General features: G+C 31.3%; 111 protein-coding genes, 2 tRNA genes, 3 rRNA genes and 2 pseudogenes (2 of these 118 cut by a window edge). 34 read left to right on the top strand and 84 right to left on the bottom strand.

The window, feature by feature from the left end; all coding sequences use genetic code 11:
- The 3 genes from perR to MHI13_RS04525 form a co-directional block, all read right to left on the bottom strand.
- Positions 1-221: the 5' portion of a peroxide-responsive transcriptional repressor PerR gene (gene perR, locus MHI13_RS04535; RefSeq protein WP_017175209.1), read on the bottom strand. Its footprint begins 229 nt before the window's first position; only the first 221 of its 450 coding nucleotides appear in the window; it begins with the start codon at positions 219-221; its stop codon lies off the left edge, out of view.
- 95 nt (positions 222-316) lie between these two features.
- On the bottom strand, positions 317-1267 hold the full coding sequence (locus MHI13_RS04530) for a phosphoglycerate dehydrogenase (RefSeq protein ID WP_017175210.1): 951 nt from the start codon (positions 1265-1267) through the stop codon (positions 317-319).
- A 5-nt stretch (positions 1268-1272) separates the two neighbouring features.
- A complete protein-coding gene (locus tag MHI13_RS04525; protein ID WP_017175211.1) occupies positions 1273-1728 on the bottom strand; it encodes a peroxiredoxin in 456 nt (151 codons plus the stop codon).
- A gap of 80 nt (positions 1729-1808) precedes the next feature.
- Here MHI13_RS04525 and MHI13_RS04520 point away from each other — a divergent pair, with 80 nt between their 5' ends.
- Together MHI13_RS04520 and MHI13_RS04515 are read left to right on the top strand one after the other, a co-directional pair.
- Positions 1809-3098 carry a glutamate-1-semialdehyde 2,1-aminomutase gene (locus MHI13_RS04520; RefSeq protein WP_017175212.1) on the top strand — a complete coding sequence of 430 codons (1290 nt, stop codon included), beginning with the start codon at positions 1809-1811 and terminating at the stop codon, positions 3096-3098.
- A gap of 154 nt (positions 3099-3252) precedes the next feature.
- Positions 3253-4347 carry an FUSC family protein gene (locus MHI13_RS04515; RefSeq protein ID WP_017175213.1) on the top strand — a complete coding sequence of 365 codons (1095 nt, stop codon included), beginning with the start codon at positions 3253-3255 and terminating at the stop codon, positions 4345-4347.
- Between the two features lie 77 nt (positions 4348-4424).
- On the opposite strand, the gene MHI13_RS04510 is transcribed toward MHI13_RS04515, so the two are convergent.
- The 3 genes from MHI13_RS04510 to mutY form a co-directional block, all read right to left on the bottom strand.
- Complete coding sequence (locus MHI13_RS04510; RefSeq protein WP_017175214.1) at positions 4425-6161, bottom strand: ABC transporter ATP-binding protein; 1737 nt, start codon at positions 6159-6161, stop codon at positions 4425-4427.
- 154 nt (positions 6162-6315) lie between these two features.
- Positions 6316-6858 carry a nucleoside tri-diphosphate phosphatase gene (ntdP, locus tag MHI13_RS04505; protein WP_017175215.1) on the bottom strand — a complete coding sequence of 181 codons (543 nt, stop codon included), beginning with the start codon at positions 6856-6858 and terminating at the stop codon, positions 6316-6318.
- Positions 6859-6950: 92 nt separating this feature from the next.
- A complete protein-coding gene (gene mutY, locus MHI13_RS04500) occupies positions 6951-7997 on the bottom strand; it encodes an A/G-specific adenine glycosylase (RefSeq protein WP_017175216.1) in 1047 nt (348 codons plus the stop codon).
- 135 nt (positions 7998-8132) lie between these two features.
- On the opposite strand from mutY, the gene MHI13_RS04495 reads away from it, so the two are divergent.
- Positions 8133-9110, top strand: a complete 978-nt coding sequence (locus MHI13_RS04495; RefSeq protein WP_017175217.1) for a metal-dependent hydrolase — start codon at positions 8133-8135, stop codon at positions 9108-9110.
- Positions 9111-9227: 117 nt separating this feature from the next.
- Here MHI13_RS04495 and MHI13_RS04490 read toward each other — a convergent pair whose 3' ends face one another.
- The 7 genes from MHI13_RS04490 to MHI13_RS04460 all read right to left on the bottom strand — a co-directional run bounded on the left by MHI13_RS04490 (position 9228) and on the right by MHI13_RS04460 (position 14868).
- Positions 9228-9941 (bottom strand): teichoic acid transporter, encoded by a 714-nt coding sequence (locus MHI13_RS04490; protein WP_237708230.1) that lies wholly within the window; start codon positions 9939-9941, stop codon positions 9228-9230.
- A gap of 59 nt (positions 9942-10000) precedes the next feature.
- Positions 10001-11518, bottom strand: coding sequence for an ATP-binding cassette domain-containing protein (locus MHI13_RS04485; protein WP_017175219.1), 1518 nt, complete (start codon positions 11516-11518; stop codon positions 10001-10003).
- 15 nt (positions 11519-11533) lie between these two features.
- Complete coding sequence (locus MHI13_RS04480; protein WP_070547978.1) at positions 11534-11848, bottom strand: YfhH family protein; 315 nt, start codon at positions 11846-11848, stop codon at positions 11534-11536.
- Positions 11841-12644 carry a recombination regulator RecX gene (recX, locus tag MHI13_RS04475; protein WP_070547977.1) on the bottom strand — a complete coding sequence of 268 codons (804 nt, stop codon included), beginning with the start codon at positions 12642-12644 and terminating at the stop codon, positions 11841-11843. The genes MHI13_RS04480 and recX overlap by 8 nt, the downstream gene beginning before the upstream one ends.
- 168 nt (positions 12645-12812) lie before the next feature.
- Positions 12813-13625, bottom strand: a complete 813-nt coding sequence (sgtB, locus tag MHI13_RS04470) for a monofunctional peptidoglycan glycosyltransferase SgtB (protein ID WP_070547976.1) — start codon at positions 13623-13625, stop codon at positions 12813-12815.
- A gap of 453 nt (positions 13626-14078) precedes the next feature.
- On the bottom strand, positions 14079-14597 hold the full coding sequence (locus MHI13_RS04465) for a type 1 glutamine amidotransferase domain-containing protein (RefSeq protein ID WP_049434624.1): 519 nt from the start codon (positions 14595-14597) through the stop codon (positions 14079-14081).
- Positions 14598-14706: 109 nt separating this feature from the next.
- On the bottom strand, positions 14707-14868 hold the full coding sequence (locus tag MHI13_RS04460; RefSeq protein ID WP_002450046.1) for an SE1561 family protein: 162 nt from the start codon (positions 14866-14868) through the stop codon (positions 14707-14709).
- A gap of 142 nt (positions 14869-15010) precedes the next feature.
- Between MHI13_RS04460 and yfkAB the strand changes: the two genes are divergently transcribed.
- On the top strand, positions 15011-16156 hold the full coding sequence (gene yfkAB, locus MHI13_RS04455; protein WP_070547975.1) for a radical SAM/CxCxxxxC motif protein YfkAB: 1146 nt from the start codon (positions 15011-15013) through the stop codon (positions 16154-16156).
- 300 nt (positions 16157-16456) lie between these two features.
- On the opposite strand, the gene MHI13_RS04450 is transcribed toward yfkAB, so the two are convergent.
- From MHI13_RS04450 to MHI13_RS04440, 3 genes are read right to left on the bottom strand one after another with little or no spacing between them, the layout of a single operon-like run.
- Positions 16457-16990: an acyl-CoA thioesterase gene (locus tag MHI13_RS04450; RefSeq protein ID WP_017175224.1), complete on the bottom strand. Its 534-nt coding sequence runs from the start codon at positions 16988-16990 to the stop codon at positions 16457-16459.
- A gap of 32 nt (positions 16991-17022) precedes the next feature.
- A complete protein-coding gene (locus MHI13_RS04445) occupies positions 17023-18270 on the bottom strand; it encodes an aminopeptidase (protein ID WP_070547974.1) in 1248 nt (415 codons plus the stop codon).
- An 11-nt stretch (positions 18271-18281) separates the two neighbouring features.
- Positions 18282-18488: a DUF1128 domain-containing protein gene (locus MHI13_RS04440; protein WP_049438099.1), complete on the bottom strand. Its 207-nt coding sequence runs from the start codon at positions 18486-18488 to the stop codon at positions 18282-18284.
- A 141-nt stretch (positions 18489-18629) separates the two neighbouring features.
- Between MHI13_RS04440 and MHI13_RS04435 the strand changes: the two genes are divergently transcribed.
- The 3 genes from MHI13_RS04435 (at position 18630) to MHI13_RS04425 (ending at position 20675) form a co-directional block, all read left to right on the top strand.
- Positions 18630-19094, top strand: coding sequence for a low molecular weight protein-tyrosine-phosphatase (locus tag MHI13_RS04435; protein ID WP_049335620.1), 465 nt, complete (start codon positions 18630-18632; stop codon positions 19092-19094).
- A gap of 5 nt (positions 19095-19099) precedes the next feature.
- Positions 19100-19381 (top strand): hypothetical protein, encoded by a 282-nt coding sequence (locus MHI13_RS04430; RefSeq protein ID WP_070547973.1) that lies wholly within the window; start codon positions 19100-19102, stop codon positions 19379-19381.
- Between the two features lie 91 nt (positions 19382-19472).
- Entirely contained in the window at positions 19473-20675 is a 1203-nt protein-coding gene (locus tag MHI13_RS04425) for a YihY/virulence factor BrkB family protein (protein ID WP_017175227.1), read from the top strand.
- A gap of 78 nt (positions 20676-20753) precedes the next feature.
- Here the strand turns inward: MHI13_RS04425 and vraR are convergent, their stop codons facing one another.
- The 5 genes from vraR to map form a co-directional block, all read right to left on the bottom strand.
- Entirely contained in the window at positions 20754-21383 is a 630-nt protein-coding gene (gene vraR, locus MHI13_RS04420) for a response regulator transcription factor VraR (RefSeq protein WP_002450048.1), read from the bottom strand.
- A gap of 1 nt (position 21384) precedes the next feature.
- Positions 21385-22419 (bottom strand): sensor histidine kinase VraS, encoded by a 1035-nt coding sequence (gene vraS / locus MHI13_RS04415; RefSeq protein ID WP_017175228.1) that lies wholly within the window; start codon positions 22417-22419, stop codon positions 21385-21387.
- The gene (vraT, locus tag MHI13_RS04410) at positions 22416-23117 is read right to left on the bottom strand and encodes a cell wall-active antibiotics response protein VraT (protein ID WP_017175229.1); all 702 of its coding nucleotides are present in this window, start codon (positions 23115-23117) and stop codon (positions 22416-22418) included. The genes vraS and vraT overlap by 4 nt, the downstream gene beginning before the upstream one ends.
- A 180-nt stretch (positions 23118-23297) precedes the next feature.
- Entirely contained in the window at positions 23298-23525 is a 228-nt protein-coding gene (locus MHI13_RS04405) for a hypothetical protein (RefSeq protein WP_256277554.1), read from the bottom strand.
- Positions 23526-24201: 676 nt separating this feature from the next.
- A complete protein-coding gene (gene map, locus MHI13_RS04395) occupies positions 24202-24954 on the bottom strand; it encodes a type I methionyl aminopeptidase (protein WP_017175231.1) in 753 nt (250 codons plus the stop codon).
- Between the two features lie 173 nt (positions 24955-25127).
- On the opposite strand from map, the gene MHI13_RS04390 reads away from it, so the two are divergent.
- A complete protein-coding gene (locus MHI13_RS04390; protein WP_017175232.1) occupies positions 25128-26117 on the top strand; it encodes an FUSC family protein in 990 nt (329 codons plus the stop codon).
- A 44-nt stretch (positions 26118-26161) separates the two neighbouring features.
- Here MHI13_RS04390 and MHI13_RS04385 read toward each other — a convergent pair whose 3' ends face one another.
- Together MHI13_RS04385 and MHI13_RS04380 are read right to left on the bottom strand one after the other, a co-directional pair.
- Positions 26162-26881 carry a type 1 glutamine amidotransferase gene (locus tag MHI13_RS04385; RefSeq protein WP_017175233.1) on the bottom strand — a complete coding sequence of 240 codons (720 nt, stop codon included), beginning with the start codon at positions 26879-26881 and terminating at the stop codon, positions 26162-26164.
- 2 nt (positions 26882-26883) lie between these two features.
- Entirely contained in the window at positions 26884-28194 is a 1311-nt protein-coding gene (locus MHI13_RS04380; RefSeq protein WP_049415628.1) for a Mur ligase family protein, read from the bottom strand.
- Between the two features lie 239 nt (positions 28195-28433).
- On the opposite strand from MHI13_RS04380, the gene MHI13_RS04375 reads away from it, so the two are divergent.
- The gene (locus MHI13_RS04375; protein ID WP_070547972.1) at positions 28434-28991 is read left to right on the top strand and encodes a 3'-5' exonuclease; all 558 of its coding nucleotides are present in this window, start codon (positions 28434-28436) and stop codon (positions 28989-28991) included.
- 27 nt (positions 28992-29018) lie between these two features.
- Here the strand turns inward: MHI13_RS04375 and dinB are convergent, their stop codons facing one another.
- The 7 genes from dinB to gatC form a co-directional block, all read right to left on the bottom strand.
- Entirely contained in the window at positions 29019-30089 is a 1071-nt protein-coding gene (gene dinB / locus MHI13_RS04370) for a DNA polymerase IV (RefSeq protein WP_049382581.1), read from the bottom strand.
- A 108-nt stretch (positions 30090-30197) separates the two neighbouring features.
- Positions 30198-30746 carry a DUF3267 domain-containing protein gene (locus MHI13_RS04365; RefSeq protein ID WP_017175237.1) on the bottom strand — a complete coding sequence of 183 codons (549 nt, stop codon included), beginning with the start codon at positions 30744-30746 and terminating at the stop codon, positions 30198-30200.
- 136 nt (positions 30747-30882) lie between these two features.
- The gene (rlmD, locus tag MHI13_RS04360; RefSeq protein WP_049415642.1) at positions 30883-32244 is read right to left on the bottom strand and encodes a 23S rRNA (uracil(1939)-C(5))-methyltransferase RlmD; all 1362 of its coding nucleotides are present in this window, start codon (positions 32242-32244) and stop codon (positions 30883-30885) included.
- A gap of 131 nt (positions 32245-32375) precedes the next feature.
- On the bottom strand, positions 32376-33296 hold the full coding sequence (locus MHI13_RS04355; RefSeq protein WP_070547970.1) for a diacylglycerol kinase: 921 nt from the start codon (positions 33294-33296) through the stop codon (positions 32376-32378).
- Positions 33297-33609: 313 nt separating this feature from the next.
- On the bottom strand, positions 33610-35037 hold the full coding sequence (gene gatB, locus MHI13_RS04350; RefSeq protein ID WP_017175240.1) for an Asp-tRNA(Asn)/Glu-tRNA(Gln) amidotransferase subunit GatB: 1428 nt from the start codon (positions 35035-35037) through the stop codon (positions 33610-33612).
- Positions 35038-35049: 12 nt separating this feature from the next.
- Entirely contained in the window at positions 35050-36507 is a 1458-nt protein-coding gene (gatA, locus tag MHI13_RS04345) for an Asp-tRNA(Asn)/Glu-tRNA(Gln) amidotransferase subunit GatA (RefSeq protein ID WP_048761656.1), read from the bottom strand.
- A gap of 1 nt (position 36508) precedes the next feature.
- Entirely contained in the window at positions 36509-36811 is a 303-nt protein-coding gene (gene gatC / locus MHI13_RS04340; RefSeq protein ID WP_002450027.1) for an Asp-tRNA(Asn)/Glu-tRNA(Gln) amidotransferase subunit GatC, read from the bottom strand.
- Between the two features lie 421 nt (positions 36812-37232).
- On the opposite strand from gatC, the gene putP reads away from it, so the two are divergent.
- Positions 37233-38771, top strand: a complete 1539-nt coding sequence (gene putP / locus MHI13_RS04335; protein WP_070547968.1) for a sodium/proline symporter PutP — start codon at positions 37233-37235, stop codon at positions 38769-38771.
- Between the two features lie 59 nt (positions 38772-38830).
- Here putP and MHI13_RS04330 read toward each other — a convergent pair whose 3' ends face one another.
- The 10 genes from MHI13_RS04330 to MHI13_RS04285 form a co-directional block, all read right to left on the bottom strand.
- Complete coding sequence (locus MHI13_RS04330) at positions 38831-40030, bottom strand: CamS family sex pheromone protein (RefSeq protein ID WP_017175243.1); 1200 nt, start codon at positions 40028-40030, stop codon at positions 38831-38833.
- 11 nt (positions 40031-40041) lie between these two features.
- On the bottom strand, positions 40042-42045 hold the full coding sequence (ligA, locus tag MHI13_RS04325) for an NAD-dependent DNA ligase LigA (RefSeq protein ID WP_340761025.1): 2004 nt from the start codon (positions 42043-42045) through the stop codon (positions 40042-40044).
- 3 nt (positions 42046-42048) lie between these two features.
- Positions 42049-44241 (bottom strand): DNA helicase PcrA, encoded by a 2193-nt coding sequence (gene pcrA / locus MHI13_RS04320; protein ID WP_145423136.1) that lies wholly within the window; start codon positions 44239-44241, stop codon positions 42049-42051.
- On the bottom strand, positions 44241-44933 hold the full coding sequence (locus MHI13_RS04315; RefSeq protein ID WP_017175246.1) for a heptaprenylglyceryl phosphate synthase: 693 nt from the start codon (positions 44931-44933) through the stop codon (positions 44241-44243). The genes pcrA and MHI13_RS04315 overlap by 1 nt, the downstream gene beginning before the upstream one ends.
- Positions 44934-45092: 159 nt before the next feature.
- Positions 45093-45395, bottom strand: a complete 303-nt coding sequence (locus MHI13_RS04310) for a YerC/YecD family TrpR-related protein (RefSeq protein WP_017175247.1) — start codon at positions 45393-45395, stop codon at positions 45093-45095.
- Between the two features lie 104 nt (positions 45396-45499).
- Entirely contained in the window at positions 45500-46795 is a 1296-nt protein-coding gene (gene purB, locus MHI13_RS04305) for an adenylosuccinate lyase (protein WP_002450041.1), read from the bottom strand.
- A gap of 222 nt (positions 46796-47017) precedes the next feature.
- The gene (locus tag MHI13_RS04300; protein ID WP_002455112.1) at positions 47018-47200 is read right to left on the bottom strand and encodes an NETI motif-containing protein; all 183 of its coding nucleotides are present in this window, start codon (positions 47198-47200) and stop codon (positions 47018-47020) included.
- A complete protein-coding gene (locus tag MHI13_RS04295; RefSeq protein ID WP_002450021.1) occupies positions 47181-47786 on the bottom strand; it encodes a DUF2179 domain-containing protein in 606 nt (201 codons plus the stop codon). Before MHI13_RS04295 ends, MHI13_RS04300 begins: the two co-directional genes overlap by 20 nt.
- A 110-nt stretch (positions 47787-47896) precedes the next feature.
- Entirely contained in the window at positions 47897-48733 is an 837-nt protein-coding gene (gene nadE / locus MHI13_RS04290) for an ammonia-dependent NAD(+) synthetase (RefSeq protein ID WP_070547962.1), read from the bottom strand.
- Positions 48726-50195, bottom strand: coding sequence for a nicotinate phosphoribosyltransferase (locus MHI13_RS04285; protein WP_070547960.1), 1470 nt, complete (start codon positions 50193-50195; stop codon positions 48726-48728). Before MHI13_RS04285 ends, nadE begins: the two co-directional genes overlap by 8 nt.
- Positions 50196-50373: 178 nt before the next feature.
- On the opposite strand from MHI13_RS04285, the gene MHI13_RS04280 reads away from it, so the two are divergent.
- Both MHI13_RS04280 and MHI13_RS04275 read left to right on the top strand, forming a co-directional pair.
- Positions 50374-51441 carry a nitric oxide synthase oxygenase gene (locus MHI13_RS04280; protein WP_070547958.1) on the top strand — a complete coding sequence of 356 codons (1068 nt, stop codon included), beginning with the start codon at positions 50374-50376 and terminating at the stop codon, positions 51439-51441.
- 30 nt (positions 51442-51471) lie between these two features.
- Positions 51472-52272, top strand: a complete 801-nt coding sequence (locus MHI13_RS04275; protein WP_070547957.1) for a prephenate dehydratase — start codon at positions 51472-51474, stop codon at positions 52270-52272.
- A gap of 180 nt (positions 52273-52452) precedes the next feature.
- On the opposite strand, the gene MHI13_RS04270 is transcribed toward MHI13_RS04275, so the two are convergent.
- Together MHI13_RS04270 and MHI13_RS04265 are read right to left on the bottom strand one after the other, a co-directional pair.
- Positions 52453-54012 carry an SLC13 family permease gene (locus MHI13_RS04270; RefSeq protein ID WP_070547955.1) on the bottom strand — a complete coding sequence of 520 codons (1560 nt, stop codon included), beginning with the start codon at positions 54010-54012 and terminating at the stop codon, positions 52453-52455.
- A gap of 240 nt (positions 54013-54252) precedes the next feature.
- On the bottom strand, positions 54253-55335 hold the full coding sequence (locus MHI13_RS04265; protein ID WP_039984319.1) for a glycosyl hydrolase family 28-related protein: 1083 nt from the start codon (positions 55333-55335) through the stop codon (positions 54253-54255).
- A gap of 133 nt (positions 55336-55468) precedes the next feature.
- Here MHI13_RS04265 and MHI13_RS04260 point away from each other — a divergent pair, with 133 nt between their 5' ends.
- The 3 genes from MHI13_RS04260 to MHI13_RS04250 all read left to right on the top strand — a co-directional run bounded on the left by MHI13_RS04260 (position 55469) and on the right by MHI13_RS04250 (position 58569).
- Positions 55469-56029, top strand: coding sequence for a cysteine hydrolase family protein (locus tag MHI13_RS04260; RefSeq protein WP_002450084.1), 561 nt, complete (start codon positions 55469-55471; stop codon positions 56027-56029).
- Positions 56030-56077: 48 nt separating this feature from the next.
- Entirely contained in the window at positions 56078-57007 is a 930-nt protein-coding gene (locus tag MHI13_RS04255; protein ID WP_002450056.1) for a manganese-dependent inorganic pyrophosphatase, read from the top strand.
- A 179-nt stretch (positions 57008-57186) separates the two neighbouring features.
- Positions 57187-58569 carry an aldehyde dehydrogenase gene (locus MHI13_RS04250; RefSeq protein WP_048761664.1) on the top strand — a complete coding sequence of 461 codons (1383 nt, stop codon included), beginning with the start codon at positions 57187-57189 and terminating at the stop codon, positions 58567-58569.
- Positions 58570-58626: 57 nt separating this feature from the next.
- Here the strand turns inward: MHI13_RS04250 and pglS are convergent, their stop codons facing one another.
- Positions 58627-59673, bottom strand: a complete 1047-nt coding sequence (pglS, locus tag MHI13_RS04245; protein ID WP_048761667.1) for a 6-phosphogluconolactonase — start codon at positions 59671-59673, stop codon at positions 58627-58629.
- Between the two features lie 122 nt (positions 59674-59795).
- Complete coding sequence (locus MHI13_RS04240) at positions 59796-59969, bottom strand: hypothetical protein (RefSeq protein WP_002450085.1); 174 nt, start codon at positions 59967-59969, stop codon at positions 59796-59798.
- Between the two features lie 279 nt (positions 59970-60248).
- On the opposite strand from MHI13_RS04240, the gene MHI13_RS04235 reads away from it, so the two are divergent.
- Positions 60249-61289: a C45 family autoproteolytic acyltransferase/hydolase gene (locus MHI13_RS04235; protein ID WP_017175259.1), complete on the top strand. Its 1041-nt coding sequence runs from the start codon at positions 60249-60251 to the stop codon at positions 61287-61289.
- A gap of 65 nt (positions 61290-61354) precedes the next feature.
- Here the strand turns inward: MHI13_RS04235 and MHI13_RS04230 are convergent, their stop codons facing one another.
- From MHI13_RS04230 to MHI13_RS04185, 10 genes are all read right to left on the bottom strand, one after another.
- Complete coding sequence (locus MHI13_RS04230; RefSeq protein ID WP_048761669.1) at positions 61355-62197, bottom strand: DUF4097 family beta strand repeat-containing protein; 843 nt, start codon at positions 62195-62197, stop codon at positions 61355-61357.
- On the bottom strand, positions 62197-62751 hold the full coding sequence (locus MHI13_RS04225; RefSeq protein ID WP_019835505.1) for an HAAS signaling domain-containing protein: 555 nt from the start codon (positions 62749-62751) through the stop codon (positions 62197-62199). Before MHI13_RS04225 ends, MHI13_RS04230 begins: the two co-directional genes overlap by 1 nt.
- Before the next feature lie 48 nt (positions 62752-62799).
- The gene (locus MHI13_RS04220; protein ID WP_002450066.1) at positions 62800-63285 is read right to left on the bottom strand and encodes a hypothetical protein; all 486 of its coding nucleotides are present in this window, start codon (positions 63283-63285) and stop codon (positions 62800-62802) included.
- Between the two features lie 144 nt (positions 63286-63429).
- The gene (gene pmtD, locus MHI13_RS04215) at positions 63430-64158 is read right to left on the bottom strand and encodes a phenol-soluble modulin export ABC transporter permease subunit PmtD (RefSeq protein WP_017175262.1); all 729 of its coding nucleotides are present in this window, start codon (positions 64156-64158) and stop codon (positions 63430-63432) included.
- Positions 64159-65031, bottom strand: coding sequence for a phenol-soluble modulin export ABC transporter ATP-binding protein PmtC (gene pmtC, locus MHI13_RS04210; RefSeq protein WP_002450019.1), 873 nt, complete (start codon positions 65029-65031; stop codon positions 64159-64161).
- 17 nt (positions 65032-65048) lie between these two features.
- Positions 65049-65711, bottom strand: a complete 663-nt coding sequence (gene pmtB, locus MHI13_RS04205) for a phenol-soluble modulin export ABC transporter permease subunit PmtB (protein ID WP_061544635.1) — start codon at positions 65709-65711, stop codon at positions 65049-65051.
- The gene (pmtA, locus tag MHI13_RS04200) at positions 65708-66607 is read right to left on the bottom strand and encodes a phenol-soluble modulin export ABC transporter ATP-binding protein PmtA (protein ID WP_070547949.1); all 900 of its coding nucleotides are present in this window, start codon (positions 66605-66607) and stop codon (positions 65708-65710) included. The genes pmtB and pmtA overlap by 4 nt, the downstream gene beginning before the upstream one ends.
- Positions 66604-66984, bottom strand: coding sequence for a PSM export ABC transporter transcriptional regulator PmtR (gene pmtR / locus MHI13_RS04195; RefSeq protein ID WP_002450053.1), 381 nt, complete (start codon positions 66982-66984; stop codon positions 66604-66606). The genes pmtA and pmtR overlap by 4 nt, the downstream gene beginning before the upstream one ends.
- A gap of 187 nt (positions 66985-67171) precedes the next feature.
- Positions 67172-67348: an SE1626 family protein gene (locus MHI13_RS04190; RefSeq protein ID WP_002455099.1), complete on the bottom strand. Its 177-nt coding sequence runs from the start codon at positions 67346-67348 to the stop codon at positions 67172-67174.
- A gap of 181 nt (positions 67349-67529) precedes the next feature.
- The gene (locus tag MHI13_RS04185) at positions 67530-67625 is read right to left on the bottom strand and encodes a Trp-rich small protein (protein ID WP_017175266.1); all 96 of its coding nucleotides are present in this window, start codon (positions 67623-67625) and stop codon (positions 67530-67532) included.
- 192 nt (positions 67626-67817) lie between these two features.
- On the opposite strand from MHI13_RS04185, the gene MHI13_RS04180 reads away from it, so the two are divergent.
- The gene (locus tag MHI13_RS04180) at positions 67818-69104 is read left to right on the top strand and encodes an aminotransferase class I/II-fold pyridoxal phosphate-dependent enzyme (RefSeq protein WP_070547947.1); all 1287 of its coding nucleotides are present in this window, start codon (positions 67818-67820) and stop codon (positions 69102-69104) included.
- Between the two features lie 50 nt (positions 69105-69154).
- On the opposite strand, the gene MHI13_RS04175 is transcribed toward MHI13_RS04180, so the two are convergent.
- The 4 genes and pseudogenes from MHI13_RS04175 to groES form a co-directional block, all read right to left on the bottom strand.
- Positions 69155-69826, bottom strand: a complete 672-nt coding sequence (locus tag MHI13_RS04175; protein ID WP_054105550.1) for a type 1 glutamine amidotransferase — start codon at positions 69824-69826, stop codon at positions 69155-69157.
- Between the two features lie 181 nt (positions 69827-70007).
- Positions 70008-70217: pseudogene (locus MHI13_RS04170) on the bottom strand (hypothetical protein); the annotation flags it as partial.
- Between the two features lie 518 nt (positions 70218-70735).
- Positions 70736-72355, bottom strand: coding sequence for a chaperonin GroEL (gene groL / locus MHI13_RS04165; RefSeq protein ID WP_070547945.1), 1620 nt, complete (start codon positions 72353-72355; stop codon positions 70736-70738).
- Positions 72356-72411: 56 nt separating this feature from the next.
- Entirely contained in the window at positions 72412-72699 is a 288-nt protein-coding gene (gene groES / locus MHI13_RS04160; protein WP_017175272.1) for a co-chaperone GroES, read from the bottom strand.
- A 174-nt stretch (positions 72700-72873) separates the two neighbouring features.
- On the opposite strand from groES, the gene mroQ reads away from it, so the two are divergent.
- The gene (mroQ, locus tag MHI13_RS04155; protein ID WP_037541691.1) at positions 72874-73614 is read left to right on the top strand and encodes an intramembrane glutamic endopeptidase MroQ; all 741 of its coding nucleotides are present in this window, start codon (positions 72874-72876) and stop codon (positions 73612-73614) included.
- A 55-nt stretch (positions 73615-73669) separates the two neighbouring features.
- Here the strand turns inward: mroQ and MHI13_RS04150 are convergent, their stop codons facing one another.
- Entirely contained in the window at positions 73670-75367 is a 1698-nt protein-coding gene (locus tag MHI13_RS04150) for an SdrH family protein (protein WP_340761024.1), read from the bottom strand.
- Between the two features lie 176 nt (positions 75368-75543).
- On the opposite strand from MHI13_RS04150, the gene MHI13_RS04145 reads away from it, so the two are divergent.
- From MHI13_RS04145 to agrA, 6 genes are all read left to right on the top strand, one after another.
- Complete coding sequence (locus MHI13_RS04145; RefSeq protein ID WP_061815724.1) at positions 75544-76167, top strand: nitroreductase family protein; 624 nt, start codon at positions 75544-75546, stop codon at positions 76165-76167.
- A gap of 130 nt (positions 76168-76297) precedes the next feature.
- Positions 76298-77083: a carbon-nitrogen family hydrolase gene (locus tag MHI13_RS04140; RefSeq protein ID WP_054105554.1), complete on the top strand. Its 786-nt coding sequence runs from the start codon at positions 76298-76300 to the stop codon at positions 77081-77083.
- A 701-nt stretch (positions 77084-77784) separates the two neighbouring features.
- Positions 77785-78351: an accessory gene regulator AgrB gene (locus MHI13_RS04135; RefSeq protein WP_049379609.1), complete on the top strand. Its 567-nt coding sequence runs from the start codon at positions 77785-77787 to the stop codon at positions 78349-78351.
- Positions 78352-78353: 2 nt separating this feature from the next.
- The gene (agrD, locus tag MHI13_RS04130; RefSeq protein ID WP_017175278.1) at positions 78354-78494 is read left to right on the top strand and encodes a cyclic lactone autoinducer peptide AgrD; all 141 of its coding nucleotides are present in this window, start codon (positions 78354-78356) and stop codon (positions 78492-78494) included.
- Positions 78495-78518: 24 nt separating this feature from the next.
- The gene (gene agrC, locus MHI13_RS04125) at positions 78519-79808 is read left to right on the top strand and encodes a quorum-sensing sensor histidine kinase AgrC (protein WP_049379608.1); all 1290 of its coding nucleotides are present in this window, start codon (positions 78519-78521) and stop codon (positions 79806-79808) included.
- A 12-nt stretch (positions 79809-79820) separates the two neighbouring features.
- A complete protein-coding gene (gene agrA, locus MHI13_RS04120) occupies positions 79821-80537 on the top strand; it encodes a quorum-sensing response regulator AgrA (RefSeq protein WP_049379607.1) in 717 nt (238 codons plus the stop codon).
- A gap of 50 nt (positions 80538-80587) precedes the next feature.
- Here the strand turns inward: agrA and MHI13_RS04115 are convergent, their stop codons facing one another.
- From MHI13_RS04115 to MHI13_RS04095, 5 genes and pseudogenes are all read right to left on the bottom strand, one after another.
- Positions 80588-81547 (bottom strand): carbohydrate kinase family protein, encoded by a 960-nt coding sequence (locus MHI13_RS04115; protein ID WP_048678788.1) that lies wholly within the window; start codon positions 81545-81547, stop codon positions 80588-80590.
- Positions 81548-83035 (bottom strand): sucrose-6-phosphate hydrolase, encoded by a 1488-nt coding sequence (locus MHI13_RS04110; protein ID WP_017175281.1) that lies wholly within the window; start codon positions 83033-83035, stop codon positions 81548-81550. It lies immediately after the preceding gene.
- Between the two features lie 254 nt (positions 83036-83289).
- Positions 83290-84534, bottom strand: coding sequence for an ammonium transporter (locus MHI13_RS04105; RefSeq protein ID WP_054105819.1), 1245 nt, complete (start codon positions 84532-84534; stop codon positions 83290-83292).
- 109 nt (positions 84535-84643) lie between these two features.
- A pseudogene (locus tag MHI13_RS04100) lies at positions 84644-84802 on the bottom strand (sulfurtransferase TusA family protein); the annotation flags it as partial.
- Between the two features lie 66 nt (positions 84803-84868).
- Complete coding sequence (locus MHI13_RS04095; RefSeq protein WP_017175284.1) at positions 84869-85507, bottom strand: redox-sensing transcriptional repressor Rex; 639 nt, start codon at positions 85505-85507, stop codon at positions 84869-84871.
- Positions 85508-85752: 245 nt separating this feature from the next.
- Between MHI13_RS04095 and MHI13_RS04090 the strand changes: the two genes are divergently transcribed.
- Complete coding sequence (locus MHI13_RS04090; protein WP_070547917.1) at positions 85753-87690, top strand: ABC-F family ATP-binding cassette domain-containing protein; 1938 nt, start codon at positions 85753-85755, stop codon at positions 87688-87690.
- Between the two features lie 337 nt (positions 87691-88027).
- Here the strand turns inward: MHI13_RS04090 and tsaD are convergent, their stop codons facing one another.
- From tsaD to tsaE, 4 genes are read right to left on the bottom strand one after another with little or no spacing between them, the layout of a single operon-like run.
- A complete protein-coding gene (gene tsaD / locus MHI13_RS04085; RefSeq protein ID WP_070547915.1) occupies positions 88028-89053 on the bottom strand; it encodes a tRNA (adenosine(37)-N6)-threonylcarbamoyltransferase complex transferase subunit TsaD in 1026 nt (341 codons plus the stop codon).
- Positions 89046-89471 (bottom strand): ribosomal protein S18-alanine N-acetyltransferase, encoded by a 426-nt coding sequence (gene rimI / locus MHI13_RS04080; RefSeq protein ID WP_369963310.1) that lies wholly within the window; start codon positions 89469-89471, stop codon positions 89046-89048. The genes tsaD and rimI overlap by 8 nt, the downstream gene beginning before the upstream one ends.
- 11 nt (positions 89472-89482) lie before the next feature.
- Positions 89483-90148 (bottom strand): tRNA (adenosine(37)-N6)-threonylcarbamoyltransferase complex dimerization subunit type 1 TsaB, encoded by a 666-nt coding sequence (gene tsaB, locus MHI13_RS04075; RefSeq protein WP_017175287.1) that lies wholly within the window; start codon positions 90146-90148, stop codon positions 89483-89485.
- On the bottom strand, positions 90129-90590 hold the full coding sequence (gene tsaE, locus MHI13_RS04070) for a tRNA (adenosine(37)-N6)-threonylcarbamoyltransferase complex ATPase subunit type 1 TsaE (protein WP_017175288.1): 462 nt from the start codon (positions 90588-90590) through the stop codon (positions 90129-90131). The genes tsaB and tsaE overlap by 20 nt, the downstream gene beginning before the upstream one ends.
- A 442-nt stretch (positions 90591-91032) precedes the next feature.
- Here tsaE and ilvD point away from each other — a divergent pair, with 442 nt between their 5' ends.
- From ilvD to ilvA, 9 genes are all read left to right on the top strand, one after another.
- A complete protein-coding gene (ilvD, locus tag MHI13_RS04065) occupies positions 91033-92721 on the top strand; it encodes a dihydroxy-acid dehydratase (protein ID WP_002448260.1) in 1689 nt (562 codons plus the stop codon).
- An 18-nt stretch (positions 92722-92739) separates the two neighbouring features.
- Positions 92740-94458 (top strand): biosynthetic-type acetolactate synthase large subunit, encoded by a 1719-nt coding sequence (ilvB, locus tag MHI13_RS04060; RefSeq protein ID WP_070547913.1) that lies wholly within the window; start codon positions 92740-92742, stop codon positions 94456-94458.
- On the top strand, positions 94455-94694 hold the full coding sequence (locus MHI13_RS04055) for an ACT domain-containing protein (RefSeq protein WP_017175291.1): 240 nt from the start codon (positions 94455-94457) through the stop codon (positions 94692-94694). Before ilvB ends, MHI13_RS04055 begins: the two co-directional genes overlap by 4 nt.
- A 125-nt stretch (positions 94695-94819) precedes the next feature.
- Positions 94820-95824: a ketol-acid reductoisomerase gene (ilvC, locus tag MHI13_RS04050; RefSeq protein ID WP_002455079.1), complete on the top strand. Its 1005-nt coding sequence runs from the start codon at positions 94820-94822 to the stop codon at positions 95822-95824.
- Positions 95825-95844: 20 nt separating this feature from the next.
- Positions 95845-97377: a 2-isopropylmalate synthase gene (locus MHI13_RS04045; protein WP_049379603.1), complete on the top strand. Its 1533-nt coding sequence runs from the start codon at positions 95845-95847 to the stop codon at positions 97375-97377.
- Positions 97377-98420, top strand: coding sequence for a 3-isopropylmalate dehydrogenase (gene leuB / locus MHI13_RS04040; RefSeq protein WP_017175293.1), 1044 nt, complete (start codon positions 97377-97379; stop codon positions 98418-98420). Before MHI13_RS04045 ends, leuB begins: the two co-directional genes overlap by 1 nt.
- A 17-nt stretch (positions 98421-98437) precedes the next feature.
- Positions 98438-99808 carry a 3-isopropylmalate dehydratase large subunit gene (gene leuC / locus MHI13_RS04035; RefSeq protein WP_049379602.1) on the top strand — a complete coding sequence of 457 codons (1371 nt, stop codon included), beginning with the start codon at positions 98438-98440 and terminating at the stop codon, positions 99806-99808.
- A 3-nt stretch (positions 99809-99811) separates the two neighbouring features.
- Positions 99812-100381, top strand: a complete 570-nt coding sequence (gene leuD / locus MHI13_RS04030; protein ID WP_019835770.1) for a 3-isopropylmalate dehydratase small subunit — start codon at positions 99812-99814, stop codon at positions 100379-100381.
- 12 nt (positions 100382-100393) lie between these two features.
- Positions 100394-101662, top strand: coding sequence for a threonine ammonia-lyase IlvA (gene ilvA / locus MHI13_RS04025; protein WP_019835771.1), 1269 nt, complete (start codon positions 100394-100396; stop codon positions 101660-101662).
- A gap of 177 nt (positions 101663-101839) precedes the next feature.
- On the opposite strand, the gene rrf is transcribed toward ilvA, so the two are convergent.
- The 16 genes from rrf to MHI13_RS03945 form a co-directional block, all read right to left on the bottom strand.
- A 5S ribosomal RNA gene (gene rrf, locus MHI13_RS04020) occupies positions 101840-101954 on the bottom strand.
- A 67-nt stretch (positions 101955-102021) separates the two neighbouring features.
- Positions 102022-104943, bottom strand: a 23S ribosomal RNA gene (locus MHI13_RS04015).
- A gap of 300 nt (positions 104944-105243) precedes the next feature.
- Positions 105244-106794, bottom strand: a 16S ribosomal RNA gene (locus MHI13_RS04010).
- The 16S, 23S and 5S rRNA genes sit together here with 2 tRNA genes alongside, the layout of an rRNA operon.
- Positions 106795-106914: 120 nt before the next feature.
- Positions 106915-106988, bottom strand: a tRNA-Gly gene (locus MHI13_RS04005).
- A gap of 24 nt (positions 106989-107012) precedes the next feature.
- Positions 107013-107098: transfer RNA gene (locus tag MHI13_RS04000), tRNA-Leu, on the bottom strand.
- A gap of 270 nt (positions 107099-107368) precedes the next feature.
- Positions 107369-107821, bottom strand: a complete 453-nt coding sequence (locus tag MHI13_RS03995) for a SprT family protein (RefSeq protein WP_017174802.1) — start codon at positions 107819-107821, stop codon at positions 107369-107371.
- Positions 107814-109961: a Tex family protein gene (locus MHI13_RS03990; RefSeq protein ID WP_070548933.1), complete on the bottom strand. Its 2148-nt coding sequence runs from the start codon at positions 109959-109961 to the stop codon at positions 107814-107816. Before MHI13_RS03990 ends, MHI13_RS03995 begins: the two co-directional genes overlap by 8 nt.
- A gap of 125 nt (positions 109962-110086) precedes the next feature.
- Positions 110087-110857, bottom strand: a complete 771-nt coding sequence (gene sigB / locus MHI13_RS03985; protein WP_017174800.1) for an RNA polymerase sigma factor SigB — start codon at positions 110855-110857, stop codon at positions 110087-110089.
- The gene (gene rsbW / locus MHI13_RS03980) at positions 110832-111284 is read right to left on the bottom strand and encodes an anti-sigma B factor RsbW (RefSeq protein WP_049335593.1); all 453 of its coding nucleotides are present in this window, start codon (positions 111282-111284) and stop codon (positions 110832-110834) included. Before rsbW ends, sigB begins: the two co-directional genes overlap by 26 nt.
- Before the next feature lie 28 nt (positions 111285-111312).
- Positions 111313-111639 (bottom strand): anti-sigma factor antagonist, encoded by a 327-nt coding sequence (locus MHI13_RS03975; RefSeq protein WP_002448686.1) that lies wholly within the window; start codon positions 111637-111639, stop codon positions 111313-111315.
- Positions 111640-111724: 85 nt separating this feature from the next.
- Entirely contained in the window at positions 111725-112726 is a 1002-nt protein-coding gene (locus MHI13_RS03970) for a SpoIIE family protein phosphatase (RefSeq protein ID WP_017174799.1), read from the bottom strand.
- Between the two features lie 371 nt (positions 112727-113097).
- Positions 113098-113460 (bottom strand): type II toxin-antitoxin system PemK/MazF family toxin, encoded by a 363-nt coding sequence (locus tag MHI13_RS03965; protein WP_017174798.1) that lies wholly within the window; start codon positions 113458-113460, stop codon positions 113098-113100.
- Positions 113457-113627 carry a type II toxin-antitoxin system antitoxin MazE gene (gene mazE / locus MHI13_RS03960; protein WP_002448681.1) on the bottom strand — a complete coding sequence of 57 codons (171 nt, stop codon included), beginning with the start codon at positions 113625-113627 and terminating at the stop codon, positions 113457-113459. Before mazE ends, MHI13_RS03965 begins: the two co-directional genes overlap by 4 nt.
- A gap of 85 nt (positions 113628-113712) precedes the next feature.
- Entirely contained in the window at positions 113713-114858 is a 1146-nt protein-coding gene (gene alr / locus MHI13_RS03955) for an alanine racemase (RefSeq protein WP_049379483.1), read from the bottom strand.
- Positions 114859-114900: 42 nt separating this feature from the next.
- A complete protein-coding gene (gene acpS / locus MHI13_RS03950) occupies positions 114901-115254 on the bottom strand; it encodes a holo-ACP synthase (protein WP_017174796.1) in 354 nt (117 codons plus the stop codon).
- 27 nt (positions 115255-115281) lie between these two features.
- Positions 115282-115343, bottom strand: the end of a protein-coding gene (locus MHI13_RS03945; RefSeq protein ID WP_017174795.1) for a PH domain-containing protein. It continues 415 nt past the right edge of the window; the window shows 62 of its 477 coding nt (coding positions 416-477); its start codon lies off the right edge, out of view; the stop codon is at positions 115282-115284.

Genomic DNA, 115343 nt, shown 5'->3' with positions numbered 1-115343 from the left:
TTCTTAAATACTCTTAAATTGTTGTAAATTGTCGCAACACTTATATTAGGAAAATCAGGTGAAAGTGCTTGATAAATTTCATCCGCTGTAGGATGTGTATGTGAGCTAATTAAAAATCTAACAATAGCTTGTCTTTGAGGCGTGATACGAACGCCTGACTTTCTTAATGCTATTATAGCTTGTTCAAGCTCATGTTCAATTGATTCTATTTCTGCACTCATCATTTTCACCATCTTTCTACTTTATAATTATTATTATCTTATTAATAATATAACTACTTTCATACGGCATTGTCAATTATTCCATAAGTTTTATATTAATAGCCATCTTTTAAGTCTACTACGTTCTCACTTATTTCTTCTTTATTGAGAAAATGAGATAGATTTCTTTCAAATATTTTCGTTGCTTCCTTTTTATTTTCTTTATCATTACCAGTTATATGTGCAGTAATTGTCACGTTATCTAAATCATAAAGTGGATGTTCTGATTCTAGTGGTTCATTTTCGAATACATCCAAGTAAGCATGACGTATTAATTTTTCTTTAAGTATTTCAATTAAATCGTCTTCTTCTACTATAGTTCCTCTTCCTACATTAATAAATAAGGTATCTTCCTTCATTAATTGGAAGTGATGTTTGTTTAATAAATGATATGTTTCTTTGGTTTCTGGTAACGTATTAATTATTATATCCGCTTCTCCTAATAGTTCGTCTAATTCATTTATCTCATATGTTTGATTAAATCCTTCTTTTTGTTTTCCTGTTTTACTTACACCTATTATTTTCAATTCGAAAGGTGTCAATAACTTTACAGTATCTTGAGCAATAGCTCCAGTACCTAAAAATAAAATTGTTTCATCCTTTAAACGTTTACCTGTCAAAGTACTATCATAAATATGCTTTTGTTGATTAATAAATGATGTTTTCATTTTTTTATGATCATCTAATATAAAAGTTAGTATATATTCTGAAAGTTGCTTTGATTGTATTCCTCTAGTATTGGTTAAAATAATTCCTTTATTCTTAATATACTCTAATGGTAGATTGTTTACGCCTGTTGCATACCATGCAATCCACTTTAAATTCGGGCAAGACTTTATAAATCTTTCATTAATCTCCCCGTCATACCCTATCAATACCTCGAGTTCTTTTTTTTCATTATCTGGAATATTATCTGCTTTATCATAAAACAAAAATGAAATATCAGGATACTTTTCTATTAATTCATTTTCTATATTACCTAAACGTTTCAAGCTTACGATTTTCATTTATCTCACTCCAGCATTTGTTTTAATTCATCTATTTGTGTTTTAACTTTTACTTTTTCAATGATATTTGTAATATATCCCGCTTCATCTATTACAAACGTTGTTCTCACTATTCCCATATTTTCTTTTCCAAAACTTTTCTTCAAACGATATATTCCTACTGCCTTCGATAACTTAAATTCATCATCAACTAACAAATCAAAATTCAAATGATGCTTATTAATAAAGTTTTCGTGTTTTTTTCTAGAATCCCCGCTAATACCATAAACTTTAACTTTCATATCATTAAAGTATTGTATATTATCTCTAAAGTCACATGCTTCTGTTGTACACGTTGGTGTGTTATCTCGTGGGTAGAAATATAATATTGTTTTTTCTCCCATAATTTTTTCATTAGTAATTAATTCACCATTTTGATTCTCTAATTCAAATTTTGGAAAAAGATCTCCTATTTTTAACATCGTATCACTCATTTCTTCATATTATAATTATTATGTTACGATAGTAATGAATATTATTAAATAAGAAAGGTTGATACTCTATGAATTTCACTGAAAGTGAACGTCTTCAAAAGTTATCAAATGAATATATTTTAGGTGGAGTTAATTCTCCTTCACGCTCTTATAAAGCTGTTGGCGGAGGTGCTCCCGTAGTTATGCGTGAAGGTCATGGCGCTTATCTTTACGATGTCGATGGAAATAAGTACATTGATTATTTACAAGCATATGGTCCTATAATCACTGGTCATGCTCATCCTCATATTACTGAAGCTATCCAAGATCAAGCGGCTAAAGGTGTGTTATATGGTACACCGACTGAACTTGAAATTGATTTTAGTAAAAAATTACGAGCAGCTATTCCTTCATTAGAAAAAATTCGTTTTGTTAATTCTGGAACAGAAGCAGTAATGACTACAATTCGAGTTGCTAGAGCTTATACTAAAAGAAATAAGATTATTAAATTTGCGGGGTCTTATCATGGCCATTCTGATTTAGTATTAGTTGCTGCAGGAAGCGGACCTTCTCAATTAGGTTCTCCAGATTCAGCTGGTGTACCTGAAAGTGTCGCTAGAGAAGTCATTACTGTACCTTTCAATGACATTGAATCTTATAAAGAAGCCATGTCACATTGGGGAGATGAAGTAGCAGCTGTATTAGTAGAACCTATTGTAGGTAATTTTGGTATGGTAAAACCTCAACCAGGCTTTTTAGAAGAAGTTAACAACATCACTCATGAACATGGGGCTTTAGTGATTTACGATGAAGTCATCACTGCTTTCCGCTTCCATTATGGCGCTGCACAAGATTTATTAAATGTTTATCCAGATTTAACAGCATTTGGTAAAATTGTTGGTGGTGGATTACCAATCGGTGGCTACGGTGGCCGTCAAGATATCATGGAACATGTTGCTCCATTAGGCCCAGCATACCAAGCAGGAACAATGGCAGGTAACCCACTTTCAATGAGAGCAGGTATTGCATTACTTGAAGTTTTAGAGCAAGATGGTGTATATGAGAAATTAGATAATTTGGGTAAACGTTTAGAAGATGGTTTAAATAAACTTATCGAAAAACATCATATTACTGCAACAATTAATCGTATTTATGGATCGCTAACACTCTATTTTACAGATGAAAAAGTAACACACTACGAACAAGTAGAAAATTCTGATGGTGAGGCATTTGCAAAATTCTTTAAACTTATGCTTAACCAAGGTATTAATTTAGCACCTTCTAAATTTGAAGCATGGTTCTTAACTACTGAACACACTGAAGAAGATATTGATCGAACATTAGAAGCGGCTGACTATGCCTTCAGTCAAATGAAATAATATTTAAAATTTAACGGACCTAAGAATGTCATATCGTAAATATACATTCTTGGGTTTTTATATATGCGTATACTTGTATAGTTTTATTTGTTGAGTGTATACTAATTTAAAAATACATTAAACTATAAACTTGTTATTTAAAGGAGCGTTGTATTTGAAATTAGGCGCACGTATACTTAAAACTGGAATTGCTATCATTCTCGCCCTTTTTATCGCTTCTTTTTTACCTGATAATGTTGGTTTGAAATCTGTAGCAGGAATAAGTGCTATTTTTGCAATGCAACCTAATATATATCGTTCAATGAAAACGATATCTGAACAAGCTACAGGTAATTTAATCGGTGCTATATTAGCAGTGATTATGGTAACCATTTTTGGTAAAAACATTGTGATTATGGGTATCACAGTCATTCTATTAATCGCCATTTTATACAAATTAAACTTGGCGCATGTAGCAACATTAGCAGGTGTCACTGCGTTAATCATTATGGGGCAACATACAGGATCGTTTTATCTTGCAGCTACATTTAGATTTATTTTAGTAATGATTGGAGTTTTAAGTGCTTCACTTGTAAACCTAGTATTCTTACCTCCAAAATTCGAAACTAAAATTTATCATAATGCGGTTAATATTTCTTCCGACATATTTATATGGTTTAAACTTGTGATTAATGATACTTCTGAATATCATCAGATAAAAGAAGATGGTGAACAGTTAGAATCTCGCATCATAAAATTAGAACAAATCTATAACTATTATCACGAAGAACGTACGTTTACAAGAAAAGCTGCTTTCCAACAAAATCGTAAAAAGATATTATTTAAAGAGGTCGTTGGAACAACTCGACAAGCTTACGAAGTATTAAATCGTATGGCTAGATATCAAAATGATTTGCATAATACGAATCATAATTTATTATTTCAAATTAAATTAGAGTTAGATTCATTAACAGCGTATCATGAACAAATTTTAAAAAGTTTATCAAAAAAGGCGCGTTATAATGTAGATGATTTTGATAATCAAATTTTAAATCCTCAAAAGAAAAATCTTATGGATGCTTTTCAATATCAATTAATTCAAAATCCATATCAAGTAGAATATTCATATTCGAATATCATGCAAATTATCGCAGCTATTGAAGAATATCGATATTATTTAGAGCATTTAGATAGACTAAGATTAAGTTTCTTTACGTATCATCGTAATGACACGGATATTGAAATTCAAGATGAAGACTTTGATTTATAAAAATTAAATATCAATACTAAAAAAGACAAACTTAACTATCAAAGTTGAGTTTGTCTTTTTTAGTATTCATTATTTAGTTATAAATCTTGAATGCTATACAAATGTTCATATTCACCTTTTTTAGCAATCAGCTCTTTATGTGTACCCGTTTCAACGATTTGGCCATGCTGCATAACAATAATTTTATCTGCGTGTGTGATTGTTGATAATCTATGAGCTACAATAAGTGTAGTTCTATCTTTACTTAAAACATCTAATGCGTCTTGAATAATTGCTTCACTTTCTAAATCAAGTGCACTTGTCGCTTCATCTAAAATTAATATAGGTGGATTATTTAAGAAAATACGCGCAATAGATAAACGTTGCTTTTGGCCACCAGATAATTTTACGCCACGTTCTCCAACTTCAGTATCATAGCCATTCGGTAAATTCATAATAAAGTCGTGCGCATTTGCCATTTTAGCTGCTTCGATTATTTCTTCTTCAGTAGCATCAGGACGTCCTAATAAAATATTCTCTCTTACAGTATCAGAAAATAAAATATTGTCTTGTTGAACAAGTCCAATTTGATTTCTCAAGCTTCCTGTTAAATAATCTTTAATATTATGACTATCGATCAAAATTTCACCTTCACTTACATCATAAAAACGTGGAATAAGATTAATAAGCGTAGATTTACCTCCCCCGCTCATACCGACGAATGCTACTGTTTCACCTTTGTTTATATTTAAATTTATATTTTTTAAAACTAAAGATTCATCTTCATTATATTTAAAGCTTACATTTTTTAATTCAATATGTCCTTCTTTTATTTCAATAGGTTGTGCACCTTTTTTATTTTTAATGTCATAGTCTTCATCCATTAATTGAAAAATACGATCCATAGAGGCGAAACTTTGCGTTAAAGTTGTGAATGAAGAAACTAAACGTCTTAATGGTCCGAATAATTGTTCTAAATATCCTACAAAAGCTGCTAAGGTACCTACTGTAATTGAACCAGTGATTGCTAAATATGACCCTACTCCAATAACAATGATAGGACCTAAATCTGTGACTGTATTAATAGCTGCAAATGAATAGGCATTCCATGAAGTATGTTGAAACGCTCTACTTAAAAAGTTTTTATTTTTTTTATCAAAGTTTTTCGCTTCATTATCTTCAATTGCAAAGCTTTTTATTACAGACATACCTTGAACACGTTCATGTAAAAATCCTTGTACTTCCGCTAATGCTTGTGAACGTTTACGTGTTAATTTTCTTAAACGTCCAAAGAAAAAATATACTGTAAAGATATAAAAAGGAAAAATAATAATTGCTGCAAGTGTTAATTTAATATCTAAGAAGAACATAATAGAAAGCGCAATAATAATCGTTACACAGTCTAACCAAATATTCATTAACCCAGTTAAAATAAAGTCTTTCGTTTGTTCTACGTCATTAATTACTCTCGATATAACTTGTCCCACTTGATTATTTGCATAAAATCGAGCACTTAAAGCTTGTAAATGGTCATACAATTGCTTACGAATATCATATAAAATTTTATTACTCGTCCATTGTGCTAAATATTGTCGAAGGTATTCAATTGGCGGGCGCACAATTAAAAATATAAATAGAGTAATACCTATCGCTATAGCAAGATGATGGAATTTTTCATTGGTAGTTAATGTACCATTATTAATGACACCATCAATCGCATATTTAATTAATAATGGAATTAACATTGGAATACCAAATTTTATAATTCCAATAATAATCGTTGCGAAAATACGATATTTATATGGTTTAACAAATTCTAAATATCGTCGAATCACACTGACTCCTCCTTAATTTTATTATCAAAAAATGAATAGAGGTTGAACCCTCTATTCATAAACTCATTTATTTAAGAATAGGCAAGTAGTTTCAACCTCTTATTTATTACTCAAGTACTATAAACTAATTAATTACTATTTGCCTCAATTATGCTTAGTAATTACGAATTTTTTTATATCTTTGTTTCCAAACTTTTATAAAGTCAGGAGCGAAAGGACCTTTTTTCTGTTCTATCCATTGTTGTAAAATGTCTACATTTCTTCTGAGTATTACGTCTATTTCATGAGGATAATTCATTTGTTTCATATGTTGTTCATATTCATCCTCATCTAATAAATGATATTTACCATTTGGATAAACTTTAATATCTAAATCATAATCAATATATTTTAAAGCTTCTTCATCACATACAAAAGGCGAAGATAAATTACAGTAATAGTAAATACCATCTTCTCTAAACATGCAAATTACATTAAACCAATACTCAGAATGAAAGTACACGATTGCAGGCTCTCTAGTAATCCATGTACGTCCATCACTTTCAGTTACTAAGGTATGATCATTCCCACCAATGATGACGTGATCTGTTCCTTTTAAAATCGTTGTTTCAGACCATACTCTATGAATATTTCCATCATGTTTATAGCTTTGGATTTTTATATTTTCGCCTTCTTTAGGTATGGATTCTTTAACCATACTCCACACCACCTTTTAAAGTTTTTACAATTCGAATTATACCATATTTTTTTAAACTTCTTTAAAGAGATATAGAGAGATAATATGTTTTTCTATTTACCAACAATAAACTCATATATTTTACTCATTGATACTGGGAAAGAATAATCGTCTCGATTTTCTAAATCAAACCATTCCATAAAGTCTGGTAATTGTGCTGAGTCAATATTTATATCTTCAATCACACTATAAACATTTAAATTCCAAGTTTTATGTGTAAATTGATGCTTTAATTGAAATATTGCGTTCTCAGCTAAAGTTAATGACTGGTTTAACTTATATTCTAGTTTTTGAATCCCATTAGGACTTTCAAACATCGGAAATTGCCACATACCATTAAGTAGCTTTTCTTGACGTTTTTCAATCAGATATTGACCTTTCTGATTTCTGACTAAAAAAACCTCCTGATTAATTATTTTCTTAGCTTGCTTTTTAGTCTTGATAGGTAACTCTAACGTAGTTCCTTTTCGAAATGCTTCACAATTTTCCTGCACTGGACAAAATAGGCATAACGGATTCTTAGGTGTACATATTGTTGCACCTAATTCCATCATTGATTGATTAAACGTACCCGCTTCTTCTTGTACAAAAGGTTGAAGCTCTTTTTCAAATGATTTTCTAGTAGATTGTAATTTGATATCACGATAGTCATTATTAAGTCGAGTCCATACTCTAAACACATTTCCATCTACAGTAGCTAAAGGGCGATTAAAAGCAATACTCATTACAGCTGCTTGAGTATATGGACCTACTCCCTTTAATTCACCAAAAACTTTAGGGGATGATGGCACTTCACCATTATAATTATGATGTACTTCTTTAATTGCTGTATGAAAATTGCGGGCACGGCTATAATATCCAAGACCTTCCCAATACTTTAATACTTCATCTTCTTCTGCTTCACTTAACGCTTTAACTGTAGGAAATCGATGAATAAATTTATTGTAATAATCAATGACCGTTTTAACTTGTGTTTGTTGAAGCATAACTTCACTTAGCCATATATAATATGGATTAGTTGTTTCTCTCCAAGGCATTTCTCGTTGATTTTTCTCAAACCATGTCACAATATTATTTTTAAATGTCGTTTCATTTAACATTAAATTATCCTTTCTCTTACATAAAAAAATTTATAAGTTATAATACTTTCTAATATTTGATAAGTATCTTAATTTTGTTATTCTAATTTTTAGATTATAATATATATTAAATCAAGATGAAAAGAGTGAACTTTTATGGATACAGCCACTCATATTGCTATCGGCATTGGACTAACTGCTTTAGCTACACAAGACCCAGCAATGTCACATTCTATGACAGCTACTGCAACAACTTTAATTGCGGGTTCTTTAATACCTGATGGCGATACGGTTTTAAAATTAAAAAATAATGCAACTTATATTTCACATCATCGTGGTATTACACATTCCATACCCTTTACGATTTTATGGCCAATATTACTTGCTTTTATAATATACGTTATCTTTCCACATGTAGATGTGACTCATATATGGATGTGGGCTCAGTTAGCGGTCTTTTTACATGTTTTTGTAGATATCTTTAATTCATATGGTACACAAGCACTTAGACCTATATCAAATAAGTGGATACAACTCGGTGTAATCAATACATTCGATCCAATTATTTTTTTAATATTATGTATTGGAATCACGCTATGGTTATTAGGCATTCATCCATATCTAGTGTTCTTTCCAATTATTGGCGTTTTAATTATTTATTATATCGTTAGATTTAAAATGCAATCAATAATCAAATCTCAAGCGTTGAAACTCATTCATGATGAACATCATCCTGTGAAAATTTTTGTTGCACCTACTATGAAATTTATGGAATGGCGTGTAGCTATTCAAACTGAAAGCTATGATTATGTAGGTAGAGCTTATGGTCGTAATATAACGTTTAGTGATAAAGTAAAACGTCAACAATTCTCATCTGATACACTTTTATGGCAAATAAAAAGTAATCCTGAAATAAGAACGTTTTTAAAATTCTCTTCTATCTATCGTTGGCAAATACGTAAACTTGATGATCAAACAACTGAGATAAGATTGATAGATTTACGTTATCTAAATAAAGGACATTATTCTTTTGCAGCAATTGCACATCTTACTCAAGATCAAAAAATTGACCATTCCTATATTGGATGGGTATTTACAGAAGAAAAACTTCAAAAAAAATTGTACTCTCATTAATCTATTAACTTTAACTATAATTTAAACAACCCCTAGATGACTTATTGACAGTCATTTAGGGGTTATTATTATAAAATTATAAAAAATATATGTTATTTATAACGATTCACTCATATATTAAATATATTCATATTTCTTATGGGCAACAAGTCGAGTTAAAATAAAATTGATAACTCCAATTAATACTAAAAAAGCAATAAAATAAATATGATACACAATATTGTACATATTTACAGCTCCAAAAACAATTGAAGATGATAATCCGTCAATCAAATAATATAATGGATTAATTTTTAATATTTGATCAATCATATTTGCTTTATTGTTAGGTATAAAAATGATAGGTACTAAAAAGAATAACACAATTGTTGCTACCACATAAAATTTAAATACTTTTTTACTTATTAAAGTCAATAAACTTAATGTTATTGATATAAAAACAATAAATATAATCGACATTAGTATAAAATAAACAAAAGATATCACCGATGTTTCAAGGTTTACTGGCTTAAAGATTGATGTAATCAATGATAAAACACAGATGATGATAGCCCCTATCAGTGCATTAAGGATGGGCGTAATAATAGGTGTGAGTTGAAATGATTTAGCAATAAGATAATCATACTTATATAATTTGAATGATTTATATATAATATAAGCAATGGTTACAAAAGTATAGAACGCAATCATTCGATATATCCATTGGGCCTTTTCAATTTCTTCTGTATTAAATAAATACATCACTCCAATTATGATACTAATGATAATTAATTGTATTAAAAATAAAATCACATCATATTTCCAAGTCTCTTTTACTTTTGCTTTAGCCAAATGTAAAAGAGATGGAAAATGTTTAAAATATAATATTAACTTATCTATCATGTTTACACCTACAATTCGATATAAATCCATTTACTATTTTTCATATCTGCAATTAAATATCCATTATTTAATTTTGAAATCCATACATTACTTTTAATATTAAATTTACGCTCTAATTTTGATTTATCTACTATAGGAAATACAAAACCAGTTAACTTATCCTCATCATTAAATAACATTTTAATAGGTTGTTGTGTAATAGGCACCACAAATCGTTGATCTTTTTCAGGAACGAGCGTCTTTTTCACTTGCTTATGTGGTTTATGTAATTGAGTATTAAAATAATCAACATACTTACTGTAGTTTGACTTCATATAAGGCGCTAAAGTACTAAATTTATGCGTTTCATATAATGCAGCAGGATTAAAATAATAAATTTTGTTCTTACCTACTTCATATGTATCATCATCGACAATTAAGCGGTATTTTGAAGCACTTTCTCCAGTAATCGTCACAAAAGAATATTTTGGCATTTCAATATCTTGATGATTTGATAATGTCACTTCATCATGTAGAACAATTCCATAAGACAATTTATTTTCAAAAGAATCCGTGTCTTGATTTTGAACTTTCTTCTGAGATTCGTTGATAGGAATTTCAATTTTCCCTATATTATTCACTACCAGTGCGCCAAGTAACACTAAGACGATTAACGTTGAAACTAAAAGCGTCCAAAATTTAACTATAAAATCCGGAACTTTAACATGTTTGTATCGTTCGACTCTTTTAAAGTTATAACTCATTTCCGGCAATCTACTTCTACTTTTCTTCCAATCCAAATCAAAATTCTTAAGTGTTTCTTCATCTTCGATACTTAATCTATCTCTTTCATGATCATTAAATACTGGTAAAACGTCATTTAAAGACCCTTCCATACGCACTTGTCCGTGAGAAATCCATGTAACATAGTTACTTACTTGAGATATTTTAGAAATATCATCGTCTACAAATATAATTGATAAGTCATTAGACACATAGTCTTTTGAAAGTTGTTTCGCCTTATTTAAAAAAGCTTCATCAAGATATTCGAGAATATGACTTAAAATAATAATTTCTGTTTTACAAACTCTTGCAACACTTAAAATCAATTGCGCATACTCAGAGTGACTGAGTTTATTCACTTGAATCGAAGATTTATCATCTAAATGCGCATATTTAATAATTTGATCGACAATATGTGAAGACGTCTCGTAATTAAATAAGCATTGTGTTTCTTCAATATAACTTTTAACAGACATATTTAATAAATGTTTGTTTTTTATATCTCCATAATAAATACTTGCTGATTGTACAACTTTCCCTCTATCAGGTGCAATATCTTGTGCCATAATTCTTCCAATCAATGTTTTGGATGAACCAGGTTCTCCTATGAGTGCAAGAGCTTCTCCTTGATAAATGTGTAAAGTTATTTTATTTAATTCTATGTCTTCCGCGCCATATCCAAACGGCAAATACCACTTTCTATTCTTTTGGTTTCTATAGTATTGTGTAACATTTAATAATTTTAAAACGATTGAACTTCCCATTTGTGTTACATCCTTCTAAATTTTTAATAATGCAATGGGTAAACCCTCTTCAGGATTCGTACTATTTATTCTATAACCCCAAGCAAAAACCCCTTTTAAACATTCAACTTTAAAGTATTGTTCACTACCATCATTTAATTTATACATTCTGCCTATATTAATTTTAGAACGATCGACTAAATAACTCTCAGCTACAATGACTTTACTTTCATAAACATCATATTCATTCATTATGCCATTCATTTCAGCTTTACGCATTTTTTCTTTACATAATTGTATTTCATGTCTCAATTCCTGTTCAGACATTTCACTTAATCTTTTGTCACTCATCTAAAATACCACTTTCTGCTAATTTAATTTTTATTTTATCATAATTATATCCTTTTCTCATAAGTGCTTCTATTGTTTTCATTTTTAATGTATTACCATCATATTTACGACGTTGTTTATTATAAACTTTTTCTAAATCCTTTTGTAATAAGTCATCTAGCACTTCTTCGTCTTGAGCAAAGTCTAACTCATTAAGTACATTTTGTGCAGTTCCCATTGTATATCCTTTTTGGATTAAGCTATGCATTACTTTTTGCTTTACTTTAACAACAGGACCTTTTTTAGTTTTCATTATTTTTTTAGCAACATGAATGATAGATTCTATAGGTTGCTCTTCTTCATATCGTTTAACATATCTATCTATAATATTAGGTTCTACTCCAACTTGGTATAGTTTTTGTTTAAATACTTCAGGTCCTTTATCTGTTGTGTTGATCATTGTATTTTTTAAACTTTCAGCGTAATCTTCATGATTAATATATTGCTCTTTATAACAGTATTCAATCACTTTTTGTATTGCCATTTCATTAATATCATTCTTTTTCAAATAGTCACTAACTTCTTTTTCAGTTCGTTTTTTATATGATAAATATTGTATTGCCATATTAACTCCTAGACGATAGTGTTCATATTTTTGGATTTTTTCCATTTCTGAAGCATCTATCATTTGGTTCTTTTTCAAATTGAATTTAACGAGTGTATCGATATCAATTCCCATTTCAAATGCTTCATCAAGAAAGAGATTAAATCGTTCTTTATTATTTTTTTGAACTTCTATTTTAGTAATTTTCGGCATCATTATTCTCCTCATACTAATTAAAAATAGTATTTTAATAATATATTTATTTTATAACAGAAAGTCTAACACACATAGTATTTGATATTAAAAAAGAGCGAAATGGAATTTTATTTATTCTCATTCTCACTCTTAGTTTATATTCAATTAAATTGTTATATTACTATATTAATAATTATTAAGTTGTGATAAGGATTCTTGATATTGACTGTCAGAAATATAATTCTGTTGTCTCATTTTTTCTAAATTCACTTTAATTCGATTCTTGAAATTATTTGATACGTTATTGATATCATATACACTTGGAGCATTAACTTTACTTGCTAGCATTGCACTTTGTAATATAGTAATAATCGGATAACTACTATTATTTTGATTTGTAGTTGTACCAAAATAATAATTTGCTGCACTTTCAATATCATATTGATTATTGCCATAGTAAATATTATTCAAATAAAAACTTAATATTTGATTTTTACTGTATTGCTGTTCAACTTTATGAGCGACAAATAATTCTTTTAGTTTACGTGTAAATGAACGTTCATTATTGTAATAATAGTTTTTTACAGTTTGTTGAGTAATGGTACTCCCGCCTTGTACCTCACGTTCACCAATCGTTGAAAATAATGCACGTGTTGTCCCTTTGATATCGAATCCATGATGTTTAGAAAAACGTTCATCTTCCATAGATATAAATGCGCCCTTAACATAATTCGGCATATTGTCTGATGATACAAAATTACTCTTATTTTCAATCGTTTGTAAATCATCGACATTCGCTCTAGATGATAAAAAATACATTAATCCAGTAAACAAAGCAAATATAATCAGAAATATAATAAACATTCTTAGAAAGAGCCGTTTACTTTTCTTCTTTTTCGGTGGTGAACCCACAGGTTGATAATAGGTATTATAATAAGGCTCATTTTGATAATAAGTTGTTTTCTCTTTTGGATAGTTATCTCTTTGTCTTCTTTTCATGGGATTGCTCCTTTACTTAAAGGTCACTCTATAATTGAGAGTTTAACAGTAAGTATTATTTTTATCTATATAAACAATCAAAAATCAGTCTCAAGGTGTATCATTGGTTTTTATATCGCTCAAATTTTCAAGTTACTTTGAAGAAGATAGAGAAGGATTTTTTAAAGATGGATAAGCGGATTTAAAAAACGATATTAAGTTCATAAATATATGAATTTTTAAAAGTAACATTTAAAACGTATTTTCTCCATTTCTAGAAAACAAGGAAAACAAATCAATCAGACGCTTATGAATTGACACGACTTGTAATGATATATTCTCAGTTTCATTGGAACCTACTCCAGAATACAGTTACATTGTAATTTAATCATCGACTATCAACACATTAAAAATGCCTGAGACAATTACACATGTCTCAGGCTCAAATATAACTTTCAAAAAAGTTATTTTAGATTAATCATTTAATTTTTTAACGATTTCTCTATTGAAATCATCTAAATCATCAGGTACACGACTTGTTACAATATTATTATCAACTACTACTGATTCATCAACAACATTAGCACCTGCATTTGATAAGTCTTTACGAACATTTAATACTGCAGTTAAAGTGCGACCATTTAAATCATCAGTATCAATTAGAACTTGAGGTCCGTGACAAATAGCAAATGTTGGAACATCATTTTTAGTAAAGTATTTTGCAAATGTTCCATAACGTCCTTCTGCATCTCCACGTAAATTATCTGGAGAGAAACCACCAGGAATTAATAATGCATCATAATTTTCTGGTTTAGCATCAGCAATACTTACATTTACTGTAACTTTTTCACCATGTTTCCCAACAACTTCAGCGTTCGCAGTATCTCCAATAACTTCAGTTTCAAATCCTGCTTCTTCTAAAGCTTCTTTAGGACTTGTTAATTCTATATCTTCAAATTCATCAGCTAAAATAATTGCTACTTTTTTAGCCATAACTAAAATCACCTTTTCTTTCATTTTATTATATTTAGTATATAGACAAATTTAAGATGGTTTAAACATAAATATTAAATTTAGTTGAAAATCTTTTCATACTCCATGATTACTTAGAAACTAACTTAACTTTTTCTTCTAATTGATCTAATAATCCAATCCATTCATCAATATCTTTTACACTTACTTCATCGGGATTAACGTGGTCAATATCTTCTAAAAATTTAGACAATCTTGTTTTAATTTGTTCAATAGTTTGTTTTTCATCCATCGGAATTTAACTCCTTATATATAATATTTTTAACTTTTATTCATAACTATCCTAACAAAATTTGACAAAAAGAGATATAATTCTAATAATATTTATTGTATTTTATAAAGAAGAATGTTTTAAAAGTTTAGGAGTTTTTATAATGACAACATCAAAAATTAAACAAGCAATCTCAATTTATAATGATCCATGGGAAGCTTATAATGATATTAAACAATTCGATCAACTCACTTTGAGTAATGTAGAATTTACCACTACAAATTTATGTAATATGAGATGTAGTCACTGTGCAGTTGGTTATACGTTACAAACAAAAGATCCTGATCCATTACCTATGAACCTTATTTACCAACGTTTAGATGAAATTCCCAATTTACGTACTATGTCGATTACAGGTGGAGAACCTATGTTTTCAAAGAAATCTATAAATAATGTTGTTAAACCATTATTAAAATATGCGCATCAAAGAGGCATATATGTGCAAATGAATTCTAATTTAACGTTACCTCAAGATCGATATCTAGAAATTGCAGAATATATTGATGTCATGCACATTTCTCATAATTGGGGTACTATCCAAGAATTTGCCGAGGTGGGCTTTGGCGCGATGAAAAAACAACCTCCTTTAAAAGCAAAGTTAAAATTATATGAACAAATGCTAGATAATGCTAGTACATTATCTGAACAAGGGATGTTTGTTTCAGCAGAAACAATGTTAAATCAAAGTACCCTACCCTATTTAGAAAACATACATAAAGAAATTGTTAATGATATGAAGTGTAGTCGTCATGAAGTTCATCCTATGTATCCAGCAGATTTTGCAAGTCAACTCAATGTATTATCATTAAAAGACATGAAACAAGCTATTCATCATTTATTAGACATTCGTGATAAAAATACTTGGATGTTATTTGGTACTCTACCAATCTACCCTTGCATAAACGATGAAAATGACCAACTTTTACTTGAACGATTAAGAAATGAAAAAAATGTTACTGTTCGAAATGACCCAGATGGTCGTAGTCGCTTAAATGTAAATGTATTTAGTGGAGACGTTATTGTAACAGATTTTGGTGATGAAAACGGAACAATTTCTAATATTAAACATGATAAGCTCACAGATGTATTTAATGCCTGGTTATCAACAGATTTAGCAAAATCTCTAAATTGTCATTGTGAAGCTTTCCAATGTTTAGGACCAAATGTATTAGTTAAAAATATGTATTATCCAAATACAAACTTTAGAGAAAATGAAATCGCAATGCACACTGAACATAGTTTTCAATAAAATTAAAAAAACTAAGACATAATTCCAAGCAAAATAGCCAGTAAATGAGTTTATTGTAAACTCATTTACTGGCTATTTTATTTACAATACTGCGTATTGTTGACTCGCTTTCTTAGGGCACAACTTCAGCCTGTAGTCTTTAGCATATCCTATTGCCTCAAGAGTCTCACCAAAACACTTTGTATTTATATGTAATTTTACATTGAATTATTTTTAAAAAATAAGGCCCTAAAACCTTTCGTATAATTTAAAGTCAATACATATAATTTATATCATATGTATTGACTTTTATTATAAATCTTAAATATCTTCTATGTGCTGTGCTTCAGATAAAAATTCAATGGTTTTTTTACTTTCTTCACGTCGTTCTTTTCTTCGTTGAACACGTTTTGGTGCTCCTTCATAGAACCACTTTTCTATTTTAGTTTCAGGGTACACTTTAGGAATACGTGTTGGTTTTCCATTTTCATCTAGGGCAACAAATGTTAAAAAGCTCAATGCTGCTAAATGTCTTTCCTTATTTAGCACATCTTCAATAATAATTTGCACACAAATTTCCATTGAACTTGACCCTGCGTAACTTACCATTGCTTCATAAGACGTAATATCCCCTGTTTTTATAGGTCTTAAAAAATCCACCGAGTCAGTAGAAGCAGTAACCACTTGTGCATTCGCATGTTTCATAGCTGTAATTGCAGCTATTTCATCAATATTAGCCATCAATGATCCACCAAACATTGTATGGTGATGGTTGGTATCTTGAGGAAATACTTGTCGTGTTTTAATACTTTTTGATTCAGACATAGATTTTTTATTAACTTGAGAATTTGACATACTTTATTTCTCCTATTCCTAATTTAAATGAGTTATTGTGCCCAATTCCCATTTTCGAAAACTAATTCTTTAGAGCCGTCTTCTAAAATACCATAAATTGTTAGATCTGAACTTCCAATCATAAAGTCCACATGAACATTAGAATCATTTAATCCACTTGCTATTTTTTCTTCAGTAGACATTTCTGTACCGCCTTTAATATTAAACCCGTAGGCTGAACCAATAGCAAGATGACAAGATGCATTTTCATCAAATAAAGTATTATAAAAAATGGTATTACGATTTGAAATTGGCGAATCATCTGGAACTAGAGCAACTTCTCCTAATCGCTTAGAACCTTCATCTGTGCTAATTAAATCTTTTAAAACTTCTTCACCTTTTTCTGCTTTAACATCGATAATTTCACCATTTTTAAATGTTAAAGTGAATCCATCAATAATATTACCATTATAACTTAATGGTAATTTATTAGTTACATAGCCATCTACATGATTTCTATCTGGTGCAGTAAATACTTCTTCCGTTGGGATGTTTGCAATAAATGGTTGTTGATTTCCATTTACATAGCTCGTTGCATCTTCCCAAATATGTCCTTTTGGTAGCCCTACTGTCAAATCAGTGCCTTCAGACATATAATGTAATGCTTTATAATTTTTTTCTTGAAGTTTATTTGCATGTACACTTAGAGATTTCACATGTTGCTCCCAATTTGTGATTGGGTCATTTCCATCCACACGTACAATTTCAAATACTTCATCGATAAATTGACTGTATGCTTCTTCTTTAGGCAAATTAGGATATACACGTTTTGCCCATGCTTTAGATGGAAATGCAGCTACTACCCATGGAAATGCATTCTTTTGGCTACCTTCCATATACCCTTTGAATGCTTGTCCATAATTAAACTGAGATGCTTTTAATTTTTCTGAATCAATGCCATTTAATAAGTCTGGATCACCGGAAATAAGCGCTAAATTCGCTGCTCCTCTATGAGCATAATCCATACGCTCTTCAACATCATAAGCTTTAACAGCATGGTTTTCAAAATAATCAACAGATTCATTTTCATATTTTAAACGTTCTAAAATAGGATCTGAATATACCACTCTTACATCTGAAGCGCCTTCTTGATAGGCTACTTCGACAATTAAGCGCGTTAATTCTATAGTTTCTACAGAAGTTCTTATAAATACAGGTTGATTTTGTTGGACGTTCATACCTACTTTTACTAATAATTCTGCATATTGTTTTAATTTGTCTTGATAATCTTGATTGGCCATTTAAATTCTCCTTACTCGTGACGTAAATTACCTAATTCATCAGCAATTGCTGTAATTTCACTTGGTGAAAATGAATCTTTAGACATAACAAAATCATGAATGTCTTTAATATCCTTTGTATCTGTATCTTTAAATTTTTCTGGATTAATTAAAGATTGATTTACAATATTTAATTTTTTTCGAATATTTTTAATCATTTGTTCATTATTCTGTGTCATTTGTTTCACCTCTTTATTATCATATTTTATCAAAGTATAAAAATTTATTAAACTTTTATAGAAATTAGTAAAATTATGGCTTTATAAATGTTAAAAATAACTATAAAATAGTTTATATATTAAAGTTTGGAGGAGTACAAGATGGTAGATGTAGCTTTTGTATGTCTTGGAAATATTTGCCGTTCTACAATGGCTGAAGCAATCATGCGTCAACGATTAAAAGAACGCGGTATTTCTGATGTTATTGTACATTCTAGGGGTACTGGACGTTGGAATTTAGGTGAACCTCCTCATCAAGGTACTCAAAAAATTCTGAAACAACACCATATACCTTTTGATGGTATTGTTAGTGAATTATTTGAACCTGATGATGATTTTGATTATATTATCGCTATGGACCAAAGTAATGTGGATAATATTAAATCAATCAATCCAAATCTTAAAGGTCAATTGTTCAAATTGCTAGAATTTAGTAACATGGAAGAGACTGATGTGCCTGATCCTTATTACACAAATAATTTTGAAGGTGTATATGACATGGTACAATCATCTTGTGACAATTTAATAGATTTCATCGTAAAAGATGCTAATTTGAAAGAGGGGTAACTAAAATGGAAAATAAATTTGTTCCAGGTATTATTATTGGTGCTATCGTTGGTGGAGCTGCTACTTTAGCAGATAAATCAACACGTAATGCATTAGTACAATCATTCAAAGACATTAAAGAAGGTAATCGTTCTCGTAAACCTTCTAAAATTACTTCAATTAAAAATGAAGTATTGTATTGGAAAGATATAATTGAAGAAATTCGTCGTAATAATCCAGAATTAGAAAAATCAATTAAAGATGCTAAAGATACATTTGTAAATCGTAAAAACAATCGTCTTAGCTAATCAAATATAATTGACAGAAAATAAAGGCAAAATTCCTTTTTACTTAGGTAGTTTTGCCTTTATTTTAGAATTAATTTTTAAGGAGACGCCTATGTCAAAAAAAAATCAATCAAACTCTAAGTACCTTAACTCTATTAAGGAAAAAGAGACAGAAAATAAAGAGAAAATAAAGGTTGATCGTACATACGTAGAACCTCAGGAATTTCAATCAAAGAAGCCTAAAAAAGATAAACAAGTTTTTTTCGTTTCTAGATTAAATAAACCTGCAAAATATACTAAAAATTCTAATTTTTTATCTTATCTTATTTATCGTATTGGTAAAGATGATGCTTCAGGTTTAGCGGCTCAAATGACGTATCACTTTGTATTAGCTTTATTCCCAATGTTAATCTTTTTATTAACTTTATTACCATTATTTCAAATTGATCCTCAGCAAATTAAAGACTTAGTTAGTCAAAATGCTCCTGCTGAGACTGCTGATGTTGTTACTAAAATTTTTAAAGATATTACAAGTAACTCTAGTGGTAGTTTATTATCAGTCGGTTTGATTTTAGCTATTTGGTCAGCATCAAATGGTATGACAGCAATTATGAATTCATTTAATGTCGCTTATGATGTTGAAGATGCTCGTAATCCTATTGTTCTTAAATTATTAAGTATTTTGTTTACAATTGTTATGGCTATTGTATTAGCTATCGCTCTAACGTTACCTACATTTGGTAATTTTATTAAAGATCATCTATTTGGTCCGTTAGGTTTAGATCAACAAGTCGCTTGGATATTTGATTTAGTGCGTATATTGTTACCACTTATCGTTATTATTATTTTATTCTTAACATTATATTCAGTAGCACCTAACGTTAAAACTAAGTTTAAATCTGTTTATCCTGGTGCAATCTTTACTTCTATTGTATGGTTATTAGGATCATTTGCATTTGGTTGGTATTTATCTAACTTTGGTAACTATTCTAAAACATATGGTAGTCTTGCTGGAATCATCATTTTATTACTATGGATTTACATTACATGTTTCATTATCATTATTGGTGCTGAAATTAATGCAATTATTCATCAAAGACATGTCATTAAAGGTTCTACACCTGAAGAAGCTGCCTTAAAACATGATGATAATAATGAAAATCATTACAATGAGAATACAAAATATGAATACGATTCTACAGCATCATCTAAATATGAAAAAAATTATGATGTGGATCCTACACCAAATGATAAACATAGTGAACAAGACTCTTTTGTTGATAAAATTAAAGATAAATTTGATAAAGATAAATAGCTATAGAAAAGAAAACTTTTAACGAAAAACCTCCTTATGAGATAGTCATTTTTTGACTTCTTTATAAGGAGCTTTTTATTATTGAATTAAATTATGTTGGAATGCATAAATAACCGCTTGTGTTCTATCTTGTACCTCTAGTTTACTTAAAATATTACTCACATGTGTTTTTACTGTTTTAATTGTAATATGTGAAGCACTGGCAATTTCTTGATTAGAATAGCCTTTAGCAATTAATAACAATATTTCCATTTCACGTTCAGTGAGCATTTCATATAATTCTGCTTTCTTCTTCATTCTATTTCTCATTTTTACTAAAACTTCTGGCTCGAATACAGATTCTCCACGATATGTTTTTCTAACTGCTTCTGCAATATCACTGGCACTTGTCGTTTTTAATATATAACTATCAACCCCTGCATCAAGTGCTCTATATACTTCTTTATCTTCTATAAAACTTGTTAACATGACTACTTTGATATGAGGCAAATCTTTTTTTATTTGTGTCGTCGCTTCTACACCGTCCATATCATTCATTAACAAATCCATTAAAATTAAATCAGGATTTAACGTATGTGCTTTTTCAATTGCCTCTTTTCCTGATGATCCTTCTCCTACTACTTCAATATCAGATTGAGTAGATAAATAACTTGAAATACCAATTCTAACCATTTCATGATCGTCTACAAATAATACTTTAATCGTCATATTAACCCTCCTCTTTCGTTAAAGGTGCTTTTACCTCTATTCTAGTTCCTGAATCTGGTAGAGATACGATATGAAACGTTGCACCTATTTCTAATGCACGTTCTCTCATATTTTTCAATCCATAACTTTGTTCTACTTTTTCATCTACGTTAAAGCCTTTACCATTATCTTGAATTCTTAATAATAAATAATCTTGATGATTAAATAATTCGACTGTCACTTTAGTTCCATCAGAATGTCTTAATGTATTTGAAATTGCCTCTTGTGTAATTCGAAATAGATGATCTTCAATTCCTTTAGGCACTTTAAAATCTTGTATATCATAAATGACTTTCATAGGTACTTTCTTTTGTAAATCAATGACTAAATCTTTAATACCTTCCCCTAATGATTTATCCTTGAGTCCTAAAGGTCGCAAATGTAGTAACAGCGCTCGCATCTCTAATTGAGATTCTTGTATCATTTTCTCAAGTACTGGAATTTGTTGGTTAAGGGGTGGTTCTAGTTCTGTTTCTTTTATCGCTGATAACATCATACTTGCTGCGAAAAGTTGTTGACTTACTGAATCGTGTAATTCCCTTGCTAAACGCTGACGCTCATCTTCTATAATTTTTTTTACTTTAATGTCATTCATATTGTAGTTTTCATTTGTTAAATTTTGAGTTTTGATTCTTAATCGCTGTAATTCTTGATTTAAAGGCACTAACATTTGATAAATATCAATTGTTTCATTATATAGTTCTATGTTTTTATCATTAATACCTACCGTTTCGCCTTCAATGGCGTGTTCAATTTGATTCTTTATCCAATCATTTTGCTGATTTATTTTATAAGCTAATACAGAGCCAACGATAATACAAAGTAAAATAATCACTAAATTAAGAAATAGAAACACAGGTATACCAAATATTTGAGTATAGAACATTCCTTGAAAATATATAATATTTACAAAAACTTTATCTATAAATAAAAACGCAGTTAGCATGCTATACACTAAAATAAGCATGGATCCTATTGCTCTTAAATAGTGATTCATCGATAAATCACCTCAACATCACCAATAAATGTTGATACATATATATTTACACTATAATTTTCTTCTTTCGGTTTTTCTTCTACTTGGACATGATTATTTTCTACTTTATATGCTTCTCCATTTATATAAGCGGTACCATAAAATGATGCCATGTGAAGATTAATATTATAATTAACTGGAACAATCAGTTGTACTTTACCTAAAATATGTCTAACTACAATCGTATTATTTTCTTTGATGTTTGCTGCTTTTGTCATATCAATATGAATATCTCCAACCCCATGTTGAATTTGCACATCTTCCCATTTATATACATATACTGGAGTACGTTGTTCACCTAGCCAACGTTGTTTAATAAATTGAGGAGAGGTCACTTCTTCTTCCGAGGCCACAATCTTCAAAGGTTTAAATTTAAAAACTAAGTATCTAATAATGATTATTACTAAAAATATAAATAAAATAATAATCGTATATTTGTTGGATAACAAGGTAAACGCTATGAGTAGTGCTCCTATCCAAAACGCCAATAACCCTCTTACTTTATGAAAGTAAAGGTACCCTACATAAATTAATATACATCCTAATAATAAAATAAATAAATATCCAATTTTTTCAAAAAAGATGTAATAAAAGTTAGCGATAATCATTAGCGCTGTAAAAATAATTAATAATTCAGTAGATATATATTTACGTGTCAATGTGTCGCCTCCTGATTTTAATTAAGCTACATAACTCATTTGTTCAATTATTGCATATTGTTCTTCTGCAGCAATACGTTCTTTCGTACAACGATGAATATTAGCTTCAATTTTGGCATAATATGCTTCAAATTTATCTAATCGTTGTTTTAATAAATCTATTTCATTATTATGAACTTCCTAAGCATTCTTTATATTGTACATATTTATCATATCAATATACTTATTCTCTAGTGTAGCAGATAAACTGTCAATTAAAGTATTGATTTTTTCTTTTTTATTTTTTAAATATTTTATATATCGTTCCATACTCTGAAGCTTATCATCTAATAATGAACGATAATCATTAATATTATTTTTTATAATTATTTTTAAAAAGTGTTGTAAATATAAATCTAAATAATTCATAGAACCACCTCGTTGTTTACTAAACTTTATTATAAATGAGTGGAATCTTACTTAATATAGTCCTAGGAACCATTTTCTTCTCATACTTAAGTACGATTAATTTTAATTTAAAAATAAGGATATGAGTTGAATACTATTGAAAAGAGTGATTTAAGGTGGTATCCATATATCTTAAACATTTTTTACTTCACATGTTCAAATTTAGTTTTTCATTTATCGCTGATACTAACTATTTATTATTTGGTGTTGTGTTTTTAAAGTCTATTCTTTTAGGTGTTTCAGTAAAATGTGTATTTTGTAATATTGTTCAGTCGATTCGCTTTGACTAATTAAGCTATTTTTTGGTAGCTTTATTTTTGATTACATGTTTTATGTCCACTCTTATTTGGAAATTTGGCAAAGTAGAACAACGTTGGTCATAAAAAAGCCTAAGACATCATTGTTGTCTTAGGCATAGAAATTGTCTTTTTTCACTTATCCAGAAACTTTATGTTCCGGACTCTTTTTAATATACTAACAATTCTTGAAAATACATTTTATCACAAGTTTTTTCAACATCATCAGAGACGCTGAATCCCAACATAGAGACGTTCTTTATGGAACATCTCTATGTTGTGGAATCATTATCAGTATGGGACGACGACATCAAAATGACTTCTTTTCAACTTCATTTTTCTTAATCAATTTTTGTTGTTAACATCGGACCATCTTTCGTAACAATGACAGTATGCTCAATTTGGGCCACAAAGCTTTTATCTTTAGTTTCAAATGCCCAGTCATTTTTGCCTTCAGTAACAAATGTTGCTTTAGATGAAATAAAAGGTTCTACTGCAATGACTACGCCTTCTTTTAAAAGCGTCTTATCTTTAGGATCATAATAATTCATAACATGACTTGGCGCTTCATGTAAAGATTGTCCTACACCATGACCTGTTAAATTTTTAATAACAGTTAAATCATTTTTACGTGCTGTAGCATGTACCGCTTTACCAATATTACTTAGTTTTGTACCTGGTTTTACTTTAGCCATTGCTGCATCAAATGCTTCAAGTGCTACATCACATACTTTTTGTTTTAAAGGGTTATCCGCTTCTCCTACTACAAAAGAAATGCCAGTATCTGCATAATATCCATTTTTTAATGCTGAAACATCTATATTAACTAAGTCCCCTTCACGAATAACACGTTTACCAGGTATTCCATGAGCGACTTCTTCATTAACACTAATACAAGTTTGACCTGGGAATTTTTCATCATGAATAGGTGCTGAGATTGCACCATGTTCTTCAAATAATTCTTTAGCGATATTGTCTAATTCTTTTGTAGTAATACCAGGTTTAGTTGCTTCTTGCATTGTATCTCGCACTTTTGCACATATATATCCTATTTCTTTTAACGCTTGTAATTCTTCATCTGTTTTTACAATCATATTATCCCGTTCCTTTTTAAAAAATATTCCACCTTATTATACCAAAAATTTTTTGATATACTAAATAAGAAATGTAATATCTACTGACTTGATGTCTCACTACATCAAACTTGATATTAAACTTATTCTAACATTATAATCATCACGTTCGTTCTTTGAGAGGATTTAACAATATGAATCAATGGTATAAACATATTATAGGCGCTAGAACAATAAAAACGGGTCTAGCTACTTTTCTAACAACTTTATTTTGTTTACTATTAAACTTAACTCCTATATTTGCTATTTTAACAGCAATTGTTTCGATTGAACCAACTGCTAAAGCTTCTTTACGAAAAGGTTATCGTCGACTTCCTGCTACCGTCATAGGTGCATTGTTTGCAGTTATTTTTACTTATATCTTCGGCGATCAATCTCCATTTACTTACACCTTTAGTGCTATTTTTACTATTTTAGCGTGTACAAAATTAAATCTCCAAGTTGGTACAACTGTTGCAGTATTAACTTCAGTTGCTATGATACCTGGTATTCATGAAGCCTATCTTTTTAATTTTTTCTCAAGACTCTTAACAGCTTTAATTGGTCTAGTAACTGCTGGATTAGTAAATTTTTTCGTATTACCGCCTAAATATTATCATCAAATCGAAGAGAACTTAATTCATTCAGAAAATAATTTGTATGAACTATTCGCTTCTAGATGTCATGAATTATTATTAGGAAAATTTGATTCAGATAATAGTAATACATCATTAGCAACCTTATCTGATATGAATAAAAAAACAGATACTTTAATGAATTATCAACGAGATGAATTACGCTATCATAAAAATAACGAAGATAAATGGAAACAATTAAAAGATATGTCAAATAGAGCATATATTGATAGACTTCTTGCTACACATTTATCAAATATTATTTATTTACCAAAAAACGTAAATATTTGTTTTACTACTGAGGAAAAAATGGCAATTATAAAAATTAGTAATAGTATCAACAATATCCCTTTAGATGGAGTTTTTAAAAGAGAATCTAAATCTATATCTACTTTAAAATCTTCAGTCAAAATACTAGAAGAATTCGATAAGAATCAAATTAAGAGTCACGTTATTTATGAAATTTTACTTATCTACAATTTACTAGATAATCGATTTGTTAAAGCATAAAAAAACGTTGGATGAATTGAAATAATTCAAGTCATCCAACGTTTTTATTCTTTTTCTGAACGTTCAATAATAACATATTTCGCCGCTTCTTCTTCAGTGTTATCTAATTGTTTTGGTGTAAATGGAATTCCTTTACGTTCACATGCCTTCTCTAATAAATAATCAGTAAGTTCATGATTTTTCGGTAATATAGGCCCATGTAGGTAAGTTCCTAATAAGTTTTTATAATGTATACCTTCTTTTTTATCATCATCATTATTACCATACCCGGTTACTACATGACCTAATGTATCAAAGTTATGATATGTACGACCACCGTGATTTTCAAAACCTACTATTGTTCCAAATGTATCACTTTTAATTACGATATCTCCTGTTAAACGATCTGTTTTTGACTTTGTATAAAAGTCTAAAATTCCAAGTCCTTCTAATTCTGTACCATCAGGAGTAATATATTTAGTACCTAAAAATTGATATCCACCACAAATGGTTAAACCTGGCATTCCATCTTCTATTGCATCTTTTAATATAGTTTTAATTTTACTTAACTCTTTAGTAGCGATACTTTGTTCTCTATCACTACCCCCACCAATAAAGAAAATATCGCAATTTTCTAATGTAACTCCCTCAGTTTCATTAATTTCGATAACTTTTAAATTAATATTGCGTTTTTTTGCTCTCTGTTTTAAAGCAATAATATTTCCTATATCACTATATAAATTTAATTTGTCCGACATAAAATGAAAAACTGTTAATTCGTACATATCTAACGTCCTCCTGCAAATGAGCGATTAAGTTGTTCTAACATAGGTGAAAGTGATGTATAATTTGGAATCGCTACTGTAAAGCCTGCATAATTCATAGTTAAAGCTGTAGCTTTATAAATATCTTTCTCTAAAATAATTGGAACATCTACTTCAGCTAATTTCAGTCTAAGTTGTAATTCTTCTGCTCTTGTACCCGTTACAATAATTTTTTCTATATTTTGATTACGTAACTTTTCAAAATCCGCATCGTAAATCCAAGATGTATCTCTGCCATCAGCAGCATTATCATTCAGACTGATAACATATACTTTTTTTTCTTTAAGTTGATCTCCGACTGATAGACTCACATTCATGCCAGCAGGATTTTTAGCTAAATTAATCATTGCTTCTTTTTGACCACGCTTAAAGTATTGCATTCGACCATTATTTGAAGTGTATGTTTTAAATCCTTTACGAATTGCATCATTATTTAAGCCTAACTCTTTTAATACTGAATATGCAGCAAGTGCATTAAAAGCATTAAAATCACCAGCAATTTTCATTTCAAAGTGCGCATCGTTCACATCCATATCAATAAATGGTTGCACCTCAAATTGTGAAACTTCATATTTAGGTGTTTCACGCTTAAATCCACATTCACAATGATAATGTCCTAATTGATTATAATGGGTATAATCATAAGTTAATAATCTACCACAATTCGGACAATATTTACTTTCATTCATAGTACTTTGTTCAAATTCATGTGCATGGGCTTTCATTCCGTAATATACAATTGTATCACTCGCTATTTTCAAACGACTTACAAATGGATCATCGGCATTTAAAATTAATTTAATCCCTTTATTACTAATTGATTTTGCAATATTATTAACCATAATATCAATTTCACCAAATCGATCCATTTGGTCACGAAAGAAATTAGTAAATACCATCATTGAAGGTGTAACTTCTTTTAATACTTTTGGAATTGAACCCTCATCAATTTCAATGACCGCTACTTTAATATCTTTTACATTTTTCATGATGAATGCCGAAGTAATTCCAGCAGCCATGTTAGCACCTTCATTATTATGTATAATTTCAATATTATTTGCTTTTAAAGTGTGCCCAATCAAATTGGAAGTTGTTGTTTTACCATTTGTTCCACTGATAAAAACAATATCATCAACTTGTGAAGCTAACTTTCGTAAAATATTTTGATCTACTTTGCGAGCAATTTGACCTGGTAAATCAGTTCCTTTTTTTCCTGCTGCGATACTTATCTTGCGTGCTAGTTTAGCCAAGTGTGTTGCTGTCCATTGTCTCATGTCTTTCCTCCTCGCATAATTCACTCGAGTAATTATATCATGTATCTAAAGTAACAAAAAATATTCTCAATTAAAAGTAACACAATACACTTCTAATTATAACTTTTTCACTTTAAATTCCGTATCTATTTTTTACTCTGTTATCTATAGATTATGAAAAAAGCAATTATTTATATTTAAATCGTACTTTCTGTTAAACTGTGAATAATTCATTTTAAATATTTAGAAAGGAATATAGAATGCTTAAAAATTCATTTATAGCTTTGGATTTTGAAACTGCAAATAAAAAAAGAACAAGTATTTGTTCTGTTGGCATGGTAAAAGTAGTAGATAACGAAATAGTCGAAACGTTTTACACGCTTGTTAATCCTCATGACTATTTTTCGGAAACAAATATTCATGTTCATGGTATTCATCCTGAGGATGTTAAAGGTGCGCCAGATTTTAAAGAAGTCTTTCCATATATGTTGCAATTTATAAATCAATTACCCGTAGTGGCACATAATGCTGCTTTTGATATGGCTGTATTACATCAAAGCTTAAAACATTTAAACATAGCTGTTCCCTCACTTACCTATTTCTGCTCATATCAACTTGCTAGACGTACGATCAAAGCTTATCGATATGGATTAAAACATCTAATGAACCATTACAACTTAAATTTTCATGGCCATCATGATGCCCTGAATGACGCAAAAGCTTGCGCAATGATTACTTATAGATTATTAAAACACTATGATAGCTTACAAAGTGTGCTTCAATTTCATGGTAAAAATTTAAAAGATAGAAATAGATAATTTAAAACATCTTATCTATTTCTATCTTTAAATGAAATCATAAATGGTCATATTTTGATATGTTGATTGCTCTAGATGACCTACTGTAACACCAATTAATCTGATAGGTACATCAGGGTCTTTTAATTCATGATATAAATCATAAGCTATATTATAAATATCAATGTCTTTACTTACCGCTTCTCTCAAACTTCTTTGTTTAGAATAAGTTTCAAAGCGATGCGTTTTAATTTTGACAGTAACTGTTGTGCCAGACTTTTGCAATTGAGTTAATCGTTCAGATGTTTTACGAGAAAGTTCCCATATTTTTTGTAGAATCTCTTTATCATCATTAATATCTGTTGAAAAAGTACGTTCGGTTCCTACTGACTTACGAATCCTACTTACTTTTACTTCACTATCATCAATGCCTCTTGCTTTTTGATAAAGTCCTCGTCCTTTTTTTCCAAACCAGCGAATCAATTCAAATTCCGATTTGCTATATAAATCTTTACCAGTATAAATATCATGTTCATGCATGATTTTTTTAGAAGCTTTTCCAACGCCTGGAAAATCACCTATATCTAAGTTCATTAGTATGTCATGCACATTCTGATAATGAATAACCATCATTCCATTAGGCTTATTCATTCCACTAGCTAATTTAGCTAAATATTTATTATAAGAAACACCAGCAGAAGACGTTAAACCTGTTTTATTGAAGATATCTTTACGTATGTTTGAAGCAATTTTTGATGCTGATCGATGAGGTTTAACTAAATGAGTAATATCTAAATACGCTTCATCTAGTGCTAAAGGTTCTACAATTTCAGTATACTGTTTAAAAATTTCCATTATCTTACTTGAAACTTCACGATATACATCAAATCTTGCTCTAACATAGTACCCATTTGGACATAGTTTATGTGCTTGCGACATAGGCATTGCTGAATGAACACCATATTTACGTGCTTCATATGAAGCGGTTGAAACGACTCCTCGATGACTTGCTTTTCCACCTACAATGACAGGTTTTCCTTGTAATTTAGGATTATCTCTCATTTCTACCTGAGCGTAGAAACAATCCATATCAATATGAACGATTCTCCTTTCTGTCATTGTCTCACTCCTTTTTAAATAAAATAAGCCTCAATACTATTATACTGCACCCTAAAAGAAAACACTTTATAAATGCATTTATAATAATATTAAGACTTATGCAGATGTTTATTCATAGTCATTATTTATAGATATAGGCAAATGATGATACATAAAGATACCTTCATCAGTAGAACGAATATATTTAAATTTGTTAATAATTGTTATACCTGCTAGATATATATCAATCAAACAATATCCGATGTGTATGCTTGATATAAATATAATAGAAGAGTAAGCAAAGTGGTAAAATGAAATCATTAACCCTATTGTAATGATTACTAATGGTGCAAGCATGACTGCACAAAATTGCCATTTATTAAAGTATTTAGATGACAAATAAATGAGCAAAATTCCATTTTTATATTTAAATTGTGGTTTCTGTCCTTTAGAAAAGATAAAAAATAAACATTTATGTATTAATTCGTGAATAATTAATACTCCAATAAAACCAAGTATTCCATAAATGACATTTGTCAAAAAACGTTGTTCAATAATATCAACATAATTAACTGCCCACTTATATGTAAATAAAATTGCAAATAACATCATAACAACTTGAATGGTAAGTAATTTTGATATTTTGATTCGATTGTGTGATAAATCAATTTTGTGCATCTGTCAACCTCCACTCATTTCACTAAAACTCTTTCATAGTATACATGTAGAAGTGTTAGAATGAAAGCGATTATAAATAACTTAAACCCTTTGTAATCTTATTTTAATAAACTTCTCCTCATTTACTTTAATTTAATTACACTGTTTTTCTTTCGAATAAGGCCACAGTTTCAATATGTGTTGTATGTGGAAACATATCGACTGGTGTTATTTCTTTTAAATGATATAGATTAGCTAAAAGTTGAGCATCTCTTTGTTGTGTTGAAGGATTACATGAAATATAGATAATGCGCTTAGGGGCTAACTCTAATAATGTTTCTATAAAGACTTGATCGCATCCTTTTCGTGGAGGATCGACCATGATAACATCAGGTTCTATTCCTTTTTGTTTCCATTCAATTATCACTTCTTCTGCTTTACCACATTCGAACGTTGTATTATCAAAATGATTAATTAAAGCATTTTGCTTGGCATCTTCAATAGCTGATGGCACAATTTCGACACCATATACATGTTTAGCCACTGGTGCCATGTAAAGCCCAATCGTTCCTATACCACAATATGTATCTAAAACAATTTCATTTCCACTTAATTGAGCATAGTCAATAGCTTTCTGATATAATTTTTCTGTTTGAACAGAATTAATTTGATAAAACGATTGATCACTAATTTCAAAAATAGTTTCACTTAACTTATCTGTAATTTTATCTTTTCCATATAAAGTCATCGATTGCTTACCCATTATGACATTTGAATGTGAATTATTAATATTTTGTTTAATACTTGTTATGTCAGGATATACCTCTGTTAGTCTATGTACTAGCGTTTCAGCTTCTTTAAATTTAGAACCATTTGTTACAAATATAATCATAACTTCATTTGTATAATGACTTGTTCGAATGACTACATGACGTAATAACCCTTTTTTATTTTTTTCATTATAAATGCTTACATTCAATTCATTTAACCACTGTTTTATATCATTCATTAGTTCTTGTTGTTTTTCATCTTGAATTAAGCAACTATCCATATCAATGATGTCATGACTTCTTTGACGATAATATCCCATTATCGTTTTATTATTTTTATCTTTACCTACAGGAAGCTGGGATTTATTTCTATACCGCCATGGATGATTCATACCAATAGTATCGTGAATCACTGTTTCCTCTAATTTCGCCTTTTTATGAAATAAATTAACAACTTGTTGTTTTTTCATTTTTAGCTGAGATTCATAAGACATATGTTGTAACTGGCATCCTCCACATTTCTCATAATATATACAAGGAGGTGTTACTCTTTGCTCACTTTGTTTTAGTACTTTTAATAGTTTACCAATAGCAAAGTTTTTCTTTACTTTAATTACCTTAAACTCTACTTCTTCATCAATTAACACATTAGGAACAAAAATAGGATAACGATCTAATTTAATCACACCATGTCCTTCATGCGTTAAATCTATCACTTTTCCTTTTATTACATCATTTTTATTAATCATCACTATTATTTTTTCACTCCATATGAAAAAGAGGTACGTATAACTTCTTACCTTTTCAAACCAGAAATTATAGATAACCTCTTTTTAACTTCTTATTTCATTTTCCCTAATTCGTTTAATTCTTAAATACTTTAATGATTTTCAGATAGCTCATCATTATAAATATCTTTAGGCGTACAAACTTCAATATGCTGTTTTAAATTTAAAAAGTTTGCAGGTAATTTACCACCATATTCTCCATCTACATTTAATTGCATATCTGTAAATGATGAAATATTAATTGATTTTGCTTTTTTATATATTACTTTAGGATGTTTGGTATGTTCACCTCTAGAAGCTAATGTCATGATATGGCCTAATTCAGCTAAGTTTGCTTTCTCAACGATAATTAAAGTATAATACCCATCATCTAACTTAGCATCAGGTACAAGTTTTTCAAAGCCTGCCATTGAATTGGTAAGCCCTAGTAAGAATAATAGTGCTTCTCCTTGGAATACCTCATTATCATATTCAATTCTCAAATCGACTGCCTTCATTTGCGGCAACATTTCGAAACCTTTTATATAATATGCAAAAGGTCCAACAATAGATTTTAAGCGACTAGGTGTTTCATAGGATACTTGCGTGAGCTTACCTCCAGCAGCTAAATTTATAAAATATCGGTTATTCATTTTTCCAATATCTACTTTTGTCGTATGACCTTTAATAATAACATCTACTGCACCCATAATATCATTTGGTAAATGTAAAGCTCGTCCAAAATCATTCACTGTACCCATAGGTATAATACCTAATTTAGGTCTATTGAGTTGTTCAGCAATTCCATTTACAACTTCATTTAAAGTGCCATCACCGCCAGCGGCTATAATAATATCATAGTTTTGTTCAAGTGCACGTTCCGCTTCAAGTGTAGCATCTCCTTCTCGTTCAGTTGCATAAGCACTTGTTTCATAACCTGCACGTTCTAACTTTATTAAAACATCTGGTAAAGTACGTTTAAATAGCTCCTTTCCAGAAGTTGGATTATAAATGATTCTTGCTCGTTTTCTCATAAGTTATCCCTCTACTTTTTATTACATAACACTATATTAAATGATTTATGAATGAGTTAAAAGTATTTATACCCATTCTTTTAAATTTTTGTAGGTATCATTTTGTTGTACAAATGTTGTAAGAAACTAACCGAAGTAAAGAATATTTCATTCTTTTGACACTAGGAACAAACTAAATACTTTGCTTATCTATCCTAATGAAATCCAATATCCTTTTCTCTAGAAATATGAATAAAAAACTGTTCACAATCTCAAACGCTTTGTGAACAGTTTATCTTAAACTTATATTTAATACCTCATATGAGATGAGCTATTATCTTTTATCCAATTCTTGTTTTAATAATTGATTAACTTTTTGAGGATTAGCTTGACCTTTTGAAGCTTTCATAATTTGACCCACTAAGAAGCCCATAGCTTTGCCTTTACCATTTTTATAATCTTCAACAGATTGTGGATTATTATCTAAAGCTTCATTAACAAATTTTAATAGTGTAGCTTCATCTGAGATTTGAACTAAACCTTTATCTTCCATAATTTGTTTAGCATCTCCACCATTTTCAGCTAATTCTGGGAATACTTTTTTGGCAATTTTACTACTCATTGTTCCATCTTCAATAAGCTTAATCATTCCAGCAAGATTTTCAGGAGTTAATTTTGTATCTTCTAAATCTACTTGATTTTTATTAAGATATTCATTAACGCCACCCATCAACCAGTTAGATGTTAGTTTAACATCTGCGCCATGTTCAATCGCACCTTCAAAGAAATCAGACATTTCTTTAGTAAGGGTTAATACATGTGCATCATATTCAGGTAAGCCTAATTCATTAACATATTTAGCTTTACGTTCGTCAGGCAATTCTGGAATGGTTTGTCGCACACGTTCTTTCCACTCATCATCGACATATAAAGGTACAATATCTGGTTCTGGGAAGTAACGATAATCATCAGAACCTTCTTTAACACGCATTAAAATAGTTTTACCAGTTGATTCATCAAAACGACGTGTTTCTTGACCAATCGTACCACCGTTTAATAATTCTTCTTCTTGACGTTTTTCTTCGTATTCTAAACCTTTTCTAACATAGTTAAATGAGTTTAGATTTTTCAATTCAGTTTTAGTACCGAATTCTTTTTGACCGTAAGGACGTAATGAAATATTAGCGTCACAACGTAGTGAACCTTCTTCCATTTTACAATCAGATACACCAGTATATTGGATAATTGAACGTAATTTTTCTAAATAAGCATATGCTTCTTTAGGAGAACGAATATCTGGTTCAGATACAATCTCTATTAATGGTGTACCTTGACGGTTTAAGTCTACTAAAGAGTAACCATCTTTATGAGTTGATTTACCTGCATCTTCTTCCATATGAAGACGAGTAATACCAATACGTTTCGTTTCACCATCAACTTCAATATCAATATATCCATTTTCACCGATTGGTTGATCAAATTGAGAAATTTGATATGCTTTCGGATTATCTGGATAAAAATAGTTTTTGCGATCAAATTTAGAATTTGTAGCAATGTCCATGTTTAGAGCCATTGACGCACGCATCGCCCAATCTACTGCTCTTCTATTTACAACAGGTAAGACACCCGGATAAGCTAAATCAATAACATTAGTGTTTGAGTTAGGTTCAGCCCCAAAATGCGCTGGTGATGGAGAGAACATTTTTGAGTCTGTTTTTAATTCAACGTGAACTTCAAGTCCGATAACTGTTTCAAAATGCATTATTTCCACTCCTTATAATTTTTCGTATGCGTCGTGTAAGTTAAATTGTGTTTCATATTGATATGCCACACGATATAATGTTTTCTCATCAAATGGTTTACCAATAAATTGTAAACCGATTGGACGTCCGTTTGATTGGCCACATGGCACAGAAATGCCAGGTAAACCAGCTAAGTTAACAGGCGTAGTTAATAAGTCATTTGCATACATTGTTAAAGGATCATCAATTTCTTCGCCTAAATTAAACGCTGTTGTTGGAGCTGTAGGTCCTACAACAACATCATAATTTTCGAATACTTTATCGAAGTCATTTTTAATTAATGTTCTAACTTTTTGAGATTTATTATAAAATGCATCATAATAACCAGAACTTAATGCGAATGTACCTAAGAAGATACGACGTTTAACTTCGTCTCCAAAGCCTTCAGAACGAGACATTTTGTATAATTCTTCTAATGTTTGCGCTTCTTTTGAATGGTAGCCATAACGAATACCATCGAAACGTGCTAAGTTTGCAGATGCTTCAGATGATGCAATTACATAATAAGAAGGAATACCATATTTAGTGTTTGGTAATGACACTTCATCAACTTCTGCACCAAGTGACTTTAATGTTTCTACTGCTTGTTTTACAGAGGTTTTTACTTCCTCACTAACACCTTCTCCTAAGTATTCTTTAGGAAGTGCAATTTTAAGACCTTTGATATCTTTACCAATTTCTGAAGTAAAATCAACGTCTTCAACCGGTGCACTTGTAGAGTCATTTTTGTCTGCACCTGCAATTGCTTCTAATACCATCGCATTATCTTTAACATTACGAGTAATTGGCCCAATTTGATCTAATGAAGATGCAAAAGCAACTAAACCAAAACGTGATACACGACCATATGTAGGTTTCATACCTACTACACCACAATATGCAGCTGGTTGTCTGATTGATCCACCAGTATCAGACCCTAAACTAAATGGTACTAGTCCTGCTGCTACTGCTGCAGCTGAACCTCCAGAAGATCCTCCTGGAACTGCTTGATGATCAAATGGATTGACAGTTTTTTTGAAATAAGATGTTTCTGTAGAACCACCCATTGCAAATTCATCCATATTTAATTTGCCGATTAACACTGCATTTTCTTGATGTAATTTATTCATCACTGTTGATTCATAAATCGGTACAAAACCTTCTAACATTTTACTTGCACAAGTTGTTTCGACATCTTTAGTGATAATATTATCTTTAATTCCCATTGGGATTCCAAATAATTTACCTTCAAATTGATCTTTAGCTTGTAACTCATCTAATTCTTTAGCTTTTTTAATTGCATTTTCTTTATCCAAAGCTAAAAATGATTTAATTGTTGGATCTGTTTCTTCAATAGCATCATAAATATCTTTAACTACTTCAGAAGGTTTAATTTTTTTACTCTTAATCATTTCTGAAAGTGTTTCAACAGATTCATAACGAATACTCATCTTAAGCGTCCTCCTCATTCATGATAGCTGGTACTTTAAATTGACCGTCTTCTGTTTCTTTCGCATTTTTTAATGCAAGTTCTTGAGGAATACCCTCGATTGCTTTATCATCACGTAACACATTTTGTAAATCTAAGACATGATATGTTGGTTCCACACCTTCAGTATCTGCTGAATCATTTTGCTTTGCAAAATCTAAGATACTTTCAAGTGTATTAGCCATTTCTTCAGTTTCTTCAGGAGAAATTTGAAGTCTTGCTAAATGTGCTATATGTTCAACTTCTTCGCGTGTAACTTTAGTCATTATTAAAAAAGCCTCCTTATTACTCATTCATCATAAAATTGTATCAAATTTTCAGTTAAAAATCTAAATATTTATTATACTCAGTGTATTAACTATTCTTAGCAAAGTTAAGTATTAAAATAACTTTCTTATGTAACTCATTTATATAGTTATCTATAAATATACATTAATTTCTATTAATAATTTATTAATATTAACGTTATATAATAAAATGAATTATTTTTTATCTATACTATAATTCTCGTTAACACTTATCATTACATTGAAATAGACTGTTATTTATAGATAAAATTTTACTTCTCTAATCTATAAATATCATTGTATAATATTACATGTAACTAATTTAAAAATCGTCACTTCTTTTTTCAGTACAATGTTGTTGAAAAACATAAATTTAAAAGTTTTAAAGGGGGTAATTACAATGTTTGTATTAGGTGCAAATTTAGGTACTCATGCTAACACAAGCTGGCAGACTTATATTATGATTGCAATCTATTTTATTATTCTGCTAGTGATTGGTTACTATGGTTATAAACAGGCAACCGGCAATTTAAGTGAGTATATGTTAGGTGGGAGAAATATAGGCCCATATATTACTGCTTTATCAGCCGGTGCTTCAGATATGAGTGGTTGGATGATTATGGGACTTCCAGGGTCAGTTTATAGCACAGGTTTATCGGCAATATGGATTACGATTGGTTTAACTATTGGTGCCTATGTTAACTATCTAGTTGTTGCACCAAGGCTTAGAGTATATACAGAAGTTGCTGGAGATGCAATTACGCTCCCTGATTTTTTCAAAAATCGTCTTAATGATAAACATAATATCATTAAAATTATTTCTGGTCTTATTATTGTTATTTTTTTCACTTTATATACGCACTCTGGCTTCGTTTCTGGAGGTAAATTATTCGAAAGCGCATTTGGATTAAATTATCATTGGGGACTTATTTCAGTCGCAATTATTGTCATTTTATATACCTTTTTCGGAGGATATTTAGCTGTTTCTATTACTGACTTTTTCCAAGGGGTTATCATGCTTATCGCAATGGTAATGGTACCAATAGTTGCTTTGATACAACTTAGTGGATGGGATACATTCCATCAAGTAGCTGAAATGAAACCAACTAATATGGATTTATTTAGAGGCACTACTTTTTTAGGTATGATTTCATTATTTGCATGGGGATTAGGTTATTTTGGTCAGCCTCATATTATTGTACGATTTATGTCTATTAAATCTCACAAACTTTTACCTAAAGCACGACGCTTAGGAATAAGTTGGATGACTGTAGGTTTACTTGGAGCTGTGGGTGTAGGATTAACTGGAATTGCTTTTATTTCGAAAAATCACATTAAAATGGACGATCCAGAAACATTATTTATTATAATGAGCCAAGTTCTTTTCCATCCTTTAGTAGGAGGATTCTTACTTGCTGCCATTCTAGCTGCTATTATGAGTACAATTTCTTCACAATTATTAGTGACTTCAAGCTCACTTACAGAAGATTTCTATAAGCTCATTCGCGATGAAGAACATGCTCAGTCACATCAAAAAGAATTTGTACTTGTAGGCAGATTATCTGTGTTAGCTGTAGCCATTGTAGCTCTTGCTATTGCTTGGTCTCCTAATGACACCATATTAAACCTAGTCGGAAATGCTTGGGCTGGTTTTGGTGCAGCGTTTAGTCCACTTGTTCTTTTTTCTTTATATTGGAAAAAACTAACACGTGCGGGTGCGATAAGTGGTATGATTGCTGGAGCTCTCGTAGTCATTATTTGGATTGTCTGGGTTAAACCACTTGCTAATATTAATGAACTATTTGGTATGTATGAAATTATACCTGGTTTTATTAGTAGTGTAATCGTTACATACCTTGTTAGCATCTTCACCTATAAATCAAACTATTCTATTGAACAACAGTTAAATCAAGTTAAAACCATTGTTCGCGAAAAATAAATTAATTTATTGAATATTAAAAAGAGGCTGTGACACGACGTGTCACAACCTCTTTTTGATTAATTACTATAAATATGGACTTGTGGGTCTTTATCATCTTTTGTTTTACTAATAAGTGCTCTTGAATTGTTACCATCTTTTATACGAATTTCGTAACTATCTATATTATCAAAATATTTCTTAGCTTGTTCTGTTACATATTGTGTAATTCCTATTGTTTCAGCTTGACCATAGTAATCGATTGGCAAATCAATCACTAGTTTATTAGGTTTCTTATCTACAAATTTCACTTTTCCAATTGCTTGAGTAAAATTAGAGAAATAAGATTGAAGATCATCATTAAATTGCTTAAAATTATTATTTAGATTTTTGTCATATTTTTCTGCTTCTGTTGAAGGTAAAAGTGCTGAAATCTCATCAATTTTATTCCATTTATTAATTTTAGTTTGTTTGTCATCAACAGTAGTATTAGCAATAAAGTGTCCTGGCGTAATTGCATCTTGACTCGATTGAACATATATTGCAAAGTGAATTGGAATATTTTTCAAATCTTTATTTGCTCTAAGGCGTGTAAGTAACTCTTGAGCCATTGCTTTACCTTGTTTTTCAATTTCTTTATTATCTAGCGATTTGCTATATGTTTCTCCATCTTTTTCTTTTTGATAATAATAGACACTATTCATAGCAAGACCAATTGTTATGCCTTTAATTGTTTTTCCTTTTGTATCATTTGTATCATAAAAATCTTGTTCTAAGATATTAGATAAATAAGCAGGAGAACTTTCTGCTATTTTTTCTGGTTTAGTTTCTCCATCATGTGATGGATTAAGACCTAAATTTTCAGTAGCTTTTTTTGATTCCTTTTCACTTTCACTCATATTATCAATTTCGTCTTTAGAATACTTGGGATTTAAATATGCGTTAACTGTATTTTTGTCTAAATACTGCCCATCTTGATATAAAAAATTATCAGTTGGAAATACAGACTTACTTAGATGTAATAAACCATTTTCGAAATCTTCACCGTTATAGCTATTAGCCATATTATCTTGTAATACTCCACGAGCTTGGCTTTCTTTAAATGGTAAGATTGTACGATAATTATCTCCTTGAACTTCTTGATCAGTGGCAACTGTTTTTACATTATTTGAATTTTGTTCTTGTTGCTTATTATTTGACTGACTATTTTTATCATTCCCATTGCCACACGCTGTCAATATCATAAGCGACGTTATAACTAATAATAATAACCGCTTCATTACGTTCTCCTCTATTCTGATATTTCATTTTGTTTTTCAATAAATTGTGATTCGGACCATATTTCTGTATCAAATTGTTCAGCTTTAGACAATTTTGAGCCAGCATCTTCACTAGCTATTACTAAATCTGTACTTTTAGTTACACTACTTGTTACTTTAGCACCTTGCATTTCTAACCATGTTGTTGCTTCTTTACGTGTCATTTGTTGTAATTTTCCAGTAAGAACAATAGTCTTATTTTGAAATTCTGGATGTCCTTCAATTTCAGAGGATTTAACACCTTTATATGTCATGTTGACATTTTTATCTTTTAATTTTTCAATAAGTGCTTTAATATCCTCATTATCTAGATACGTTACTACAGATTGTGCTAATTTATCTCCAATATCATGAATCGCTATCAGTTCTTCTTCTGTCACTTTAAGTAAACGATCCATGGTTTCAAATTTCTCTGCTAAAATTTGACTTGCTTTGGCGCCAAGATGTCGTATACCTAAACCAAATAATAAATGTTCTAAAGAATTTTGTTTTGCATGTTCAATAGCGCTTAATAAGTTTTCTACTTTTTTTGTACCCATTCGTTCTAAAGGCAATAAATCTTCTTTATTTAAATAGAAAATGTCACCTACATCTTTAATAAGTTGATGATGATACAGTTGCTGAATAATTTTATTTCCTAGTCCGTCTATATTCATCGCTTGTCGAGAAACAAAATGAATCAATCCTTCCACAAGTTGAGCTTGGCATTTTGGATTGATACATCTAAGCGCAACCTCTCCTTCAATACGCACTAATTCATGACCACAACTTGGACAATGCGTTGGCATACGGTATGGTTTTGCATCATTTGGACGACGGTCAATAATACTTCTTACGACTTCAGGAATAATATCTCCAGCTTTTTTCACTATAACGCTATCACCGATTCTAATATCACGTTCTTTAATCAAATCTTCATTATGAAGCGATGCTCTTGAAACTGTAGTACCCGCAACACGAATAGGTTCTAAAATGGCTGTCGGTGTAACGACGCCAGTACGTCCTATACTTAATTCAATATCTTTAAGTTCTGTGACAACTTCTTCGGCTGGAAACTTATAAGCTATTGCCCAACGTGGAGATTTTTGAGTAAATCCCATTTCGTCTTGTTGATCAAGATCATTCACTTTAATAACAATTCCATCAATATCATAAGATAACTGTTCACGTTGTTTAGTCCACTTTTTAATATATTCTAGTACACCCTCTATATCTTCTACGCGTGCACGTTCATGATTAGTTTTAAAACCTAAACGATCTAATTCATCTAATGCATCACTTTGAGTAGTAGCGTTAAAATCTGTAAAATCATTTACACTATATAAAAAGACACTTAGTTTACGTTTAGCAGCTAATTTAGGATCTAATTGTCTTAAAGAACCTGCTGCTGCATTACGTGGATTAGCAAATGGTTGTTCTTCATTTTTTTCTCTCTCATCATTCAATCTCATAAAGGAACGACGTGGCATATATGCTTCTCCACGAACTTCGACATTTAAAGGTTCTTTAATTTTAAGAGGAATCGCATGAATAGTACGTAGATTTTCTGTAATATCTTCTCCTGTGGTACCATCTCCTCGCGTTAATCCCTGCACAAATCGTCCATCTTCATACTTTAAAGAAACTGCTAAACCATCAATTTTTAGCTCACACATATATTCCACTTTACCAATATGTTCTCGAATACGTTCATCAAAACGTCTTAATTCTTCTTCATTAAAAGCATTACCTAAACTAAGCATAGGTGTTTCGTGATTTACTTTTTCAAATGATGATTGAGCTTCTCCACCAACCCTAACTGTTGGAGAATCGTCAGTTTTTAGTTCAGGATGTGCATTTTCAATGTCAATTAATTCACGTAATAATTTGTCATATTCACTATCAGGTACAGATGGATTATCTTTTACATAATATTCGTAACTATATTGATTTAATAAATCATGCAGTTCATTGACACGATTTTGAATGTTATCCATTTACTAATCCTCCTTTTTTTCGATAGGCGCAAATTGAGCTAATAAACGCTTAGGACCTTCAGATTTAAATATAATATCTAATTCAACAGAGCCATTTTTTTCACTTACATTACTCACCATACCTTCGCCCCATGATTTATGTGTCACTTTATCTCCTACCTTCCAATCTGAAGCAGATACTTGTTTTTTAGTAGAAGTCGTACGTTTACTAAAACCACGTTTTGACGGTGTCGTTGACTTAGAAGTGATTGTTTGTCGTTTTGATTTTGCTGGTGTTTCTAATAATTCTTCAGGTATTTCTTTTAAGAAGCGTGATGGTAGATTTGCTTGTGAACGTCCAAATAACATACGAGAAGTTGCATGTGTAATATATAACACTTCTTCTGCACGTGTGATGGCTACATAACAAATTCGTCTTTCTTCTTCCATCTCATGTTCGTCATCACTTTTAATTGCTCTAATATGAGGGAAAAGTGATTCTTCCATACCCATTAAGAATACAATTGGGAACTCTAATCCCTTTGCAGAATGCATGGTCATTAACGTTACACCACTATCAATTTGTGCTTCATCAATATCTGCGACAAGTGATAAATCAGTTAAAAAGTTAATCAATGATTGTTCTTCTAAAGGTGTATCTTTTTCATAGTCTTTAGGTACAGACATAAATTCATCAATATTTTCAAGACGACTACGTGATTCAATTGTTTGTTCATGTTCTAACATTTGACGATATCCTGATTTTTCAAGTATTTCCTCAACAATCTCACTAATTTCTAAAAATTCTTGTTCTTTAATTAAGTTTTGAACCATTTCATAAAATTGTATACATTCTTGAGTCACTTTTTTAGAGAGCCCTATAAAATCCACTTCTCCTAATACATCAAACATACTAATATTGTTATCTAGTGCATATCGTTGAATTTTATCAACTGATGATGGTCCTATCCCTCTTTTAGGAACATTAATAATTCTTTGAAGACTAATATCATCATTACTATTTGCTACTATTCTTAAATAACTTAATAGATCTTTGATTTCTTTACGATCATAGAACTTTTGGCCTCCAACCATCGTATAAGGAATATTTGATTTCATAAATGTTTCTTCTAACACACGTGATTGTGCATTTGTTCGATACAAAATTGCCATATCATTATAGTCTTTTCCAGACTTACGATGTTTAATAATTTCACGAACTACATATTCTGCTTCGTCACGTTCAGTCATCGCTTCATAATATTTAATCTTTTCTCCACCATTATTTGCGGTCCATAACCCTTTAGGCTTCCGTTCAGTATTATGTTTAATCACTTCATTTGCAGCTGTTAAAATGGTTTTTGTTGATCGATAATTTTGTTCTAGGAAAATGGTCTTTGCTTCAGGATAGTCTTCCTCGAAAGATAATATATTTTGAATATCTGCACCACGCCATCCATATATTGATTGATCAGAATCACCTACAACACATAAATTTTTAAATTTACTTGCAAGTAATTTAACAAGTGTATATTGTGCTTTATTTGTATCTTGATACTCATCTACATGGATGTATTGAAATTTATTTTGATAGTATTCTAATGCATCTGGTACACGTTCAAATAAACGAATCGTTTTCATAATTAAATCATCAAAATCCAATGCTTCATTTCTAGACAGTTGACGTTGGTATCCACTATATACTGTTGCAACCATTTGTGAATGAAAATCATTTGCTTCTTTCATCGCATCTTCGGGCGTTTTCAATTCATTTTTTAAATTACTGATGGCACCAATAAACATTCTCGGTTCAAAACGTTTACTATCAATATTTTCATTTTTAAGTACATCTTTAATTACAGATTTTTGATCAGTTGGGTCAATAATGGTAAAGTTGCGTTCAATGCCAATACGATCTGCATCTCTTCTTAAAATCTTTACACACATTGAATGGAATGTTGACATCCAAATCACTTGAGCTTCTTCACCAACCAAGTGTTCCACACGCTCTTTCATTTCTTTTGCAGCTTTATTAGTAAAGGTAATAGCTAAAATGTTATACGGAGACACATCTTTTTCATCTAATAAGTAGGCTATGCGATGTGTTAACACCCTTGTTTTACCTGAACCTGCGCCAGCCATGATAAGCAGAGGACCTTCTGTCGTTCTAACTGCTTCACTTTGTTCTTTATTCATATTACTTACTAGAGCATTCATTATTTCGACTCCTTCTTTATTTTTACAGTTTTTAAAGCTTTTTTAATATCTGAGTATATAATATTACCTACAATAATTGTATCGGCATAGTTTTTCATTTCTTTAGCTTCAGTTAAAGAACTAATACCGCCACCATAAAATAATTGTGTATGGGTTAACATTTGGGAAGCGGCTTTTACAATATCTTTATCTCCATATGTACCACTATATTCTAAATACAAAATTGGCAACTTATACATTTCTTCAACGAGTTGAGCATAAGCTTCAATATCTTCAACATCTAACTGAGTATTTGATTGCGTAAGTTTGGCTACTTTACTATCTGGATTAAGAACGACATACCCTTCAAGCATCACTTCTTCAAAATTAATCATATGACCATATTGTTTTAATGCTTTATGAAGCAAACCATTATGATACGTCACATCATTACTATTTAATATTGAAGGTATAAAATAAAAGTCAAAGCCAGGCATTACGCTATCTAAATTTGAAACCTCTAGCACTAAAGGTAATGGATATCTTCTAACTCTACTCATAAGATGAATGACATTATCTTCAGTTACATCGTCTGTCCCACCAATCATGATGGCATCAGTATCTGACATACATAAGGCTTCTAAATTTTCGTCGCTAATCTCTTTGGCAGGATCAAGTTTAAATACATGCTGCCACTTTCTAATGTCATACATTATCCATAACTCCTTCTTTTAACATACACTAAATTATAGCATTTTTACCTTTGCAATTCTAAATCAATACACTAAGTTTATACTAGTATAAATTGTAAAAATTATATTCACAAAAAAGAGACAATTGCTATTTTTAGCTAAGCAATTGTCTCTCTTTATTTATTCTTTTGTTTCAACATTTAATCTATCTAAAATCATTGTATACGCATCATTACCCCATTGCAGTGAGCGTTTAACTCTAGATATCGTAGCTGTTGATGCACCAGATTTCTTTTCTATAGTTGCATAAGTAAAACCTTGCTTTATCATTTTAGCAACTTGAAGTCTTTGAGATAAAGATTGAATTTCATTGACTGTACATAAATCATCAAAGAATTGATAACATTCTTCTCTATCTTTAAGTGTTAAGATAGCATCAAATAATTCATCCAATGCTTCTCCTCTTAATTTTTCAATTTGCATCTCAAGCAACCCCTATTTTCAAATTAAATATAACTATATTTTAACGCATTAATTAATTAAAGTGTAGTTATTTCAATTGAAAATACTAAAACTATATTAGTAAACTATTCTAAATTAGCACGTTTAAAAATGGTATCAACTTGGTTCAAATGATGTTTTGGATCAAAACACTCGTCTAATTCTTCTTTAGATAAAACATTTGTAATGGTTGAATCTTGTTCTATAAGTTCACGGAAAGGTGTTTTAGTTTCCCAAGATTTCATTGCTTTAGGTTGTACTTTATCGTATGCTTCTTCACGAACCATACCTTTATTAATCAATGCAAGTAAAACGCGTTGTGAGAAAATAAGACCAAATGTTTTATTGATATTATTTCTCATATTATCTTCAAATACTGTTAAACGGTCGATAATATTAGTAAATCTATTTAAAGCATAATCTAATGCAATTGTTACATCTGGTAACATAATTCGCTCTGCAGAAGAATGAGAAATGTCTCGTTCATGCCATAATGGGACATTTTCATAAGCAGTCGTAATATAACCACGAATCACTCTTGAAATACCTGTAATATTTTCTGAACCGATTGGATTACGTTTATGCGGCATTGCTGATGACCCTTTTTGACCTTTTGCAAATGCTTCTTCAACTTCTCTCGTTTCAGTTTTTTGTAAATTACGAACTTCTACAGCAAATTTTTCTAATGATGTCGCAATTAACGCTAAAGTTGCAATGTAATAAGCATGACGATCACGTTGAAGTGTTTGAGTTGATACAGGGGCTGTGTCAATTCCGAGATGTTTACAAACGTAACTTTCAATTTCAGGAGGGATATTGGCAAATGTTCCTACTGCACCACTCATTTTCCCAACTTCAATTTCTTTACGTACCTCTTTAAAACGTTTTAAATTACGTTTCATTTCTGTATACCATAATGCCATTTTTACGCCAAAAGTAGTTGGCTCAGCATGAACACCGTGTGTACGACCCATCATTAATGTATATTTGTATTTTTTAGCTTTTTCTTCAAGTACTTTAATAAAGCGTTCAATATCTTTTTCAATAATTTCATTAGCTTGTTTAATTACATAACTTAATGCAGTATCTACAACATCTGTAGAAGTTAATCCATAATGAACCCATTTACGTTCTTCTCCAAGTGTTTCAGATACTTGTCTTGTAAATGCTACTACATCATGACGTGTTTCTTGTTCAATTTCTTTTGCACGATTGACATCAACTTTAGCATTTTCACGAATTTTTTTTACGTCGTCCTTAGGAATATACCCTAATTCGCTCCAGGCTTCACAAGCAAGAATCTCAACTTCTAACCATGCTTCATATCTATTTTGGTCTGTCCAAATACTAGACATTTCTTCTCTTGAATAACGTTCAATCATTATTAAACTCCTATCTTATGTAATTATTTTTATAAAAAGCTGTACATTAAATCGTTTTTAAGTAAAATAGTTCGTATTTAACTCTATATTTATAGTTTAACAGATTCTATACTAAAAGTATAAAGATTTTTTATTCTAATTGAATATAGGTTTACGAACTTTATAAAAATATTAAAAGGTCTCTGACTTCTAAAGTGTCAAAGACCTATATATGAGCAGTTATTAAATGTCGTTTTCGATTTTCTTACCAACAAATTGAATATCTTGTCGTAATATCTTTATATTTCCTTGTTTATCTTCAAAGTAAACAGGTTTTTCAATACGTCTGACTGGCATGTATCCTTCTTTTCTCATACGTGCAATACAATCTGAAATAGTTTCATTTTCATTTACCTTGAACTTCACTATGTTCCACAACACTTTCTATTTCTTCTACTTCATATGCTTTTACTTTCTTAGTTCGAACACCTTTAGTCCAGAATCCACCGTGAATGGCTCTAGGTTCATACGCAATGATAAATGCTTTTTCATCTAAACTACGAACAGTTTCCATTAATTTTCGTTCATAACGTCTAGGTGTTAAAATTTGCATTACCATTCGACTTCCATCTCTACCATGTGCTTCATAGTGAGTAACACCATAACCTAAATTTCGTAACTCTTTAGGTAAATCAAGCTCGTATTCTGCAGATGTTACGTTTACAACTGTATAGCCTAATGCAAGCTTTTCTTCAATTTTCATTCCAACAATGATACCTATTGAGAATCCAAAGGCATATGCAATAATATTTTGAATTTGATCTAAACTAGACATCACTAGCCCTAATCCAACAACATATATTAAAACTTCAAGAAAACTTACTACTGCTGCCATATAACGATATCCTTTTAACGTTAAAATCGTACGCATTGTAAGAAATGTAACATAAAAAACGTTAATGATGAATATCGCTAATACCATTATCCATGGATTTGACGTAATTACTGACATATTATTCCTCATTTCATTTAACTAAAATTCGAAATAATTTTATCAGTCACAAATAATTTTGTCACTAAAAACTAATAGTAATTAAATCATTTAATTATTAGAGTATTCATTTATTCTTTTGTAGATGAATGTTTAGGCCAAGTATAGCGAGTATATGCCAATTCTCTTTTATGTGCATTTTTAACATAATGATTCTCTATCGTTGTTTTTGCATCACTTGGTACTTCTTTGCCCTCTAAGTAGTCATCAATTTGATTATAAGTTACCCCTAATGCTTCCTCATCAGGTAATTGAGGTTTATCATCTTCTAAATCAGCAGTAGGCACTTTTTCATATAAATGTGTTGGCGCTTCTAAATATTCTAAAAGCTGTCTACCTTGGCGTTTATCTAGTCCAAAGATAGGTGCAATGTCAGCAGCACCATCACCATATTTAGTATAAAAACCTGTGATATTTTCAGCTGAATGGTCCGTTCCTAAAACAATACCACTACGATTTGAAGCAATAGAAAATTGTACTTTCATGCGCTCTCTTGCTTTTTCATTTCCTCTTTGGAAATCTGTAAGTTCAATACCCGCTTCTTTCAATGATGCTACACTTTGATCTACTGCTGGTTTAATATTAACTGTAATCACTTCATCAGGTTGAATAAAATGAAGTGCATCTTCTACTTCATCAGCATCCTTTTGTTTACCATAGGGAAGTTTAACTGCTATAAATTGGCATTCTCTTCCTTCTTTACGGAGTTCTTCAACTGCTAATTGCGCTAATTTACCAGTAAGTGTAGAATCTTGACCACCAGATATGCCAAGTACTAATGACTCAATAAATGTATGTGATTGAACATAATTTTTAATGAATTGGATAATCTCACGAATTTCTTGTTGACTATCAATATGTTTCTTTACTTTCATTTCTTTTACTACGATATCTTGTAAATTAGTCATTATCTTCCTCCATTTCCTTAACATGTTCTGTCACTTCAAGAATGCGCTTTTGTTTATTATTCCAACAACTTGTGCTTAAATCTACTGGATATTCTTGTGGATTTAAATAACGTTTATTTTCTTCCCACAATTGTGATAATGATTGTTTTAAATAATCTTGAGTTTCTTTTTCACTTGGTAAGTCATAAACTAATTTACCATTTTCGAAAATTGAATGATGTAAATCAATTGCTTCAAAATGCTTAACATGTTTCATTTTATAAGTATGAACTGGATGGAACATCTTTAATGGTTTTTCTTTATTAGGATTTTCATGTTCAAGCGTGATATAGTCACCTTCAGCCTTGCCAGTTTTAGTATTAATAATACGATATACTTTTTTCTTACCAGGCGTAGTAACTTTTTCCGCATTATTTGATAGCTTGATACGATCTACATATTCACCTTCATTATTTTCAACAGCGACAAGCTTATAAACTGCTCCTAAGGCTGGTTGATCATAACCCGTGATCAATTTAGTCCCTACACCCCAAGAATCTACTTTTGCACCCTGTGCCTTTAAACTGGTAATTGTTTGCTCATCTAAATCATTTGAAGCAATGATTTTTGCGTCTTTAAAGCCTGCATCATCAAGCATACGACGAGCTTTTTTCGATAAATATGCAATGTCACCAGAATCTAATCTTATACCTATAAAATTAATGGAATCTCCTAATTCTTTTGCAACTTTAATTGCAGTTGGTACCCCTGATTTTAAAGTGTGGAACGTATCTACTAAAAACACACAATTTTTATGTCGTTCTGCATAAATCTTAAATGCTTTATACTCATCACCATATGTTTGAACTAGTGCATGAGCATGAGTTCCGGAAACTGGAATATCAAATAATTTGCCTGCTCGGACATTACTTGTTGAATCAAACCCACCAATATATGCTGCACGCGCTCCCCAAACTGCGGCATCAATTTCTTGTGCACGTCGTGTACCAAATTCCATTAACGTATCTTGTGGTGCAACTTGACGAATTCTACTAGCTTTCGTTGTAATAAGCGTATGAAAATTTACAATATTAAGTAAAATCGTTTCAATAAGTTGAGCTTGAATTAATGGCGCTTCTACTCGTAATAATGGTTCATTCCCAAAACACAATTCCCCTTCTTGCATCGCGCGAATATTCCCTGTAAATTTCAAATTTTTAAGATATTTTAAAAAATCATTTTTATATCCTATTGATTGTAAATATTCGATATCAGAATCACTAAAATGGAAGTTTTCTATAAATTGAATCATCCTTTTTAACCCATTAAAAACAGCATATCCACTTCCAAATGGCATATTTCTGAAATACAAATCAAACACTGCATTTCTTTCATGAATACCGTCATTCCAGTAACTTTCTGCCATATTTATTTGATATAAGTCATTATGTAACATTAAACTATCATCTTCGTAACGATACATCCTCATCTCTCCTAACAACCTTTTTGTATATTTTATCACAATTCAGTAATAGTGAGTATTTTCGATAATAGTCTTTAATTTAAAAATTAAATTTTTTTAATTCGACAAATTCATGACATAAGTATTTATTGTATGTGTTATATCAGTTACTCGCTTATAATACTATTGAGGTGATTATATGCTATTAGAAGAAGCTACAAATTTTATCCAAACTATGTATGGTGAATTAAATTACTCAAATCATACTATTTCTAAACGTATCACTGAGATAGAGAAAGAAATCAATCGGACAGGTACCTATACACATACTTATGAAGAACTAAATTATGGCGCTAAAATGGCATGGCGTAATTCCAATCGATGTGTCGGACGCTTATTTTGGGAATCGTTAAATGTTGTGGATGCACGAGATATTTATACAGAACAACATTTCTTAGATGCGCTTCATAATCATTTAAACAAAGCAACAAATGGCGGTAAAATCAAACCATATATCACTATATTTTCTTCAACTGATGCACCTAAAATATATAACAATCAATTAATACGTTACGCAGGATATGAAGATAAAGGCGATCCATCAGAACGCGAGATAACACAATTAGCTAATCATTTGGGATGGAAAGGCAAAGGTACAGACTTTGACGTGCTTCCTCTTATTTATCAATTACCAAATTCACCTATAAAATATCATGAATTTCCAGCTTCATTGATTAAAGAAGTAGATATAGAACATGATCAATTTCCAAAGCTGAAAGATTTACATTTAAAATGGTATGGTGTTCCTATTATTTCTAATATGGATTTGAAAATAGGTGGAATTACATATCCAACTGCTCCTTTTAATGGTTGGTATATGGTCACTGAAATTGCAGTTCGTAATTTTACTGATACTTACCGCTATAATTTGCTTGAAAAAGTTGCAGAAACATTTGAATTTGGTACACTTAAAAATAATTCATTTAATAAAGATCGTACATTAGTAGAATTAAATTATGCAGTTTATCACTCTTTTAAATCACAGGGTGTTTCTATTGTTGACCACTTAACTGCTGCTAAACAATTTGAATTATTTGAAGAAAAAGAGGAACAGCATCATCGTAATGTTACTGGAAAATGGTCATGGTTAGCCCCACCGTTATCGCCAACGTTAACTGCTAATTACCATCATGGATACAAAAATATTATTAAAGATCCTAATTTCCATTATAAAAAAGCGACACCGATGAAATGTCCATTCCACTAATGTACAAGATTCATGAGGTGACAATTCATCATGCATTTATATTATTTAGGTCCCGAAGGTACATTTTCATATTTAGCTGCTAAAAAATATTTTTCAAAAGATAACTTTAACTTCATACCAAAGTCTAATTTATATGAAGTCATTAAGTCAGTAAATAGAGACGCTCAATCTGTAGCAATTGTACCAATAGAAAATTCAATTGAAGGAACTATAAACATTGTGGCAGATGCACTAGCTCAACAACATGTTTTTGCACATGGGGAAATACATTTAGATATTAATTTTGGTTTATATGCGACAAGGGACTCAAAGATAGAAAATATAAAAAAGGTATACTCTATCGCACCAGCCATCAGTCAAACAAGCCAATACATTCAAAAACATCAATTTTCTTACGATTATGTTGACAGTACGATTCAAGGATTAGAAAAAATTTCCTCAGATGTAGCTGCCATTGTTCCTGTGGGTAGTGGTGAAATGTACGGATATACTGCTATAGAGAGTAATATTCAAGATTATCCGCATAATGTTACACGTTTTTTAGTCATAAAAAATGATAATAACTTTGAGTCTAAAACGAATAACACAATGCTATTAATTACCCCTAAGTATGACAAAGCTGGATTACTGGCAAGTATACTGACTACATTTGCATTATTTGATATTAATTTATCATGGATTGAATCAAGACCACTGAAAACTCAACTGGGTATGTATCGTTTCTTTGTACAAGCAGATACCGGTCTATCAGATAATTTGAATAAAGTTATCTCGATATTAGAAACATTAGATTTTTCAGTAAAAATTATTGGCGCTTTTCATCGTCAATAAAATAGAGTGGACAATATTTGTGTTGAAGTTATCCTCTCATTCTGAAAATCTAACCGCATCATATTAAAAATGCCTAGGATCACTCATGAACTCATGATGTCCCAGGCTCTTTTTATGTATTTATTTAAAGTATTAAGATAAAACATACATAATGAATATATGATTTCAAGATATTTAATTTTATTTTAAATTTAATGTGTCAGAAATATCAAATCCTAAAATATGTGGCATTAAGAAATAAACAACTACTATAATAATCACTGCAGAAATTAAATTAACCCAAAATCCTACTTTAGCCATTTCTTTAATACTCAACTTATCTGATCCAAATATAATAGCATTTGGGGGTGTTCCTACTGGTAACATGTAAGCACAGTTTGCTGCCATAGCTGCAGGTACCATTAATAACAATGGATGTACACCTACTGCTACAGATAGCGCAGCAAGAATAGGTAAAATCATTGTAGCAGTTGCTGTATTCGAAGTCACTTCTGTTAAAAATAACACAAATATTGTAATGACAATAACGATTACTAGTGGATGCACCCCATCTAACATTTTCAGTTGCTCACCTAGCCATTTTGCTAAACCACTTTCTGAAATTCCTTTTGCTAAAGCTAAGCCTCCACCAAATAATATAAGTACACCCCATGGTAATTCTTTTGCCACTTCCCAATCAATAATTCGCTTATGCTTTTCTTTACTTTTAGCCGGAAATATAAAAAGTAAAATAGAAATAAATATTGCAATTGTACCGTCTGCAACTTCAGATGTTATTGAAAAATTTTTTAAAATAAATTCTCTTGTTATCCATAGTAAGCTGGCAAGAATAAAAATAGCTTGAACTACTTTTTCTTCATAAGACATTTTACCAAGACGATTGAGTTTATCTTCAATCAATGTTTGACCACCCGGTAAATACTTCAGATCATGTCTAAATGCGATAAATCTTAAATAAGCCCATGCTAGTGCTATTAAAATAATGATTGTAGGAATACCAACAATCATCCATTTAGCAAAGCTAATTTCTTGTCCAAAATGTTGTTCAAATTGTCCTTTTAGTATAATGAGTGGCGGTGTTCCAATAAGTGTACCTAATCCTCCGATGGTCCCAGAATAACCAATTGCTAAAACAAGTGATTTTTCAAATTTCGAAATACTATCTGATTTAACGTCATCATCTTTCAACTCATTCGCTTCTTTAATAATTGCTAAACCAATAGGTATCATTATCATAACAGCCGCTGTATTTGATACAAACATTGATAGGAATCCTGTAGCAATCATGAAGCCTAATAATATTTTACTCGTGCTTGCGCCAATATATCTAATAATAGTTAAAGCTACACGTGTATGTAAATTCCATCTTTCCATAGCAATTGCAAGAATAAAACCACCTAAAAATAAAAAGATAATATCATTACCATATTCAGAAGAGACTTGTTCAGGCGAAAGTACATGTCCTAAAGGCAAAAGTATGAGTGGTAAAAAACTCGTTGCAGCAATTGGTATCGCTTCTGTAATCCACCAAATAGCTATCCACACCGTAATTCCTAAAACATATACCCCTTTGAAAGGAAGTTCTACTGGATGAAAGAATGATAAGATAAGAACAAACAATAACGGTCCTAAAATGAGCCCCAATAATTGCCCCATAGAATAAGATTGATTTGTATGATCTTTTTTAGAAAAAAATGTTAAGTATTGTGCATTTCTTCGAAAACCTGATTGCTTAGTCATCTAATTCTCCCCCTTTAAAATTAGAAACTTAACTTAATATATTCTATTTTTAGAAATATGGCATCATCTCAACAAAGTTGATTTGATACCTATTATATTGCAAACAAGCCTCATAGAAATCTGACTTTTTTGAAAATATATAATGATATTATAACATAAAAGAAAACGCTTTATTATATATCATAATAAAGCGCGTATCATTTATTTTTCATCTATAATTATACCTTTTTAAATTAAATACTAATCAATATTAATTTTTTTAACTTTAACTTTATCATTTTGATTAAATGTCAAATTAGAAATATCTTCTAAATGTAATCTTTGTGTCGAATGATTAAACGAATTACCTGCAATAAAAACATTAGTATGTTTTACATTATTATAACTTCTCACGTGTATAGCATCTCTTTTCATTTCTCCTTCGAAATGATTACCGGTTACAGTCAAATTATCTCCAGCTTGAGTCTTTTGAACTTGTCCTGTAGAAACATCAGCCGCATTTTTTCCATCTTTAACTCCAAGAAAACGAATACCACCATTACAATTTATAAAGGTATTATTTGAGATAAACATTGTCTTTGATTTTAACGGAGTTAATGCATATTCATTCATTCCGTTAAACACATTATTCCTTATATGAATATTTTCGTAAAAGCGATTATAACGACTGGCATGAGAGCCTATCGCTCTATTCCAAGCTTGCATTTTAGGTTGGTTTGAATTTCCAAAATAGCAATCTTCAATGACAACATTTTTGGTAATCGTGCCATCAGTCGTACCAAATTTAGGAAATGACCCAGGCACTTGAATGTCTAATTGAATTGCTTCAGAAAATGAGCGATCACCATTTACATCAAAAAAGCCTTTAAACTTACAGTTCTTAATATATAAACCATTGATTCCACAAGCATCTAGTGCATGTCCACCTACAACATCAAGTACTGTAATATCTATTAACTCGATATCTTCAGCATGACCTATAGACATTGCGGTATTATTGTAGGGGTACTTTGAACCGTTCATATCAAATATACCACCTTTTATTTTAATATGCCCATTTCCTTGATATCCATGATAGAAACCAAATTTTTTACCATTTTTTAACAATGCATCTCTCGAGTGACGCTGCAAGATGGTATCATCTTCTAATATTAAAGTGGTATGATCATATATCACTAATGCTTTACTAATATAATAAGTCCCAGATGGTATATAAACTGTATGTTCTCCATATCTTGCGGCATTAAGTGCTTTTTGTATAGCTTTAGTATCTCTTCGTTTATGTTTTCCTTTTAAACCAAAATCCTGTGCATTGATCAATATTTTTTATCCCCTATCTTATGTTGTTATTAAATATATTTGTAACCATAATGGTGTATAGCTATACTATATTTATAATTTAATATTATACATTTTTTAAGGTATTCAAACATTTATTAAGAAAGGGATGTTTATTATGACTAACAAAGCATTGATTGTTGTAGATTATTCTTATGATTTTATCGCTGATGACGGCCGATTAACTTGTGGTAAACCAGGCCAAGATATTGAACAGTTTATTGTAGAAAGACTCAATCAATATCAACATCAACATGATAATATCTTTTTCATGATGGATTTACATTTTGAAGAAGACCCGTATCATCCTGAAACTAAATTATTCCCACCACATAACATTGAAGGCACTTCAGGTCGTCAATTATATGGTAAGGTAAAATCATTTTTTGATAAATATAAAAATGAAGATACTGTACATTATTTAGATAAGCGACGTTATGATTCTTTTTATGGTACTGCTTTAGATAGTTTATTAAGAGAAAGACATATTGATACTGTTGAAATTGTAGGTGTATGTACTGATATATGTGTACTCCATACAGCAATTTCTGCTTATAATTTAGGCTATCATATTATTATCCCTGAACAAGGTGTTGCCTCATTTAATGAAGAGGGTCATCAGTTCGCTTTAGCTCATTTTAAAAACTCATTAGGTGCAAAGGTAGAAGTTATCAATTAAAACATGCTAAAATAAGGATAAATTTAAAAATTAAGGGTGAATAAATCAATGGCAAAAACTTATATTTTTGGACATCAAAATCCGGATACAGATGCAATATCTTCAGCTATTATCATGGCTGATTTTGAACAACAAACTGGAAATTCTGAAGCAACTCCTTATCGCTTAGGTGAAGTGAGTGCTGAAACAAAATATGCATTAGATCATTTTAAAGTTGATGCACCAACTTTATTAAATGATGATTTAGAAGGTCAAGACGTTATCTTAGTTGACCACAATGAATTCCAACAAAGTGCTGAAACTATTGCTAAAGCGAATATTGTGAATGTCGTAGATCATCATAGAATTGCGAACTTTGAAACAGCAGGCCCTTTATACTATCGTGCAGAACCTGTAGGTTGTACTGCTACAATTCTTTATAAAATGTATAAAGAACGTAACTTTAAGATTAAACCTGAAATTGCTGGATTAATGATTTCAGCTATTATTTCAGATAGTTTATTATTTAAATCTCCAACATGTACTGAAGAAGATGTAAATGCTGCTAAAGCATTAAAAGACATTGCTAATGTCGATTTAGATGAATATGGTTTAGAAATGTTGAAAGCAGGTGCTTCAACAACTGATAAATCTGCTGAAGAGTTATTAAATATGGATGCTAAATCATTTAATATGGGAGATTATGTTACTCGTATTGCTCAAGTCAATACTGTAGATATTGATGAAGTCTTAAATCGTAAAGATGAATTGGAAAAAGCAATGTTAGAAACAAGTGCAAACGAAAAATATGATTTATTTGTATTAGTTGTCACTGATATTATTAACAGTGATTCTAAAATTTTAGTTGTCGGAGCTGAAAAGGATAAAGTTGGTCAAGCCTTCAATGTTCAATTAGATGATGGTATGGCTTTCTTATCAGGTGTAGTTTCTCGTAAAAAACAAGTTGTACCTCAAATCACTGAAATTTTAACTAAATAATTCATATTTTAATTCATATATAATAAGGCTGAGATAGTAGGTTACTTAACTCTCAGCCTTTTTTTAATTTATTTTAATCATTCATTCAAATGTTTTAACCTTGGATACATTTAACTAAAATTATATAGTCAATCACACCTATAACGGTATTGGGATTGACTGTACAGGAGGTACTACAATTGAATTTAATAGAAAAACAATTTCAAGAAAGTAAACAGTTTTTTAAAACACATCAAACTAAAGATATCAAATTTCGTAAACAACAATTAAAACTATTAAGTAAAAGTATTAAAGACCATGAAACAGAATTATTAGAGTCGTTAAAAATAGACTTAGGGAAAGGTTCAGTAGAAGCGTATGCTACTGAAATTGGTATACTTTTAAAAAGTATAAAAACAGCTCGTAAAGAATTAAAAAACTGGGCTAAAACTAAGCAAGTAGATACACCCCTATTTATGTTTCCATCAAAGAGTTATATTAAGCCTGAGCCTTATGGGACAATATTAATTATCGGTCCCTTTAATTATCCTGTACAACTTTTATTCGAACCTCTTATTGGTGCTATAGCAGCTGGTAATAACGCCATCATTAAACCTTCTGAACTTACTCCTCATGTTGCACAAGTAGTGCGAAAAGTGATTGAGGATGTATTTACAAGCGATTTTGTAGCTGTCGTTGAAGGTGGCGTTGAAGAAACTCAAACATTAATCAATCTTCCATTTGATTATATATTCTTTACTGGTAGCGAAAATGTAGGTCGAATTGTTTACGAAGCAGCAAGTAAAAATTTAGTTCCTGTCACACTTGAACTTGGTGGTAAATCACCAGTGATTGTAGATGAAACTGCTAATATTAAAGTAGCAAGTGATCGTATTAGCTTTGGTAAATTCACCAATGCTGGTCAAACTTGTGTAGCACCAGATTACATTTTAGTGAATAGAAAAGTTAAAAATGAATTAATTCAATCATTTAAACAATCTATTGAAGAATTCTATGGCAAAAATATTCAAAATAGTCCTGATTTTGGACGTATTGTTAATACAAAACATTTTAATCGACTTTCTGAATTATTAGCAATACATCGTAATGAAGTGATTTTTGGTGGGCATACGGATGAAAATGAACAATATATCGAACCTACAATTTTAGACGGCATTACCCCACAATCTAAAATTATGGAAGAAGAAATTTTTGGTCCATTATTACCCATCATCGTCTACGATGATTTTAATGAAGCGATAGATATTATTCAAAGCAAATCTAAACCTCTAAGCTTATATTTATTTAGTGAAGATGAAAATACAACGAACTGTGTGCTAGAAGAATTGTCATTTGGTGGCGGTGCAATCAATGACACTTTAATGCATTTAGCTAACCCAAATTTACCTTTTGGTGGCGTAGGTGCTTCAGGAATTGGCGAATATCATGGCAAATATTCATTTGATACATTTAGTCATATGAAATCATATATTTTTAAATCTACTCGACTAGATTCGAGTATTATCTATCCCCCTTATAAAGGTAAATTCAAATATATTAGAACATTTTTCAAAAACTTATAAAAAAATCCCTATAATGGCTCACTTTACAAGTGTTTACATTATAGGGATATTTTTTATCTATAACAATGAATTCAAGAAATCAACAAATACACCTTCAGGTGCGGTATACTGATTGTCAGTAGCAATCAACATACCACTATTTGTATCACGTCTAAATACTGTTAGCGCGTAATTTCCTTCTTGATGTGCACATACAAGGTATTCATCTGACTCAGTAATATTAAAATCTCTTGGAAATTCTCCCCCGCTTTTTACTATTTCAACCGGGTTAATTCCTTTTCCATCATCAACTACTGTAAATATCGCTATACTATCATGTCCGCGATTACTAATATATAGATTTTGTTGATCATGAGATAGTCTCACAGCTGCTAATTTAGTTTCTCCAGTGAAATCTTCAGGAATCGTTAAATGACGTTCAATTTCTTCAAATTTTCCATCATGATATTGTACAACGCTTACTCTATTAGATAACTCATGAACAACATACGCGTATGTCCCATTATTATGGAATTCAATATGACGCGGTCCATCTTCAGCATGGAATTTTGATACTGCATGTTCTTTAAACCCTTCAACTCCGAATGTATATGTTACAATTTTATCTGCACCTAAATCAGTCACAGCTACATATTTATGGTCAGGGGTTTCTCTAATAAAATGAATATGATTATGATCTTGACGCTCATGTGTTCCAGTTGGATAACTATGTTCTAACTCTTCAATTAATTTTACCACTTCGCCTGTCTCTGGATTAAGTTGATATATACGTGCTATTCCAGCAGTATAAACCGCTTCGAATAAGAAGTTATGATCACTAGAAACAGAAATATAACACCCTGTTCCATTCTCTGAAGCTAAACATTTATTAATGAGTGTAAGCTGTCCATTCTCGTCTTTTTTAAATGCAGCCACACCACATGCTTCATTCTCTTTAGTAATTGCATACAAAAATTGTTCAGTTTGAGCAAGATAAGTCGATGCTTCGATATCATATCCTGTATCTACTGATTGTATTTCTCCATTATCTTCATTAAGTTCGAATATATAAATACCCTTACCTTCTTTTTTTGTATAAGACCCCACATAACCTTTGGTTGTCATTTTAATACCTCCATTATATTCAATATTATTAACATTTATACTAGCCAATTGTATTTATTTAAGAGTAATAAAAAAAACCAGTAACTTCAAATGAAATTACTGGTATATGGTACATCGTTGCATTAAGCATTATTGCTTTCAATATCAGATACGATTTCTTTTGTTTTTCTTTCGATATCTTCAAAGTCTTTTTTGAAAATAAAGCCAAATACTACTACTACTACACCAACAACTAGTGCTGTAATAGCTGTAAAGCTTAATAAGAATTTAAATAAACCTTTAATGAAATCCCACATTTATGTTTCACCCCTGTACTTAAAATAAATACGTTTACATTAAATCATTTTAACATAGTTAACGTTATGATTAAATACATACCTTTTTATATATTATTTCAAACCTAAAATTAAAGATTTTTAAAAAATCAAATATTTTTTCTTTATTTATAATGAATGACATTTGTCTTATTTACACAGTGAATTACTATCATATATAAATAAACATTATAAGACTTTAAATTTAATATAAATTATTGTTCAATATAAATAATAAAACAAATGATAGGAGGATTTTTCATGCAAGAAGTTAAGTCAGATATTATGACCTTTCGCGGATCACATTTTGATTTAGGTATCAAAACTGCTCAGTGGTTAAAACAGACGCCCTTACTAGAAAATAGAGAACGTGAATGGAAGAAGCGTATACCTCGTTTTGACATTGATGTTAATGAAACATATAGCATTTTCCAAACGTATGCACCAGAAATCTGGGAAGAATTATTAGGAATGCAAGAGATATTAAATTTACCGACTAAACAAATGATTTTAAATTTCGGTCACTATCGTTTTACTGATTTAAATGAAAGTGGATGTACAGTTTTTCAAGGTAAAGATTATATGGTTCGTAATTATGACTATCATCCTGCTACATATGATGGCAGATATCTTCTTTATCAACCAAATGATGGTGGACTCGCGCAAATAGGACCAACCTCTAGAGTAACTGGTCGTATGGATGGTATGAATGAAGCAGGTCTTGTGATGGGATATAATTTTATGCACCGTAAGCATCCTGCAAATGGATTTGTATGTTATATGGTAGGACGACTTGTCTTAGAATATTGTAAAGATGTAAAAGAAGCAATTCAATTTCTAAAAGAGTTACCCCATAGAAGTTCATTTAGTTATATTTTAATGGATAAGCATTTAAATCATGCAATTGTTGAAATTACGCCACGCTCATTTGATGTTAGATATGATAAAGTTTGTACTAATCACTTTGAAATATTAACACATGAAAATCGTAACTATACCAAAGAATCTAAAGAACGTCTTGCTCGCACAATTAGTCAAACGTCAGAAGATATAGATAAATATACTGCGTTTAAACTTTTTAATGATCCTAAATATAATATTTATAGTAAGTTATTTAAAAGTTGGTCAGGAACGATTCATACATCAATGTATGAACCTAAGCATTTAAAAGCTTGGATGACATTAGGTGAGAATAGACCCCCTCTATCTATCGACTTTCAATCATGGTTAGAGGGTCATGAACTTGATTTAATAGAATTTACTGGAAAGCTAGATACTGATTTAACATTTGCTACGTATTAATAAAAAAAGATTAGATAAACGTTTTAAAATTTAATTAATCAACGTTTTGTCTAATCTTTTTCATCCTATTTAATATTTATATCACCTTTAACGTTATAACACTCTATAATATTATAACTATTACCTACTTTGCTATCTTTAAAATAAGGATTCTTAATGTTATTGTCACCCATTCCTGGATGTAGTTTTAACAAGGTGTCTTTAGGCTTGGTTTTATAATCAATGTTTATATCACCTTTTTTACTTGAGCTCTTCATATCAATTTGACTTGGCATGTTTTTAAAGTCAAGCTTTCCTTCATTTGTAATGAACAATCCATTTTTCAAGGTACAATGATTAACCACAATATTAGAATGTATTACTTTAAATTGACTATTTTTTATATCACTATTTTTTATATTAATTGTGCCATGATCACTATAATAATCAATACGATCAAGTTTAGCTTCTTTGATATTTAAATTTTCTCCGTCTTTTCTAATTCTAGCTTTTTTGATATCTATGTTATTAATATTTAATTTTCCTAATTTAGCATCAATATTTAATTGTTTTAATTTATCAGGTGGAATGGTTATATGTATGTTGAACTTGCTTCTTTTAAAAGGGTTTAAATTAAAGCTATATCCTCTTTTAGAAGAACGTGATTCTTTTACATTTAAGCTGTCTTTTTGAGTGTTCACTTTTATACTATTGTCCCCATAATATTTCACTCTAAATGAAGAACCTTGAGTAATAGTGATATCAGAACTATAACTATCTATATTCAATTTAGAGATAGATGATTGATGAAACGTTTCATTATATTTCAGTCGTTTATAAATATCTTTATCATGAACAAACCATACCAACGTTGCTGCTAGAAAAAAAACAACAAATATAACTAATCCACTTATTGTTAACTTTTTCATCACTGGATTCTTCCTTTAATTATTTTTATATACCATGATAAATATTTTAAAACAAGTTTATATAAATTCTGAACAATTTTTATTATTGCAACGAACGCTAATATACCTATTCCAGCATAAGAAATACTATAAAGAAAATTACTAAAAGAGTCAGGAGTGCTTTTAAGGATACTAATAATAATTAATAAGATAGGTAAACAAATAAGCACAATTGAAATGACGAAAACAAAGGCTAGAAATATTAAGAATATTATCATTGGGATAACAATTAAGAAAAAAGAAATAACACCCAAACTTAATGATGCCATAATAGCTTTTACAATATTACGAAAGTTAGGTGTAACTTTAGCATGTGAAATTGCTTCTTTAGCTTTTATTTCTTTTCCAATAGTATAAGGATTTTTCAAATCATCTAATATTTGAGCATCTGTCTTGCCTTTTGTTTCTTGATTATAAAAGATATCTTCATATTCATTCATAACTTTATCTTTGTCTTTACGTGGTAAATCATCAAGTTCCGTTTCCAGTTCATTCAAAAAAGTAATTTTATCCATTTCTCTTTCACATACTTTCTTAAAACATAAATTTATTTTTATTAACTATCAACGACTAAAGAATTCAATTCGCTTAACAATATTATCTTTATATAAAATTGATAATTTCATGTGATGATCTTTATCAAGATACACTAAAGCATCATAACCTTTACCTACCTTATCTTTGTCATAGTTATAACCTAGATTATCTATAACAGCATCGATTTGGTCACCTATATGAACATCAAAATTTGTGTTAACAAAAGTATCTTTAACTAAGATAATTCCTTTAATTTTGTGATGTTTTTTCTTGACTTTTATTGTTAAATTTTTATATTTATTATGATTATAAAAAACATACCTATCTAATTTCACATGCTTATTTAAACTATATTCTGAGTTATCAAACGTTTCATTAAGCTTTAAATGATTAATTTCTACATCACTTAAATCAACCGTTTTTTCATTTTTATAAATTGTCAATCCTAGTACAACTAATAAAGAAATGACAATAAATAAAATTGAGATAACCCATCTATTTTGAATATGCAATAGGACCACCACTTATATACTTATTTTTTTAATATATCATAACTATGATTATATTCAAAAAATATTAAAGTACCTTTCAATGCAAATAAAACTGGCGACAAAAATTGAACGTATCGTCGCCAGTTTTATTAAAAAGTTATTAATTTAAATGTCTCGTTTAGCAGCATAAAGTACATCAGCGATAAATAAAATAACAATAGATGCAATAGAAATGAACCATTGCCAATTCGTAAATTTAATACTACCTGATGATGATTTTTCTGTTAAGTAACTAAAAGGTATATATTTGAGTGATTTTTGAATATTATCGCCCCATTCAGGGATTAAACCTAAAAATGGTTGTAAAAATGGTACGATAAACACTAAAAAGATACCTAATGTAAAAATGACTGCTGGTTTTTGGACAATTAAAGTAATTAAGAATAATAATAATCCAAAAAATAGTAAGAAGATAAGATAGAACCAAATATTCGTTAGGAATTTATCTCCATTTAAATTTTTACCATCTGTAAAAGTCTGAATAACTAAAAGTGTAACATACGTGATAAGTGTAAATATGAACGAAAAAATAATAATCGAAATCGTTTTCGCTATCACATAACCTACTCTATTTTTCACTTTATTCATATAAAGTTGAATCGTTCCTTGAGAGTAGTCACGTGTAATTGTTTTAATAACAACGAGTAAACCAAAGAATAGAAACATCCAATTTGCCATTGGTAATATCATTGAATAATCGACTTTATCATTATTTTTTGCTAATAGTACAGTCATTGCTGTGATGATACCCCAGATACATATAAGCGCGATATATGTTAAATAACTTTTAAAAAAACTTAATATATCATATTTAACTAATTGTAAACTCTTCATCTAATGGTCACCTCTTTGATTAATATTAAAGTACGTATCTCGAAGCGAATTTTTACGTGTTTCAATATATTTAGGATACACATTAATATGTGCGAGCGCTTTAAGCAATGTTCGATAATCTCGTTCTGCTTTAATAAGAATTTCTCCATTTTGTTTATAAGAATGAATAACATTAAAATGTTCTTGTAAATAATTTAGCGCTTGATCAAAATCATCATTGTCCAACGTAATAGAGGTACTTTCTTCTGCACTACCATCTTTCATATTGACATCTTGAACGAAATGTCCATCTCTTAAAAAGACAGCTCTATCACAAATCAATTCGATGTCTTCTAATTTATGACTTGAAATAAGAATTTTCATATTTAATTCATTTACTAAAGATTGTATCGTTTCTAGAACATCGATTGAGCCATCTGGATCCATACCATTTGTAGGTTCATCCAAAATAAGATATTTTGGTTTGTTCATTAATGATACGGCAATCGCTAATTTTTGTTTCATACCCATTGAATATTTTTTAACTTTTTTCTTAATATAAGGACGCATACCAAAAGCATCTATAATTTTATCTGAATAGGCTTTATCAAATCCTTGACCAAGCACCTGAGCAAAGAGTCTTAAATTATAAAGCCCCGTTTTATTATCATAAAGTTTTGGATGTTCAATGAGATAGCCAATATTTTCATCATCTTTTAAATTAACTTTACCTTTGTAATTAATAATATTTCCATTCATCACTTTCATCAGTGTAGTTTTACCTACACCGTTTTTACCAATGAGTCCTACAATTTTGCTATCTCCAAAATCAAAATCTATATTGTCTAAAACATTATTATTACCGTATGTTTTAGTAATATTTTCTAATTTCATAAAAGTCCTCCTTTTTTCTAGCGACGATTAATACGTGCTATTTGAATAAAATAATTTGTAACTAGCCAAATCACACTTATAATAACTAATCCAATACTTAAATATTTATTAAATACATTTGGATCAAGTGCATTATGAAAAATGAATACATTAATAGCCAAAAAGATAAATGCAATTGCCATCGGTATAACGAGTACCATTAAAATAATATAAACAGTGTAAGAAATATATTCTCTTTTTCTTTCTGTACTTTTACTAAAAGCAATAGGGATGCTAAATAAATTTACACTCAAAAATGAAAGTGCTGTCGAATAACGCAACTCATTTACCTGAATATTTGTTGATTGAAAATTATATAATCCAATAATCAATGTTCCTAAAATCGTTAATATAATACATGTCAGATAATTTGCATTAAGCAATTCTTTCTTAGTTATTGGTAAGCTTTCATAAAAAAGATACGACTCTTTTCCACCTAATCGTCTATGTACTCTAAATAATTGTCCTGAATCTAAAATGCTTATAATCATTAATGTAATGGCAAGTGGAGTATATACAACGAAACCATAGCTTGTTTTTGAAAAAAATAGAGTATAAATAGGATTAATAACAATAAGCACTAAATAAATGATAAGTGTCCAACGTCTTAACTTAAAATTTCTTATTATTAGTTGCTTCATGCCATCAACCCATTTCTATTTTGAGTTTCAACATCATTAGTTTCTTTCATTTTCTCAAGGTAAATCATTAATTCTTCAATCGTTGGATGTTTTATTTCAACTTGTTTTCCAAATAGTTCCTTAAATGCTTGACCATGTTTTGTAAAACCAACATAACCCGTATGCTTTTCTTCTTTATATAAAAGGAGTTGATTTAATTCATCATCTAAATCTTTGTTATCACCTTTTACGATAAAATATTTCTCTTTTATATCATCACAATAGCCTTCAAGTACAAGATTGCCTGTTTTTATATATACAAGATAGTCTGCTATTTTTTCTAAGTCTGAAATAATATGAGTCGAAATAAAAACCGTTTTATTTTCATCTATTAATTCTTGCTGCAATATTTCTAGAACTTCATTTCTTACAATTGGATCTAAACCTGCTGTTGGTTCATCCAATATAAATAACTCAGCGTGGTGACTTAAAGCAATGGCTAAAGATAACTTCATTTTCATTCCACTAGAGAAATGCTTAATTTTAAGATGACTTGGTATATTGAATCGCTCTAAATACTGATGGAATATATGACTATCCCACTTAGAATAGAAAGGAGAAATCATATTTTCTAGTTTTTTTATATTCCATTGTTGGTTGAAATACATTTCTGAGTAAACAAAACCAATTTTATTTTTGATCCATTTTGCCGACTCTTTCATTTGTCGTCCTAAGATTTTAATTTCTCCAGTATTAGGTTCAAGCAAATCCATCATTAATCGAATCATTGTTGTCTTGCCAGCACCATTACTTCCAATAAAGCCCGTAACAAATCCTTGAGGAATACTGAATGAAAGATCTTTGATTTGGAAAGTTTTAGTATTATAACTTACGTGCTTAACTTCAATCGCTTTCATTCATCTTCCTCCTCGTAAATTAAAGCTAAAACTTCATTTAATTCTTTTAGAGGCATACCAATTGTTTTTGCTTCTTTTACCATGGAACGTGCAAGATGTTCAATTACAAAAAATTGTTTTTCTTTTAAAATTGAACTGTCTTGTTCTTTTACGAATGTTCCTTTACCTCTTATTGTTGTGACAAATCCTTCTTTTTCTAAATCTTCATAGGCACGCTTTGTTGTAATTAAACTGACTTGCAAATCTTTCGCTAGTTCTCTCATAGATGGTAAGTGACTTCCAGCTTCAACGTAACCTTTTAATATATTTTCTTTAATTTGTTGTTTAATTTGTTCATAAATGGGCTGTTCACTGGTGTTTTTTAGAATAACTTTCATTTATGTCCCCCTTTTCAACTGTATATAAATAATATATACAGTATATACAGATTTGTAAAGTGAAATAATAAAAATAAGATAAAATCAGTATTCTTAAGACATAAGTTGTATATACACTATAAACATAGTTAAACAAAAAAACTATGATACAGTATTACAGTGGTAATTGCATCATAGTTTTCATATGTTACTTTTTATTTTTACGTCTGTCATTGCTACGATTAATAAATGCACATATCATAAACATAATGGCAGCCAATAATAACTTTATACCTTGACTTTCATGTCCAGTGGCTTGTAGATAATATCCAATGACAAACAAAACAATAGCTAAACCTACAAAAATTTTTGTTAGGTGTTTCATCATTTTTAGTCACCTCATTATGATAATTATATCAAATTTTTTATTTTATATGCATTAATCATTTATTTAATTAAAATTGAATTGTATATGCTCTATGTTAAGATAGTGTTATATCCACAAATTACATTACACACCCCTTAACTTGCCACATCAAGTTAAGGGGTTTTTGTGTAAGGCCATCTTATTTATTTTTCCACTTAGTTTCTAACCAAACTCGAAATATAATAAGCATACTCCCTGTTATAAGTGTGACTAAACCTTCTAATAACCACGACATTACACTACACCTCCACAAAGTAAAGTGTCATATCTCATGATGACCTATATATATTTTAACACACAAACAGAACATATGTTCCGTTTGTGAATAAAACACTTCTCTGATTTATTTTTTATTAGAAAACTTTATATTTTGTTTAATTCAAGATAATATATAATGTGAATAACAATTTAAAGCGAGGTTATGAAAATGCATCCTTTAGCACAACATTTAAACGATCAACTAGTCGATGACAGTCCTGAAATATTAAGCATGTTATCGAGATTAGGTCAATCTATGTTTTATCCCAAAGGTATTCTGTCTCAGTCTGCAGAAGCCAAATCAACAAAATACAATGCAACAATTGGTATGGCAACTAATGATAAAGGAAAAATGTATGCAGACACATTATTTGATGTCTACAATCATCTTTCTCCGGATGAGATTTTCCCATATGCTCCGCCACAAGGAATTGAAACTTTAAGAGATTTATGGCAACAAAAAATGTTAAAAGAAAATCCTAGTTTAAAAGCTTCATCTATAAGCCGTCCAATCGTGACGAATGCATTAACACATGGTTTATCTTTAGTTGCTGACTTATTTGTAAATGATGAAGATACAATTTTATTACCAACACATAACTGGGGAAACTATAAACTTATTTTTAATACAAGACATAATGCAAATATTGAAACTTATGCTATTTTCGATCAAGATGGACATTATACAACAAATTCACTTGTATCTACTTTAGATAATTTTAAACAAGATAAAGCAATTATTATCTTAAATTATCCTAATAATCCAACAGGCTATACACCTACTCAAGAAGAAGTTCATACAATTGTCTCAGCAATTGAACGCTTAGCAGAAAAAGGAACTAAGGTGATTACAGTCGTAGATGATGCATACTATGGTTTATTTTATGAAGATGTCTATACACAATCTATTTTTACTGCAATTACTCAATTAGATTCAAAAAACATTCTACCGATACGCCTTGACGGTGCAACTAAAGAATTTTTTGCTTGGGGTTTACGTGTTGGCTTCCTTACATTTGGATTAAATAATCAAAAAGCTAAAGACGTATTAGAGGCTAAAGTTAAAGGATTAATTAGAAGTAATATTTCAAGTGGAGCAATGCCTTCTCAAAGTGCAATTAAATATATACTAGAGAACCATGAACAATTTGATAAAGAAATACAAGCTAATGTAAAAACACTACAAGAGCGTTATGAAGTAACAAAAGAAGTAGTTTATGATGAAAAATATAAACAACATTGGCAAGCATATGATTTTAACTCTGGATACTTTATGGCACTTAAAGTAATCGGTGTTAACCCTGAAGAACTTCGTGTTCATTTAATCGATAAATACTCAATTGGTATTATTGCACTTAATGATACAGATATTCGTATTGCTTTTAGTTGTGTTGAAAAAAACGATATTCCACATGTTTTTGATTCTATTGCTAAAGCAATTGATGACTTAAAATAACATAAAAGTATAATAGCGAGAGACCTAACCAGGAAGGCTCTCGCTATTTTTTAATGACTTGTAATAAAATCTAATAATTTAAACATTACTTCTTTATTCTCTTTTGGTACTTCTTGGTTAAGAATCTGTTCTGACGTTTGATTTAATACGGAATCAACCGCGTATGAAGCATCATTCATGACAATCTCTTTTATATCATGAGCATCTGGTTCAAAATGAAATTGTAATCCAATAATAATATTATTCAAAATAAATCCTTGATTTTTTAAATATTGACTTGAAAATAATAATTGTGCATTTTTAGGTATATAAAATGTTTCTTCATGCCAATGTAATGCCATCAATTCTTTTGGAATATTAGGAATGATGGATGACTCAAGATAAACTTTATTCCAACCGACTTCTTTTACTGGAGATTTTCCTACAGTATATCCTAGTGCTTTAGTAATTTGTTGAGCGCCAAAACATATACCAAATATTGGCTTATTTTGCTGTATTAAATTGCGAATTAATTCTCTTTCTTCAAAAATCCATTTATCCTCATTATTAGGACTCATGGGTCCTCCTAAAATAATAAGTAAATCTGTTTCTTTAACATTGGGAATGATACCGCCATTAAAATAAGGATGATAAATATATAATTCATGGTGATGCTCGGTAGCCCAATCTCTGATAACTCCAGGACCTTCATTAGGGGTATGTTGTAAAATATTAATCCTCATTGTTGATTCTCCTTTAAAAGTCAATGTTTATTTATATCTTTGATATCATTATACTTCGAAACACTTAAAATAAATATCATAAAAATTATATAATTTTTATATTTAAAAACTTTTATAAGCACTCCAATATATAAAAAGAATCTAAGACAATCATTTTTTGCCCTAGACTCCAATATAAAACTCATACTTTTCTATTTCCTATTAAGTCACTATAGTATTTAATAGGGTTCATTCCATCTTTCCATGTAGTATAAATCAGTGTTCCACCTTGTTTTTTGAATTTTTCATTACTAGCACCACGTTCAAATGAAGACGCTAGTTCAATATTCATATTAGGATTAACATTTAATAAATTTGCATACTATTTAGCCCACATATCACCTTTAACTGGATCATTTTGAATTAACTAATCAATATTTCAGTACAGATTCACTCTATAATCAAAACCGTCAGAAAATTAAATAACAACATAAATATAAAAAGCAAGAATTCTTTTATCACTATATTAATCTATATTATTATTTTGATTATTAAATTTAGCATTTTTATTTATTATCTTTTTCTTTTTTTCAATTTGTATATTAAATAAAATTGTTGAAAATCAAAAGATGTAAAATTTCGACAAGTTTTATGTAAAAAATATTTAAATTATATTTAAAGATATCAGTAAAGCTAAACAAATAATTAAAGAATATGTCCATTTTTTTAATATAAAAAACTAACATTAAAAATGGCTGATTTTGCATAAAACAAAACCAACCATATCTTTTAATTATTTACTTGTCTATTTGACAAAGCACACTTCAAAATGAACTTATCAGTCTTTTTATTATATTTCCTAAATTTCTATAACTAAATTATGACCAGTAAAAACACAAAACATTGATATATCAACATTTATAGGCGTTTTTACATCATACCTGGCATACCGCCCATTGCAGCATTATCATTACTTTCAGGCTCTGGGATATTTGCAACTACCGCTTCAGTAGTTAAGAACATTGCAGCAACACTTGCAGCGTGTTGTAAAGCTGAACGTGTTACCTTAGTAGGATCTACAATACCTTCTTCAAGCATATTCACCCACTCGTTTGTAGCAGCATTGAATCCGACACCTGCATCAGCATGTTTAAGTCTTTCAACAATAACTGAACCTTCTAATCCAGCATTTTCAGCAATTTGACGTACTGGTGCTGATAAAGCTTTAAGTACAATATTAACACCTGTCGCAACATCGCCTTCCGCTTCTATTTTTTCAACTTTATTATAGATATTAACTAATGCTGTACCGCCACCTGCAACAATACCTTCTTCAACTGCAGCGCGTGTAGAATTTAACGCATCTTCAATACGTAATTTACGTTCTTTTAATTCTGTTTCAGAAGCAGCACCTACTTTTATCACTGCTACGCCACCAGCTAATTTAGCAAGACGTTCTTGTAATTTTTCTCTATCAAAGTCTGAATCAGTTTCTTCAATTTGTGCTTTGATTTGACTTACACGTGCATCAATACTGTTATCGTCTCCATCACCATCAACAACAGTTGTATTATCTTTTGTTACTTCTACTTTATTTGCAGTACCTAACATATCAATAGAAGCATCTTTTAATTCTAATCCTAAATCATTTGTAATCACTGTTGCACCAGTCAATATTGCTAAATCTTCTAACATTGCTTTACGACGATCACCAAAGCCAGGTGCTTTAACAGCTACAGCAGTGAAAGTACCTCTCATGCGGTTTAATACAATATTTGTTAATGCATCACCTTCGACTTCATCTGCCACAATTAAGATTGGTCGACTTGATTGAACAACTTGTTCTAATAAAGGTAGTATATCTTGGAATGATGAAATTTTCTTATCTGTAACTAAAATATATGGTCTTTCTAATTCCGCAATCATTTTATCAGAATCTGTTACCATATATGGAGATTGATAACCTCTATCAAATTGCATACCTTCTACAACTTCTAGTTCCGTATCAAGTCCATTAGATTCTTCAATTGTAATAACACCGTCATTACCTACTTTGTCCATTGCTTCAGAAATATATTTACCAATTTCTTCATCAGCAGCAGAAATTGCACCTACTTGTGCGATTTCATTTTTATTTTCAACTTTTTGAGAAATATCATGTAATGCTTCAACTGCTACTCTGACTGCTTTATCAATGCCTTCACGTAAACCAACTGGATTTGCACCACTTGTTACGTTTTTCAAACCTTCTTGAATCATTGCTTGTGCTAATACTGTAGCAGTTGTAGTACCATCACCAGCAATTTCATTTGTTTTATTTGCTACTTCTTGAACTAATTTAGCACCCATATTTTCATATGGATCTTCTAATTCAATTTCTTTGGCAATTGTTACACCATCGTTTGTAATTAAAGGTGCAACATATTCTTTATCTAATACAACATTTCGACCTTTAGGACCAATTGTTACTTTAACAGCGTTTGCTAGTTTATCCACACCACGTAACATCGCTTGTCGAGCATCTTCTGAAAATTTAAGATCTTTAGCCATCTATACGACCTCCATTAATATTAATCATTTTTTTGACAATTTTTATATAGTTATTTTTACTTTTCTATAATTGCTAATATATCTTCTACATTTAAAATTAAATAAGTTTCTTCTCCACGTTTAATCTCTGATCCAGCGTATTCTTGAAATACTACTGAATCACCTTCTTTTACTTCGGGAGCAACTGTCTCACCATTATCAAGAAGACGTCCGCTGCCTACCGCAACTACAACACCTTCGTTAGATTTTTCTTTTGCGCTATCAGTTAAAACGATTCCACTTTTAGTTGTTTCTTCTTGTTCTTTTCTTTCGATAATCACACGGTTTCCTAATGGTTTAAGCATGATTGTTCCTCCTTAGCAGGGTCTATTTAGCACTTTAATATAATGAGTGCTAACCTAATTTTTATAATAATCAAATTTGGTCAATATTTCAAGTAAAAACATTCTCTTACTTTTGTACATCTGAGTTTTTTACGATAAAATAAGAATTATTGATATTTAATCTGGAGGTTTCAAATGGCAAGAATTTGGGTGGCAATACTAACATTATTTATATACGCTTTAGCACAATTTTTACCCTTAGTTCTAGCACAGACGCCTATATTTAATCGTTTATCAGGTATGGCTTTAGCTAGGGCTGGAGTGTATACTCAAGTTATCTTATTTATACTTGCAGCAATTTTAATCATCTTTCTTCATTTCAAAATTAAGAATCCTACAAACTTAGAGCAAGAACATAAAGAATCAAAACGTTATATTATCCCATGGGCTGTACTTGGCTTTTTCATAGTTATGTTATATCAAGTTATTGTAGGTGTGATTAACATATGGATTTTCGGTCAACCACAACAAAGTCCAAATACTCAACGAATAATGGCTGTAGCAAAACAACTCCCTATTTTTATTATATTAATTTCTGTTGTAGGCCCTATTTTAGAAGAATATGTATTTAGAAAAGTGTTCTTTGGTGAACTATATGATCGAATTAAAGGAAATAGAATCATTGCCTTCTTAATTGCTTCTATCGTAAGTTCTTTACTTTTTGCATTAGCTCATAATGATATTAAATTTATTCTTATTTATTTTGGTATGGGGATGATACTTTCATTAGCTTATACTTTAACAAAACGAATTTCTGTTCCGATACTTATTCATATGTTTCAAAATGGCTTCGTTGTAGTAATGCAAATTTTCCTTGGCGATTCATTAAATCATTTAAAACAACAAACTCAATTTATTATTCATTTGTGTAACTAGCACATAATTTATCTTAATAAATAAAAGCATCGAATGCTCTAGACATTTGATGCTTTTACTTTTTTTTCGTTTTTAACTTTTGATATACATAAATTATCATTACAGTGGAAGATATTAAAATTAAAGTAGGAATCAGTATCATATTCAAAGTTTTTATATATGATTTTGATTCTGTTTTTTTATGAGGAGAAGTAATGACTTTTGTATGTTCTTCTACTTCATACTTATGAATTGTTTTTGGCTTTTTTAAATCAGGCATAGAGCCAATGTCACTTGTAATTAATGATAAAACTTGCTCATCTAAATTTTTATAATATTCTTTAGCATTAAGTGGATTAAAATATTGAAATCTAAAGTATTGAGAATCCTCTTGTAATATATTTAGATTTTGATTATCAAATTTTTGTTTCGTAATTAAACGATTAAAATCTTTATTTGTTATTTTTTCACTATTATCATCTAAATGATTAACCTTATTAATAATATATGGGTTGTACTTATAAGCACCCTTTGCATATTGATTAAACCTATTTAAGATATTTTCTGAAAATCTTGACTCTATTTGATATATACTTGGATAAGTGGATTCTTTTCTTCTATCACTTTGAAAATATAGATTATTTTGCTTTAAATGTGTTGGTTCAAAGTTATTATGATTGTTTTCAACTAGTTGTCGTGAAAACAATTGGTTAAACATTGTTTTTGAAACACTATTTTGAGACTTACCCTTTTGATAATTAGTGTTTGAGTAAACATTGGATGAAGTATTATCGTTATATGGTTGTATGATTTGATTTTGTTTCGACTTCATTGATTTAGACCTTACATTTTGATGTTCTTCTTGCTTAAAAATAGTCGAATCATCATTTTTACTTTTTTGTGTTGTTTTATATTTATTATGATTTTTTTCTTTAGAAGATGACGTGTTATTTTTATGGATATGTTCTATTCCACTCTTTTGTTGATTCTTATCATTAACTTTTTCTTTTTTTGGTTCTTCTATGCTATCAGTTTCCTTGTTCGTTTCATGTGCTTTCTCTGTTTTTGGTTCTTTAGGGTTATTAGTTTCGTCACTTTCTTCTTGTGATTCCTCTGCTGTTGATTCTTTTGTACTGTTAGGCTCGTTGCTTTCTTTTTGTGACTCTTCTGCTGTTGATTCTTCTGTGCTGTTAGGCTCGTTGCCTTCTTCTTGTGATTTCTCTGCTGTTGATTCTTTTGTGCTGTTAGTCTCGTTGCCTTCTTCTTGTGATTCCTCTGCTGTTGATTCTTTTGTGCTGTTAGGCTCGTTGCCTTCTTCTTGTGATTCCTCTGCTGTTGATTCTTTTGTGCTGTTAGTCTCGTTGCCTTCTTCTTGTGATTCCTCTGCTGTTGATTCTTTTGTGCTGTTAGGCTCGTTGCCTTCTTCTTGTGATTCCTCTGCTGTTGATTCTTTTGTGCTGTTAGGCTCGTTGCCTTCTTCTTGTGATTCCTCTGCTGTTGATTCTTCCTTACTGTTAGTTTCGTTACTTTCTTGTTGTGATTCTTCTGTGTTGCTAGTTTCATCGTTGGTATGATTAAATTCTTTTATGTTTTGATTTTCATTACTTAGTTCAATTTTAGAATGCTGAGTGTCAGAAGTTTTTTGTAGGTTTACTTTCTGATCTACGTCTTCACTCTCTATATTAGAAGAGGTTTCAGCATAACTATAGTGACTGAATATAGTTGCACTTATAGCAAAAATAAGACTTGTTCGAATAACATTTTGTTTTATCATTCTGAGACCTCCTCTTATTTTTAACAGTTTTAGTATAAAGAATAAAAACATATCATGCATGCATATAAACAAATTGATAAAGAATATTAATATTTATGAAATTTTTTGTTATATAATAATTTACTTATTCCAGTATAAATTTTATACTGGATATATTAAAAAAAGGAGATTATTTGATGGGACTATTTGATAAAGAAAACACAAAACCATTTTTAACTGAAGTTGAAAACAGACGTACAATTTATAAAACTAAAACATCTATTTCTATTAGTGATGAAGAATTAGAGGAAATGATTGAACATATTGTAAAATATATGCCTTCAGCTTTTAATTCACAATCAACACGTATCGTTTTATTACTTAATGATCAACATATTAAATTCTGGGAAAATGCTAAAACTGTACTCAAAGATGTAATGGGACCAGATCGCGACTTTGAACCTACTAATCAAAGAATTAATGGTTTCGAGCATGCCTACGGAACTATTTTATATTTTGAAGATGAAGATGTTATAAAATCATTACAAGAACAAATGCCATCATATGCTGATAATTTTGCTAACTGGGCTGTTCAAACAAATGCTATGCATCAATACGCAATTTGGACTGCACTAAGTTCAAAAGGTATCGGCGCATCGTTACAACACTATAATCCACTAGTTGATCAAGTTACAACACAAACATTTGATATTCCAGCATCATGGAAACTTGTAGCACAAATGCCATTTGGTGATATTGAAGAACAAGCTGGTGAAAAAGAAATTCATCCTACTGATCAACGATTTATTATTAAAAAATAATAAATTTAAATTTATCAATGAAGCATATTACAGTTAAGTCATTTTACCTTAATTGTAATGTGCTTCATTTTGCTTTTCATAGCCAAATTTAGTAAATTGAAATTATTAAGCAGGTTGAGGAGTGGTTAAAGTGAAAATACAAATATTCCAATTTTATGTCGAATATGGAAATGTTGAGAAAAATGAACAAAAAATTTCAGAATGGTTTAATACTCAATTAGATGCTGATACTGAAGTTGTTGTGTTGCCAGAAATGTGGAACAATGGCTATGCTTTAGAAGAATTAAATGAAAAAGCAGATCAAGCATTATCACGTAGTTTTCCTTTTATTTCGAATCTTGCTCAAACATATCAAGTTGACATCGTCGCAGGATCTGTTTCAAATAAACGAAATAATAAAGTTTATAATACTGCTTTTACTGTATCTAAAGAAGGTCGTCGTATTAACAAATATGATAAAGTTCATTTAGTTCCAATGCTAAATGAACCAGAATTTTTAGAAGATGGAAAAACAGTTCCAGAACCATTTGCTTTATCATCAGGTGCTCTCGCCACTCAAATTATATGCTATGACTTAAGATTCCCTGAATTGCTAAGATACCCATCTAGAGAAGGTGCTCAAATCGCATTTTATATCGCCGAATGGCCAACATCTCGGCTTAATCATTGGAGAAGCTTACTTCAAGCTAGAGCTATAGAAAATGATATTTTCATCGTCGCATGTAATGGCACAGGTCATGATGGAAATACTGAATACGCTGGACATTCAATGGTTATCAATCCTAATGGAGATATTCTTGATGAGTTAAACAGAGAAGAAGATACTATTTCAATTGATATCAACATTCAAGAAGTATCACGTCAAAGAGATGCTATTCCAATCTTTAGAAATTTAAAACCTCATTTATATAAATAAAAAAAGTCGTGAGCTTGGGAGAGACTCACGACTTTTAATTAAGGGAATGATTTACAGTTATTTTTCAATTTTTTGGGGATGTTATTAATTATGAAAAATTACATTGCATAACAATGTTTTGATAGCTTGCATATTGAAAATAATTACCTTCTATTCAGAATAGCTAAGTTAATTATTTTCTACTGAGTTAACACTTCAGCGAGTATTATGCATTTTTCATCAATAAGTTGGGATAGCTTATTAATGAATAGAACTACACGAAGAAATAAATAAATGAAATATTTCACTATGAAAATCGATATTATCGAATAACCCATTGGTCTCGATCATCACAAATACATAGTCAAACTACACAAACATTCCTTACAACTCATCGATAAATCAACTTTTAATTTCGCAACTACTAACAAAATCAAAAAAAGATTTATTCGAATAAAACAAAGACTAACAATTTAAAGACTAAGATTATTAAGTTTATATCACTTTAATGTGATATGAGTATATTAAAACATAACATTCATTTAAGTTATTAAAAATTTCTTAACTTGCATCTTTTTCTACTAAACTGTTTATTTTTATATGGTAAAATATGAGTTATCGAATTACTTTTACAGTTAAGTATTAAATTTTAACAGTTAAGCATTATTTTACAGACTAATTGCACAAAATTGTATAATATAGTCAAGGAGAGTGGCACAATATTGAAAGCAATTGATGATAAAATTGAGCACTTTGCATCTTATTTACAAGAGAAAAACAACCTTGATCATATCCAATTCTTAAAAGTACGATTAGGCATGCAAGTGGTTGTTAGTAATATTGCTAAAACAATTGTGACATATGGTGCTGCGCTCATATTCCATACATTTTTGTATACTTTAATCACACACATTAGTTATTTTTTAATTCGACACAATGCACACGGAGCGCATGCAAAGTCTACTTTGCTATGCCATATTCAAAATTTAATTTTATTTGTTGGTTTACCATGGCTCATTGCTTACTATCATATTAATATGGGTATCATGTATAGTGTTAGTGGTATTGCATTATTACTGATTATTATTTATGCACCAGCTGCCACTAAGAAACAACCCATACCCGAACGACTAAAACCTCGCAAAAAAATAAAGTCTATTATTTTAGTAGTGGTTTTAATCATTATTTCTATTATAGTACCAGAGCCATATAAACAATTAATTTTATTAGGTATGATACTTGAAAGTACAACACTATTACCATTCTTTTTTCCTAGGGAGGATTATTAATTATGACATTTATTACAGATTTATTCATTAAACTATTCTCATTAATCTTAGAAACTGTTGGTACACTTGCCACTTATTCAACATGCTATGGATATTTCGATGAATCAGAAGTTCCTGAAGAGTTAACAAATTTAGAAAGATAGTATTTGTCAGAAAGTGTGTGACTTATGAATTTGTTTGAAAACTTAGCTTTGCCTTTTTTTCAAGGTTTTCTTTTATTTTTAATTGCAAAAATTATTTTAGATATTAAATATAATTTAAGGGATTATTTAATCATTTTTGCGATTATAATCCCTTCTGCTTTTTTGTATTACTTTTTTGGCAGTTTTCTATTATTATTTTTACTTATTAGTTGTGTAATATTTTTATATTTAAAAGTAAAGTTATATTCTATTTTAGCTGTCCTAAGTAGTGCAATCTTAATGTTTTTAAGTAACTTTATAGGTTTTTTTATATCAATTTTCTTGCGATTCTATATTAGTAATACTATTTTAGTTGCTATTTCTTATACTATATTTTTTTCATTTATTTCTATTATCCTAGGTTATTCTTTTAAATTTCTGTTTAAAAGACTTAAAAAATCTTATTTAGCAATTAACAAAACTTATTTACTTGTTATTTCTATAGTATTAGTTTCATCATTTATGATACTTTCTACGTATTCTCAAATACCTAAGAGTAGTGGAACAACTTTAAAAGGTTATGCTTTAATTTTTATTAGTATACTTCTCTTTTTCGCCATTGTTATTATATTAATATCGATAAACACATTAAGAGAAATGCGTTATAAGCAAAGTTTGGAAGAAATTGAAACGTATTATGAATACACACTACAAATAGAATCGATTAATAATGAAATGCGTAAGTTTAGACATGATTACGTCAATATTCTTACTACAATGTCAGAATACATAAGAGAAAATGATATGGATGGTTTAAAGACATATTTTAATGACAATATTGTTCCTATGAAAGATAACCTTCAAATGAACTCAATCAAAATTAATGGTACGGATAATTTAAAAGTGCGTGCTATTAAAGGATTAGTAACAACTAAAATTTTACAAGCTCAAGAAAAAAATATACCTATTAGTATTGAAGTGCCAGAGTTAATTGATCATATTGAGATGAATACAGTTGATTTAAGCCGTATCATTGGGATTATCATTGATAACGCTATTGAGGCTTCAGAAGAATTAGAAGATGCCTTAATTAGAATTGCATTCATCAATGTCGAAACGTCAGTCATGTTTATTGTTATGAATAAATGTAAAGAAGATATGCCGAAAATCCATGAATTATTTCAAGATTCCTTTTCAACTAAAGGAGATAACAGAGGACTTGGTCTAACGACTTTAAAAGACATTACTGATACTACTGAAAACGTGTTACTTGATACTACTATAGAAAATGGCTACTTCGTTCAAAAAGTAGAAATTATAAATAATATGCCATAAGGATGTGAAAAAATGAAAATATTCATTTGTGAAGACGATGTGAAACAACGTGAAAATATGGTTTCAATTATTAATAACTATATAATGATTGAAGAAAAACCGATGGAAATAGCGTTAGCGACAGATGATCCTTATGAAATTATTGAACAGTCAAAAGAAATGAATGATGTTGGATGTTATTTTTTAGATATACAATTAGAAGCTGATATTAACGGTATTAAACTTGGAAGTGAAATTCGAAAGTATGATCCTATTGGGAATATCATCTTTGTTACAAGTCATAGTGAACTCACTTACCTAACATTTGTCTATAAGGTATCTGCAATGGATTTTATTTTTAAAGATGATCCTAATCAACTTAAAACGCGAATAATAGATTGTATTGAAACTGCTCATACACGTTTAAAATTACTTTCAAAAGAAAGTAATGTTGAGACAATTGAATTAAAGCGTGGTAGCAATTCAATATATGTACAATATAATGATGTCATGTTCTTTGAATCGTCTACAAAATCCCATCGTTTAATTGCGCATCTTGATAACCGTCAGATTGAATTCTACGGAAATCTTAAAGAATTAGCACAACTCGATGATCGTTTTTTCAGATGTCACAATAGTTTTGTTGTAAATCGCCATAATATCGATTCAGTCGATTCTAAAGAACGAATTGTAACTTTCAGAAACGGTGAGCATTGCTATGCCTCTGTACGTAATGTTAAAAAGATATAATATTAAAACCCCTTCATTTTAATATCTGAAGGGGTTTCTTAATCTCTTTTTTAAAGTTCTTCAATAACTTCTTCTAAACTTGGAATACTTTCGATAGCGCCATACTTAGTAGTTACTTTTGCAGCTACTAAATTACTAAATTTTAAAATTTCTTCTCCTTTTCCTTTAAATAGAGAAGTAATGTCTGTTAATTCTGTATTTAAAATTCTATTAATGACTGCACCAATAAACGCGTCTCCAGCACCAGTAGTGTCAACAGCTTCAACTTTATACCCTTGATGATGAATAATTGTCCCATCTTTTAAATAAGCTGTTGCTCCTTTGTCTCCTTGTGTATAGATAACTACTTCAACATTTCCTTTAAATAAAGATTGAATCGCTTTATGTTCATCACTTATTCCAGTAACAAATTCAATTTCTTCATCTGAAATTTTAATGATATTTGCTTTGGGAAGAAATGATTGAATAGTTACTTTACACGCTTCTGCGCTATCCCATAGTGGTAATCTAACATTTGGATCAAATACTATCATCCCATGAGCCGCTTCAAATTTTTCAATCATAGCAAGATGTGCATTTTTCATATCACATTCAATTAAATCAACAGAACAAAAATGTAGAACATCTTGATTAGAAACATTGATTTCATCTAAATTCGAAGCATGATAAAGCATGTCAGCTGATGGTTTACGATAAAAAGAAAAATCTCGTTCTCCATTTTCTTTTAAACTAACGAAAGCGAGTGCAGTATTAGCTGTATTTGTTCGTTTAATATATGTTGTACCAACGCCTATTTTTTCTAACGTCTCTACAATAATATCTCCAAAAGCGTCATTACCTAGTTGTGTAACCATTTCTGTACTACTACCTAATTTTTTAGCCACACTTGCCACATTAGCAGGTGCCCCGCCAACTTGTCGACTAAATTGCGTTACATCTTTAAGTTCAATATTTGTTCTATTTGGAATAAAATCGATTAATGCTTCACCAATAGCGTATAACTTTCTCATTTATTTATCTCTCCCTAAGTCATATTTAGTAAATTTCAAATAAACTTGACCTGTTTCTGTAGATGTGCGAATTGCTGTAGCATTTTCATCAGGAAAAATTCTTGACGTCAAGACACGCTCTCCATCATTACAAAAAATTTCAATACTTGAAGTATCCACAAAAATGTGTAATTGCTTTAATGGCGAATCTAAATATGTAGATCTTGTCACACCTTCAACATTACTAGGTAATGCACCACTTTCTGATCGATCTAATGTAATCTTTTGCTCCCTAGTATTATAAGAAATTAATGTTGAATTTAACTTAGATGCTCTTAATTCAAAATATATTTCTGTTGCTTCATTTTCTAAAATATCAATAATAAGCTCATATTGCGTACCTTCATAAGGATGAAGTGTTGTATTATATTTGTTAGCATAACCTAATGCTGTTTCTTTATTTTGACGTAACGTCTCTAACGCTTTCAAAGGACGTTGGCGTAACCGTCCTTCTTCGATTGTTAACTCTCTAGGTATCGTTAAACAATGTGCCCAACCTTCTTCATCTGTAGGATATTGAGTATCTGGTAATCCCATCCACCCAATTAAAATACGCTTACCATATTCATCTATAAATGTTTGTGGCGCATAAAAATCAAAACCATTATCAAGTTCCATAAATGTATCATGTTTGAATTCTAATGTATCGAAATTTAAATGACCGATTAGATATCCAGATTGATAAATATTTCTATATTTTTCATCTTTTGCATCAATACCTTGAGGACTAAAAATAATTACATCTTGTCCATTTAAACTAAAATAGTCTGGACATTCCCACATATAGCCAAAATCTTCTAGTTCGGTTGTAATTTCTCCAATATATTCCCATTGATCAATCTGTCGATGTATCATTTTGTACAAAAGTAAACGTCCTAATTCTTGTTGGGTTTGGACACCTAATATTGCATAATATTCTTCATGATGTTTAAATACTTTTGGATCTCTAAAATGACTTGTATATCCTTCAGGTTGATGAGCAATCACAGGCTTATTTAATTTTTCGATTGAACCATCTTGTTTTACTTTTGCAATCATTTGACTGGCATATCTTTTCCATTCTTCATCTCGATGATTACCTGTATACATATAATATAAGTTTCCTTCAAATTCAAAAGCACTTCCACTGTATACCCCATGACTATCATAAATCGTATCAGGTTTTAATATGGGACCATTTGGTTCAAATGTCACTAAATCTTTACTAGTATAATTAAACCAATATTTCAGTCCATGCACGGCACCCAATGGAAACCACTGGTGAGATACATAGTATGTTCCGTTATAAAACATTAATCCATTAGGATCGTTTAATAAACCTGTTTCAGGTTGAATATGAAAGTGTTGACGATAGCTTGATTGTTCTATTCGATGCTTTAACGCTTCTAATTCATCTTTGTTCACATCTTCAATACGACGATAGCGTTGTTCTCTTGACCACTCAGTCATATTAGGCCTCCTAAATCATTAGTATTAATTTTATCATTTAATATCGTAACGGTAATTAGTCTTAAGACTTTACAATCCATGATTTAAAAAGCGGGAAATTGTATTTACAATACTCCCGCAAACTTTGCAATATCTGATATATTTTTTAATAGACTAATCATCTAAATTAATATCAACATAATATTAATTTTATCATATCGTGATTATCTTCAAATACTGTTTTACTAATGAAACTTCAACATTTTAAATATATATCAATACCTTTTATGTAATTTATTTAATTCCCCATAAAAATATGCCTTTTCACCATGCACAAGTTGATCTAAACCTGTCATATCTTCTTCAACAGTCGTAGCAAGGGACATAAAAATTGATAATATCTTTCCAATAATAAAAGTTATAATAATCGAGTAAAGTACTACTACTATAACTGCAATACATTGTATCCATATAGTATGTAAATGACCAGTATAGATTAATCCATCTAATATATCTTTATTAACTTTATGTGATTGAAATACACCAGTCAATATTGCACCAATCACACCTCCAACACCATGAATACCAAAGGCATCAAGTGTATCATTATATCTTAATTTTTCTTTTATAGAATTGACCACAAAATAACATGCTATACCACCAATCATAGAGATAATGTATGCACTTAAGTAGTTTACAAATCCAGCTGCTGGTGTAATGGTTACGAGTCCTGACAGTACACCTGATAATAAACCAAGTAAGCTTAACTTTTTATTAGAAAAGTATTCAAGAATCAACCAACTAAATGCTCCTCCACTCGCAGCAATGATAGTATTTACAAACGATATCACTGCTATATCATTTAAAGTAAACGCACTTCCTGTATTAAAACCGTACCATCCTATCCAAACAAAAATACCACCTATAAGTGTAATAAGTAAATTATTCGGCTGTAGTTTCTCTACTTTTTTTCCGTGACCTATCATTATTGCTAATACTAATCCTGATACTCCCGATGTAATATGTACTACGGTACCTCCAGCATAATCTAAAGCATCAAGTTGTTGAATCCAACCACCGCCCCATACCCAATGAGCTACAGGACTGTAAATCATAATTACCCATATAAATATAAAAATAGTAAAAGGAATAAATCTCATTCGCTCAGCAATTGAACCTGATAAAATGGAAACCGCAATAGTACAAAACATCATCTGAAATAACATAAATAAGGCAAACGGAATATGTGGACTAAATTGAACATTCGTATTAAATCCTACATGTTGCAAACCAATAAAATCAAAATTACCTATCCAATCATTTCCATGACCAAAACTCAAAGAAAATCCAATGACCACCCATGTAAACGTAACAATAATTATAGCAGCCATACTTTGCATCACTGTATTTAAAACATTTTTAGATTGAACTAAGCCTCCATAAAATAAACTCAATCCTGGTGTCATTAACCAAACTAATAAAATACATAGAAATAAAAAAATTGTGTCATCCATCTTCATTTTTACCACTTCCTTAAAAACATCATATTAATAGTTTTTAAGAATAGCAAAAACACGTAAGATTAAATGACACAATTTGTCATATTACATTACATTTATAAAGAAAAACTTAAGCTTTTTGAACAGTGATTGTCCATGAAGCATCATCAAGTTGTTCATAGTTTGTTACAGGATACCCTTGTTCAGCTGCCCAGTTTGGAATGGCTTCAGTTGCTTGAGTGCAATCAAAGTCTATTTTTAATTCGTCACCATTTTTTAATGTTTCCATTAAATTAATATATTTATAAAAAAGCTATAATGCAAATGCATTTTAGCTTTAAAAAATAATTTAATATTAATTTGAAGAGTTTTTCATAAAGAATAATAGTGATTGTAATTCGATACCTAAATCGATATGATGAACTTGAACATCATTTGGCACATCAATTCTAGCAGGAGTAAAGTTTAAGATACCTTTTACATCAGCCTTAATAAGTCGATCTGAAACAGATTGTGCCACACTTCCTGGTGTAGTAAGAATCACTACATTAATATTTTGTTTTTGAAGTTCAGATGAAATATCATCAATATGCTTTACTGTCACTTTTCCAACTTTTGTACCAACAATATCTTTATCAATATCAAATGCAGCTGTAATTGTCATTTCATCATGTATTGAAAAATTGTAAGTAAGTAATGCACGTCCTAAATTCCCTACGCCAACAATAGCAATATGAATATTATTACTATCGCTAATCTCCGTTTTAAAGAATTCTAAAAGACTCTCAACGTTATAGCCATATCCTTTCTTACCTAACTCGCCAAAATAAGAAAAATCTCTTCTTATCGTAGCTGATTCAATATCTAAAGCCTCACTAATTGTTTTAGAACTCACACGATCAATACCTTTGATTTTCAATGAATTAACAAATCGATAATATAAAGGTAAACGTTTTAATGTAGCGCGAGGTATTTTTGATTGATTTTGAGGCATATGCAATGTCCCCCTTTTGTTTGAACTTTTTAATCTATATATTCAAACTAACTAGAGTGCAATTAGTTATTTTAGTGAAATATATATAATGCCTATTATGGATACTGCAATATTATACCGTAACCTATTTCAAAAATAAATATCTTAGTTTCCTAAGCATACCTTATATTGTAAAATGATATAATAATGTCAAATTTAAAGTTAAATAAATGTGATTGTTACATAGATAGAAAGGTGAAACTTGAATGATACTTTTACAATTAAATGATATTTCAAAATCGTTTGATGGTGAAGATATATTTAATCATGTTAATTTTGAAGTTAAAACTGGAGAACGTATTGGCGTAGTAGGAAGAAATGGCGCTGGAAAATCAACGTTAATGAAGATTATTGCAGGTGTTGAAGATTATGATAGTGGCCATATTTCAAAAATCAAGAATTTACGCATTGGTTATTTAACTCAACAAATGACACTTGATTCTTCTCTGACTGTAATTGAAGAAATGTCAAAACCATTTGAACATATTAAGCATATGGAAACGCTTATTAATGATGAAACTGATTGGTTAGCCGCTCACGTTGATAGTTATGATTCAGAAGATTATAAACAACATATGGAGCGTTATGAATCATTATCTAATCAATTTGAACAACTTGAAGGTTATCAATATGAAAGTAAAATTAAAACAGTATTGCATGGTTTAAACTTTACTGAAGAAGAATTTGATAAACCCATTAATGATTTTAGTGGCGGACAAAAAACACGCTTATCTTTAGCACAAATGCTTTTAAGTGAACCCGATTTATTACTATTAGATGAGCCTACAAACCATCTTGACTTGGAAACAACTAAGTGGTTAGAAGATTATTTAAAATATTTTAAAGGTGCCATCATTATTATTAGTCATGACAGATACTTCTTAGATAAAATTGTAACTCAAATATATGACGTTGCTTTAGGAGATGTGAAGCGTTATGTAGGTAATTATGAGCAATTTATTACTCAACGTGATAAATACTATGAATTAAGAATGCAAGAATATGAAAAACAACAAGAAGAAATTAAACGCCTTGAAACTTTCGTGGAAAAAAATATTACTCGAGCTTCAACAAGCGGTATGGCTAAAAGTCGTCGAAAAACATTAGAAAAAATGGAACGTATCGATAAGCCAATGATGGATGCTAAAAGTGCTAATATCCAGTTTGGATTTGATAGAAATACTGGCAATGATGTGATGCATATCCGTAATCTAGAAGTAGGTTATCAATCCTCTATCACTGCTCCTATTAATATTGAAGTTACAAAAGGAGACCATATTGCTATTATTGGACCTAATGGAGTTGGAAAGACTACACTTATCAAAACAATTGCAAATCGTCAAAAAGCATTAAGTGGAGAAATTACTTATGGTGCTAATTTAAACATAGGATATTACGATCAAAAACAAGCAGAATTCAAATCTAATAAAACAATATTAGATTATGTTTGGGATCAATATCCTATGATGAATGAAAAAGATGTCCGCGCTATTTTAGGACGATTTTTATTCGTTCAAGATGACGTCAAAAAAGTTATTAATGATTTATCAGGGGGCGAAAAAGCACGTTTGCAATTAGCTTTACTTATGTTACAACGTGATAACGTTTTGATACTCGATGAACCTACTAACCATCTTGATATAGATTCTAAAGAAATGTTAGAACAAGCGTTAAAAGATTTTGAAGGTACAATTTTATTTGTTTCCCATGATCGATATTTTATTAATCAACTAGCAAATAAAGTATTTGATTTAAATAAAGATGGTGGTCAACTGTATTTAGGTGACTATCAATATTTTATTGAGAAAACAGAAGAAGCTTCTGCGTTAAAGGAATTTGAAGCGGAACACAATAAAGATGAAACGCTTGATTTAGAAGACACCGATTCGTCAACAACTAATACGTATGCTTCTCAAAAACAATATAAGAGAGAATTACGAAAAATTGAGCGTCAAATTGAGCAATGTGAAGAACAAATCGAAAAATATGAAGAACAAATTACTCAAATTGATCAACAATTGACTCAGCCTGATATTTTTAATGATCCTATTAAGGCAAATGAACTTGCTGAGCAGAAATTAAGTACCGAACGACAATTAGAGAATGTTATGGCTGAATGGGAAGAATTGCAAGAAAAAATTTAATATATCTAAGAAAAACTAGTAAAAGTATCAAATTTTTACTAGTTTTTTTATTTATTTCATTCACAAATTTATAAACAACTAAAATACTGATATATCAGTTATCCACGAACTTATCCTAGTTATCCACAACGTGAATGATAATAATTTACATAACTTTTACACAACATTCAAACTATATTCACACCTTTACCCCCTTTTTATCCACAAGATATTAACTATTTGTTGATAAGTACACACGTTCTCTATTGACATATATCATATATCAATACATTAACCTAATTAAATAAAAAAGTAATTGAAACTTATTTGATTTTAAGTTCAATTACTTTTTACTTTATTATTCAACTGTTACATCTTCAATATCAATATTATTTTTTCCATTTAAATCTAGAGATGAAGTTACTCCAGCTTTATAGTAATAATATCCAGCAGCCCCAATCATAGCAGCATTATCTGTACATAACTTTGAATTAGGTATTGAAAGTTTAATGTTATTTTCTTTACACAAATGATTTAATCGTTCTCTTAATCCTTTGTTACTAGCTACTCCGCCAGCTACAATAAGGTGTTCAACATGATAAGATTTACAAGCATTAATAGCCTTTGTACTTAATACATCGACAACACTATCTTGGAAACTGGTAGCAACATCTTCTTTATTTATGTCTTCATTTTTTTGTCGCTGATTGTGTAACTTATTAATCACTGCACTTTTTAATCCACTAAAGCTAAAATCATAACTATCTTTTTCAAGCCATACTCTAGGAAAATGGTATGTGTCCTTTCCTTCCAAAGCAAGTGCATCTATAGCTGGGCCTCCTGGATATGGTAAATCAATTGTTCTTGCTACCTTATCATAAGCCTCTCCTACAGCATCATCTCGTGTTTCACCAATGACTTCAAAATTTAAATGTGATTTCATATAAACGAGTTCTGTATGTCCACCCGAAACGATTAATGCTATTAAAGGAAAGGCTAACGGTTCTTCAAGATGATTAGCATAAATATGTCCAGCAATATGATGAACAGGAATGATTGGCTTATTATAGGCAAATGCTAAAGCTTTTGCTGCATTAATTCCTATTAGAAGTGCCCCTATTAATCCAGGCCCTTGTGTAACAGCTACGGCATCGATATCTTCCATAGTAGCATTAGCTGAAGATAACGCTTCATCAATTGTAGTCGTAATTCCCTCTACATGATGTCTACTTGCAACTTCAGGGACTACTCCCCCAAAACGTTTATGACTTTCTATTTGACTAAGTACAATATTAGATAAAATCGTATTTCCATTTTTTATAACACTTACACTTGTTTCGTCACAACTTGTTTCAACCGCTAATATTAATATGTCTCTATTCATTTAAATTCACCCACATCACTAATGCATCCTCGCCTTCTCCATAGTAATTTTTTCTTTTACCGCCATATTGAAACCCTAATTTTTTATATACATGTTGAGCTATCACATTCGTAATTCTCACTTCTAAACTCATCACATCACAAGTATGCCTAGCATAGTCCATCACATAATTAAGTAATAGCTGACCTAATCCATAGTCTCTGAATGATTCTTTGATTGCTATGGTTGTAATTTGAGCTTGATCAATTACTATCCATAATCCTAAATATCCAATAATTTCTTCTTGAAAAATAACAACAAAGTACTTTGCGAAGTTATTTTCATTTAATTCATGGTAAAATGCATCAATGGTCCATGAACTATCGTTGAAGCTTTCTCTCTCAATATCGAAAACACTTGGTACATCATCGACTTGCATCGCTCTAATAGTTAACTGTTCTTCTGTTGGTTTAACCAATTACGTTCCGCCTCTGACAATTTTATATAATTTGGTACAAACGTATGAATGTTCTCAGGTTGATGAATCAAGTGTTTCATGACAGTTGCATTAGGCAGTTTAGTCTCAATATCTCCATGTAGTAATTCAGATAATTTTTCCGTGTCCTCTCCTACAAACACATAAGGTTGATTTAAAGCATTGAGTTTTTTATGCAACGCTTCTAAAGAAATATATTGGTCTTTTTCAATTGTATTTAATTGATTATTTTCATATTGATATAATCCTGTATATACCGCTTGGCGACGAGCATCAAATATTGGTACGATAATTCTTTTATCATTCGTATCTATAGTAGCCGCTAATGCTTTTAACGATGAGACACCATATAATTTAGTATTCAAAGCATAGGCTAATGTTTTCGCTACAGTAACGCCTATTCTCACTCCTGTATAAGAGCCAGGTCCTTTTGCAACAACAATCCCATCTAATTCTTGTTTTTTTAAATTCGATTCATTAAATAAGGATTGAATACCAGGCATAAGTTGGCTCGAATGATCTTTTTTACTATTTGTTGTTTTTATTGCTAAAACCTCATCATCGTTCATCAAAGCAATTGACATGGGTTGATTTGAAGTATCAATTAACAGTAAGTTCATTGTCTATCTCTTCCTTTATTTTAGTATAATGATAGCCTTTTGCTGCTATATTAATTTGTCGTTGACTTTCATTTATAGTCGTAATATTAATCACTAAATACTCTTCTGGAAGGAACTCCTGTATAAATTGACTCCATTCAATTATTGTAACAGCGTCATCTTCAAAGTATTCATTAAATCCTAAATCTTCATCTGAATCTTCTAAGCGATAACAATCCATATGATGAAGTTTTAACTCCTTACCTTTGTATGATTTTATGATATTAAACGTAGGAGAATTAATATTACGCTTTACTCCTAGATATTTACCTATAAATTGAGTCAACGTTGTTTTACCAGCACCTAAATCTCCATTCAATAAAATGACATCTTTTGAACCAACATGTTTCATTAAAATTTTAGCAAAATGTTCCATCTCATCTAAATTTTTGATAGGTATCATGTATTGTTCTCTCTCCTCATGTTTATTTTACTCTTCATTATTTCATCTAAATTTAACTTAATAATTGTAACAAACTTTACTAAAAATTTCTCATTAATAAAACATAAATTATTCTTCTAAATTGTTAGAAAATTCTAAAAATAGTATTGACTTTAATATCTGTTTAGTGTAAATTAAATTTATCAAATTTTTAAACAATTCTAACTATTCAAATAATCATCCATTCAAGAAAGGAGTATAATACCATGCAATCATTTACATATTCACTGTCACCACTAGAAAATTTAATTATTTTATTATACTCTTCAGGGCTGGAACTTTAGTAGCTTAATTTACTAAATGTTTAAGTCCTATTTCTCATTGAATGGGACTTAAAAACGTCCCAACTTTATTGGGGCGTTTTTTTATTTTAATAATTAGTAATTTATGGGGGAATGAATAAATGAGAAGTGACATGATAAAAAAAGGTGATCACCAAGCACCAGCAAGAAGCCTATTACACGCGACAGGAGCACTTAAAAGTCCTACTGACATGAATAAGCCTTTTGTAGCAATTTGTAATTCATATATCGATATCGTTCCTGGACATGTTCATTTAAGAGAATTAGCTGATATTGCAAAAGAAGCGATTCGTGAAGCAGGAGCAATTCCTTTTGAATTTAATACAATCGGTGTCGATGATGGAATAGCAATGGGACATATTGGTATGAGGTATTCCTTACCGTCACGTGAAATTATTGCAGATGCGGCTGAAACTGTTATCAATGCTCATTGGTTTGATGGTGTATTTTATATTCCTAACTGTGACAAAATTACACCTGGCATGTTATTAGCAGCTGTTAGAACAAATGTCCCTGCTATCTTTTGTTCAGGTGGCCCAATGAAAGCTGGTTTATCTGCTCAGGGAAAAGCTTTAACTCTATCATCTATGTTCGAAGCAGTCGGAGCTTTTAAAGAAGGTTCAATTACTAAAGAAGAATTTTTAGATATGGAACAAAATGCTTGTCCAACATGTGGATCATGTGCAGGAATGTTCACAGCAAATTCTATGAACTGTTTAATGGAAGTCTTAGGATTAGCACTTCCCTACAACGGTACAGCTTTAGCAGTAAGCGATCAACGTCGTGAAATGATTAGACAAGCAGCATTCCAATTGGTAGAAAATATAAAAAATGATATTAAACCTCGTGATATTGTTACGAAAGAAGCAATTGATGATGCATTTGCTTTAGATATGGCAATGGGTGGTTCAACAAATACTGTACTTCATACATTAGCAATTGCTAATGAAGCTGGAATTGAATATGACTTAGAAAGAATTAATGAAATTGCTAAAAAAACGCCTTATTTATCTAAGATTGCACCAAGTTCTTCTTATTCTATGCACGATGTTCATGAAGCTGGCGGATGTCCAGCAATCATTAATGAATTAATGAAAAAAGAAGGAACCCTACATCCAGATCGACTCACAGTTACTGGTAAAACATTAAGAGAAAATAACCAAGGTAAAGAGATTAAAAATTTCGATGTTATTCATTCTTTAGATGCTCCATATGATAAAGAAGGTGGATTGTCCGTCTTATTCGGTAATATTGCTCCTAAAGGTGCAGTAATTAAAGTTGGTGGTGTTGATCCTTCAATCAAAGTATTTAAAGGAAAAGCAATTTGCTTTGATTCACATGATGCAGCTGTAGAAGCAATTGATAATAAAACAGTTCGTGAAGGTCACGTAGTGGTCATTCGATATGAAGGACCTAAAGGAGGTCCGGGTATGCCAGAAATGTTAGCTCCTACATCATCTATCGTCGGAAGAGGTTTAGGAAAAGATGTTGCTTTAATTACGGATGGACGTTTTTCTGGAGCTACTCGTGGTATCGCTGTAGGTCATATTTCACCAGAAGCAGCCTCAGGAGGTCCTATTGGTCTGATTAGAGATGGTGATGAAATTACTATTGACTTAGTAAATCGAACTTTAGATGTTAATCAGCCTCAAGAAGAATTGTATAAACGTAAAGAAGAACTTGAGCCTTTTAAAGCTAAAGTAAAAACAGGTTATCTTGCAAGATACACTGCTTTAGTAACCAGTGCAAATACGGGTGGTATTATGCAAGTCCCAGAAAATCTTATTTAAATTTAAGGAGCGATAAATATGTCAAAAACAAAGGAAAGTAATAAACAAACTGAAACACTTACAACTCGAAGTGGTTCTGACTTATTAGTAGAAGCACTTGTACATGAAGATGTTGATTTCATTTTTGGATATCCAGGTGGCGCAGTTTTACCATTATACGATACATTTTATGATGAAAAAATTAAACATATTCTTGCACGTCATGAACAAGGTGCTACCCATGCCGCTGAAGGATACGCACGTGTTTCAGGCAAACCTGGTGTCGTCGTCGTAACAAGTGGTCCTGGAGCTACAAATGCTATCACTGGTATTACTGATGCTTATTGTGATTCTCTACCCTTAGTCGTATTTACCGGACAAGTGGCAACCCCTGGTATTGGTAAAGATGCATTCCAAGAAGCTGATTTATTATCAATGACGACACCAATTACAAAAGCTAATTACCAAGTTAAACATGTAAATGATATCCCTAGAATTGTTCACGAGGCATTCTATTTAGCAAATACTGGACGTAAAGGACCTGTAGTTATTGATTTCCCAAAAGATATGGGTGTTTTAACTTCTTCTGCTCCACTTGAAGAAAAAGTTCATTTACCTTCATATCAAGTAACTGAAAATCCAAATAAAGAAGATATTCAACAACTTTCTCAATATTTAAATCATGCAAAACAACCTGTTGTTTTAGCTGGAGCAGGTATCAATCACTCAAAATCAAATGCTTTATTAACCGAATTTGTTACTCACCATCAAATTCCTGTTGTTACAACTTTATTAGGTCTAGGTGCTATTCCATATGAAAATCCCTTTTTCCTTGGTATGGGCGGTATGCATGGCTCTTATGCAAGTAACATGGCACTCACTGAATGTGACTTACTCATTAATTTAGGTAGTCGATTTGATGATCGTTTGGCTAGTAATCCTAAGGAATTCGCACCAAATGCTAAAGTGGTACACATTGATATTGATGAATCAGAAATTAATAAAGTGATTCCTACAACACTCGGAATTGTTGCAGATTGTAAAAAAGTATTAGAAGCATTAGTTACTGAACATCAAAGTCATGCTACATACAAAGAATGGGTAGATCATTGTTTAGATAATAAATCAAAACATCCATTTAAGTACAAAGAAGCTAATGATACATTTTGTCGTCCACAAGAAGCGATTGAATATATTGGTAAAATCACAAATGGTGAAGCCATCATCACTACAGATGTAGGTCAGCATCAAATGTGGTCAGCACAATTTTATCCGTTTAAACATCATAGTCAATGGGTTACAAGTGGTGGATTAGGAACAATGGGATTCGGTATTCCTTCAGCAATTGGTGCACAACTCGCAGCTCCAGATAAAACAGTTATTTGTTTTGTAGGTGATGGTGGATTCCAAATGACCAATCAAGAAATGGCGTTATTACCTGAATATCATCTAAATGTAAAAATTGTTTTAATTAACAACGGTACATTAGGAATGGTAAAACAATGGCAAGATAAATTCTTTAATCAACGTTTTTCACATTCTGTTTTCAATGATCAACCAGATTTTATTAAAATGGCTGAAGCTTACGGTGTTAAAAGCTTCTTAATCGATCACCCTAATAAATTAAAAGCGCAATTAGATGAAGCTTTTAATTATGAAGGTCCTGCTTTAATTGAAGTAAGAATTTCTCCAGCGGAACCTGTAAACCCTATGATTCCTAGTGGTAAAGCTAATCATGAAATGGAGGGCCTAGAATGAACCGAACTTTAAAATTAAAAGTAGCTGACCAAGTCAGTACGTTAAATCGAATCACAAGTGCTTTTGTAAGATTACAGTACAATATCAATGAATTATATGTAAAACCTGCTAGTGAAGATGGCATATCTGATATGACAATCAAAGTTCATATTGAGGATGAAGATGTATATCGAATTTTAATTACTAAATTAAAAAAACAAGTCAGTGTTATTAATGTTGAAGATGTGAATGATTAATTCTTAGATGATGCGCTAGCATTTTACATCAATTATCATATTTAATGTCTAACATCATAAAGTTAATTATTACCTTTTTAATATTCGCAATTTTTGAAATTTTTTAACTAATGGAGGAAAGTATTATGACAAAAGTTTATTATGATCAATCAGTAGAAAAAGATGCACTACAAGGTAAAAAAATCGCTATTATCGGTTACGGTTCTCAAGGCCATGCACATGCTCAAAACCTTAAAGATAACGGTTACGACGTAAGAGTTGGTATTCGTCCAGGTAATTCATTTAATAAAGCTAAAGAAGATGGATTAGATGTTTATCCAGTGGCTGAAGCAGTTAAACAAGCAGACGTTATTATGGTATTACTTCCTGATGAAATTCAAGGTAATGTATATAAAAATGAAATTGCTCCAAATTTAGAAGCTGGTAATGCATTAGCTTTTGCACATGGATTTAATATTCATTTTAACGTCATCGAACCACCTAAAGATGTAGATGTCTTCTTAGTAGCACCTAAAGGCCCTGGTCATCTAGTAAGACGTACATTTGTTGAAGGTTCAGCTGTGCCAGCATTATTTGGTGTTCAACAAGATGCTACAGGTCATGCACGTGATATTGCTTTAAGTTATGCAAAAGGTATTGGTGCTACACGTGCTGGTGTTATTGAAACAACATTTAAAGAAGAAACTGAAACTGACTTATTCGGTGAACAAGCTGTACTTTGTGGGGGAATTCATAAACTGATTCAAAGTGGTTTCGAGACATTAGTGGAAGCTGGATATCAAAAAGAATTAGCATATTTTGAAGTACTACATGAAATGAAACTTATCGTTGATTTAATGTATGAAGGCGGTATGGAAAATGTACGTTATTCAATTTCAAATACTGCTGAATTTGGTGACTACGTATCTGGTCCACGTGTCATTACTCCAGATGTTAAAGATAATATGAAAGAAGTACTTAAAGATATTCAAAATGGTAATTTCGCTAATCGCTTTGTTAAAGATAACGAAAATGGATTTAAAGAATTTTATGAATTACGTGAACAACAACATGGTCATGAAATTGAAGCAGTGGGTCGTGAACTAAGAAAAATGATGCCATTCATTAAATCTAAAAGCATTCAAAAATAAAATGTAAGGAGATGTTAAAAATGGAAAGCCATATTCAAATATTTGATACAACGTTAAGAGATGGAGAGCAAACACCTGGTGTGAATTTTTCATTTGATGAACGTTTAAGTATTGCTAAGCAACTTGAAAAATGGGGAGTCGATGTTATTGAAGCAGGCTTTCCCGCTTCAAGTACTGGAAGTTTTAAATCTGTAGAAGCAATCTCTAAAGCATTAACTACCACTGCAGTGTGTGGATTAGCAAGATGTAAAAAATCTGATATTGATGCTGTATATGAAGCAACAAAATGTGCTGCTAAACCACGTGTTCATGTATTTATTGCTACTTCCCCTATTCATTTAGAGCATAAGCTAAAAATGACTCAAGAAGAAGTCTTAGAATCAATTAAGGAACATGTCAGTTATGCTAAATCATTATTCGATGTAGTACAATTCTCACCAGAAGATGCATCAAGAACAGATCAAGCATTCCTTATAAAATCTGTTCAAACAGCTGTTGATGCTGGAGCTACAATAATCAATATTCCAGATACTGTTGGATATAGCTATCCAAGTGAATATGGTGCTATTTTTAAATCTCTTATTACAAATGTTAAATCAGAAAAAGAAATTATTTATAGTGCACATTGTCATGATGATTTGGGTATGGCAGTAGCAAATAGCTTAGCTGCAATTGAAAATGGCGCGAAACGCATTGAAGGTACTGTAAATGGTATTGGTGAACGTGCAGGTAATACTGCATTAGAAGAAATTGCATTAGCACTATACGTTCGCAAAGCTCATTATGGTATTGAAACAAAATTAAAATTAGAGCAAACTAAATTGACTTCAGATTTAATTTCTAGATATGCAGGCATTCGAGTTCCAAGAAATAAAGCCATTGTTGGTCAAAATGCTTTCAGTCATGAATCAGGTATTCATCAAGATGGTGTTCTTAAAAATCCTGAAACGTACGAAATCATGACGCCTCAACTTGTTGGAATAAGCAAAAACGAATTACCTTTAGGCAAACTTTCTGGTAAACATGCTTTTGCTGAAAAACTTAAAACGTTAGGTTATGACATTGAACCTAAACAACAAATCGAGTTATTCAAACAATTTAAAGCAGTAGCAGATAAGAAAAAATCAGTATCTGACCGAGATATTCATGCGATTATTCAAGGTTCTGAACATGAACAAAATGCAATTTATCAAGTAGAAACTTTGCAATTACAATATGTTTCAAATGGTCTACAAAGCGCTGTTGTTGTCATTAAAGATAAAAAAGGTCATATTTATCAAGATTCAAGCATTGGTACAGGATCAATTGTTGCAATTTACAATGCTGTTGATCGTATTTTTAAAAAGGATAGTGAACTCATCGATTATAGAATTGATTCAGTTACTGAAGGTACAGATGCACAAGCTGAGGTTCATGTTGAGCTTGTTATTGAAAATCAACATGTTAATGGTATAGGTATCGATCATGATATACTTCAAGCTTCTTGTAAAGCATATGTAGAAGCTCATGCTAAATATATTGCCCAAGATTTAGAGAAAGTAGGTAATAAATAATGACATATAAAATTGTTGCTTTACCCGGAGATGGCATCGGACCTGAAATTTTAAATGGAAGTTTAGAGTTATTAGAAATAATAAGTAAGAAATACAATTTCACCTATAATTTAAAAAGTTATGATTTTGGAGGAGCCGCCATTGATACACATGGCACTCCCCTTCCTAATGAAACACTCTCTGCCTGTCAAGAAGCAGATGCGATTTTATTAGGAGCAGTTGGAGGACCAAAATGGACAGATCCTAATAATCGTCCAGAACAAGGATTATTAGCGTTACGTAAAAAGTTAGGCTTATTTGCTAATATTCGTCCTACTAAAGTGACTGAAGGTACCAGTCAATTTTCACCTTTAAAAGAAGAGCGTGTTAAACATACAGACTTAGTTATAGTTCGTGAATTAACGAGTGGCATTTATTTTGGTGAACCTAGACATATGAATCATTCTGAAGCATTAGATTCTCTCACTTATACTAAAGCTGAAATAGAACGTATTGCTAAAGTTGCATTTGAATTAGCACGTACTCGTAGTAAAAAAGTAACTTCTGTAGATAAAGAGAATGTCCTTGCTTCAAGTAAACTTTGGAGAAAAACTGTTACTGAAGTAAGCAAGTCTTATCCGGACATCGAATTAAATCATTTACTCGTTGATGCGTGTAGTATGCATTTAATTACTCATCCTTCACAATTCGACGTCATTGTTACTGAAAATCTCTTTGGTGATATTTTAAGTGATGAAGCTTCAGTAATACCTGGTTCACTCGGTTTATCACCTTCGGCAAGTTTTAGTGAACACGGTACTAGACTTTATGAACCTATTCATGGTTCAGCGCCTGACATTGCTCATCAAAATCTTGCTAATCCATTTGGAATGGTATTGTCACTAGCAATGTGTTTAAGAGAAAGTTTAAATCAAAGTGTCGCAGCAGAAGAATTAGAACATGCTGTATATCATTTAATTAAAATTGGTAAAACAACAAAAGATCTTGGAGGACACTATAAAACTTCAGACATCTTTGAGTTACTAAAAAAAAGTTATCAATAAAGGGAGGTACATAAATAATGGCTCAAACATTATTTGATAAAGTTTGGAATAAACATGTCTTAACTGGTAACGAAGGCGAACCTCAACTCTTATACATAGATTTACATCTTATACATGAAGTGACCTCTCCTCAAGCTTTTGAAGGATTAAGACTTCAAAAAAGACAACTTAGACGTCCAGATTTAACCTTTGCAACTCTTGATCATAATGTTCCTACAATCGATATATTTAATATTAGAGATGAAATTGCTAATAAACAGATTACGACTTTACAGAAAAACGCCAAAGATTTTGGTGTACATATTTTTGATATGGGTTCAGATGAGCAAGGTATCGTTCATATGGTAGGTCCTGAAACTGGATTAACACAACCAGGTAAGACAATCGTATGTGGTGATTCACATACAGCAACTCACGGGGCATTTGGTGCTATTGCTTTTGGCATTGGAACAAGTGAAGTAGAACATGTTTTTGCAACTCAAACATTATGGCAAACAAAACCTAAAAATCTTAAAATTGAAGTTTCAGGTAAATTACAACCAGGTGTGTATGCTAAAGATATTATTTTACATTTAATCAATCAACATGGTGTAGATTTCGGAACAGGCTATGCACTTGAGTTTACTGGAGAAACCATTCAATCACTATCCATGGAGGGTCGAATGACAATTTGTAACATGGCAATTGAAGGTGGAGCTAAATACGGTATTATTCAACCGGATGAAACTACATTTGAATACATCAAAGGTCGACCATATGCACAGAACTTTAATCAATCTATTGGAGAATGGCAGAAACTATATTCAGATGAAGATGCTCATTTTGACAAAGTGATTACACTTGATGTAACCAATTTAGAACCTCAAGTGACATGGGGCACAAATCCAGAGATGGGTGTGAATTTTAGTTCTCCATTCCCAGAAATTCAAAATATTAATGATGAACGTGCATACAACTATATGGGACTAAAACCTGGTCAAAAAGCAGAAGATATCGATTTAGGTTATGTCTTTTTAGGTTCATGTACTAATGCTCGCCTATCAGATTTGATAGAAGCAAGCCATATCGTAAAAGGAAAAAAAGTACATCCTAAAATTACTGCTATTGTTGTTCCTGGCTCACGTACAGTAAAAAAAGAAGCAGAATCTCTAGGGTTAGACAAAGTATTTAAAGAAGCAGGCTTTGAATGGAGAGAACCTGGATGTTCCATGTGCTTAGGAATGAATCCTGACCAAGTACCAGAAGGTGTCCATTGTGCCTCAACAAGTAATCGAAATTTTGAGGGTCGACAAGGTAAAGGTGCACGTACACATCTTGTTTCTCCGGCTATGGCTGCAGCCGCAGCAATAAATGGTAAATTCGTTGACGTAAGAAAGGTGGTTGTATAAGTAATGGATATTCAACCTATCACCCAATACACAGGTAAAGTAGTCCCTTTGTTTAACGACAATATTGATACAGATCAAATTATTCCAAAAGTTCATCTTAAACGAATTACTAAAACTGGTTTTGGACCCTTTGCTTTTGATGAATGGCGTTATTTACCTGATGGATCAGATAATCCGGATTTTAATCTAAACAAACCAAAATATAAAGGTGCTTCAATTCTTATTACTGGAGACAACTTTGGTTGTGGTTCAAGTCGTGAACATGCTGCTTGGGCTTTAAAAGATTTTGGCTTTAATATTATTATTGCTGGTGGTTTTAGCGATATCTTCTATATGAATTGTACAAAAAATGGAATGTTACCTATTGTTTTAAATGAACAATCTAGAAAATATCTAGCCGATCAAAATAATATAACGGTTGATTTACCAAATCAAACTGTGTCAGCAAATAATCAATCTTTCCACTTTGATATAGATGAAACTTGGAAAGATAAACTTATAAATGGATTAGATGATATTGCTATTACATTAAAATATGAAGAATTAATAGAGAAATATGAGAAAACAATGTAAGGATGATAACAAATGGTTTTAAAGACAACGGTAACAGCTACTGATGTAGACGAAGCTTATTTACGTATAAAAGATGTTGTGAAAGAAACACCATTACAATATGATCATTATCTTTCACAAAAATATAATTGTAATGTTTATTTAAAAAGAGAAGACTTGCAATGGGTACGCTCATTTAAATTGCGTGGTGCTTATAACGCTATTTCAGTATTAGACACACAAGCTAAATCAAAAGGTATTACTTGCGCAAGTGCTGGTAATCATGCCCAAGGAGTAGCTTATACTGCTAAAGCATTAAATTTAAAAGCTGTTATCTTTATGCCAGTGACAACCCCTCTTCAAAAAGTAAATCAAGTTAAATTCTTCGGTGCAGAAAATGTAGAAATCGTTCTAACTGGCGATACATTTGATGATTGTTTAAAAGAAGCTTTAGTTTATACAGATGAGCATCATATGACATTTATTGATCCATTCAACAATGTTTATACTATCGCTGGTCAAGGGACATTAGCAAAAGAAATTTTATTAGAAGCAAAAAAAGAAAAGATTCAATTTGATTATCTCTTTGCAGCTATTGGAGGCGGAGGTCTAATATCCGGTGTAAGTACATATATGCATGAACATAGTCCACATACACAAATCATTGGCGTCGAACCTGCCGGAGCAAGTAGTATGTATGAATCAGTAGTAGTTCAAAATAAAGTTGTAACTTTAGAACATATAGATAAATTTGTTGATGGCGCTTCAGTAGCACGTGTTGGTGATATTACCTTTAATATTGTCAAACAATACGTCAACGACTACTTACAAATTGATGAAGGCGCAGTATGTTCTACAATTTTAGATATGTACTCTAAACAAGCAATAGTAGCAGAACCAGCAGGTGCATTAAGTGTATCAGCTCTTGAATTTTATAAAGACAATATTATAGGAAAAACTGTAGTATGCGTAGTCAGTGGTGGAAATAATGATATTAATCGTATGAAAGAAATTGAAGAACGTTCACTTTTATATGAAGAAATGAAACATTATTTCATTTTAAATTTCCCTCAACGTCCAGGAGCTTTAAAAGAATTTGTTAATGATGTTTTAGGTCCTCAAGATGATATTACTAAATTTGAATATCTAAAAAAAGCTTCTCAAAATACGGGTACTGTTATTATTGGCATTCAGTTAAATAATCATCAAGATTTAGAACAATTAAAACATAATGTCGATGAATTTGATCCATCAAATATTTATATTAATGAAAATAAAATGTTGTATTCATTATTAATTTGAAATAATATTAAAAACTTCTTCAGTATATTATTGAAGAAGTTTTATTATTTTTATCATTTTTTAGTTTAATACATTTACTCCTCAATTCATTAGTTTCAAAAGATTTATCTAAATTTCGACATAAAAAAAGAGACCTCACGGTCTCAATATCAGCTCATCGCATCCATACAATGATTTGCCTGGCAACGTCCTACTCTAGCGGAACGTCAGTCCAACTACCATCGGCGCTAAGGAGCTTAACTTCTGTGTTCGGCATGGGAACAGGTGTGACCTCCTTGCCATTGTCACCAGACAAATGAATGATTATACATTCAAAACTAGATAGTAAGTAAAGATTTGCGTCGCAAAACTTGAAAAAATTGATTAAGTCTTCGATCGATTAGTATTCGTCAGCTCCACGTGTCACCACGCTTCCACCTCGAACCTATTAACCTCATCATCTCTGAGGGATCTTATAACCGAAGTTGGGAAATCTCATCTTGAGGGGGGCTTCATGCTTAGATGCTTTCAGCACTTATCCCGTCCATACATAGCTACCCAGCTATGCCGTTGGCACGACAACTGGTACACCAGAGGTATGTCCATCCCGGTCCTCTCGTACTAAGGACAGCTCCTCTCAAATTTCCTACGCCCACGACGGATAGGGACCGAACTGTCTCACGACGTTCTGAACCCAGCTCGCGTACCGCTTTAATGGGCGAACAGCCCAACCCTTGGGACCGACTACAGCCCCAGGATGCGATGAGCCGACATCGAGGTGCCAAACCTCCCCGTCGATGTGAACTCTTGGGGGAGATAAGCCTGTTATCCCCGGGGTAGCTTTTATCCGTTGAGCGATGGCCCTTCCATGCGGAACCACCGGATCACTAAGTCCGTCTTTCGACCCTGCTCGACTTGTAGGTCTCGCAGTCAAGCTCCCTTATGCCTTTACACTCTATGAATGATTTCCAACCATTCTGAGGGAACCTTTGAGCGCCTCCGTTACCTTTTAGGAGGCGACCGCCCCAGTCAAACTGCCCGCCTGACACTGTCTCCCACCACGATAAGTGGTGCGGGTTAGAAAGCCAACACAGCTAGGGTAGTATCCCACCAACGCCTCCACGTAAGCTAGCGCTCACGTTTCAAAGGCTCCTACCTATCCTGTACAAGCTGTGCCGAATTTCAATATCAGGCTACAGTAAAGCTCCACGGGGTCTTTCCGTCCTGTCGCGGGTAACCTGCATCTTCACAGGTACTATGATTTCACCGAGTCTCTCGTTGAGACAGTGCCCAAATCGTTACGCCTTTCGTGCGGGTCGGAACTTACCCGACAAGGAATTTCGCTACCTTAGGACCGTTATAGTTACGGCCGCCGTTTACTGGGGCTTCGATTCGTAGCTTCGCAGAAGCTAACCACTCCTCTTAACCTTCCAGCACCGGGCAGGCGTCAGCCCCTATACATCACCTTACGGTTTAGCAGAGACCTGTGTTTTTGATAAACAGTCGCTTGGGCCTATTCACTGCGGCTCTTCTGGGCTTGCACCCTAAAGAGCACCCCTTCTCCCGAAGTTACGGGGTCATTTTGCCGAGTTCCTTAACGAGAGTTCGCTCGCTCACCTTAGAATTCTCATCTTGACTACCTGTGTCGGTTTGCGGTACGGGCACCTAATCTCTATCTAGAGGCTTTTCTCGGCAGTGTGAAATCAACGACTCGAGGAAACAATTTCCTCTCCCCATCACAGCTCAATCTTAAGAGTGCCGGATTTGCCTAACACTCAATCTCACTGCTTAGACGTACAATCCAATCGTACGCTTCGCCTATCCTACTGCGTCCCCCCATCGATTAAAACGATTATAGGTGGTACAGGAATATCAACCTGTTATCCATCGCCTACGCCTGTCGGCCTCAGCTTAGGACCCGACTAACCCAGAGCGGACGAGCCTTCCTCTGGAAACCTTAGTCAATCGGTGGACGGGATTCTCACCCGTCTTTCGCTACTCACACCGGCATTCTCACTTCTAAGCGCTCCACATGTCCTTGCGATCATGCTTCAACGCCCTTAGAACGCTCTCCTACCATTGTCCAAAGGACAATCCACAGCTTCGGTAATATGTTTAGCCCCGGTACATTTTCGGCGCAGTGTCACTCGACTAGTGAGCTATTACGCACTCTTTAAATGATGGCTGCTTCTAAGCCAACATCCTAGTTGTCTGGGCAACGCCACATCCTTTTCCACTTAACATATATTTTGGGACCTTAGCTGGTGGTCTGGGCTGTTTCCCTTTCGAACACGGACCTTATCACCCATGTTCTGACTCCCAAGTTAAATTAATTGGCATTCGGAGTTTGTCTGAATTCGGTAACCCGAGAGGGGCCCCTCGTCCAAACAGTGCTCTACCTCCAATAATCATCACTTGAGGCTAGCCCTAAAGCTATTTCGGAGAGAACCAGCTATCTCCAAGTTCGATTGGAATTTCTCCGCTACCCACAGTTCATCCGCTCACTTTTCAACGTAAGTCGGTTCGGTCCTCCATTCAGTGTTACCTGAACTTCAACCTGACCATGGGTAGATCACCTGGTTTCGGGTCTACGACCAAATACTATACGCCCTATTCAGACTCGCTTTCGCTACGGCTCCACATTTTCTGCTTAACCTTGCATCAGATCGTAACTCGCCGGTTCATTCTACAAAAGGCACGCCATCACCCATTAACGGGCTCTGACTACTTGTAAGCACACGGTTTCAAGTTCTCTTTCACTCCCCTTCCGGGGTACTTTTCACCTTTCCCTCACGGTACTGGTTCACTATCGGTCACTAGAGAGTATTTAGCCTTAGGAGATGGTCCTCCCAGATTCCGACGGAATTTCACGTGCTCCGTCGTACTCAGGATCCACTCAAGAGAGAATATATTTTCAACTACAGGATTATTACCTTCTTTGATTCAACTTTCCAGATGATTCGTTTAATATATTCCTTTGTAACTCCGTATAGAGTGTCCTACAACCCCAATAAGCAAGCTTATTGGTTTGGGCTCTTCCCGTTTCGCTCGCCGCTACTCAGGGAATCGAATTTTCTTTCTCTTCCTCCGGGTACTAAGATGTTTCAGTTCTCCGGGTCTGCCTTCTGACAAGCTATGAATTCACTTGTCGATAACACAACATAACTTGTGCTGGGTTCCCCCATTCGGAAATCTCTGGATCAACGCTTACTTACAGCTACCCAAAGCATATCGTCGTTAGTAACGTCCTTCATCGGCTTCTAGTGCCAAGGCATCCACCGTGCGCCCTTAATAACTTAATCTAATATAGTTATTAATCTGTGAGTGTTCTTTCGAACACTAGCGATTATTTTTTATGAATTCAAGCTTATTTAAAACTCTATTCACTCGGTTTTGCTTGGTAAAATCTATTTACTTACTTATCTAGTTTTCAATGTACAATGTCATTAATTAATAATCACAATTAAGTATTATAACAAAATATAATAGTCAATGCAATATTCAATTAATCATGAATGTTTAAAAATAAACATTCAAAACTGAATACAATATGTCACGTTATTCCGTATCATCTCTACGAGATGTTCCGAATATATCCTTAGAAAGGAGGTGATCCAGCCGCACCTTCCGATACGGCTACCTTGTTACGACTTCACCCCAATCATTTGTCCCACCTTCGACGGCTAGCTCCAAATGGTTACTCCACCGGCTTCGGGTGTTACAAACTCTCGTGGTGTGACGGGCGGTGTGTACAAGACCCGGGAACGTATTCACCGTAGCATGCTGATCTACGATTACTAGCGATTCCAGCTTCATGTAGTCGAGTTGCAGACTACAATCCGAACTGAGAACAACTTTATGGGATTTGCTTGACCTCGCGGTTTCGCTGCCCTTTGTATTGTCCATTGTAGCACGTGTGTAGCCCAAATCATAAGGGGCATGATGATTTGACGTCATCCCCACCTTCCTCCGGTTTGTCACCGGCAGTCAACTTAGAGTGCCCAACTTAATGATGGCAACTAAGCTTAAGGGTTGCGCTCGTTGCGGGACTTAACCCAACATCTCACGACACGAGCTGACGACAACCATGCACCACCTGTCACTTTGTCCCCCGAAGGGGAAACTTCTATCTCTAGAAGGGTCAAAGGATGTCAAGATTTGGTAAGGTTCTTCGCGTTGCTTCGAATTAAACCACATGCTCCACCGCTTGTGCGGGTCCCCGTCAATTCCTTTGAGTTTCAACCTTGCGGTCGTACTCCCCAGGCGGAGTGCTTAATGCGTTAGCTGCAGCACTAAGGGGCGGAAACCCCCTAACACTTAGCACTCATCGTTTACGGCGTGGACTACCAGGGTATCTAATCCTGTTTGATCCCCACGCTTTCGCACATCAGCGTCAGTTACAGACCAGAAAGTCGCCTTCGCCACTGGTGTTCCTCCATATCTCTGCGCATTTCACCGCTACACATGGAATTCCACTTTCCTCTTCTGCACTCAAGTTTTCCAGTTTCCAATGACCCTCCACGGTTGAGCCGTGGGCTTTCACATCAGACTTAAAAAACCGCCTACGCGCGCTTTACGCCCAATAATTCCGGATAACGCTTGCCACCTACGTATTACCGCGGCTGCTGGCACGTAGTTAGCCGTGGCTTTCTGATTAGGTACCGTCAAGACGTGCACAGTTACTTACACGTTTGTTCTTCCCTAATAACAGAGTTTTACGATCCGAAGACCTTCATCACTCACGCGGCGTTGCTCCGTCAGGCTTTCGCCCATTGCGGAAGATTCCCTACTGCTGCCTCCCGTAGGAGTCTGGACCGTGTCTCAGTTCCAGTGTGGCCGATCACCCTCTCAGGTCGGCTACGTATCGTTGCCTTGGTAAGCCGTTACCTTACCAACTAGCTAATACGGCGCAGGTCCATCTATAAGTGATAGCAAAGCCATCTTTCACTATCGAACCATGCGGTTCGAAATATTATCCGGTATTAGCTCCGGTTTCCCGAAGTTATCCCAGTCTTATAGGTAGGTTACCTACGTGTTACTCACCCGTCCGCCGCTAACGTCAAAGGAGCAAGCTCCTCGTCTGTTCGCTCGACTTGCATGTATTAGGCACGCCGCCAGCGTTCATCCTGAGCCAGGATCAAACTCTCCATAAAAATTTATGATGTTTGATTAGCTCATAATACTAAATAGTGTTTGTAACATTTAAGTTACTTTATTGGAATTAACGTTGACATATTGTCATTCAGTTTTCAATGTTCATTTAAAATTTATAATGGAGCGGGTGATGGGAATCGAACCCACAACATCAGCTTGGAAGGCTGAGGTTTTGCCATTAAACTACACCCGCAATATATAATGATTGGAATTGATTTGGTGCGGCCGAGAGGACTTGAACCTCCACGGGATTTCTCCCACTAGGCCCTCAACCTAGCGCGTCTGCCATTCCGCCACGACCGCTGGCAAAACGCAATAATCTATTGATTATCGAGAACAGTATTTATTGTAAATGATTTGTAATAAAAAGTCAATAACTTTTTAATATTATTTTAAACAAATTTACTATTTTTTAATGTTTACGTCATTCATTAATACAACGATAACTATAATACATACTTTTTAAACATAAGTCAATAGTTTTTATTAAAAAGTTTAAAAACCTACAACATTGTAGGTTTTTAAAGGACATTGTTATATTAGTAAAGTCTTATTGTTCATATTTAAATTTATTTATAAATACATCTTTAATTTCAATTTACTTCCACATTTACCACATCTCATTTTATCAGTATTAACTTTTCTAATTCTTAGATATGTAGTTTTACATTTACAACATTGATATATATAATTTGCTCTTTCTTCATAGCTTTGAATCGGCTGACAAAATCTTGGTGCTTGAACTTTATTGCTTAGCATTTTAAAGTCATGATCCTTATGTTGATAACCTTTTCCGGATAAATGTAAATGATAATGACATAGTTCATGCTTTATGATATTTATTAAAGCCTCTTTTCCAAAACGAGAAAATTGCTTCGGATTAATCTCAATATGGTGTGTAGATAATACATATCGTCCGCCTGTTGTTCGTAATCGAGAATTAAAATACGCTTTATGTTTAAAAGGTTGTTTAAAATACTCAAGTGAAGTTGTTTCTACTAACTTTTGAAGCATTTTATTATTCATTAGGATTAATCATAGTCAATGATACTTTTTCTTTATTTTTATCAATATTTAAAATCCAAACATCAACTATATCTCCTACACTAATAACATCCATAGGATTTTTAACATATTTCTTTGATAATTTTGAAATGTGAACTAAACCATCTTGTTTAACACCTATATCTACAAATGCTCCAAAATCTACTACATTTCTAACCGTTCCACTTAACTTCATACCTTTAGACAAGTCTTCGATTGATAATATGTCAGATTTTAACTGTGGTGTTTCATAGCTATCACGAGGATCACGATTTGGCGCTTTAAGAGATTTTATAATATCTTCTAGTGTTGGTTTGCCTATTCCAATTTCGTTTGATTTTTCTTCAATATTAATATCGCTAAGTGTTTGTTTAAGTTTATCTGAACCTAAATCATCAATTGATAGTTGTAAACTTTCTAAAAACTGATATGTCGCTTGATAACTTTCTGGATGAATAGATGTATTATCTAATGGTTCTTTACCATTAACTATTCTTAAAAATCCGATACTTTGTTCAAACGTTTTACTACCCAAACGTTTTACTTTGCTTATTTCGGAATGATGCTTTATAGATCCATTTTCTTCACGATAATCAATTATATTTTGAGCAATGGTACTTGATAATCCCGAAACATATTGAAGTAAAGATTTTGAAGCGGTATTTACATCTACACCTACTTGGTTAACTGCAGTTTCTACGACAAATGTGAGAGCTTGTTCAAGTTCTTTTTGGTTTACATCATGTTGATACTGTCCTACTCCAATAGATTTAGGATCAATTTTCACTAATTCACTAAGCGGATCTTGCACACGTCTACCAATAGACACTGCACTTCGTTCTTCAACTTGAAACTCTGGAAATTCATTTCTTGCTATTTCAGAGGCAGAATATACAGAAGCTCCTGCTTCATTTACGATAATAAATTGAGCATTTAGTTGATATTTTTTTATTACATTTGCTACAAATTGTTCCGTTTCACGACTTGCTGTACCATTACCAATTGCAATTAATTCAACATTATTTTCAGTTATCATTCTAACTAATTCTTTTTCTGCCAATTCTATTTTAGATTTTGGAGGATGAGGATATATAACACTTTTAGCAATAAATGTTCCAAAAGGATTAATAACAGCTAATTTACATCCAGTTCTAAATGCTGGATCGACACCTAAAATTTGTTTACCTTTCATAGGAGGCTGTAATAATAAATGTTTTAAATTTTCACTAAACACTTCTATAGCGTGATGCTCTGCTTTTTCAGTTAAATCATTTCGAATTTCTCTTTCAATTGAAGGCATGATTAAACGTTTTAAACTGTCTTTAATTGCAGACTCAATATATTCAACTAGTTGATGAGCTTTTTTTACTTCTTGCGATTGTATAAATGTTTCTATTGAAGTAGTATCAAATTCAATTTTAATTGACAATACTTTTTCTTTTTCTCCACGATTCATTGCTAAAATTCGATGATTAACTATTCTTTTTATAGGCTCAGAATAATCATAGTACATACTAAATATCTCTTTTTCATCATTTGCTTGTTTTTTCTTTGTTGTCACAATCTTTCCTTGATAATAAACGTCTTTAAGTAAACGTTGTCGATACTTAGGATTATCCGAAATACGTTCAGCAATAATATCTTGAGCACCTTGAATTGCCTCATCAACTGTTTTAACTTCTTCACTTAAATATTTTCTAGCTTCTTCATTTACATTCATACTTTGTCCTTCTATTAAAAAGTGAGCTAATGGTGCTAATCCTTTTCGTTTTGCTTCAGTTGCTCTAGTTTTCTTTTTTTGTTTAAAAGGACGATATAAATCTTCTACACGTTGTAATTTTGTTTGCTGAAGAATGTCTTGCTTTAATTCATCAGTAAGTAAACCTTGTTGTTCAATATTATGTATAACTTCTTCTTTACGTTTTTGAAGATGCGCTACATATTGATATTCATCAGATATTTGTTTAATTTGAACCTCATCTAAACCACCAGTTGCTTCTTTTCGATATCTGGCAATAAAAGGTACTGTGTTATTTTCCTCTAATAGATTTAATACAGCTATGACTTGTTTTTCTAAAAATTGATATTTTTTTACAATATCATTAATTAATGTCTTTTCCATGTTATAACCACTCTTTGTATATAAATTCTCTTTAATTTTAACATATCTTTATTTTCACATTACATTTTTAACAATAAAAGGAGCGCCATAGAATTCAATATGAACTCATTGGTCGCTCCTCAATTTCATTGCTTAGCAGCTTGTTGTAATTTTCGTATTGCAGTTCGTTGTAATCTAGATACATGCATTTGACTAAGTCCAATACGTTCACCAGTTTCCTTTTGACTTAATCCTTCAATGAAAGTACATTGAATAATTTCTCTTTCTCTATCAGATAAGATTGGTAAAATACGTTCAAGAATCATTCGTTTTTCAGTAAGGTCGTAATTATCATCTTGTTGACCCATAATATCTAACAATGTAACTGTAGATCCATCCTTATCTGCTTCAATTGAATGATCTACGCTAAGTGCGTTATAGCTTTGACCCATTTCCATGGCTTCTAATACTTCTTCTTCATTTACTTCTAAACGGTTCGCAATTTCTAAAATTGAAGGAGAACGTCCGAGTTCATTCGTAAGTTCATCGCCCACTTTTTTTATTCTTGGACCAATTTCTTTAATTCTTCTAGGAACATGAACGCTCCATGTCTTATCTCGTAAATATCTTTTAATCTCACCAATAACAGTTGGCACTAAGAATGCTTCAAATTTGCGATCGAAAGATATATCAAATCTGTTAATAGCACCTATTAAACCAACCATACCCACTTGAACTAAATCTTCATGATGTGATTGTCCTTTTGAATACTTATATGCTAATGATTCAATTAGTTTGCGATAATGTTTAACTAATTTATCTTGCGCATGAGGATTTATATTGTCTTGGTGTTCTTTAATCCATTGGTTAATTTGTTCAGGTGATATCTCATTAACTGATTTCGACTCTTTCGTCATTATTTGGCACCTGCTCTTTTTTTATATACTTAATCATACTAATTGTTACACCAGACTCTTTTGAAACTTTTACTTCATCCATTAATGATTCAATCAAAAATAGCCCTAGCCCACCTTCACGTAAGAAATCGATATTTTCGTTTTCTTGGTAAGGCCCTAATTTTGATTTTGTAGATTCGTAGTCAAAACTTTCACCTTGATCTGAAATAATAATCTTAATTTTGTCATCAAATAATTCAAAACAAATATTAATCATACCATTTTGTTCACTATGTTTATACGCATGTTTGACAGCATTAGTAACCGCTTCACTTACTGCAATTTTTGAATCTTCAATATCATCGTATGAAGCACCTGCTCTTGTAAATACCCCTGATAAGGTAAGGCGAATTAAACTTACATATTCTGCTGAGGCAGGTAACTTCATTTCAATATAATCATTTTTGAGTGACAAATTACTCTACCTCCGTTCCTTCATTAACGTGCATTAAATCTTTTAAACCAGTAATATCAAATAATCTACTAATTCTATCTGTGACACCTAAAATATATAATTCTTTATCATTTTGATTTAGAGCCTTTAATGTTCCTACAAATAAGCCTAAACCCGTTGAATCCATATAACTTACATTTGCTAAGTTCACGTGAATATCATGATTTCCTTCTTGGCGCATAGGCACAAGTACTTCTTCTAACTCGGGTACTGTATATACGTCTAACTCTCCACCAACAATAACTTCATAATAATCATCATGGGTTATCGTTTCTATATTAAGATTCATTTACTTACACTCCTAATCTTTTTCGATATGTATACTATAGCAACTATACCCATTATTATTATAATATAATCAAAAAATTAAATAATTAATTCACTCTTTTTATTACTAAAATTGTCATGTCATCTCTTTTTTGCGTATTTTGTATTTTTAAAATGGCTTCATATAAGATTTGAACAATATCTTGGGGATGCATATGCTTATATTTTCTAATTAAATTAAGAACAGTATCTTTTGCAATAAACTCCCCCTTTTTATTTCTAGCTTCTGTTACACCATCAGTAAAAATAATAATTAAATCATCTAAATATATTGGAATTTCTTGTTGACTATATCGCGTATGTTGACTTACACCAAGTACTCTTCCTCGAACTTCAATTTCTTCAAATGTTTCAGTTTCAGCTCTATAAATGTATCCTGGTTCATGACCTGCTGAACTACAATATAATAAGTGATTCATTTCTTCATATAGTCCATAAAACATCGTGACGAACATATTTTGATTAACATTTTTTTCTACCACACGATTGAGTCGTTTTAAACCATCACTTGGTAATTGTGAATGACCATAGGAATCCATTCCAAATTTAATCATACTCATTGCTAATGCTGCTGGAATCCCTTTCCCTATAACATCTGCTACAGCAAAACTCATCGTACCATCTCTATGATCAATTAAATTAAAATAGTCTCCACTTACTTTTTGAGCAGCTACTGAAATAACACCTATTTGTATACTATCAAACTGTGGAATGTCTGTTTTTAACATCGTTTGTTGAAGTCTAGAGGCTAAGTCAATTTCTTTATCGTGGAATTGCATTTTATCAACTAAATTTTGATAATCTCTATAGCTATATCCAAAGCCTTTTACTACTTCTTCTAATACGTCTAATGTATCTAAGATTTGAGATGTTTTTAAATTTAAAGAAGCAATATACGTTTTATGTAAATCAACAACATCTTCTGGTAGAATATCCTTTTTGATTACTTCTTCAGTGAATTCATCGCACTTCTTTAAAAATTGTTCTTTATTTTTAGTAACCAAGCTCTCATCTATAAGTTGCTTATAGTTTTTTTTAAATTCTTCCACGAATTTTGCCTCCTTACTTCATAGCTGATTAAAATATGTTTAAATATTGTCTGACACAATACAACATTTTAAATTTATTCATTAATATCAAATGTATATTATTCTAAAATAACTCTTCTACTTAAAAAGGGAGCAAGACAGTATTCATTTTGTGAATATGCTGTCTTACCCCCGCAAGGTTAATTGAAATTGAAAACTTGAGTTAAATATTTTCAATTCAGTTAACTACTGCGATATCTCTAAATAGTCATAAACTTACTCAATAGTATCATTGAATTCAACTGAATTTAGTCTAATTAAAACTTTTCAAAAGTACAATTGATTTATTTCAAAAGTTTATTTCATATTTTTTGGATTATACATATAAAATACTAATTTTTTTGAGGACGAACATCGTGTAAACCTAAACTGATATCCAATGCATCGTCAACTTCTTTCATTTTATCTTCTGATAAATATGTAAGTTTCTCTTTCAATCTTTTTTTATCTAATGTTCGTATTTGTTCTAAAAGAATGACTGAATCTTTATCTAAACGATATTTTTTCTTTTCTATTTCTACATGTGTTGGTATTTTCGCTTTATTAATCCTACCAGTAATCGCAGCAACGATTACTGTAGGACTATATTTATTACCAGTATCATTTTGAATGATAACTACAGGTCTTACTCCCCCTTGTTCAGACCCTTGAACTGGTGATAAATCAGCTAAATATACATCGCCTCTTCTAATCATTCACTTTTATAATTAGATGTAAGATATGATTCGTTACAATCACAAGCTTCACATTCTAATGGAAATGCTTCAGTTGCTAGGGAGAGGTTTAAATCGGCCATTTGGACATAGCCCTCTTTTAATGATTGTTCAAGACTATGGCTTCTATTCTGATTAAAAGTTAACATACTATGAACCTCCAATTGATACAAACAAGACATTATAAACTTTAATTTAGTTTTATAATAACAAATTTTGTAACAAGTGACTATACTAATTTAATAATTCATTTGTAACTTCAAATTTTTTATTTAAATAATATATTCTTGGAAGTCTGCGTCCTAAATTACATAAAACTTCATAATTAATTGTATTTTGTTTTGCAGCTAATGCCTCTACTGCTTGTGAAGAATTTAAATTGTTATCTATTAAAATAACCTCATCTCCTTCTTTCACATCATCCGGTACACTAATAATCATTTGATCCATGCATACTCTTCCAATGATTTCACATTGCTGTTGATTGACATTTACGGCAAATCCTTGCATAGATCTTAAGAAACCATCTGCATATCCAATTGGTAAAACCGCTATTTTCATTTTTTCAGTTGCAGTGAATGTACTTCCATAACTTACAGAGTCTCCAGGATTTAAATATTTAGTTTGAACAACTTGAGTTATTAATTTAGCACTTGGTTTTAATTGAACATCAACTTCATTTCTAACATATTCAGAAGGATAATAACCATATAGTGAAATTCCAAGTCTTAACGCATTGCATAATTTACAATTTGCTAATAAAGCGCCCGCTGAGTTTTGAGCATGTATATATTTTGGTCGCTCTGCTTTTGTTACCAACTCTTCAAAAAATGCATATTGCTGTTTCATTGAATCACCAGGTTCATCTGCATTGGCAAAGTGAGTAAAAACGCCGTCAAAAATAAGATTTGGATGTTCTTTAATAAGATTAATGACTAACTGATACTCTTCAAGCGTTTTAATCCCTAGTCTTCCCATTCCTGTATCTAATTTCACGTGAAGATATACATGATCTGAGTTATCTTCTATATAATGAATCGCTCGTTCTAACCAAAACTGTGAAGGCACAGTTAAGGTAATGTCATATTGAATCGCTTTATTTATATCTTTCGGTGATATCGCACCTAAAACTAATAGTTTAGCATTTACATTATGTAAGCGTAATTCAATGGCTTCATCTAAAGTAGCAACTGCAAAAAATTGAGCCCCATTATTTTCTAAAATTTCTGCTATTTTTACACTTCCTAATCCATATCCATTCGCTTTAATTACAGGAATCACCAACTTATCACTTTGAAGTGTTTTAAAAATATTATAATTGTATAGAATGGCATCAAGATCTACATTTAAATATGTCGGTCTATAAGCAACATCTGACATATGAAGTCCTCCTTATTTAAACTTATAAAAAATTGATATGATTTACTTTTCTAATATTACTTCACTCATTGCGTAATGTTGTGTATGCGTAATCGAGACATGAACAATAAAACCAGGATATTCGATGCAAGGTTTCCCCTTTTCATCGTTATAACAATCAATATCATTAAATGCTACCGTTTTTCCTAACCCTGTTCCTAATGCTTTACTAAATGCTTCTTTAGTTGCAAATCGTCCTGCTAAAAATTCTAATTTTCTTTTATCATTTTTAAAAGAGTTAAATTTTTGCTGTTCTTGCTCTGTTAGTATTCTATGTATTAATTTATCACTTTGTTTAATATACACGTCTTTTATTCGGTCAATTTCAATTAAATCAATACCAATACCATGTATCATATCCACACCTCACTTAATTATCCTTTATCATTCATATAGTTCGTGTTTTCTATTTTGAATCATTTGTTTTAAATAAATCGCTTCTTTTT

Source organism: Staphylococcus sp. FSL K6-0223 (assembly GCF_038008285.1).
The sequence above is the reverse complement of the archived record's forward strand: the minus strand, read 5'-3'. Positions and strand labels throughout refer to the sequence as shown.

What these genes read in the sequence shown, in the direction of transcription:
- dinB (WP_049382581.1), bottom strand. Translation starts at nt 30,089, where the DNA reads ATGACAGAAAGGAGAATCGTTCATATTGATATGGATTGTTTCTACGCT.
- pmtB (WP_061544635.1), bottom strand. Translation starts at nt 65,711, where the DNA reads ATGAAGCAACTAATAATAAGAAATTTTAAGTTAAGACGTTGGACACTT.
- MHI13_RS04315 (WP_017175246.1), bottom strand. Translation starts at nt 44,933, where the DNA reads ATGTATGACATTAGAAAGTGGCAGCATGTATTTAAACTTGATCCTGCC.
- MHI13_RS04110 (WP_017175281.1), bottom strand. Translation starts at nt 83,035, where the DNA reads ATGACTGAGTGGTCAAGAGAACAACGCTATCGTCGTATTGAAGATGTG.
- yfkAB (WP_070547975.1), top strand. Translation starts at nt 15,011, where the DNA reads ATGACAACATCAAAAATTAAACAAGCAATCTCAATTTATAATGATCCA.
- rsbW (WP_049335593.1), bottom strand. Translation starts at nt 111,284, where the DNA reads ATGAAGTTACCTGCCTCAGCAGAATATGTAAGTTTAATTCGCCTTACC.
- pmtD (WP_017175262.1), bottom strand. Translation starts at nt 64,158, where the DNA reads ATGAAGAGTTTACAATTAGTTAAATATGATATATTAAGTTTTTTTAAA.
- agrD (WP_017175278.1), top strand. Translation starts at nt 78,354, where the DNA reads ATGACATTTATTACAGATTTATTCATTAAACTATTCTCATTAATCTTA.
- MHI13_RS04175 (WP_054105550.1), bottom strand. Translation starts at nt 69,826, where the DNA reads ATGAGGATTAATATTTTACAACATACCCCTAATGAAGGTCCTGGAGTT.
- MHI13_RS04105 (WP_054105819.1), bottom strand. Translation starts at nt 84,534, where the DNA reads ATGAAGATGGATGACACAATTTTTTTATTTCTATGTATTTTATTAGTT.
- sgtB (WP_070547976.1), bottom strand. Translation starts at nt 13,625, where the DNA reads ATGAAAAGAAGACAAAGAGATAACTATCCAAAAGAGAAAACAACTTAT.
- MHI13_RS04365 (WP_017175237.1), bottom strand. Translation starts at nt 30,746, where the DNA reads ATGCACAAAATTGATTTATCACACAATCGAATCAAAATATCAAAATTA.
- MHI13_RS04435 (WP_049335620.1), top strand. Translation starts at nt 18,630, where the DNA reads ATGGTAGATGTAGCTTTTGTATGTCTTGGAAATATTTGCCGTTCTACA.
- vraS (WP_017175228.1), bottom strand. Translation starts at nt 22,419, where the DNA reads ATGAATCACTATTTAAGAGCAATAGGATCCATGCTTATTTTAGTGTAT.
- vraR (WP_002450048.1), bottom strand. Translation starts at nt 21,383, where the DNA reads ATGACGATTAAAGTATTATTTGTAGACGATCATGAAATGGTTAGAATT.
- alr (WP_049379483.1), bottom strand. Translation starts at nt 114,858, where the DNA reads ATGTCAGATGTTGCTTATAGACCGACATATTTAAATGTAGATCTTGAT.
- MHI13_RS04280 (WP_070547958.1), top strand. Translation starts at nt 50,374, where the DNA reads ATGCTATTAGAAGAAGCTACAAATTTTATCCAAACTATGTATGGTGAA.
- MHI13_RS04485 (WP_017175219.1), bottom strand. Translation starts at nt 11,518, where the DNA reads ATGGGAAGTTCAATCGTTTTAAAATTATTAAATGTTACACAATACTAT.
- pglS (WP_048761667.1), bottom strand. Translation starts at nt 59,673, where the DNA reads ATGACAACCAAAGGTTATGTGGGGTCTTATACAAAAAAAGAAGGTAAG.
- MHI13_RS03975 (WP_002448686.1), bottom strand. Translation starts at nt 111,639, where the DNA reads ATGAATCTTAATATAGAAACGATAACCCATGATGATTATTATGAAGTT.
- ilvB (WP_070547913.1), top strand. Translation starts at nt 92,740, where the DNA reads ATGTCAAAAACAAAGGAAAGTAATAAACAAACTGAAACACTTACAACT.
- pcrA (WP_145423136.1), bottom strand. Translation starts at nt 44,241, where the DNA reads ATGAATGCTCTAGTAAGTAATATGAATAAAGAACAAAGTGAAGCAGTT.
- rlmD (WP_049415642.1), bottom strand. Translation starts at nt 32,244, where the DNA reads ATGATTAATAAAAATGATGTAATAAAAGGAAAAGTGATAGATTTAACG.
- mutY (WP_017175216.1), bottom strand. Translation starts at nt 7,997, where the DNA reads ATGTTAAATGAAACGACATTTAAAAATAATATTGTGACATGGTTTGAG.
- pmtA (WP_070547949.1), bottom strand. Translation starts at nt 66,607, where the DNA reads ATGAAAGCGATTGAAGTTAAGCACGTAAGTTATAATACTAAAACTTTC.
- MHI13_RS04495 (WP_017175217.1), top strand. Translation starts at nt 8,133, where the DNA reads ATGGATACAGCCACTCATATTGCTATCGGCATTGGACTAACTGCTTTA.
- MHI13_RS04445 (WP_070547974.1), bottom strand. Translation starts at nt 18,270, where the DNA reads ATGGCCAATCAAGATTATCAAGACAAATTAAAACAATATGCAGAATTA.
- pmtC (WP_002450019.1), bottom strand. Translation starts at nt 65,031, where the DNA reads ATGAAATTAGAAAATATTACTAAAACATACGGTAATAATAATGTTTTA.
- rimI (WP_369963310.1), bottom strand. Translation starts at nt 89,471, where the DNA reads ATGCAAGTCGATGATGTACCAAGTGTTTTCGATATTGAGAGAGAAAGC.
- MHI13_RS04520 (WP_017175212.1), top strand. Translation starts at nt 1,809, where the DNA reads ATGAATTTCACTGAAAGTGAACGTCTTCAAAAGTTATCAAATGAATAT.
- MHI13_RS04275 (WP_070547957.1), top strand. Translation starts at nt 51,472, where the DNA reads ATGCATTTATATTATTTAGGTCCCGAAGGTACATTTTCATATTTAGCT.
- ilvC (WP_002455079.1), top strand. Translation starts at nt 94,820, where the DNA reads ATGACAAAAGTTTATTATGATCAATCAGTAGAAAAAGATGCACTACAA.
- MHI13_RS04295 (WP_002450021.1), bottom strand. Translation starts at nt 47,786, where the DNA reads ATGTCAGTAATTACGTCAAATCCATGGATAATGGTATTAGCGATATTC.
- MHI13_RS04230 (WP_048761669.1), bottom strand. Translation starts at nt 62,197, where the DNA reads ATGAAAAAGTTAACAATAAGTGGATTAGTTATATTTGTTGTTTTTTTT.
- MHI13_RS04355 (WP_070547970.1), bottom strand. Translation starts at nt 33,296, where the DNA reads ATGAGAAAACGAGCAAGAATCATTTATAATCCAACTTCTGGAAAGGAG.
- MHI13_RS04185 (WP_017175266.1), bottom strand. Translation starts at nt 67,625, where the DNA reads ATGTCGTGGTTATTAGAAGGTTTAGTCACACTTATAACAGGGAGTATG.
- MHI13_RS04045 (WP_049379603.1), top strand. Translation starts at nt 95,845, where the DNA reads ATGGAAAGCCATATTCAAATATTTGATACAACGTTAAGAGATGGAGAG.
- MHI13_RS04260 (WP_002450084.1), top strand. Translation starts at nt 55,469, where the DNA reads ATGACTAACAAAGCATTGATTGTTGTAGATTATTCTTATGATTTTATC.
- MHI13_RS04425 (WP_017175227.1), top strand. Translation starts at nt 19,473, where the DNA reads ATGTCAAAAAAAAATCAATCAAACTCTAAGTACCTTAACTCTATTAAG.
- mroQ (WP_037541691.1), top strand. Translation starts at nt 72,874, where the DNA reads ATGGCAAGAATTTGGGTGGCAATACTAACATTATTTATATACGCTTTA.
- tsaE (WP_017175288.1), bottom strand. Translation starts at nt 90,590, where the DNA reads ATGATACCTATCAAAAATTTAGATGAGATGGAACATTTTGCTAAAATT.
- MHI13_RS03990 (WP_070548933.1), bottom strand. Translation starts at nt 109,961, where the DNA reads ATGGAAAAGACATTAATTAATGATATTGTAAAAAAATATCAATTTTTA.
- MHI13_RS04270 (WP_070547955.1), bottom strand. Translation starts at nt 54,012, where the DNA reads ATGACTAAGCAATCAGGTTTTCGAAGAAATGCACAATACTTAACATTT.
- recX (WP_070547977.1), bottom strand. Translation starts at nt 12,644, where the DNA reads ATGCCGAAAATTACTAAAATAGAAGTTCAAAAAAATAATAAAGAACGA.
- acpS (WP_017174796.1), bottom strand. Translation starts at nt 115,254, where the DNA reads ATGATACATGGTATTGGTATTGATTTAATTGAAATTGACCGAATAAAA.
- MHI13_RS04235 (WP_017175259.1), top strand. Translation starts at nt 60,249, where the DNA reads ATGCAAGAAGTTAAGTCAGATATTATGACCTTTCGCGGATCACATTTT.
- MHI13_RS04460 (WP_002450046.1), bottom strand. Translation starts at nt 14,868, where the DNA reads ATGGATGAAAAACAAACTATTGAACAAATTAAAACAAGATTGTCTAAA.
- MHI13_RS04240 (WP_002450085.1), bottom strand. Translation starts at nt 59,969, where the DNA reads ATGTGGGATTTCATTAAAGGTTTATTTAAATTCTTATTAAGCTTTACA.
- MHI13_RS04255 (WP_002450056.1), top strand. Translation starts at nt 56,078, where the DNA reads ATGGCAAAAACTTATATTTTTGGACATCAAAATCCGGATACAGATGCA.
- gatC (WP_002450027.1), bottom strand. Translation starts at nt 36,811, where the DNA reads ATGACTAAAGTTACACGCGAAGAAGTTGAACATATAGCACATTTAGCA.
- leuC (WP_049379602.1), top strand. Translation starts at nt 98,438, where the DNA reads ATGGCTCAAACATTATTTGATAAAGTTTGGAATAAACATGTCTTAACT.
- MHI13_RS04180 (WP_070547947.1), top strand. Translation starts at nt 67,818, where the DNA reads ATGCATCCTTTAGCACAACATTTAAACGATCAACTAGTCGATGACAGT.
- MHI13_RS04145 (WP_061815724.1), top strand. Translation starts at nt 75,544, where the DNA reads ATGGGACTATTTGATAAAGAAAACACAAAACCATTTTTAACTGAAGTT.
- tsaB (WP_017175287.1), bottom strand. Translation starts at nt 90,148, where the DNA reads ATGAACTTACTGTTAATTGATACTTCAAATCAACCCATGTCAATTGCT.
- groES (WP_017175272.1), bottom strand. Translation starts at nt 72,699, where the DNA reads ATGCTTAAACCATTAGGAAACCGTGTGATTATCGAAAGAAAAGAACAA.
- MHI13_RS04530 (WP_017175210.1), bottom strand. Translation starts at nt 1,267, where the DNA reads ATGAAAATCGTAAGCTTGAAACGTTTAGGTAATATAGAAAATGAATTA.
- MHI13_RS04380 (WP_049415628.1), bottom strand. Translation starts at nt 28,194, where the DNA reads ATGAGACAATGGACAGCAACACACTTGGCTAAACTAGCACGCAAGATA.
- putP (WP_070547968.1), top strand. Translation starts at nt 37,233, where the DNA reads ATGTTTGTATTAGGTGCAAATTTAGGTACTCATGCTAACACAAGCTGG.
- MHI13_RS04285 (WP_070547960.1), bottom strand. Translation starts at nt 50,195, where the DNA reads ATGTATCGTTACGAAGATGATAGTTTAATGTTACATAATGACTTATAT.
- ilvA (WP_019835771.1), top strand. Translation starts at nt 100,394, where the DNA reads ATGGTTTTAAAGACAACGGTAACAGCTACTGATGTAGACGAAGCTTAT.
- MHI13_RS04440 (WP_049438099.1), bottom strand. Translation starts at nt 18,488, where the DNA reads ATGACACAGAATAATGAACAAATGATTAAAAATATTCGAAAAAAATTA.
- agrA (WP_049379607.1), top strand. Translation starts at nt 79,821, where the DNA reads ATGAAAATATTCATTTGTGAAGACGATGTGAAACAACGTGAAAATATG.
- MHI13_RS04405 (WP_256277554.1), bottom strand. Translation starts at nt 23,525, where the DNA reads ATGAATTATTTAGATTTATATTTACAACACTTTTTAAAAATAATTATA.
- ligA (WP_340761025.1), bottom strand. Translation starts at nt 42,045, where the DNA reads ATGGATAACATTCAAAATCGTGTCAATGAACTGCATGATTTATTAAAT.
- MHI13_RS04115 (WP_048678788.1), bottom strand. Translation starts at nt 81,547, where the DNA reads ATGAGAAAGTTATACGCTATTGGTGAAGCATTAATCGATTTTATTCCA.
- pmtR (WP_002450053.1), bottom strand. Translation starts at nt 66,984, where the DNA reads ATGAAAGTTATTCTAAAAAACACCAGTGAACAGCCCATTTATGAACAA.
- nadE (WP_070547962.1), bottom strand. Translation starts at nt 48,733, where the DNA reads ATGACTAATTTACAAGATATCGTAGTAAAAGAAATGAAAGTAAAGAAA.
- mazE (WP_002448681.1), bottom strand. Translation starts at nt 113,627, where the DNA reads ATGTTAACTTTTAATCAGAATAGAAGCCATAGTCTTGAACAATCATTA.
- purB (WP_002450041.1), bottom strand. Translation starts at nt 46,795, where the DNA reads ATGATTGAACGTTATTCAAGAGAAGAAATGTCTAGTATTTGGACAGAC.
- groL (WP_070547945.1), bottom strand. Translation starts at nt 72,355, where the DNA reads ATGGCTAAAGATCTTAAATTTTCAGAAGATGCTCGACAAGCGATGTTA.
- MHI13_RS04055 (WP_017175291.1), top strand. Translation starts at nt 94,455, where the DNA reads ATGAACCGAACTTTAAAATTAAAAGTAGCTGACCAAGTCAGTACGTTA.
- MHI13_RS04150 (WP_340761024.1), bottom strand. Translation starts at nt 75,367, where the DNA reads ATGATAAAACAAAATGTTATTCGAACAAGTCTTATTTTTGCTATAAGT.
- MHI13_RS03965 (WP_017174798.1), bottom strand. Translation starts at nt 113,460, where the DNA reads ATGATTAGAAGAGGCGATGTATATTTAGCTGATTTATCACCAGTTCAA.
- MHI13_RS04095 (WP_017175284.1), bottom strand. Translation starts at nt 85,507, where the DNA reads ATGCCTCAAAATCAATCAAAAATACCTCGCGCTACATTAAAACGTTTA.
- MHI13_RS04525 (WP_017175211.1), bottom strand. Translation starts at nt 1,728, where the DNA reads ATGTTAAAAATAGGAGATCTTTTTCCAAAATTTGAATTAGAGAATCAA.
- gatA (WP_048761656.1), bottom strand. Translation starts at nt 36,507, where the DNA reads ATGAGTATTCGTTATGAATCTGTTGAAACACTTTCAGAAATGATTAAG.
- sigB (WP_017174800.1), bottom strand. Translation starts at nt 110,857, where the DNA reads ATGACGAAAGAGTCGAAATCAGTTAATGAGATATCACCTGAACAAATT.
- leuD (WP_019835770.1), top strand. Translation starts at nt 99,812, where the DNA reads ATGGATATTCAACCTATCACCCAATACACAGGTAAAGTAGTCCCTTTG.
- agrC (WP_049379608.1), top strand. Translation starts at nt 78,519, where the DNA reads ATGAATTTGTTTGAAAACTTAGCTTTGCCTTTTTTTCAAGGTTTTCTT.
- MHI13_RS04480 (WP_070547978.1), bottom strand. Translation starts at nt 11,848, where the DNA reads ATGAGTGACAAAAGATTAAGTGAAATGTCTGAACAGGAATTGAGACAT.
- MHI13_RS03995 (WP_017174802.1), bottom strand. Translation starts at nt 107,821, where the DNA reads ATGAATAATAAAATGCTTCAAAAGTTAGTAGAAACAACTTCACTTGAG.
- map (WP_017175231.1), bottom strand. Translation starts at nt 24,954, where the DNA reads ATGATTGTAAAAACAGATGAAGAATTACAAGCGTTAAAAGAAATAGGA.
- MHI13_RS04310 (WP_017175247.1), bottom strand. Translation starts at nt 45,395, where the DNA reads ATGCAAATTGAAAAATTAAGAGGAGAAGCATTGGATGAATTATTTGAT.
- leuB (WP_017175293.1), top strand. Translation starts at nt 97,377, where the DNA reads ATGACATATAAAATTGTTGCTTTACCCGGAGATGGCATCGGACCTGAA.
- MHI13_RS04430 (WP_070547973.1), top strand. Translation starts at nt 19,100, where the DNA reads ATGGAAAATAAATTTGTTCCAGGTATTATTATTGGTGCTATCGTTGGT.
- MHI13_RS04190 (WP_002455099.1), bottom strand. Translation starts at nt 67,348, where the DNA reads ATGAAACACCTAACAAAAATTTTTGTAGGTTTAGCTATTGTTTTGTTT.
- MHI13_RS04330 (WP_017175243.1), bottom strand. Translation starts at nt 40,030, where the DNA reads ATGAAGCGGTTATTATTATTAGTTATAACGTCGCTTATGATATTGACA.
- MHI13_RS04225 (WP_019835505.1), bottom strand. Translation starts at nt 62,751, where the DNA reads ATGGATAAAATTACTTTTTTGAATGAACTGGAAACGGAACTTGATGAT.
- MHI13_RS04090 (WP_070547917.1), top strand. Translation starts at nt 85,753, where the DNA reads ATGATACTTTTACAATTAAATGATATTTCAAAATCGTTTGATGGTGAA.
- MHI13_RS04465 (WP_049434624.1), bottom strand. Translation starts at nt 14,597, where the DNA reads ATGGCTAAAAAAGTAGCAATTATTTTAGCTGATGAATTTGAAGATATA.
- tsaD (WP_070547915.1), bottom strand. Translation starts at nt 89,053, where the DNA reads ATGAATAGAGACATATTAATATTAGCGGTTGAAACAAGTTGTGACGAA.
- ilvD (WP_002448260.1), top strand. Translation starts at nt 91,033, where the DNA reads ATGAGAAGTGACATGATAAAAAAAGGTGATCACCAAGCACCAGCAAGA.
- gatB (WP_017175240.1), bottom strand. Translation starts at nt 35,037, where the DNA reads ATGCATTTTGAAACAGTTATCGGACTTGAAGTTCACGTTGAATTAAAA.
- MHI13_RS04390 (WP_017175232.1), top strand. Translation starts at nt 25,128, where the DNA reads ATGAATCAATGGTATAAACATATTATAGGCGCTAGAACAATAAAAACG.
- ntdP (WP_017175215.1), bottom strand. Translation starts at nt 6,858, where the DNA reads ATGGTTAAAGAATCCATACCTAAAGAAGGCGAAAATATAAAAATCCAA.
- MHI13_RS04375 (WP_070547972.1), top strand. Translation starts at nt 28,434, where the DNA reads ATGCTTAAAAATTCATTTATAGCTTTGGATTTTGAAACTGCAAATAAA.
- MHI13_RS04450 (WP_017175224.1), bottom strand. Translation starts at nt 16,990, where the DNA reads ATGTCAAATTCTCAAGTTAATAAAAAATCTATGTCTGAATCAAAAAGT.
- MHI13_RS04385 (WP_017175233.1), bottom strand. Translation starts at nt 26,881, where the DNA reads ATGTACGAATTAACAGTTTTTCATTTTATGTCGGACAAATTAAATTTA.